This window comes from Paractinoplanes atraurantiacus, assembly GCF_900215205.1.
Lineage (GTDB): Bacteria > Actinomycetota > Actinomycetes > Mycobacteriales > Micromonosporaceae > Actinoplanes > Actinoplanes atraurantiacus.
The window spans coordinates 1-109,241 of the sequence record NZ_OBDY01000031.1 but is presented as its reverse complement, the minus strand read 5'-3'; the positions used below and the strand labels follow the sequence as shown (position 1 = coordinate 109,241).

116 protein-coding genes and 3 pseudogenes (1 of these 119 running past the window's edge) are annotated in these 109,241 nt (G+C 71.7%); 51 read left to right on the top strand and 68 right to left on the bottom strand.

The features are described from left to right. On the bottom strand, positions 1-205 hold the start of the coding sequence (locus CRP55_RS42840) for a CGNR zinc finger domain-containing protein (protein ID WP_097327754.1). It extends 329 nt beyond the left edge of the window; only the first 205 of its 534 coding nucleotides appear in the window; the start codon lies at positions 203-205; its stop codon lies off the left edge, out of view. Positions 206-258: 53 nt separating this feature from the next. Between CRP55_RS42840 and CRP55_RS42835 the strand changes: the two genes are divergently transcribed. Together CRP55_RS42835 and CRP55_RS42830 are read left to right on the top strand one after the other, a co-directional pair. Beyond that, positions 259-1,026 (top strand): sulfite exporter TauE/SafE family protein, encoded by a 768-nt coding sequence (locus tag CRP55_RS42835; RefSeq protein WP_097327753.1) that lies wholly within the window; start codon positions 259-261, stop codon positions 1,024-1,026. 41 nt (positions 1,027-1,067) lie between these two features. Then, complete coding sequence (locus CRP55_RS42830; protein WP_245923725.1) at positions 1,068-2,699, top strand: methyl-accepting chemotaxis protein; 1,632 nt, start codon at positions 1,068-1,070, stop codon at positions 2,697-2,699. On the opposite strand, the gene CRP55_RS42825 is transcribed toward CRP55_RS42830, so the two are convergent. After that, positions 2,682-3,869, bottom strand: a complete 1,188-nt coding sequence (locus tag CRP55_RS42825) for an RNA polymerase sigma factor (protein ID WP_097327751.1) — start codon at positions 3,867-3,869, stop codon at positions 2,682-2,684. The two genes, CRP55_RS42830 and CRP55_RS42825, sit on opposite strands and share 18 nt — an antisense overlap. Then, the gene (locus CRP55_RS42820) at positions 3,866-4,207 is read right to left on the bottom strand and encodes a YciI family protein (protein ID WP_097327783.1); all 342 of its coding nucleotides are present in this window, start codon (positions 4,205-4,207) and stop codon (positions 3,866-3,868) included. The genes CRP55_RS42825 and CRP55_RS42820 overlap by 4 nt, the downstream gene beginning before the upstream one ends. 59 nt (positions 4,208-4,266) lie before the next feature. Here CRP55_RS42820 and CRP55_RS42815 point away from each other — a divergent pair, with 59 nt between their 5' ends. Together CRP55_RS42815 and CRP55_RS42810 are read left to right on the top strand one after the other, a co-directional pair. Then, positions 4,267-4,692 (top strand): hypothetical protein, encoded by a 426-nt coding sequence (locus tag CRP55_RS42815; protein WP_097327750.1) that lies wholly within the window; start codon positions 4,267-4,269, stop codon positions 4,690-4,692. A 157-nt stretch (positions 4,693-4,849) separates the two neighbouring features. Next, positions 4,850-5,044 (top strand): hypothetical protein, encoded by a 195-nt coding sequence (locus CRP55_RS42810; RefSeq protein WP_097327749.1) that lies wholly within the window; start codon positions 4,850-4,852, stop codon positions 5,042-5,044. Here CRP55_RS42810 and rox read toward each other — a convergent pair. From rox to CRP55_RS42780, 6 genes and pseudogenes are all read right to left on the bottom strand, one after another. Continuing rightward, positions 5,041-6,462 (bottom strand): rifampin monooxygenase, encoded by a 1,422-nt coding sequence (gene rox, locus CRP55_RS42805; protein ID WP_097327748.1) that lies wholly within the window; start codon positions 6,460-6,462, stop codon positions 5,041-5,043. The two genes, CRP55_RS42810 and rox, sit on opposite strands and share 4 nt — an antisense overlap. A gap of 24 nt (positions 6,463-6,486) precedes the next feature. After that, positions 6,487-7,179 (bottom strand): hypothetical protein, encoded by a 693-nt coding sequence (locus CRP55_RS42800; RefSeq protein ID WP_097327747.1) that lies wholly within the window; start codon positions 7,177-7,179, stop codon positions 6,487-6,489. Beyond that, entirely contained in the window at positions 7,176-7,697 is a 522-nt protein-coding gene (locus CRP55_RS42795) for a SigE family RNA polymerase sigma factor (protein WP_097327746.1), read from the bottom strand. Before CRP55_RS42795 ends, CRP55_RS42800 begins: the two co-directional genes overlap by 4 nt. Before the next feature lie 67 nt (positions 7,698-7,764). Continuing rightward, the gene (locus tag CRP55_RS42790; RefSeq protein WP_097327745.1) at positions 7,765-8,139 is read right to left on the bottom strand and encodes a PH domain-containing protein; all 375 of its coding nucleotides are present in this window, start codon (positions 8,137-8,139) and stop codon (positions 7,765-7,767) included. Positions 8,140-8,287: 148 nt separating this feature from the next. Next, positions 8,288-8,722, bottom strand: a pseudogene (locus tag CRP55_RS42785) (transposase); the annotation flags it as partial. 96 nt (positions 8,723-8,818) lie between these two features. Then, positions 8,819-9,772: a helix-turn-helix transcriptional regulator gene (locus CRP55_RS42780; RefSeq protein WP_097327782.1), complete on the bottom strand. Its 954-nt coding sequence runs from the start codon at positions 9,770-9,772 to the stop codon at positions 8,819-8,821. A gap of 45 nt (positions 9,773-9,817) precedes the next feature. Here CRP55_RS42780 and CRP55_RS42775 point away from each other — a divergent pair, with 45 nt between their 5' ends. Both CRP55_RS42775 and CRP55_RS42770 read left to right on the top strand, forming a co-directional pair. Then, positions 9,818-10,480, top strand: coding sequence for an alpha/beta fold hydrolase (locus CRP55_RS42775; RefSeq protein ID WP_438865849.1), 663 nt, complete (start codon positions 9,818-9,820; stop codon positions 10,478-10,480). Positions 10,481-10,484: 4 nt separating this feature from the next. Next, positions 10,485-11,156 (top strand): HAD family hydrolase, encoded by a 672-nt coding sequence (locus tag CRP55_RS42770; RefSeq protein ID WP_097327743.1) that lies wholly within the window; start codon positions 10,485-10,487, stop codon positions 11,154-11,156. Here CRP55_RS42770 and CRP55_RS42765 read toward each other — a convergent pair. Both CRP55_RS42765 and CRP55_RS42760 read right to left on the bottom strand, forming a co-directional pair. Further along, the gene (locus CRP55_RS42765) at positions 11,107-11,412 is read right to left on the bottom strand and encodes a hypothetical protein (RefSeq protein WP_097327781.1); all 306 of its coding nucleotides are present in this window, start codon (positions 11,410-11,412) and stop codon (positions 11,107-11,109) included. The genes CRP55_RS42770 and CRP55_RS42765 overlap by 50 nt on opposite strands. An 18-nt stretch (positions 11,413-11,430) precedes the next feature. Beyond that, the gene (locus CRP55_RS42760) at positions 11,431-12,201 is read right to left on the bottom strand and encodes an alpha/beta fold hydrolase (RefSeq protein ID WP_245923724.1); all 771 of its coding nucleotides are present in this window, start codon (positions 12,199-12,201) and stop codon (positions 11,431-11,433) included. A gap of 24 nt (positions 12,202-12,225) precedes the next feature. Here CRP55_RS42760 and CRP55_RS42755 point away from each other — a divergent pair, with 24 nt between their 5' ends. The 3 genes from CRP55_RS42755 (at position 12,226) to CRP55_RS42745 (ending at position 13,774) form a co-directional block, all read left to right on the top strand. Continuing rightward, positions 12,226-12,588, top strand: a complete 363-nt coding sequence (locus CRP55_RS42755; RefSeq protein WP_097327741.1) for a hypothetical protein — start codon at positions 12,226-12,228, stop codon at positions 12,586-12,588. 114 nt (positions 12,589-12,702) lie between these two features. Beyond that, positions 12,703-12,927, top strand: a complete 225-nt coding sequence (locus tag CRP55_RS42750; RefSeq protein ID WP_097327740.1) for a hypothetical protein — start codon at positions 12,703-12,705, stop codon at positions 12,925-12,927. Continuing rightward, entirely contained in the window at positions 12,917-13,774 is an 858-nt protein-coding gene (locus tag CRP55_RS42745) for a sigma-70 family RNA polymerase sigma factor (RefSeq protein ID WP_097327739.1), read from the top strand. The genes CRP55_RS42750 and CRP55_RS42745 overlap by 11 nt, the downstream gene beginning before the upstream one ends. A 134-nt stretch (positions 13,775-13,908) precedes the next feature. On the opposite strand, the gene CRP55_RS42740 is transcribed toward CRP55_RS42745, so the two are convergent. From CRP55_RS42740 to CRP55_RS42730, 3 genes are read right to left on the bottom strand one after another with little or no spacing between them, the layout of a single operon-like run. Beyond that, positions 13,909-15,069: an alkaline phosphatase PhoX gene (locus CRP55_RS42740; RefSeq protein ID WP_097327738.1), complete on the bottom strand. Its 1,161-nt coding sequence runs from the start codon at positions 15,067-15,069 to the stop codon at positions 13,909-13,911. Positions 15,070-15,120: 51 nt separating this feature from the next. Next, positions 15,121-15,735 carry a TetR/AcrR family transcriptional regulator gene (locus CRP55_RS42735; protein WP_097327737.1) on the bottom strand — a complete coding sequence of 205 codons (615 nt, stop codon included), beginning with the start codon at positions 15,733-15,735 and terminating at the stop codon, positions 15,121-15,123. Then, positions 15,710-16,423 carry an alpha/beta hydrolase gene (locus tag CRP55_RS42730; RefSeq protein ID WP_179855587.1) on the bottom strand — a complete coding sequence of 238 codons (714 nt, stop codon included), beginning with the start codon at positions 16,421-16,423 and terminating at the stop codon, positions 15,710-15,712. The genes CRP55_RS42735 and CRP55_RS42730 overlap by 26 nt, the downstream gene beginning before the upstream one ends. A gap of 96 nt (positions 16,424-16,519) precedes the next feature. Here CRP55_RS42730 and CRP55_RS42725 point away from each other — a divergent pair, with 96 nt between their 5' ends. Both CRP55_RS42725 and CRP55_RS42720 read left to right on the top strand, forming a co-directional pair. Continuing rightward, a complete protein-coding gene (locus CRP55_RS42725; protein WP_097327735.1) occupies positions 16,520-17,428 on the top strand; it encodes a class I SAM-dependent methyltransferase in 909 nt (302 codons plus the stop codon). Between the two features lie 144 nt (positions 17,429-17,572). After that, positions 17,573-17,983, top strand: a complete 411-nt coding sequence (locus CRP55_RS42720; protein WP_097327734.1) for a hypothetical protein — start codon at positions 17,573-17,575, stop codon at positions 17,981-17,983. 74 nt (positions 17,984-18,057) lie between these two features. Here the strand turns inward: CRP55_RS42720 and CRP55_RS42715 are convergent, their stop codons facing one another. Then, entirely contained in the window at positions 18,058-18,783 is a 726-nt protein-coding gene (locus CRP55_RS42715; RefSeq protein ID WP_097327733.1) for a maleylpyruvate isomerase family mycothiol-dependent enzyme, read from the bottom strand. A 50-nt stretch (positions 18,784-18,833) separates the two neighbouring features. On the opposite strand from CRP55_RS42715, the gene CRP55_RS42710 reads away from it, so the two are divergent. Continuing rightward, positions 18,834-19,412, top strand: coding sequence for a nucleotidyltransferase family protein (locus CRP55_RS42710; protein ID WP_097327732.1), 579 nt, complete (start codon positions 18,834-18,836; stop codon positions 19,410-19,412). Here the strand turns inward: CRP55_RS42710 and CRP55_RS42705 are convergent. Then, positions 19,351-20,070, bottom strand: a complete 720-nt coding sequence (locus CRP55_RS42705) for an MIP/aquaporin family protein (protein WP_097327731.1) — start codon at positions 20,068-20,070, stop codon at positions 19,351-19,353. The genes CRP55_RS42710 and CRP55_RS42705 overlap by 62 nt on opposite strands. A 57-nt stretch (positions 20,071-20,127) precedes the next feature. Further along, positions 20,128-20,946, bottom strand: coding sequence for an alpha/beta fold hydrolase (locus CRP55_RS42700; protein WP_097327730.1), 819 nt, complete (start codon positions 20,944-20,946; stop codon positions 20,128-20,130). Positions 20,947-21,097: 151 nt separating this feature from the next. Between CRP55_RS42700 and CRP55_RS42695 the strand changes: the two genes are divergently transcribed. After that, positions 21,098-21,739, top strand: a complete 642-nt coding sequence (locus tag CRP55_RS42695; protein WP_097327729.1) for an alpha/beta fold hydrolase — start codon at positions 21,098-21,100, stop codon at positions 21,737-21,739. Here CRP55_RS42695 and CRP55_RS42690 read toward each other — a convergent pair. Next, the gene (locus CRP55_RS42690) at positions 21,712-23,979 is read right to left on the bottom strand and encodes a helix-turn-helix domain-containing protein (RefSeq protein WP_179855586.1); all 2,268 of its coding nucleotides are present in this window, start codon (positions 23,977-23,979) and stop codon (positions 21,712-21,714) included. The genes CRP55_RS42695 and CRP55_RS42690 overlap by 28 nt on opposite strands. A gap of 167 nt (positions 23,980-24,146) precedes the next feature. On the opposite strand from CRP55_RS42690, the gene CRP55_RS42685 reads away from it, so the two are divergent. Both CRP55_RS42685 and CRP55_RS42680 read left to right on the top strand, forming a co-directional pair. Then, a complete protein-coding gene (locus CRP55_RS42685; RefSeq protein ID WP_179855585.1) occupies positions 24,147-26,960 on the top strand; it encodes a helix-turn-helix transcriptional regulator in 2,814 nt (937 codons plus the stop codon). A gap of 3 nt (positions 26,961-26,963) precedes the next feature. Continuing rightward, positions 26,964-29,564, top strand: coding sequence for a helix-turn-helix transcriptional regulator (locus CRP55_RS42680; protein WP_097327726.1), 2,601 nt, complete (start codon positions 26,964-26,966; stop codon positions 29,562-29,564). On the opposite strand, the gene CRP55_RS42675 is transcribed toward CRP55_RS42680, so the two are convergent. Then, the gene (locus CRP55_RS42675; protein ID WP_245923729.1) at positions 29,521-30,261 is read right to left on the bottom strand and encodes a PrsW family intramembrane metalloprotease; all 741 of its coding nucleotides are present in this window, start codon (positions 30,259-30,261) and stop codon (positions 29,521-29,523) included. The two genes, CRP55_RS42680 and CRP55_RS42675, sit on opposite strands and share 44 nt — an antisense overlap. Before the next feature lie 288 nt (positions 30,262-30,549). On the opposite strand from CRP55_RS42675, the gene CRP55_RS42670 reads away from it, so the two are divergent. Beyond that, on the top strand, positions 30,550-31,749 hold the full coding sequence (locus CRP55_RS42670; RefSeq protein WP_179855584.1) for a PP2C family protein-serine/threonine phosphatase: 1,200 nt from the start codon (positions 30,550-30,552) through the stop codon (positions 31,747-31,749). On the opposite strand, the gene CRP55_RS42665 is transcribed toward CRP55_RS42670, so the two are convergent. Further along, positions 31,746-32,660 (bottom strand): alpha/beta hydrolase, encoded by a 915-nt coding sequence (locus CRP55_RS42665; RefSeq protein WP_218854931.1) that lies wholly within the window; start codon positions 32,658-32,660, stop codon positions 31,746-31,748. The genes CRP55_RS42670 and CRP55_RS42665 overlap by 4 nt on opposite strands. Positions 32,661-32,712: 52 nt before the next feature. On the opposite strand from CRP55_RS42665, the gene CRP55_RS42660 reads away from it, so the two are divergent. Further along, positions 32,713-33,315 (top strand): mechanosensitive ion channel family protein, encoded by a 603-nt coding sequence (locus CRP55_RS42660; protein WP_245923723.1) that lies wholly within the window; start codon positions 32,713-32,715, stop codon positions 33,313-33,315. Here the strand turns inward: CRP55_RS42660 and CRP55_RS42655 are convergent. Continuing rightward, positions 33,300-34,400 (bottom strand): phytanoyl-CoA dioxygenase family protein, encoded by a 1,101-nt coding sequence (locus tag CRP55_RS42655; RefSeq protein WP_097327724.1) that lies wholly within the window; start codon positions 34,398-34,400, stop codon positions 33,300-33,302. The two genes, CRP55_RS42660 and CRP55_RS42655, sit on opposite strands and share 16 nt — an antisense overlap. 72 nt (positions 34,401-34,472) lie before the next feature. On the opposite strand from CRP55_RS42655, the gene CRP55_RS42650 reads away from it, so the two are divergent. Beyond that, positions 34,473-35,492 carry a LacI family DNA-binding transcriptional regulator gene (locus CRP55_RS42650; protein WP_097327723.1) on the top strand — a complete coding sequence of 340 codons (1,020 nt, stop codon included), beginning with the start codon at positions 34,473-34,475 and terminating at the stop codon, positions 35,490-35,492. On the opposite strand, the gene CRP55_RS42645 is transcribed toward CRP55_RS42650, so the two are convergent. Further along, a complete protein-coding gene (locus tag CRP55_RS42645; protein WP_097327722.1) occupies positions 35,489-36,178 on the bottom strand; it encodes a TetR/AcrR family transcriptional regulator in 690 nt (229 codons plus the stop codon). The genes CRP55_RS42650 and CRP55_RS42645 overlap by 4 nt on opposite strands. Positions 36,179-36,243: 65 nt before the next feature. Between CRP55_RS42645 and CRP55_RS42640 the strand changes: the two genes are divergently transcribed. Then, the gene (locus CRP55_RS42640) at positions 36,244-37,578 is read left to right on the top strand and encodes an MDR family MFS transporter (RefSeq protein ID WP_097327721.1); all 1,335 of its coding nucleotides are present in this window, start codon (positions 36,244-36,246) and stop codon (positions 37,576-37,578) included. 138 nt (positions 37,579-37,716) lie between these two features. Then, entirely contained in the window at positions 37,717-38,022 is a 306-nt protein-coding gene (locus CRP55_RS42635) for a hypothetical protein (RefSeq protein ID WP_097327720.1), read from the top strand. On the opposite strand, the gene CRP55_RS56575 is transcribed toward CRP55_RS42635, so the two are convergent. The 4 genes from CRP55_RS56575 to CRP55_RS42620 form a co-directional block, all read right to left on the bottom strand. Beyond that, a complete protein-coding gene (locus CRP55_RS56575; protein ID WP_438865848.1) occupies positions 37,913-38,359 on the bottom strand; it encodes a DUF7878 domain-containing protein in 447 nt (148 codons plus the stop codon). The two genes, CRP55_RS42635 and CRP55_RS56575, sit on opposite strands and share 110 nt — an antisense overlap. Before the next feature lie 594 nt (positions 38,360-38,953). After that, positions 38,954-40,453 carry an MFS transporter gene (locus CRP55_RS42630; protein WP_097327719.1) on the bottom strand — a complete coding sequence of 500 codons (1,500 nt, stop codon included), beginning with the start codon at positions 40,451-40,453 and terminating at the stop codon, positions 38,954-38,956. Positions 40,454-41,320: 867 nt separating this feature from the next. Next, on the bottom strand, positions 41,321-42,427 hold the full coding sequence (locus tag CRP55_RS42625) for a lysylphosphatidylglycerol synthase transmembrane domain-containing protein (RefSeq protein ID WP_179855582.1): 1,107 nt from the start codon (positions 42,425-42,427) through the stop codon (positions 41,321-41,323). 323 nt (positions 42,428-42,750) lie between these two features. After that, positions 42,751-42,903, bottom strand: a complete 153-nt coding sequence (locus CRP55_RS42620; RefSeq protein ID WP_179855581.1) for a hypothetical protein — start codon at positions 42,901-42,903, stop codon at positions 42,751-42,753. 213 nt (positions 42,904-43,116) lie between these two features. Between CRP55_RS42620 and CRP55_RS42615 the strand changes: the two genes are divergently transcribed. Further along, complete coding sequence (locus CRP55_RS42615; RefSeq protein ID WP_245923722.1) at positions 43,117-43,713, top strand: TetR/AcrR family transcriptional regulator; 597 nt, start codon at positions 43,117-43,119, stop codon at positions 43,711-43,713. Here the strand turns inward: CRP55_RS42615 and CRP55_RS42610 are convergent. Both CRP55_RS42610 and CRP55_RS42605 read right to left on the bottom strand, forming a co-directional pair. After that, positions 43,680-44,879 carry an MFS transporter gene (locus CRP55_RS42610; protein ID WP_097327716.1) on the bottom strand — a complete coding sequence of 400 codons (1,200 nt, stop codon included), beginning with the start codon at positions 44,877-44,879 and terminating at the stop codon, positions 43,680-43,682. The genes CRP55_RS42615 and CRP55_RS42610 overlap by 34 nt on opposite strands. Next, positions 44,876-45,568, bottom strand: coding sequence for a FadR/GntR family transcriptional regulator (locus tag CRP55_RS42605; protein ID WP_097327715.1), 693 nt, complete (start codon positions 45,566-45,568; stop codon positions 44,876-44,878). The genes CRP55_RS42610 and CRP55_RS42605 overlap by 4 nt, the downstream gene beginning before the upstream one ends. Before the next feature lie 37 nt (positions 45,569-45,605). Here CRP55_RS42605 and CRP55_RS42600 point away from each other — a divergent pair, with 37 nt between their 5' ends. Further along, positions 45,606-46,352 (top strand): sulfite exporter TauE/SafE family protein, encoded by a 747-nt coding sequence (locus CRP55_RS42600; RefSeq protein WP_097327714.1) that lies wholly within the window; start codon positions 45,606-45,608, stop codon positions 46,350-46,352. 11 nt (positions 46,353-46,363) lie between these two features. Beyond that, the gene (locus tag CRP55_RS42595) at positions 46,364-47,155 is read left to right on the top strand and encodes a PHP domain-containing protein (RefSeq protein ID WP_097327713.1); all 792 of its coding nucleotides are present in this window, start codon (positions 46,364-46,366) and stop codon (positions 47,153-47,155) included. On the opposite strand, the gene CRP55_RS42590 is transcribed toward CRP55_RS42595, so the two are convergent. The 4 genes from CRP55_RS42590 to CRP55_RS42575 are packed head-to-tail and all read right to left on the bottom strand — an operon-like array spanning position 47,156 to position 50,398. After that, complete coding sequence (locus CRP55_RS42590; RefSeq protein ID WP_097327712.1) at positions 47,156-48,085, bottom strand: ABC transporter substrate-binding protein; 930 nt, start codon at positions 48,083-48,085, stop codon at positions 47,156-47,158. Between the two features lie 11 nt (positions 48,086-48,096). Continuing rightward, positions 48,097-48,756 carry an ABC transporter permease gene (locus CRP55_RS42585; RefSeq protein WP_097327777.1) on the bottom strand — a complete coding sequence of 220 codons (660 nt, stop codon included), beginning with the start codon at positions 48,754-48,756 and terminating at the stop codon, positions 48,097-48,099. Next, the gene (locus CRP55_RS42580; protein ID WP_097327711.1) at positions 48,753-49,388 is read right to left on the bottom strand and encodes an ABC transporter permease; all 636 of its coding nucleotides are present in this window, start codon (positions 49,386-49,388) and stop codon (positions 48,753-48,755) included. Before CRP55_RS42580 ends, CRP55_RS42585 begins: the two co-directional genes overlap by 4 nt. Further along, positions 49,385-50,398 (bottom strand): ABC transporter ATP-binding protein, encoded by a 1,014-nt coding sequence (locus CRP55_RS42575; protein ID WP_097327710.1) that lies wholly within the window; start codon positions 50,396-50,398, stop codon positions 49,385-49,387. The genes CRP55_RS42580 and CRP55_RS42575 overlap by 4 nt, the downstream gene beginning before the upstream one ends. Before the next feature lie 116 nt (positions 50,399-50,514). On the opposite strand from CRP55_RS42575, the gene CRP55_RS42570 reads away from it, so the two are divergent. Beyond that, positions 50,515-51,948: an aromatic amino acid lyase gene (locus tag CRP55_RS42570; protein WP_097327709.1), complete on the top strand. Its 1,434-nt coding sequence runs from the start codon at positions 50,515-50,517 to the stop codon at positions 51,946-51,948. Here the strand turns inward: CRP55_RS42570 and CRP55_RS42565 are convergent. Then, on the bottom strand, positions 51,921-52,439 hold the full coding sequence (locus CRP55_RS42565) for a cysteine dioxygenase (protein ID WP_097327708.1): 519 nt from the start codon (positions 52,437-52,439) through the stop codon (positions 51,921-51,923). The genes CRP55_RS42570 and CRP55_RS42565 overlap by 28 nt on opposite strands. Then, on the bottom strand, positions 52,436-53,323 hold the full coding sequence (locus CRP55_RS42560; protein WP_097327707.1) for an amidohydrolase family protein: 888 nt from the start codon (positions 53,321-53,323) through the stop codon (positions 52,436-52,438). Before CRP55_RS42560 ends, CRP55_RS42565 begins: the two co-directional genes overlap by 4 nt. A 117-nt stretch (positions 53,324-53,440) precedes the next feature. On the opposite strand from CRP55_RS42560, the gene CRP55_RS42555 reads away from it, so the two are divergent. Beyond that, positions 53,441-54,433, top strand: coding sequence for a LacI family DNA-binding transcriptional regulator (locus tag CRP55_RS42555; protein WP_097327706.1), 993 nt, complete (start codon positions 53,441-53,443; stop codon positions 54,431-54,433). Here CRP55_RS42555 and CRP55_RS42550 read toward each other — a convergent pair. Continuing rightward, complete coding sequence (locus CRP55_RS42550; RefSeq protein ID WP_097327705.1) at positions 54,351-55,784, bottom strand: aromatic amino acid lyase; 1,434 nt, start codon at positions 55,782-55,784, stop codon at positions 54,351-54,353. The two genes, CRP55_RS42555 and CRP55_RS42550, sit on opposite strands and share 83 nt — an antisense overlap. Then, positions 55,781-56,785 (bottom strand): ornithine cyclodeaminase family protein, encoded by a 1,005-nt coding sequence (locus CRP55_RS42545; protein ID WP_097327704.1) that lies wholly within the window; start codon positions 56,783-56,785, stop codon positions 55,781-55,783. Before CRP55_RS42545 ends, CRP55_RS42550 begins: the two co-directional genes overlap by 4 nt. A gap of 57 nt (positions 56,786-56,842) precedes the next feature. Here CRP55_RS42545 and CRP55_RS42540 point away from each other — a divergent pair, with 57 nt between their 5' ends. Further along, positions 56,843-57,664, top strand: coding sequence for a MurR/RpiR family transcriptional regulator (locus tag CRP55_RS42540; protein ID WP_097327703.1), 822 nt, complete (start codon positions 56,843-56,845; stop codon positions 57,662-57,664). Here CRP55_RS42540 and CRP55_RS42535 read toward each other — a convergent pair whose 3' ends face one another. Next, the gene (locus CRP55_RS42535) at positions 57,665-57,883 is read right to left on the bottom strand and encodes a hypothetical protein (protein WP_179855580.1); all 219 of its coding nucleotides are present in this window, start codon (positions 57,881-57,883) and stop codon (positions 57,665-57,667) included. Positions 57,884-57,995: 112 nt separating this feature from the next. Between CRP55_RS42535 and CRP55_RS42530 the strand changes: the two genes are divergently transcribed. Then, on the top strand, positions 57,996-58,802 hold the full coding sequence (locus tag CRP55_RS42530; protein WP_179855579.1) for a ketopantoate reductase family protein: 807 nt from the start codon (positions 57,996-57,998) through the stop codon (positions 58,800-58,802). Here the strand turns inward: CRP55_RS42530 and CRP55_RS42525 are convergent. After that, complete coding sequence (locus CRP55_RS42525; RefSeq protein WP_097327700.1) at positions 58,789-59,463, bottom strand: winged helix-turn-helix transcriptional regulator; 675 nt, start codon at positions 59,461-59,463, stop codon at positions 58,789-58,791. The genes CRP55_RS42530 and CRP55_RS42525 overlap by 14 nt on opposite strands. 53 nt (positions 59,464-59,516) lie before the next feature. Between CRP55_RS42525 and CRP55_RS42520 the strand changes: the two genes are divergently transcribed. After that, positions 59,517-60,164 (top strand): maleylpyruvate isomerase family mycothiol-dependent enzyme, encoded by a 648-nt coding sequence (locus CRP55_RS42520; RefSeq protein ID WP_097327699.1) that lies wholly within the window; start codon positions 59,517-59,519, stop codon positions 60,162-60,164. On the opposite strand, the gene CRP55_RS42515 is transcribed toward CRP55_RS42520, so the two are convergent. Both CRP55_RS42515 and CRP55_RS42510 read right to left on the bottom strand, forming a co-directional pair. Then, entirely contained in the window at positions 60,151-61,431 is a 1,281-nt protein-coding gene (locus tag CRP55_RS42515) for a glucose/sorbosone family PQQ-dependent dehydrogenase (RefSeq protein WP_097327698.1), read from the bottom strand. The two genes, CRP55_RS42520 and CRP55_RS42515, sit on opposite strands and share 14 nt — an antisense overlap. A 56-nt stretch (positions 61,432-61,487) precedes the next feature. Continuing rightward, positions 61,488-62,465 (bottom strand): aldo/keto reductase, encoded by a 978-nt coding sequence (locus tag CRP55_RS42510; protein ID WP_097327697.1) that lies wholly within the window; start codon positions 62,463-62,465, stop codon positions 61,488-61,490. A 103-nt stretch (positions 62,466-62,568) separates the two neighbouring features. Here CRP55_RS42510 and CRP55_RS42505 point away from each other — a divergent pair, with 103 nt between their 5' ends. Further along, the gene (locus tag CRP55_RS42505) at positions 62,569-63,402 is read left to right on the top strand and encodes a helix-turn-helix transcriptional regulator (protein WP_097327696.1); all 834 of its coding nucleotides are present in this window, start codon (positions 62,569-62,571) and stop codon (positions 63,400-63,402) included. Here the strand turns inward: CRP55_RS42505 and CRP55_RS42500 are convergent. Then, the gene (locus CRP55_RS42500; protein ID WP_097327695.1) at positions 63,399-63,836 is read right to left on the bottom strand and encodes a MarR family winged helix-turn-helix transcriptional regulator; all 438 of its coding nucleotides are present in this window, start codon (positions 63,834-63,836) and stop codon (positions 63,399-63,401) included. The two genes, CRP55_RS42505 and CRP55_RS42500, sit on opposite strands and share 4 nt — an antisense overlap. Before the next feature lie 66 nt (positions 63,837-63,902). Here CRP55_RS42500 and CRP55_RS42495 point away from each other — a divergent pair, with 66 nt between their 5' ends. Genes CRP55_RS42495 through CRP55_RS42485 form a run of 3 tightly spaced genes read left to right on the top strand, consistent with a single transcriptional unit; the run spans position 63,903 to position 66,005 of the window. Beyond that, on the top strand, positions 63,903-64,259 hold the full coding sequence (locus tag CRP55_RS42495) for a VOC family protein (RefSeq protein ID WP_097327694.1): 357 nt from the start codon (positions 63,903-63,905) through the stop codon (positions 64,257-64,259). Between the two features lies 1 nt (position 64,260). Next, entirely contained in the window at positions 64,261-65,094 is an 834-nt protein-coding gene (locus CRP55_RS42490; RefSeq protein ID WP_097327693.1) for a DNA-3-methyladenine glycosylase family protein, read from the top strand. After that, entirely contained in the window at positions 65,091-66,005 is a 915-nt protein-coding gene (locus CRP55_RS42485; protein WP_097327692.1) for an aminoglycoside phosphotransferase/kinase family protein, read from the top strand. Before CRP55_RS42490 ends, CRP55_RS42485 begins: the two co-directional genes overlap by 4 nt. A gap of 3 nt (positions 66,006-66,008) precedes the next feature. Here CRP55_RS42485 and CRP55_RS42480 read toward each other — a convergent pair whose 3' ends face one another. Continuing rightward, positions 66,009-66,338, bottom strand: a complete 330-nt coding sequence (locus CRP55_RS42480) for a hypothetical protein (RefSeq protein ID WP_097327691.1) — start codon at positions 66,336-66,338, stop codon at positions 66,009-66,011. A gap of 75 nt (positions 66,339-66,413) precedes the next feature. Further along, positions 66,414-66,554 (bottom strand): annotated as a pseudogene (locus tag CRP55_RS53630) (cyclic-phosphate processing receiver domain-containing protein); the annotation flags it as partial. A gap of 44 nt (positions 66,555-66,598) precedes the next feature. Between CRP55_RS53630 and CRP55_RS42475 the strand changes: the two are divergent. Beyond that, positions 66,599-67,276, top strand: coding sequence for an HAD family hydrolase (locus CRP55_RS42475; protein WP_097327690.1), 678 nt, complete (start codon positions 66,599-66,601; stop codon positions 67,274-67,276). On the opposite strand, the gene CRP55_RS42470 is transcribed toward CRP55_RS42475, so the two are convergent. Continuing rightward, complete coding sequence (locus CRP55_RS42470) at positions 67,273-68,127, bottom strand: alpha/beta fold hydrolase (RefSeq protein ID WP_097327689.1); 855 nt, start codon at positions 68,125-68,127, stop codon at positions 67,273-67,275. The genes CRP55_RS42475 and CRP55_RS42470 overlap by 4 nt on opposite strands. Before the next feature lie 23 nt (positions 68,128-68,150). Between CRP55_RS42470 and CRP55_RS42465 the strand changes: the two genes are divergently transcribed. Both CRP55_RS42465 and CRP55_RS42460 read left to right on the top strand, forming a co-directional pair. Continuing rightward, the gene (locus CRP55_RS42465; protein ID WP_143235320.1) at positions 68,151-68,369 is read left to right on the top strand and encodes a hypothetical protein; all 219 of its coding nucleotides are present in this window, start codon (positions 68,151-68,153) and stop codon (positions 68,367-68,369) included. Between the two features lie 4 nt (positions 68,370-68,373). Further along, a complete protein-coding gene (locus CRP55_RS42460; protein WP_097327687.1) occupies positions 68,374-69,237 on the top strand; it encodes an NADP-dependent oxidoreductase in 864 nt (287 codons plus the stop codon). Here the strand turns inward: CRP55_RS42460 and CRP55_RS42455 are convergent. From CRP55_RS42455 to CRP55_RS42435, 5 genes are read right to left on the bottom strand one after another with little or no spacing between them, the layout of a single operon-like run. Then, positions 69,232-69,981 (bottom strand): SDR family NAD(P)-dependent oxidoreductase, encoded by a 750-nt coding sequence (locus tag CRP55_RS42455; RefSeq protein ID WP_097327686.1) that lies wholly within the window; start codon positions 69,979-69,981, stop codon positions 69,232-69,234. The two genes, CRP55_RS42460 and CRP55_RS42455, sit on opposite strands and share 6 nt — an antisense overlap. 12 nt (positions 69,982-69,993) lie before the next feature. After that, positions 69,994-70,992, bottom strand: a complete 999-nt coding sequence (locus CRP55_RS42450; protein ID WP_097327685.1) for a zinc-dependent alcohol dehydrogenase — start codon at positions 70,990-70,992, stop codon at positions 69,994-69,996. Further along, positions 70,992-71,843 (bottom strand): fumarylacetoacetate hydrolase family protein, encoded by an 852-nt coding sequence (locus CRP55_RS42445; RefSeq protein ID WP_438865850.1) that lies wholly within the window; start codon positions 71,841-71,843, stop codon positions 70,992-70,994. Before CRP55_RS42445 ends, CRP55_RS42450 begins: the two co-directional genes overlap by 1 nt. A 19-nt stretch (positions 71,844-71,862) precedes the next feature. Further along, positions 71,863-72,687 (bottom strand): SMP-30/gluconolactonase/LRE family protein, encoded by an 825-nt coding sequence (locus CRP55_RS42440; protein ID WP_097327683.1) that lies wholly within the window; start codon positions 72,685-72,687, stop codon positions 71,863-71,865. After that, on the bottom strand, positions 72,684-73,448 hold the full coding sequence (locus tag CRP55_RS42435; RefSeq protein WP_097327682.1) for an IclR family transcriptional regulator: 765 nt from the start codon (positions 73,446-73,448) through the stop codon (positions 72,684-72,686). The genes CRP55_RS42440 and CRP55_RS42435 overlap by 4 nt, the downstream gene beginning before the upstream one ends. 78 nt (positions 73,449-73,526) lie before the next feature. On the opposite strand from CRP55_RS42435, the gene CRP55_RS42430 reads away from it, so the two are divergent. Further along, the gene (locus tag CRP55_RS42430) at positions 73,527-75,233 is read left to right on the top strand and encodes an IlvD/Edd family dehydratase (RefSeq protein ID WP_097327681.1); all 1,707 of its coding nucleotides are present in this window, start codon (positions 73,527-73,529) and stop codon (positions 75,231-75,233) included. After that, positions 75,220-75,909: an SDR family NAD(P)-dependent oxidoreductase gene (locus CRP55_RS42425; RefSeq protein WP_281260852.1), complete on the top strand. Its 690-nt coding sequence runs from the start codon at positions 75,220-75,222 to the stop codon at positions 75,907-75,909. The genes CRP55_RS42430 and CRP55_RS42425 overlap by 14 nt, the downstream gene beginning before the upstream one ends. Here CRP55_RS42425 and CRP55_RS42420 read toward each other — a convergent pair. Further along, the gene (locus tag CRP55_RS42420) at positions 75,903-76,571 is read right to left on the bottom strand and encodes a TetR/AcrR family transcriptional regulator (RefSeq protein WP_097327679.1); all 669 of its coding nucleotides are present in this window, start codon (positions 76,569-76,571) and stop codon (positions 75,903-75,905) included. The genes CRP55_RS42425 and CRP55_RS42420 overlap by 7 nt on opposite strands. A gap of 72 nt (positions 76,572-76,643) precedes the next feature. Between CRP55_RS42420 and CRP55_RS42415 the strand changes: the two genes are divergently transcribed. Further along, positions 76,644-77,765, top strand: a complete 1,122-nt coding sequence (locus tag CRP55_RS42415; protein ID WP_097327678.1) for an FAD-dependent oxidoreductase — start codon at positions 76,644-76,646, stop codon at positions 77,763-77,765. Positions 77,766-77,808: 43 nt separating this feature from the next. Continuing rightward, positions 77,809-79,290, top strand: a complete 1,482-nt coding sequence (locus CRP55_RS52510; protein WP_179855578.1) for a tetratricopeptide repeat protein — start codon at positions 77,809-77,811, stop codon at positions 79,288-79,290. On the opposite strand, the gene CRP55_RS42405 is transcribed toward CRP55_RS52510, so the two are convergent. Then, positions 79,274-79,594 (bottom strand): ArsR/SmtB family transcription factor, encoded by a 321-nt coding sequence (locus tag CRP55_RS42405; protein WP_097327677.1) that lies wholly within the window; start codon positions 79,592-79,594, stop codon positions 79,274-79,276. The genes CRP55_RS52510 and CRP55_RS42405 overlap by 17 nt on opposite strands. Positions 79,595-79,755: 161 nt before the next feature. On the opposite strand from CRP55_RS42405, the gene CRP55_RS42400 reads away from it, so the two are divergent. Continuing rightward, positions 79,756-80,127 (top strand): hypothetical protein, encoded by a 372-nt coding sequence (locus tag CRP55_RS42400; RefSeq protein WP_097327676.1) that lies wholly within the window; start codon positions 79,756-79,758, stop codon positions 80,125-80,127. Positions 80,128-80,131: 4 nt separating this feature from the next. On the opposite strand, the gene CRP55_RS42395 is transcribed toward CRP55_RS42400, so the two are convergent. The 3 genes from CRP55_RS42395 to CRP55_RS42385 all read right to left on the bottom strand — a co-directional run bounded on the left by CRP55_RS42395 (position 80,132) and on the right by CRP55_RS42385 (position 82,980). After that, positions 80,132-80,785: a biliverdin-producing heme oxygenase gene (locus CRP55_RS42395; RefSeq protein ID WP_097327675.1), complete on the bottom strand. Its 654-nt coding sequence runs from the start codon at positions 80,783-80,785 to the stop codon at positions 80,132-80,134. Next, positions 80,782-81,762 (bottom strand): WxL protein peptidoglycan domain-containing protein, encoded by a 981-nt coding sequence (locus tag CRP55_RS42390; protein WP_097327674.1) that lies wholly within the window; start codon positions 81,760-81,762, stop codon positions 80,782-80,784. Before CRP55_RS42390 ends, CRP55_RS42395 begins: the two co-directional genes overlap by 4 nt. A 78-nt stretch (positions 81,763-81,840) precedes the next feature. Then, positions 81,841-82,980, bottom strand: a complete 1,140-nt coding sequence (locus CRP55_RS42385) for an HtaA domain-containing protein (RefSeq protein WP_097327673.1) — start codon at positions 82,978-82,980, stop codon at positions 81,841-81,843. Positions 82,981-83,086: 106 nt separating this feature from the next. On the opposite strand from CRP55_RS42385, the gene CRP55_RS42380 reads away from it, so the two are divergent. The 5 genes from CRP55_RS42380 (at position 83,087) to CRP55_RS42365 (ending at position 87,990) form a co-directional block, all read left to right on the top strand. After that, positions 83,087-83,935 carry a hypothetical protein gene (locus tag CRP55_RS42380; protein ID WP_097327672.1) on the top strand — a complete coding sequence of 283 codons (849 nt, stop codon included), beginning with the start codon at positions 83,087-83,089 and terminating at the stop codon, positions 83,933-83,935. Further along, the gene (locus CRP55_RS42375) at positions 83,932-84,951 is read left to right on the top strand and encodes a heme/hemin ABC transporter substrate-binding protein (RefSeq protein ID WP_245923721.1); all 1,020 of its coding nucleotides are present in this window, start codon (positions 83,932-83,934) and stop codon (positions 84,949-84,951) included. Before CRP55_RS42380 ends, CRP55_RS42375 begins: the two co-directional genes overlap by 4 nt. Beyond that, positions 84,942-86,090 carry a FecCD family ABC transporter permease gene (locus CRP55_RS54145; RefSeq protein WP_218854920.1) on the top strand — a complete coding sequence of 383 codons (1,149 nt, stop codon included), beginning with the start codon at positions 84,942-84,944 and terminating at the stop codon, positions 86,088-86,090. Before CRP55_RS42375 ends, CRP55_RS54145 begins: the two co-directional genes overlap by 10 nt. Then, on the top strand, positions 86,087-86,845 hold the full coding sequence (locus CRP55_RS54140) for a heme ABC transporter ATP-binding protein (protein ID WP_218854909.1): 759 nt from the start codon (positions 86,087-86,089) through the stop codon (positions 86,843-86,845). Before CRP55_RS54145 ends, CRP55_RS54140 begins: the two co-directional genes overlap by 4 nt. Positions 86,846-86,946: 101 nt before the next feature. Next, positions 86,947-87,990 (top strand): NAD-dependent epimerase/dehydratase family protein, encoded by a 1,044-nt coding sequence (locus CRP55_RS42365; RefSeq protein ID WP_143235316.1) that lies wholly within the window; start codon positions 86,947-86,949, stop codon positions 87,988-87,990. A gap of 435 nt (positions 87,991-88,425) precedes the next feature. Here the strand turns inward: CRP55_RS42365 and CRP55_RS42360 are convergent, their stop codons facing one another. The 4 genes from CRP55_RS42360 to CRP55_RS42345 are packed head-to-tail and all read right to left on the bottom strand — an operon-like array spanning position 88,426 to position 92,018. Continuing rightward, positions 88,426-89,628: a glycosyltransferase 87 family protein gene (locus CRP55_RS42360; protein ID WP_097327670.1), complete on the bottom strand. Its 1,203-nt coding sequence runs from the start codon at positions 89,626-89,628 to the stop codon at positions 88,426-88,428. A gap of 22 nt (positions 89,629-89,650) precedes the next feature. Continuing rightward, on the bottom strand, positions 89,651-90,187 hold the full coding sequence (locus CRP55_RS42355; protein ID WP_097327669.1) for a GtrA family protein: 537 nt from the start codon (positions 90,185-90,187) through the stop codon (positions 89,651-89,653). A 32-nt stretch (positions 90,188-90,219) separates the two neighbouring features. Further along, positions 90,220-91,053 carry an ABC transporter permease gene (locus tag CRP55_RS42350; RefSeq protein ID WP_097327668.1) on the bottom strand — a complete coding sequence of 278 codons (834 nt, stop codon included), beginning with the start codon at positions 91,051-91,053 and terminating at the stop codon, positions 90,220-90,222. Beyond that, on the bottom strand, positions 91,050-92,018 hold the full coding sequence (locus CRP55_RS42345) for an ATP-binding cassette domain-containing protein (protein ID WP_097327667.1): 969 nt from the start codon (positions 92,016-92,018) through the stop codon (positions 91,050-91,052). The genes CRP55_RS42350 and CRP55_RS42345 overlap by 4 nt, the downstream gene beginning before the upstream one ends. A gap of 84 nt (positions 92,019-92,102) precedes the next feature. Between CRP55_RS42345 and CRP55_RS42340 the strand changes: the two genes are divergently transcribed. Then, positions 92,103-92,318, top strand: coding sequence for a hypothetical protein (locus CRP55_RS42340; RefSeq protein ID WP_097327666.1), 216 nt, complete (start codon positions 92,103-92,105; stop codon positions 92,316-92,318). On the opposite strand, the gene CRP55_RS42335 is transcribed toward CRP55_RS42340, so the two are convergent. After that, a complete protein-coding gene (locus CRP55_RS42335) occupies positions 92,302-93,129 on the bottom strand; it encodes a universal stress protein (protein ID WP_097327665.1) in 828 nt (275 codons plus the stop codon). The genes CRP55_RS42340 and CRP55_RS42335 overlap by 17 nt on opposite strands. Positions 93,130-93,177: 48 nt before the next feature. Between CRP55_RS42335 and CRP55_RS42330 the strand changes: the two genes are divergently transcribed. Then, positions 93,178-93,528 (top strand): DUF1304 domain-containing protein, encoded by a 351-nt coding sequence (locus tag CRP55_RS42330; RefSeq protein WP_097327664.1) that lies wholly within the window; start codon positions 93,178-93,180, stop codon positions 93,526-93,528. Between the two features lie 3 nt (positions 93,529-93,531). Here CRP55_RS42330 and CRP55_RS42325 read toward each other — a convergent pair whose 3' ends face one another. Both CRP55_RS42325 and CRP55_RS42320 read right to left on the bottom strand, forming a co-directional pair. After that, entirely contained in the window at positions 93,532-93,741 is a 210-nt protein-coding gene (locus CRP55_RS42325; RefSeq protein ID WP_097327663.1) for a dodecin, read from the bottom strand. 5 nt (positions 93,742-93,746) lie between these two features. Further along, entirely contained in the window at positions 93,747-96,278 is a 2,532-nt protein-coding gene (locus tag CRP55_RS42320) for an alpha/beta hydrolase (protein ID WP_097327662.1), read from the bottom strand. A 65-nt stretch (positions 96,279-96,343) separates the two neighbouring features. Between CRP55_RS42320 and CRP55_RS42315 the strand changes: the two genes are divergently transcribed. Further along, the gene (locus tag CRP55_RS42315; protein ID WP_097327661.1) at positions 96,344-98,557 is read left to right on the top strand and encodes a molybdopterin oxidoreductase family protein; all 2,214 of its coding nucleotides are present in this window, start codon (positions 96,344-96,346) and stop codon (positions 98,555-98,557) included. Here CRP55_RS42315 and CRP55_RS42310 read toward each other — a convergent pair. Genes CRP55_RS42310 through CRP55_RS42300 form a run of 3 tightly spaced genes read right to left on the bottom strand, consistent with a single transcriptional unit; the run spans position 98,514 to position 101,570 of the window. Beyond that, positions 98,514-99,791 carry a hemolysin family protein gene (locus CRP55_RS42310; RefSeq protein ID WP_097327660.1) on the bottom strand — a complete coding sequence of 426 codons (1,278 nt, stop codon included), beginning with the start codon at positions 99,789-99,791 and terminating at the stop codon, positions 98,514-98,516. The two genes, CRP55_RS42315 and CRP55_RS42310, sit on opposite strands and share 44 nt — an antisense overlap. 10 nt (positions 99,792-99,801) lie before the next feature. Continuing rightward, entirely contained in the window at positions 99,802-100,719 is a 918-nt protein-coding gene (locus CRP55_RS42305) for a cation diffusion facilitator family transporter (protein ID WP_097327659.1), read from the bottom strand. 5 nt (positions 100,720-100,724) lie between these two features. After that, positions 100,725-101,570 (bottom strand): ion transporter, encoded by an 846-nt coding sequence (locus tag CRP55_RS42300; protein ID WP_097327658.1) that lies wholly within the window; start codon positions 101,568-101,570, stop codon positions 100,725-100,727. Positions 101,571-101,635: 65 nt separating this feature from the next. On the opposite strand from CRP55_RS42300, the pseudogene CRP55_RS56395 reads away from it, so the two are divergent. Continuing rightward, positions 101,636-101,767 (top strand): annotated as a pseudogene (locus tag CRP55_RS56395) (DUF6196 family protein); the annotation flags it as partial. Here CRP55_RS56395 and CRP55_RS42295 read toward each other — a convergent pair. The 4 genes from CRP55_RS42295 to CRP55_RS55295 form a co-directional block, all read right to left on the bottom strand. Next, on the bottom strand, positions 101,709-102,956 hold the full coding sequence (locus CRP55_RS42295) for a hypothetical protein (RefSeq protein WP_097327657.1): 1,248 nt from the start codon (positions 102,954-102,956) through the stop codon (positions 101,709-101,711). The pseudogene CRP55_RS56395 and the gene CRP55_RS42295 sit on opposite strands and share 59 nt — an antisense overlap. Before the next feature lie 62 nt (positions 102,957-103,018). Continuing rightward, positions 103,019-104,140 carry a hypothetical protein gene (locus tag CRP55_RS42290; RefSeq protein ID WP_097327656.1) on the bottom strand — a complete coding sequence of 374 codons (1,122 nt, stop codon included), beginning with the start codon at positions 104,138-104,140 and terminating at the stop codon, positions 103,019-103,021. Beyond that, positions 104,130-104,393 carry a sigma-70 family RNA polymerase sigma factor gene (locus CRP55_RS55300; protein WP_245923720.1) on the bottom strand — a complete coding sequence of 88 codons (264 nt, stop codon included), beginning with the start codon at positions 104,391-104,393 and terminating at the stop codon, positions 104,130-104,132. Before CRP55_RS55300 ends, CRP55_RS42290 begins: the two co-directional genes overlap by 11 nt. After that, positions 104,383-104,658 (bottom strand): sigma factor, encoded by a 276-nt coding sequence (locus CRP55_RS55295; protein WP_245923719.1) that lies wholly within the window; start codon positions 104,656-104,658, stop codon positions 104,383-104,385. The genes CRP55_RS55300 and CRP55_RS55295 overlap by 11 nt, the downstream gene beginning before the upstream one ends. An 86-nt stretch (positions 104,659-104,744) precedes the next feature. Between CRP55_RS55295 and CRP55_RS42280 the strand changes: the two genes are divergently transcribed. Further along, on the top strand, positions 104,745-105,818 hold the full coding sequence (locus CRP55_RS42280; RefSeq protein ID WP_097327655.1) for an esterase-like activity of phytase family protein: 1,074 nt from the start codon (positions 104,745-104,747) through the stop codon (positions 105,816-105,818). 3 nt (positions 105,819-105,821) lie between these two features. Beyond that, complete coding sequence (locus tag CRP55_RS42275) at positions 105,822-108,698, top strand: NACHT domain-containing protein (protein WP_097327654.1); 2,877 nt, start codon at positions 105,822-105,824, stop codon at positions 108,696-108,698. The last annotated feature ends 543 nt before the right edge of the window (positions 108,699-109,241 follow it).

The following is a 109,241-nucleotide window of genomic DNA, read 5'->3' as shown; positions in this document are numbered from 1 at the left end:
CGCCCGCAGAAGGCGCGTCGACAACCGCCAGCCAATCGTCCAGATAGGCGGATATAGCAGATAAATCAGACGCAGTGGCGGGCCGCTCGATGGCTACCTCGGCGGAAACGCAACGCGCGGCGAGCGCCGAGGCAGATGAGGGCGGGTCGGCGACCAGCGAAAGTGCGAGCCGCACCGCATCCTCGCCGTAAGGGTTGAGGTGCATAAGCCCATTACAGCATCATGACCTTCGCCCGGCAACGAACCGAAGGGAAGCCGATGGATTGGCAGTCAGTGCTCCTGCTGCTCGCGGTGGCCGCGGCCGCCGGATGGGTGGACGCCGTGGTCGGCGGCGGTGGGCTGATCCTCGTGCCGGCCCTGCTGCTGGGCCTGCCCGGCCTGCCGCCGGTGACCGCGCTCGGCACCAACAAGGTGGCCAGCATCTGCGGGACCACGACGGCGGCGATCACGTACGCGCGCCGCACGAAGATCGACTGGCGGGTGGCCGGGCCGGCCGCCGGCTCGGCCGTGGTCTTCGCCGGGCTGGGCGCCGTCACCGCGAGCAGCATCCCGGTCGACTGGTTCCGGCCGGCCATCATGGTGCTGTTGCTGGGCGTGCTGGCCTTCGTCGTGCTCAAACCGTCGTTCGGGGTCACCGTCAAGGCGGCCGACCCCACCGCGCGCCGCCGGGCTGTCGCCGTGGTCGTGGCCGGGGTGGCGATCGCGTTCTACGACGGGGTGTTCGGGCCGGGCACCGGCACGTTCCTGATCATTACGTTCACCGCCCTGCTCGGGCTCGACTTCGTGAGCAGCTCGGCCACCGCGAAGATCCTGAACGCGGGCACGAACCTCGGCGCGCTGGTGGTCTTCGCGGCCGGCGGCCATGTGCTGTGGTGGCTGGGGCTGTCGATGGCCGTGTGCAACATCGTCGGCGCGCGTTTCGGGGCGCGGACCGCCTTGAAGCGCGGTGCGGGCTTCGTGCGGATGGCCCTGGTGGTCGTTGTCGTCGGTATGGTGATACGTCTGGCTGTTCAGTATTTCGGATGAATTCTGCCTTTTGTCGAGTCCGATTCGCGATAGTGGGCAGAGTGAGCCTCCTGACCACGAACGAGCACGCCCCGGCCACGCGCAAGGGCTTCTCCTTCTCCGACCTCGGCGTCAGCGCGAAGGTGCTGATCGCGGTCGGTGTCGCCGCCCTGGTCGCCCTGGTCGTGGGCATCCTCGGCATCGTCGCGCTGAGCCAGGTCAACGACAAGGCCCAGCTGATCTCCAAGAGCAACATCGCCAGCATCAAGGCGGTGGGCCAGATCAGGGCCGCCATCAGCGCCACCCGCATCGACCTGTCGATGCAAGCTCTCTCCGTGACCGCTGCCACGACGCAGCAGTACACCGAGAGCTTCACGAAGGATCTCGAAGCCTTCAAGACCGCGATGGCCGCGTACCGCAACAGCATGCCGGCCGCCGATCCGGCGATAATCGACGAGCTCCAGTCGAACTGGGACGACTACGTCGACGTCGCGCAGAACAAGATGCTGCCGGCCGGCGACCGCAACGCGCTCGCCGAGTGGGCCAAGATCAGGGATGCCGAGGCCATCCCGATCATTGAGAAGGTCACCGCCAACACCACAGCGATGGACAAGGCGGAGACCGCCGACGCGACGAAGAACTCGGACGCCGCCAACACGGCCTACACGAGCAGCCGGACCTTCTCCCTCCTCACCCTCGTCGTCGGCCTCGCCGTCGCGCTGTTCATCGGCGCCTGGGTGGCGCGCAAGATCGTACAGTCGCTGGGGAAGGTGACAGTCGTCTGCGACGGCCTGGCCGACGGCGACCTCACCCGCACCACCGGCCTCGTCAGCCGCGACGAACCGGGCCGGATGGGCCGTTCGCTGGACGCCGCGATGGCCCGGCTGCGGACCACGGTGACCACCATCGAGAGCTCGGCCGCCTCCCTGGCCGGGGCCTCCGAGCGGCTGACCGGCACGTCGCAGAGCATCGCCTCGACGGCCGAGGAGACCTCGGCCCAGGCGCAGGCCGTGTCGGCCGCGGCCGAGCAGGTGTCGCGCAGCGTCGACACGGTGTCGGCCGGCAGCGAGGAGATGGGCGCGTCGATCCGGGAGATCTCGCAGAACGCGGCCGAGGCGGCCCGGGTCGCGGCCGAGGCGGTCAGCGTCACGGCCACCACGTCGGCCACCATGAACAAACTGGGTGACTCCTCGGCCGAGATCGGCAACGTCATCAAGACGATCACCTCGATCGCCGAGCAGACCAATCTGCTGGCGCTGAACGCCACCATCGAGGCCGCCCGGGCCGGTGACGCCGGCAAGGGCTTCGCGGTGGTCGCCTCCGAGGTCAAGGATCTCGCTCAGGAGACCGCGCGGGCCACCGAGGACATCTCGCGCCGGGTCGAGGCGATCCAGGCCGACACCAGCGGCGCGGTGGCCGCGATCGAGGAGATCTCGATCGTCATCGAGCGGATCAGCGAGTTCCAGACCACCATCGCGTCGGCGGTGGAGGAGCAGACCGCCACCACGGCCGAGATGAACCGCAGCGTCGCCGAGGCCGCGGGCGGCACCGGGGAGATCGCCGAGAACATCACCGGCGTCGCCGAGGCGGCCCGGCTGACCAGCCAGAGCGTCACCGAGACGCAGGAGGCCACGGCCGAGCTGGCCCGCATGTCGTCCGAGCTGCGCAGCGTGGTCTCAGCGTTCCGCGTCTGACCTCCGCCGCAAAAACCGCCTTTCACTCGCGTTCGCGGTGAGTTCCGCTGATTGGGTGTACGCCTGGGCCGCCTCCCGGCGACGGCCGCATCGGCCGAGCAGCTCGCCCCTGACGGCGTACCAGATGTGGTGTCCCTCCAAGCCTTTCAGACCCTCCACAATGGCCAGCGCCTCGTGCGGACCGTGCACCTCGGCGACCGCGACGGCCCGATGCAGCGCGACGACCGGGCCGGGGTCGAAGAGCGCCAGATGGTCGTAGAGCGCGAGGATCTGCGGCCAGTCGGTCTCGGCCGCGCTCCCGGCGTCCGCGTGCACCGCGTTGATCGCCGCCTGCAGCTGGTACGGGCCCGCGCGGTCGAGGCGCAGGCAGGCGCGCAGCAGTTCCCGCCCCTCGTCCAGCAGCCGCCGGTTCCAGCGGCTCCGGTCCTGGTCACCCAGGCGGATCAGGTCACCGTCGTCGGTGGTACGGGCGGGCCGGCGCGCCTCGACGAGCAGCATCAGGGCGAGCAGGCCCCGCACTTCGGGCTCGTCCGGCATGAGGCTCATCAGCACCCGGGTCAGCCGGATCGCCTCCGCGGTGAGGTCGTCGCGCGTGAGGTCGTCGCCGGTCCCGGCCGCGTACCCCTCATTGAAGATCAGATAGAGGACCGCCAGGACCGCGCCGAGCCGCCCCGGCAGTTCCTCGTCGCGCGGCACCCGATAGGGGATGCGGGCGTCGCGGATCTTGCCTTTGGCCCGGGACAGCCGCTGCGCCATCGTCGCCTCGGGCACCAGGAAGGCCCGGGCGATCTCGTTGGTGGTCAGCCCGCCGAGCAGCCGCAGGGTGAGCGCGACCCGGGACGCCGGTGCCAGCGCCGGATGGCAGCACGTGAAGATCAGCCGAATCAGATCGTCGCGTCGGTACGGTTCCTGGTCGCGCACGGCCTCCGCCTCCAAATCGGCCCGCCGGGCCTCGCGGCGCAGGCGGTCGATCGCCCGGTTGCGGGCCGTCGTGATGATCCAGCCGGCCGGCGCCGGCGGCACCCCGGTCTCGGGCCAGCGGCGCACGGCCACGGCGAACGCCTCCTGCACCGCCTCCTCGGCGACGTCGAGGTCGCCGAAGTGGCGGGTCAGGACGGCGACCGCCCGGCCGAACTCGGCCCGGAAGACCCGCTCGATCTCGTCGGTCATGCGACGGGGCGCACCTCGATGGCCAGCGGCGCCACGACCTTGGCCATGCGGCCGCCCCAGCCGAGCGCCTCGTCCAGGTCGGCCGCCTCGATGACGGTGAAGCCGCCGAGGTGCTCCTTGCCCTCGGTGAACGGCCCGTCGGTCAGCAGCGTCTCGCCGTCGCGGTCGCGGACCACTGTGGCCGACGACGGCGGGTGCAGCCCGACCGCGAAAACCCAGGCCCCGGCCGCGCGGAGGTCCTCGTTCAGCTTCTCCAGCTCGGCCATGATCGGGCCCAGCACCTCGGGCGGCGGCGGGTCGCCGTCGGGCTGGTAGACGCTCATCAGATACTGCGCCATCATTCCTCCTCGTTCTCGCTTCTCACTGCCTACACGAACGGAAAGGACGCGTTCTCGACATGTACGCGTTGTACGCCTGGGGCAACTTCATCAACGAGGCCGAGCTGGACCGTTTGCCCGCCTGGATCGATCCCGCCGTGCTGAGCGGCGAGCGGGCCGTGGTCGACGACAATCTGACCATCGCGGACGAGGGGCCGTTGCTGGTCGACGGGGCCGGAACCCTCTTCGAGGTCGACGGGGAGCTGGTCGAGGGACGTGCCCTGGCCGGTCGTGACCTGAGCGGCAGCCGATGGCGTGTCGCGCGCATCCGGGTGGCCACCGACGGTACCCGCGAGGACGCCCTGCGGATCACGGACGAGATCGAGGAGGTGGGCGACATCGACGTCGACACGGAGCCGGAGAACGACCCGCTGCTGGCCGGGCAGGCCGTCACCGTCTGGGCGGACGAGCACGGCCAGTGGGATCTGGCGCTGGTCAAGCTCTGAAAAACCGGTGGAATCGACCGGCGGCGCGCTGTTAGTGTCGCCGGGCACCTATCGGGAAAGGACAGTCCGTTGTACCGCATCAGCTGAGCTTTCACGCTTCTCGTCGTCCCGCGCTCCTTCGGCGTGCGCGGATCACCTCAGCAGATCGGTGCAATCCATGATCTTCCATCAGCTAGGGGACCTTCGCCTTCCGGCCCCGTACGACGTCCGGCCGTCGGCTCTCTTCCGGCAGCAGTCCGCCGAGCGGTCCCGATGGACCCGGCGACGCCGGCCGCTGACCCTGCCGCCGTGGAAGTTGGCGCAGGTCCGGCTCGACGCGCGACGGCTCACCCGCCGGGAGCGGCGAGCCTAGGGACCGAACCAGCGGGACAGCTGAGCGTCCAGGTCCCGCTGGTCGGCGCCGGCCCAGGCGACATGACCGTCGGGGCGCAGCAGGACGGCCGGGTGATCGACCTCGTCGCTGACATCGGCGACGTGGTCGACCCGGTCGGACCAGCCCCCGGCCGACAGGCCGCCGGTCTGGTCGAGCAGGAGGCCGCGGCCCGCGTGCTGAAGCTCGAAAAGGCGGCCGCTGTGCTTCAGGCGTACATCCCGCAATCGTCTCCCCACCAGATCAGGCCCGTCACCGAAGTCGTAGCGGACGCCGATCGCGGTGATCTTCGAGATCAGCCGCCGGTTCACCTCGTCGATGTCCATGAGATCGGACAACAGCCGGCGTACGGACTGCGGGCCCGGCCCGGCCGACATCAGCTCCATCTGGGCCCGGGTGTTGTCGAGCACGTCGACGGCGACCGGATGACGTTCCGACTCGTACGAGTCGAGCAGCTCCTGCGGCGCCCACCCGGCCACCGCGGCGGCCAGCTTCCAGCCCAGGTTGAAGGCGTCCTGAAGCCCGAGGTTGAGCCCCTGCCCGCCGGTCGGCGGATGAATGTGCGCGGCGTCCCCGGCCAGGAAGACCCGCCCGGCGCGGTAACGCTCGGCCAGCCGCGTCGCGTCACCGAACCGGGACAGCCAGCGCGGCGAGTGCACACCGAAGTCGGTGCCGGCGAAAGCCCGCAGCTGCTGCCGGAAGTCGTCGAGGGTGGGCGCGACGGCCCGATCCTCGGCCACACCGTCGGCCGGAACGACGACCCGGTAGGTCCCGTCACCGGCCGGCCCGAGCCCGAACCGCAGCTGCGTCTTGCGGACCTCGGCGACCACGGCCGCGATCTGATCGGCCGGCGCCGACGCCTCCATCTGCCCGAGCAGCGTCTCGTGCCGCGACGGCTCACCCGGAAAGCCGATCCCGAGCAGCTTGCGAACCGTGCTGCGGCCACCGTCGCATCCGGCCAGGAACTGCCCCTGCACCCGCGAGCCGTCGGCCAGCTCGGCCGTGACCCCGTAGTCGTCCTGGCTCAGCCCGGTCACCTCGGCCCCGCGCCGGATCTCGGCCCCGGCCCCGGCCGCGTGCTCGGCGAGAAGCCGCTCGACCACGGTCTGCGGAATGCCGAGAACATACGAATGAGCGGTGTCCAGCCCGTCGGGCCACTTCGTGCCGAGCCCCGCGAAGAACCCGCCGAGCCGGAACTGCTTGCCCCGCTGAAGAAAACGCTCGAGCAACCCGCGCTGATCCATGATCTCGATGCTGCGCACGTGAAGCCCCAGAGCCCGCACGTTCGGGGTCGGGGCGGGCTCCCGATCGAGCACGACCACCCCCACGCCGTGCAGCCGCAACTCACCGGCCAGCATCAGCCCCGTAGGCCCGGCCCCGACAACGATCACCTCGGTCACGAGAACCTCCCCGCTCCACCGTAGTCAGCCGCCGGCGGTGAGATCGGTCAAGGTGGCCGGGGGCTTGCCCTGGGTGAAGTCGAACCAGAAGATCGTCGCCCTCTCCGATTCGTCGAAGGCGCTCCAGGACGCCCGCTTCGCCTCCACGGTCTTGCCGGTGGTGGCGTCACGGGCGGTGATCCGGGCGGCGTCGCCCACGTAGTAGCCGAAGGTCGGCGTGGTGCGGCCCTCGACCAGGCGGCCGGCCTGAACCGCGTGGAAGCCGGGAGCCAGCCGGCCGGCACCCGGGTCGCTGCTCACGATCACCCGGTCGAAGTCGTCGATGGTGCCGGTCCGAGTGCGCCCCAGAACCAGGGTGAGCGTCGCGTCCAGATCGTTCGGGTCGACCGTCTCGGCGTAGATGATCCATCGCCGGCCCTCGGCCTGCCGGCCGGTCTCGACGATCGTGCCGACCACGCCGGGCGCCGCGGAGACACCGGCCGACGGGGCCGATACGCCGGACCCGGGCATCGGCCCGACCGGGCCACGGAGGCCGGCCAGTTGGCTGCCGCCGATCAGCAGGGCCGCCACGGTCAGCGCGGACGCACCGCCGACGGCGAGCCGGCGGCGACGGCGCATGCGGCCCCCGGCGGACATCACCTGCTGAAGGTCCAAGGGGGCGGGCTGGAAGTCGGGTGGTGAATGCATGGCGTCCTTCAGATCTTCCAGCTGCGTCACAGTCCGGCACCTGCTTCCGTCTCGGTTCGTAGCGGTGGCACGAGGCCGGCCGTGATGCGCAGCTTCGCCAAGGCGCGCGAGTTGAGGGCCTTCACCGTGCCCGCGGGCAGGCCCAGCTCGCGGGCCACCTCGGCCTCACTGGCGTCGAAGAAGTGCCGCAGCACGATCACCGCCCGTTCCCGCGGTGACAATGCCTGCAGGACACCGATCAGCCAGCGCCGCTTCGACACGACGTCGGCCACGTCCTGCGGAGCCTGCTGCTCCGGCATGGTCTCGGTCGCGTACTCCCGCATCGGGCGGCGCCACTGGTCGGTGACCAGGTTGGCGAGCACCGTGCGGGCGTACGCGTAGGGATCCTTGCGGCTGATCCGCCCCCAGGCGGCGTACACCCGGACCAGCGTGGCCTGAGCCGCCTCCTCGGCCTGGTGCTGGTCGCCGGTGAGCAGGTAGGCCGCCCGTTGCAGCCGCGAGGAACTCGCCTGGGCGAACGCGATGAACTCGTCGTCACCGCGTGCCATCTGAGGCCTCTCGTCGTTTCATGAGCACCAAGACGAGCGAAGGTCACGTTCGGTTGCACGGATCCGATCAGAGAACGTACGAGGCGATCATCTGGCCGAGCTGGCGGATGTCGGCGTTGGCCTTGAACTCGAGGCGGACCTTGCCCAGGCCGCTGAACCACAGGTCGAGCTCGGCGTCCCGGTCGAAGTTACCGGCGGTCTCGATGGAGAAGGCCTGGATCTTGTTGTACGGCAGCGAGGTGTAATCGACCTTCTTGCCGGTCATGCCTTGAACGTTGGCCGCGATCAAGCGCTTGTTGGTGAACGTCACGAAGTCGCGCGTGGTCCGGAACGCGGCGACCAGATGCTCACCAGGGATGAGCAACGGCGCGACCTGCGGGTGGACCGTGGCGGGGTCGCAGGGGTTGAGCTTGAACACGGAAGGGCTGGAGAAGTCGATCACCGCTTCACGGTAACGCCCGCGTGCTTCGGACCTGAGCGGCGACCGCTGGGCGCCCGACTGGACTGGCGCCAGGTTCGGCCTCTTAGACGATCAAGGCCACCGGGTACCAGCGTCTGTCACCGTCAGGCTCGAGGGTGGCAAAGCCCTATTAGTGTCGTGAGTCGTTGATGCGGGTGCAGTAGCGCTTGATGGATTCGAGGATCTGGTCGGCGGTTTTTGTCCAGACGTAGGGTCGGGGGTCGTCGTTCCAGGTCTGGATCCAGGTCCGGATGTCTTTGTTGAGGTCGCGGACGTTGCGGTGGGTGCCGCGTTGCAGTTTCTTGGTGGTCGGTTCACCGAACCAGCGCTCGACGAGGTTGAGCCAGGAACTGCTGGTCGCGGTGTTGTGCAGGACGAAGCGTGGGTGCGCGGCCAGCCAGCGTTTGATGGCCGGGGTTTTGTGGGTTGAGGCGTTGTCCAGCACCACGTGGACGTCGAGGTCGGCCGGGACTTCACGGTCGAGGGTCACCAGGAACTTCTTGAACTCGATCGCCCGGTGCCGGGCATGCAACGAGCCGATGACCTTGCCGGTGGCCAGATCGAGAGTTCTCGCTCGTCGTCAGTGAGCACGATCGGCACCGCAGTCGGGCTAGGCATGCCACCCACGTACCCACTGCCGACGATTCAACGACTCAGGACACTAGCGCAGGGCGGCTGTGAAGCGGGCGGCCACGGCGGCTACCGCGGCTCTCAGCTCGGGGCCGCCCTCGACGGTGAAGTCGATGGGGACCGCGGCCAGCCACTCCTGGGCGTACATCTCGGTGTTCGTCGTCGTGCCGTTGAGGATGCAGCGGTCGCCGTCCGGTTCCAGGCGGCCCATGGGTGGGCGGATCCACGGGGCCACCTTTTCCAGCGGGGCGTGGAAGACCACCCGGGTCGTGTATTTCCAGCCGGCGCCCAGGTTCTGCTCCAGCGAGGCGACCGGGTCGAGGTCGCCGGGTGGGGTGAACGTGTGCGGGAGGCGTTCGACGGCGCGGATGCGGTCGATGCGGTACGTGCGGATGGCGTCCGCCCGGTGGGAGTGGCACAGCAGGTACCAGCGCCCGAAGCGGACGACCACCGCCCACGGGTCGACCTCGGCGTCCCACGCGTCGCCGCGTTCGGAGCGGTAGGTGACCAGCACCCGGTGGCGGTCGGCGGAGGCCGCCACCAGCGCGCTCGTGGTGGCCGGGTCGGGGCGGGCCGCGTGCCGGTCGGGGGCGGCCGACGCGTACGCCCGCAAGGCCGCCGCCTGGCGGCCGATGCTGTCGGGCAGGGCGCGGATGACCTTGCTGAGGGCGGCGCCGACCAGGTCGTCGGCGTCGATGGCGGCCGGGTGGCCGTCGAGGACGGCCATGACCAGGCCGAGCGCCTGATCCTCGGTGAAGACGACCGGGGGCAGCCGGGTGCCGCGGCCCAGGCGATATCCGCCGTACGGGCCGCGGGCGGACTGGACCGGGATGCCGGCCTCGCGCAGGATGCCGACGTAGCGCCGGGCCGCCCGCTCGGTGACGCCGAGATGGGCCGCGAGCTGCTCGGCCGTGGTGCCGGGGCGTGCCTGCAGCAGCTCCAGGGTGCGCAGGGCCCGCGCGGTGGGGCTCGATCCGTCCGGCACATCGAGCACGCTACCGGAAGCCGATCGTCCGGAATAGGCCGTAGGTTGCGGGCCATGACAATCGTTCTCCTGGGTGGCCTGTGGCTGGACGGTTCGGCGTGGCGCGAGGTCGTGCCCGAGTTCGAGCGGCGGGGGCGCGCCTCTGTCCCCGTACCACCAAAGGGCCTGACTTTGACCGATCAGATCGACGCCGTGCTCGCGGCCGTGGACGCGGCGCCCGGCAAAGCGGTCGTCGTGGGTCACTCCGCGGCGTGCACGCTCGCCTGGATCGCGGCCGACCGACGGCCGGAAAAGGTCGCCAAGGTGGCCCTGATCGGCGGCTTCCCGACCGAGGACGGGAAGCCGTATGCGGACTTCTTCGAGGTCAAGGACGGCGTGATGCCGTTCCCGGGATGGGAGCCCTTCGAGGGGCCCGACGCCCAGGACCTCGACGATCGCGCCCGCAAGGACTTCGAAGCGGCGGCGGTCGCGGTCCCGGAAGGAGTAGCCCGGGGCACCGTACGGCTGACCGACGAGCGCCGCTTCGACGTGCCGGTCGTGCTCGTCTGCCCGGAGTTCAGCCCCGCGCAGGCCCGCGAGTGGGTCGAGGCCGGCGACGTGCCCGAGCTGGCCCGGGTGAAACACCTCGACTATGTCGACATCGACTCGGGGCACTGGCCGATGTTCACCCGGCCGCGCGAGCTGGCGGAGATCCTCACGGCACTATGAGGCGGTGACGATCGACGCGCTCATCTTCGACTTCGACGGCCTGCTGATGGACACCGAGACGACCCTGCTGGAGAGCTGGCGTCACGAGTGGCGCCAGCACGGGCTCGAACTCACCGAACAGGGGTTCTTCGCCGACCACGGCGGCGACGTCAACGAACAGAGGTACGCGGCGCTGGCGGCGGCCGTCGGAGCCGGATACGACCGCGCGGCCAGTCATGCCCGCCGCACCGCGTACCGCCTCACCCTGAATCAGAAGCTCGAGCCGGCGCCGGGCATCCGGCAATGGTTCGCGGAGGCCGCCGAGCTCGGGTTGCGGCTGGCGGTGGCCAGCAGCTCGCACGAGAACCACGTGCGCGGCCTGCTGGAACGGGCCGGGCTGGCCGCCGACATCGACGTGCTGGCCTGCGGCAACGAGGTCGCGGCCCACAAGCCGGATCCGGCGGTCTACCTGCTGGCTCTCGCCCGGCTGGGCACTGAGCGGGCGGTCGCCTTCGAGGACACCCCGCACGGCGTCGCGGCCGCGCAGGCGGCAGGCCTGCCCTGCGTCGCGATCCCGAACCCGTACGTGCCCCGGTCCCGCTTCCCGGCGGCGGACCTGATCCTGCCGAGCGCGGCGGCGGCCCGCCTCAGCGAGGTGCTTTCCGGTCTGCCAGGACGTACGACGCCGCGGCCGTGACCGCCGAGACGGCCAGCACCGAAGGCCACGCCCCGATCCGCTTGGCCAGCGGATGCGACAGCCCGAACGCCCCCACATAGGTGGCGGCCAGCCCCGCCGTCACGGCCGGGCTGGTGCGGCGCACCCACTCCCGCCCGGCCAGCACACCACCGGCGGCCAGAACGGCGCCGCCGAGCGGACGGACACCGGTGCTGCGGGCGATCTGCCACCCGCCGATCAGGGAGGCCGCGGTGACCGCGGCGGTGGGGACGCGCATGATCCGACCGTACACGCGTCAGCTGAGCCACTCGTAGATCTCGGAGTAGGTGCCGGGCCCCGGCAGATGCCCCCCGGTGTAGACGTGCCCCTGCGCGCCCGGCACGGTGGTGAGCATCCACTCGGCGTTCTCCGGCGGCACGACCTGATCGTCGGTCCCCCGCCACACACCGACCGGCACGGCGATCCGCGCCGCGTCGAACCCCCACGGCCGCGCGAAGGCGAGACTGTCGTCCACCCACCCGTCCATGCTGTCGACGAAGGTGGCCCGGATCCGCGCCATGGCCGCCGGATCGTCACGCGCCGGCGTTCCCGGCTCCCACGGCATCTCGGGCCCGCCCGCCTCGATCTGCCCCAGGATGTGCGCCGCACTCTCGGCCTGCCGCTCCCGCAGCTCCGACTCGCCGGTGGACGACTCGCGCGGTTTGATGCCGGACAGCACCGCGCAGCGCGTCACCCTCTCCCCCAGCAACGCGGCGGTGGCCAGCGCATGCGGCCCACCGCCGGAGCCACCAAAGACGGCAAACCTTTCCCAGTCGTACGCGTCGGCGAGCGCCCGAACATCCGCCGCCGCATCGGCCACGGTCCGCCCCGGCTGCCGCGTGGACCCGCCGTACCCCGGCCGGTCATAGACGAGAAAGCAAAGCTTGCTCCGCTCCATGCCCGCGGCCAGGCTGGGCCGCTTCCACCGGCTGCTGGGCGACCCGTTGTGAAAGACGGTGGGCAGGCCGTCCTCCGGCCCGTAAAAGCAATACCGTAGGACACGTCCGTCCGGGAGCGTCAGCTTCATGCCGACCATCCAACCAGGAGCCCCATGAGACCAGGCGAAGTGTGGCGCTCAACCCTGGACCCGGCGTGGCCGGTGGTCCTGCTCGCCGACGACCTGACCGCCATCCAGGTCGTAGCCCCCGCGACCGAGGCCCAGAAGCGCGGCTACACCCTGCTGTCCCCAGCGGAGGCGGAACACAGTCACCCCACCGGCTTGGCCGGCATCGAGGTCCCGCTCGGCCTCTCCCCGGCCGGGGTGATCAGAGTGGCGCTCCCCCACCCGAACCACATCTTCTGCACGTGGCAGGTCACGTTGACCCCGGATTCCTTGACCGAGTATGTCTGCATCCTCCCACCGGAAACGTTCAGCCAGGTCAAGCTAGCCCTGCGCCTATCCGGCACCACCTGACACGGACGGGTGAGGTGCGAAGAAAGTCGGTTCCGATGTGTAACTCGACAGGCTGCTGATGACCTAAGGAGGTACGAGCCGCGCCGAGCGGATCACGACCACCTGGAGTTCCTCATGATCGATCCGCTGATCGCGCTGGCGGCGCCCGTCGTCTACAGCGTATGGCGCCTGGCCGCCGCCCACGCCGAAGCGACCGTGCTGCGCGCCCGCGCCGAGGTCGTCCGTGCCGGAGCGGGCCTGCCGCCGGGCACCGAGATCTCCGGTAACGGCAAGGACGACGCGCGCTGGCGGATCAGCATCCCGGCCGGCGACCTGCCCGGCACCGGCGATGACCGCTGAGGCTCTGTCGCTGGGTGCGCCGGCCGAGACCGGCGACCTGGCGGCATTCTGGTCGGACTACGCTCCGGCGCTGCGCCGGCGTACCCACTACCTGCTCACCCGCTTCGCGATTCCGGCCTGCCGTCTCGACCCGGACGACATTCTGCAAAGCGTCTACGAGCAGCTCCTCGTCAACTGGGGCGAGATCCGTCAGCCGCGCGCCTACGCGAGGTCCCGGGCCGAGGTCGCCGTCCTCGAGGCCTTACGCGCCGAACAACGCCTCGGCCCGTCCCTCGACAGCCTGCTCAGTCAAGGCATCGAGATGCGCGACCGTGCGCTCGGCGCGGACGAATCCCTGATCATGGCCGAGGAGGAGGCCCGGGTCACCGCCATGCTCGCGCCGGCCATGGACGAGCTGAGCCCTCAGCAGCGCCGCGCGGTGGAACTCTGCGACGAACAGGGACGCACCCGCGTCGAGGCCGCCTCGGAGATGGGCATCAGACCGGGCACGGTGAGCCTTCACCACGCGCGGGCCATGACCAAGCTCCGCGCGGCGATGCTCGGCCCGGCCCTGGCCGTCCTCATCGTCGGCGGCACGGTCGGCGCCGTGATCGCGCTGATCGGCGCCCGTCTCCAGGACTACGTCGTGGTGGGCCTGTTCACCGCCGCCGCCTTCGCCCCCAAGGCGCTCGCCCGGCTGCACGGCCGGCGAAACCGCCGTCCGAGCAGGGCGGTGGTGAGCGCGCGGTCCCACCAGCGCCGCGAAAACCGCCCGACCAGTGCCCTGCTCAACGCCGTCGACCTGCACGTCATGGTCTTCCTGCTCGCGCTGTCGGCCCTCAAGCTCCTGACGTCCTGCCTGATGTGAGCGGCAGCGTTTCAAACGGAGGACCTCGGCATCGGCGCCATGGTCACGCCTGTTCCCGCCGCTCCTGTGCGAGGAGGCGCCGCGCTCGTGTTGTGGCGGCTCGGCGAGCGCGGCGCCCCCGCGGCGCAGGTCGGTCAGCGGCGGAACGGGCCCGTGACGCAGTAGGTGATGCCGCCCGACGATGAGCCTGTGGTGCCTCTCTGGGAGGAGAAGTAGAGGCGGTCGCCGGCCGGGGTGAAGGCCGGGCCGGTGATCTCGGAGCTGCTCTGGCCCGTGATGCGCAGGAACGGGGAGATCTTGTCGTCGGGGGTGATCAGGCAGATCTCCATGTTGCCGCCGTCCTCGGCGATGTACAGGTCGCCGTAGGAAGAGCCCGTCACGTTGTCGACTCCGGACAGTGGGGCCGTGCCGGGGCTGACCAGGTTGTCGTCGTAGGCCAGCTCGTACGTGCCGGCCGCCAGGTTCACCTGCCAGACCCGGTTGTCGCCCTTCGTGGTGAACCAGACCGTGTTGTCGGCGTAGTGGCAGCCTTCGCCGCCGTTGAAGGTCTTGGCGCCGGAGACCTGCGAGCGGGTCACCGTCGGCGAGCCGTCCGGGTCGGGGACGTTCGCCCACGTGAAGGTGCCGGACGTGCCCGAGCCGGCCACGAAGACCTGCAGGACGCCGGCGGACAGGTCGCCCCAGACGGTGGGCACGAAGCGGTAGAACTTGCCGTCCGGCTCGTCCTCGGTCAAATACACGACCTTGCGTACGGGATCGGCCGCGGCCGCCTCGTGCTTGAAGCGGCCCATCGCCGGGCGGACAACGGCACTGCCACCCAGGGGGTACGTCTCGTAGACGCGCCCGAGCGAGACTTCCTCACACGACAGCCACGTGTTCCAGGGTGTCTTGCCCCCGGCGCAGTTCTGATTCGTACCACCAAGAATCCTGGAAGCCCCTGTGACGACACCGCTCGAGTTGAAGACGATGCGGGAGGCGCCGCCGCCCGCCGACGAGGAGACCTCGGAGTTGGAGACGTAGATCCAGCCGCTGCCGTTGGGGATGACCGCGCCGCCGTCGGGTGCGTCGTGCCAGACGTACGACGTGCCCGGCACCGCCTGCCGTGACCGGGCCACGACCGCGCTGGTGAAGCCGGCCGGAAGTTGAATGCCGCGGGCGTCCGCGGCCTGAAGCGGGCCGTACGGCCCGGTGGCGTTCTGTGCCGGTGCGCCGTACGCCGCCGACCACGCCGTGAAGGGCAGCGCCACCGCGCCCGCACCGACCACCGTCGCACGCAACATCGTTCGTCGATCCATGGCCACATTCAGCCGGACGCGCCTGACGGAGAACCAAGAAAGAGATGAACTTCAATTGGACGTACGGCGGAAAGCCCCGTACCACCAAATCCTTGCCAGCTCCCGCGCGAACGCGCCGTCGCCCGAGCCGTCGTCGACCTCGATGTGGCGGGCGATGGCCTGTGCGCCGCCCCAGACGATGACCCGGCTCGCCGCCGCCGCGTCCACATCGGAGCTGGTCAGCCCGGCCGCCTGCTGATCGAGCAGCGCTTGCAGCACCACCTCGTCGAAGCCCTCCAGGTCGGCCGTGTAGAAGCCGCGCACGGTCGCGTCGTAGACGGCGACCTCGCGCAGCGCCGCGAGCACCGGCGCTTTCGACCGGTGCAGCGCGATCACGTCGGTGAAGAACCTCGCGTACCCGTCCGCGCTCTCGGGGCGCCAGTTCTGCGCCAGGTCGAGCGACCTCCGCCGTACGTCATCGGTCAATCGCAGCACCAGATCGGTCTTGTCCTTGAAATGCGCATAGAAGGTGGCCCGCGAGACTCCGGCCTCGGTGAGGACGCGCTGCACCGGAAGCTCGGTGAAGCGCTCGCCGCGCCCGAGCAGGCGCTCGGTCGCGGCGAGGATGCGGGCCTCGGTGTCGCTCGGACCGGCGGGCGGCTTAGCGCGGCGCGTGGTCGAGGCCATCGATCTCGGCGAGAAGGTCGGCGAACTCGGCCGGATGCGACCAGAAAGGCGCGTGGTTGCCGGGCACCCGGTAGGTCCGGTCGGCCCGCTTGGCCAGCCGCTCGGCGACGGTGCCGGTCAGCGAGATGTCGTCGTCCGGGATGACGTAGCTGTTGGGGACCTCGCGCCAGCCGGCCCGGGTGACCGTCTCGAAGTCACCGCGCACACTCTGCGGCACGAGGCGCGCGATCGCCGCGGCCGTCGCCGGGTTGCCCGGGTCGCCGTCGTAGAAGGCGAGCGGCAGGTTCAGGTCGGGGTTGGCCGCCGGCCGCAGCCCTTCCAGCGACTCCGGGCGCGGCACACCGTGGGTGCCGAACATGCTTTCCCCCACTTCCAGCATGTACGCCGCCACGAAGACGACATGCACAACGTTCGAGTCACCCGCGACCGCCTCGGTGACCGGCACTCCCGCGTACGAATGTGCCACCACGATAACCGGCCCGTCGATCGTGGCGAGGGCCTCCCGGACGACACGCGCGTCGTCGTACATCCCCGGGTACGGCTCGCCGCCATCCGGGTCGGTCACCGCGCTCGGCAGCGTGACGGTCCGGCTGAGGATGCCTCGCTTGCCGAGCTCGGCCCGGAGCGGCTCCCACACCCATTCGCCGTGGTGGCCACCGTGCACGAGAAGAAAAGTCGAATTGCTCATGCGCCGACCATACGTCGTGTCCATACACGGTGTTCAGTGTTGATCCTCACCAATAATCGAATGAACTTCGGCGCGCGCTGTCGCTACGTTGCCGGGGTGATCTATCAGCATCCGCTCGCCTACACCCTCGGCCTGGAGGGCGCCGCGCTGCTGCGCGCCTTCGCCGGCGACTACGACCGCGACTTTGCTGAGGCCCGCATCCGGGAGATCCGGCGCCTACTGGACGATCCCGCGCTGAACGAGGAAGGGGTCACCGCGGAGCGGGTCGACACCATCAGTGGCTATCAGGTCTGGTCCGCCACCTACGACCAGCCGGGCAACGGCCTGTTCGCCATCGAGGAGCCCATCGTCCACGACATCCTCGGCTCCGTGCCGCCCGGCGTGGCCCTGGACGCGGCCTGCGGCACCGGCCGCTACACCGGATATCTGGCCGCTCAGGGCCACCAGGTCATCGGCGTCGACAGCTCCCCGGACATGCTGGCCCGAGCCCGCGATCGCGTCCCCGCCGCCGACCTGAGGCAGGGCGACCTGCACGACCTGCCGGTTCCCGACGGCCACGTCGACATCGTCGTGTGCGCGCTGGCCCTGACCCATCTGACCGACCTGACCCCACCGATCACCGAGTTCGCCCGGGTCCTGCGCCCCGGCGGCCATCTGGTCATCACCGACGTCCACCACGAACTGGTCGCCCTGGGCTCGGTGCCCCGCATCCGTTCCACCGACGGCGATCCCGGCCTGCTGCCGGCGTACCGCCATCGCCCGAGCGACTACCTGCGCGCCGCCCTGCCCCTGGGCCTTCAGGTCCAGCGGTGCGAGGAGCCTCGCATGACCGGCGACGCCAACCGCGACATGCCCGAGAAGATCACGACCGGCCCATGGGACCTCTGGCCGTGGTCCTTGCAGGACATCGTCCCGGCCGCCACCGGGGCCGCCTGGAACGGCACCCCCAGCCAGATCATCTGGCACTTCCGAAAGCCGGCACCGCTCCACGCGACGCAGTGGTGAACACCGGAAAGATCGCGCGGCAAATCCTGATAAAGGATAGACAGGCATGATCGACAGCGATTAGCGTGTGCCGATCTCAGCCGGCCCGCCGTGGCCCGGCGGGGAGTCTTTCCTTCCTTTTTGCGCGACACGAGGGGATTCACCATGCGCAGAAACGTTCGCCGCCTGCTTTCCGGGCTGGCCGCCACCGCGACCGCCGTCGGGCTGGCCACCACTTTGGGTGCGACACCGGCCCTGGCTCAGTCGGACGGCAGTGCCTACACCAAAGCCTGGATCTCCAAGGGATATGTGGCCCACGCGGGATACGTGTACTTCACTGCCCTGGGCGAGAAGTTCACCCTGTTCGACAGCGACGCGGACGGCGCCGGCGTCTCGGTTCAGTACTACGTCAACGGCGCCTACAGGGAAGAGCTGTACCTGGGCTCCGGCAACGGCACGGACAAGACTTTCGACCGCTCGTTCGCCGAGGGCGCCGCGATCCGCTTCCGGGTCTGCCTCATCGACAACGACGTGATCCAGGAGACGACCTGCGCCTGGGGCAGCGGCGTCGCCTGATCGCTCCACCCACGTGGCCGCCTTCCAGCAAGGAGGGCGGCCACCGCTCCCCGACTTCCTCGACCGGGTGCCGGCTAAGCGGACGGGTCCCAGGCGATCAGCTGGTCGAAGATGGTGCTGTCGCCGTTGAGTTTGGCGGTGGTTACCGGGAGGCGGCCGTAGAGGATCAGTTCCAGGTCGCTGGCCGCGGCGGTGGCGGTGGCGGAGGCTGAGGCGGGGCCCGAGGCGGGCAGGCGTTCGGCTCGGGCCCCGTCGGTGGACAGGTGCAGGCGCCAGCCCGGGCCCTCCGTGGTCTGGTAGTCGACCGTGGCCGGGGTGTGCGGCCACGGGCTTGTGGTGGCGCAGCAGGTGAGCAGGAAGTCCTCGATGCCGTCGAGGGCCACGGCCGTGGGCAGGGGCTGCGGGGCGCCGATGGTGAGCTGGGCGTCGTACGTGTGGACCGCGATCTCCTGGACCTGGTGGCGGGCCGCGGCGCCGGCCGTCAGCGGGGACTGGGAATCCTCCCACCAGCCCCAGCAGCCGCGGTCGGGGCCGGCCTCCCTTAGCGCCTCGAGCAGCTGCTGGGTCGCCTCGGTGAGGTCGGCCGGCTCCGACGGCTGGGGTGGGGGCGCGTCGGCCGGGCCGGCGGCGATGATCGACGCCCATTTGCGGCGGCCGTTCGCCAGGTGGGTCACCAGGTCGGCCAAGGTCCAGCCGGGGCAGGTCGGCACCGGGGCGTCGAGGGTGGGTGCCGCGGCGACGGCCGTGCGGAACGCGGTCGCGCGCTCGTCGATCAGGCGCAGAAGATCAGGGAAGTCCACGAGGGGTGTCTACCATCAGGGCCGGGCGGCGGGGAAGCGAATATAGGTGCATGTACGGACGTCTCCCGCTGCACGAGCAGCTCGCCGCTCTCCGAACCGTGCTCTCCCGCAACGAGGTGCTCCTGGGGGTGCTCGAGGAGGCCGCGAAGGTGAACCCGCCGAACTGGTATGTGACGGCGGGCTGTCTGTTCCAGACGGTGTGGAACGTCGTCACCGACCGGCCGCCGGCCGAGGGCATCAAGGACTACGACGTCTTCTACTTCGACGACAGTGATCTGTCCTACGAGGCGGAGGACCGGGTCATCAAGGCGTTCGACAATGATCAAGTCGAGGTGCGCAACGAAGCCCGGGTTCATCTTTGGTACGAGGAGAAGTTCGGGGTGCCGTGCCCGCCGTACGAGTCGTGCGAGGCCGCCATCGACTCGTTCGCGGCCACGACGTGTTGTCTCGGGGTGCGGCTGGAGCCGGACGGGCAGTGGCGCGTCTACGCGCCGCACGGGCTTTCCGACGTGTTCGGTCTCGTCGTGCGGCCCAATCCCGTCCTGGCCCCGCGCCACGTGTACGAGGCTAAGACCGAGCGGTGGCGTCGGCAGTGGCCAGGATTGGTGGTGCTTGAGTGGCCGGCATGAGCGACCACAGCAGAGCTCCGGCGATGCCGCCGAGCAGCGGGCCGATGAGGTACGCCCACCAGTCGGTCAGTTGGCCGGCGATGAGCATCGGGCCGAGGGCGCGGGCCGGGTTGACGCCGGCGCCGGTGATCGGGCCGCTGATCAGGATGGCCACGCCCAGGGCGGTGCCGATGGCCAGGGCGGCGCCCACCCGGGGAATCGTGCGGTCGGTGGCCACGGCGACGATCACCAGGACCAGGATGAAGGTCACGAGCGCCTCGACGAGCAGGACGCGCGGACCGCTCACCCCCGTTGCCGGAGCGGTCGCGCCCAGGGCGCCGTTGGTGCGTGAGCCTTCGACGCCCCATGCCGCCAGCGCGGCCAGGACGGCGCCGGCGAACTGGGCCGCCACGTAGAGCGGCACGTGCCGCCATGGGAAGCGGCCGGTGACCGCGAGCGCGACCGTGACCGCCGGGTTGAAGTGGGCGCCGCTGACCGGGCCGAAGGCGGCCACGCCGATCAGCAGGGCCGCCGTGCCCGCGAACGGGACGACGGGGAACGGCAGGAGGATCGCCGTGGTGATGATGCCGAGCACGAGGATGAACGTGCCGGCGAGCTCGGCCACCGCGGAATGGAGAAGGGCCGCGCCGATGCGGTGCCCGTGGAGACCGGTAGCCAATGCAGACCTCCGAGGAAGGGAAGCGCCGGCGGCCGGGACGGCCGCCGGCGTGACGGCTCAGCTCTGCCAGAACTCCAGCAGGTCCTTGTCGAGCTCCTGCTGGTACGCGCCGGCGATGCCGTGCGGGGCGCCCGGGTAGACCTTCAGGGTGCCGTTCTTGACCAGCTTGATGGTCTTCTCGGCGGCGGCCGCGATCGGCACGATCTGGTCGTCGCCGCCGTGGGCGATGAAGATCGGGACGTCGAGGGCCTTGAGGTCCTCGGTGAAGTCGGTCTCCGAGAAGGCCTTGATGCAGTCGTACGCGCCCTTGAGGCTCATCTGCATGCCGAGGCGCCAGAACTGGTCGCGCTGGCCCTGCGAGATGCCGGATCCCTTGTTGATGCCGAAGAACGCCTCGGACAGGTCCTTGAAGAACTGTGAGCGGTCGGCCAGCACATTGGCGCGCAGACCGTCGAACACCTCGATCGGGGTGCCCTCGGGGTTGGTCTCCGACTTCACCATGACGGGCGGCACCGCACCGGCCGTGGCGATCTTCGCCACCCGGCCCGCGCCGTGCTGGGCGGCGAAGCGCACGACCTCGCCACCGCCGGTGGAGTGGCCGACCAGGATGATGTCCTTGAGGTTGAGCGCGTCGACCAGCTCGGCCAGGTCGGCCGCGTAGGTGTCCATGTCGTTGCCGAGCCAGCTCTGTGAGGAGCGGCCGTGCCCGCGGCGGTCGTGGGCGATGGCCCGGAACCCGTTGTCGGCGGCGAGCCTCAGCTCGACGTCCCAGGCGTCCGAGTTGAGCGGCCAGCCGTGGCTGAAGATGATCGGCTGTCCGGTACCCCAGTCCTTGTAGAAGATCTCGGTACCGTCGGTCGTGGTGATGTATGGCATGCAGCAGAGACTTCTGCGCGATGGCCCCTGCTGCATCGGTCAATTGACTGCCTGTGCGTGCACAGCCGTCGTCCGACCGATGACGGGCGACTAGATCAATCTTCGTGCAAACTTCCTGGCGTGGCGGCGATCGAGGCCGTCAAATTGACCGGTGCCGTATGTGCGGAACCGCCTCTACTACAGCGACGAGGGCTCGGGGAGCCCGGTCGTGCTGGTGGGTGCGGGCTGGGAGGAACAGGCGCGGGCGCTGCGCGCCGCGGGTCACCGGGTCATCGGCTTCGACCGCCGGTCCGGGCTTTCTTCGCCGTACGGCGTCGAGGTGCTCGCCGAGGATCTGGACGCGCTGCTGGAGCAGCTCGACCTGACCGGGTGCGTGCTGGCCGGCTCGTCGGCCGGCGCCGGGGATGTGGTGCGCTATCTCGAGAAACACGGTTCCGGGCGGGTACGCAAGGTGGTACTGGCCGCCGGGGTCACCCCGTTTTTGATGCGCACGGACGGCAACCCGGACGGCGTCGACGAGGCCGACCTGGCCGGCATCGAGGGCCGGGCCGAGCACGGCTTCGGTGACGCCGGGCGGGTGGACTTCCGCGCCGGCCTGATCCGGCTCGACGTGCCGGTGCTGCTGCTGCACGGCGACGAGGACGCGCTGCTGCCGATCGACGCGACCGCGCACCGGCTGCCCGACCTGGTGGCCGACCTGCGCTACGAGGTGATCCCGGGCGGCCCGCACGATCTGGGGCGGGCCGAGCCGGATCTGGTCAACCGTTACATGCTGGAGTTCTGCGCGTCGTAGGCGGCGAGGATCGACTCGACCTCGGTCAGGCGGTCGCGCAGCGCGCCGGGACGGGGCTCGGTGTTGCCGTTGCGTTCGAGCAGAACCCGTACGGCCGCAAGCTCTTCCCGGGCCTGGTCCATCCGGCCGAGCCGGGCGAAGACCAGGGCGCGCTGCGACCGCGCGGTCATCAGCCGCTCCAGCGAGTGCTCGAGGCGCTCGGCTGCGGCGACCGACTCGTCGACGCGGCGCAGCGCCTGCGGCCACCGCTCGGCCGCGATCTCGATGTTGGCCAGGAACGAGCGGGACACCGTCTCGATGAACAGCGCGATGTGGGCCGGCGGCGCGGTCGCCGGGTCGGTGACCGCCTCGATCACCTGCTCGTAGAGCGGGATCGCCTCGTCGGCCGGCCCGCGGCCCTGCACGGCCAGCGCGCACAGGGTGAGGCCGTTGGGCAGGCCCTCGCGGTCGTTCACCGCCCGGAACCCGGCGACCGCCTCCCGGGCGTGCGTGAGGACGTCGTCCCAGCGCCGGAGTCGGCTCAGCGCCCAGCCGATGTAGTAGTGGGCCCACGCGATCTGCTTCCGGTCGCCGGAACGGGTCGCGTGGTCGAGGGCTTCACGGGCGCGTTCCAGGGCGATCTCCGGCTGGCCCAGGCAGACGATGTGCACCCAGGCCAGATAGCCGAGGTGGATCGCGGTGAGCCGGTCGTCGCCGAGCTTGCGGGCGGCGCCGGCGGACAGACTGAAGACGTCGAGCCAGTGCGGCCAGTTGGCCCAGCCGTCGGAGAACCAGTGCAGCGAGTCGGCCACCTCGACGACGCGCTGGTCCTGTCCGGCCGCGGCCGCCGACTGCAGGGCGGGAAGCCAGTTCTCGGCCTCACGGCGCAGCCAGTCGCCGGCCTCGGCCCCGGTGGTGAACGGGCAGCCGGCCGGGGCGACCTGTCCGGGCTCGAAGAACAGCCCGGCCCGCATGGCCGTGTCGAGCAGCCAGTCGTCGCGGCGGCGCACGGCGGCGGCCCGGTCGGCGGCGCCCTCCTCACGTTCGAGCTCGCCCTGGGCGTACAACCGCAAGAGGTCGTGGAACTCGAGGCGGCCGTCGGGCCGCTGCTGGAGCAGGCTCAGCTCGATCAGCTCGTCGAGCGCGTCCTCGGTCACCGCGATCGGCTCCTGCGCCAGCACGCTCGCCAGCTCGACACCGGCCGACGGGCCCGGCACCAGTGCGAGCCGGCGGAAAAGGCGGCGGGCCACACCCGAGAGCTGCTGGTACGACAGGTTGAACGCGGCCTTGACCTGAAGGTCGCCCGCGGCGAGGGCGTCGAGGCGGCGCTCCTGCGCGGCCAGGCGGGCGATCAGGTCGCCCGGTGTCCAGCCGGGGCGGCTGAGCAGCCGGTTGCCGGCGATGCGCAGCGCCAGCGGCACCCGGACGCAGAGCTCGGCGATGCGCCGCAGGCTGTCGCGGGAGGCCTGCGGGTCGTCGAGGATGGCGCCGAGCAGGGCCACGGCGTCGGTCTCGCTGAGCGCGTCGAGCCGCAGGCGGCGTACGCCCTCGAGCCCGCTCAGGGCCCGGCGGCTGGTGACCAGGACCACCGCCGGGCCGTGCGGCGGCAGGACCGGGCGCACCTGGGCCTCACCGATGGCGTTGTCGAGCACGACGACCAGGCGCCGGTCGCGGCTCAGCGTCTGCCACAGCGCGGCCGCCTCGTCCAGGTCGCGGGGCACGGCGTGCTGCTCGGGGCTGAGCGCGCGGATCAGCTTGCCGAGCACGGCGGCCGGGGTGAGCGGCTTGTCGTCGAGGCCGCGCAGGTCGACGAACAGGTGCTGCTCGGCCGGCCAGGCCTGGGCCGCCTGCACGGCCAGCGAGGTCTTGCCGACGCCGGGCGGGCCGCTGACGACCACGACCGGCGCCGGTGCGGCCGCGCTCGACCCGGCCGTCCACCGGGCGATGCGGGCCAGCTCGGCCTCACGGCCGGTGAAGTCGCTGACCCGCCGGGGCAGCGGCAGCCCGGCGACCGGGGCCGGGCTGACCCGGCCGGCGCGGGCCGCGGCGAGCAGCCGGTCGCGTTCCTCCCGGCCGAGCCGCAGGCCGTCGGCGATCGCCTCGATCGTGCGCGTCCGCGGGCTGCGGCTGACGCCGCGCTCCATGTCGCTGATCCCCCGGTCGCTGACGCCGGAGGCGTCGGCGAGCTGTTCGAGAGTGAGGTCGGCGGCGAGCCGTAACCGGCGCAGCAGTGCGCCGAACGGGACGTCGTCGTCCGTCATCTTGTGCATCCCCCCAGGTCATATCCGGGTCACAGCCTTGCACGCAGGTCGTTCTTCGTCCTTTCTTCGTGGTGCACGGCTCACTTCCGATGATCGAATATGGTGCCGGCGGAGCCCGCCCGGCTGGTTTTCGTACTGATTTCTGGCGATCAAGGGGGATGCGAGCAGTGAGCTCGACGACGTTGTACGGGCGTGCCCGGGAACGGGCCGACCTCACCGCCTTCGTCGAGTCGGCCGCGACCCGGCCGATGTCCATGGTGCTGCTCGGCGAGGCCGGCATCGGCAAGACCGCGCTGCTGCGCGCGGCGGCCGGTATCGCCCGCGAGCGCGGCTTCCGGGTCCTGCCGCTCGACCGCGGCCTGCTGCGCGAGCTGGCCACGCCCCGGCTCGACCCGGCCCTCCGGTCGTGGGCGCGCGGCGAGCCCACCGACGAGGCCGCCCTGCTCACGGCGATCCTGACCGGGCTCGACCGGCTGACCGAGAACGCGCCGGCCCTGCTGATCCTCGACCGCGCGGACCGGGCCGAACAGGCCCTGCTGCGGCTGCTCACCCTGGTCACCCGGCACGCCTGCACCGAGCGGGCGGCGCTGCTGCTGGCCGCCCGCGGATCGGAGCCGCCGGCCGGGCTGGGCGCCGAGATCCCCCGCTTCCGGGTGGGGCCGCTGACCGACCGGGCCGCGGCCCGGCTGCTGAACACCCGGCCCGAGAGGGCGGCCGGTATGCCGCGCCGGCTGGTCCTGCGCCGGGCCGGCGGCAACCCGCTCGCGCTGACCAGCGACGTGCCGCCGCGCGAGTTCCAGGAGAAGCTGGCCGGCCTGCCCGCCACCACGCTGCGGCTGCTGCGGTTCGCGGCGCTGGCCGACGAGGCCGAGCCGATCAGCTCGGTCAACCGGGCCGCGGGCGGCGACGACGGGCTGCGCGACTGGGAGCCGGCCGAACAGGCGGGCCTGGTCACGCTGACCGGCGGGCGGGTCCGCTTCGAGCATCCGCTGATCCGGGTGGCGGCGGCGACCGGGCCGGCCCGGGCCGCGCACGGCTCCCTGGCCGGGCACACCGACGAACCGTATGCCCGGGCGCTGCACGCGGCGCTGGCCTCCGGGGAGACCGACGAGGTGGTGGCGGCGGCGCTGGAGGAGAGCGCGGCCGCGGTGGGCCGGCGGGCCGACTTCCTGGCCGAGGGGCGGGCGCTGCGGATGGCGGCCGAGCACAGCCCGCGGCCGGCCGACGCGGCCCGGCGGCTGGCCAAGGCGGCGGTCGCGGCATATAGGGCCGGGGAGCCGGCGTACGCGATCGAGCTGCACCGCCGGGTGGTCGCGCTGACCGACGACCCGGACGTGCTGGGTGTGGCCTGCGTCGGGGCCGGGCTGGCGCTGGTGCACCAGGCGCGCTTCGCCGAGGCGTACGAGACCGCTCGCGGCGCGGTGGAGGGCCGGCCGGCCGACGGGCAGGTGGCCATGAGCAACGTGGCCGTCGCGGCCAACGCCGCGGTGCTGTCGGGCGACGCCGAACACCGCGCGGGGCTGCCGGCCCTGCTGGATCTCGTCGTGGACGGCACCGGGGGCGTGCTCGGCGAGGCCATCATGCCCGGCGCGGCGAACCCGGCCACCCGGGCCTCGGTGCTGGCGGTAGCGGATTCGGCGGGCGGCCGCGGCGAATCGAGCGGGCACGGCGGGCCGGGCGAGCCGGCGGGCGGGCCGGGCGAGCTGTCAGGCGGGCCGGGCGAGCTGGCAGGCGGGCCGGGCGAGCTGGCAGGCGGGCCGGGTGGGCTGGCAGGCGGGCCGGGCGAGCCGGCGGGTGGGCCGGGCGAGCTGGCGGGTGGGCCGGGCGAGCTGGGCCGGGTGGGACGATCGGGTGGGCTGGCCGTCGGGGCTGAGCCGCTCAACGGGCTGGCGGAGATCGCTCGGCTGCTCGCGACCAGCACGGTCGCCTGGCTCACGGACGACTCCGTGCGGGCGGCGGCCGAGCTGTCGGCGCTGTGGCAGGCGCAGAAGGCGTACGGGGCGCCGGGCGCGCTGGCCGGGCGGATCCCGATGATGATCCTCGCCATGATCGACTGTGGGCGGTGGCAGGACGCCGACGAGGCGATCGAGGAGTCGGCGACGCTGGCCGAGGTGGGCAACCTGACGTTGCTGCTGCGCTCGCTGCCCGGCCTGCGCGGCATCCTGGCCGCCGTGCGCCAGGACGGTGGCACGCCACCGGCGCTGCCGGCCCGCCCGGCCGGCGACCCGTTCAGCGAGAGCCTGCGCCGGCGGGCCGCGGGCCTGGCCGCGCTGTCGGCCGGGGACTACGACGCCGCGTACACCCAATTCCGTTCGATGTTCGACGCGGCCGGCGAGCCGGTGCACTTCCTGCTCGGGCCGCGCTCCCTGCCGCAGCTGGCCGTCGCCGCCGGTGGTTCGAGCCGCCGCGCGCGGGCCAAGGCACAGGCCCGGCAGATCTTCAACGGCTGCCGTGCCCGGGCCGGCGCGTCGCCCTCGCCGCGGATGGCCATGTTGCTCGCGCACGCAGCCGCCCTGCTCGACGACACCGAGGGCGCCGAGGAGCAGTTCCGGGCCGCGCTGGCCGACCCCGACCGGGCGCTGCACTGGCCCCTGGAGCGGGCCGAGGCACAGGTCAACTTCGGCATCTGGCTGCGGCGGCAGCGCCGGGTGCCGGAGGCGCGGCCGCATCTGCTGGCCGCGCTCGACACGTTCACCCGGCTCGGCGCGCGGGCCCACGCCGAGCAGGCCCGCAAATATCTGCCCGGCAACGCCGACGCCGACCGCAGCGGCACCGCCGACGCGTTCGCCGCGCTGACCGCGCAGAAGCAGATGATCGCCCGGCTGGCCGCCGACGGCATGACCAACCGCGAGATCGCCCAGCGGCTGGTGCTGTCGCCGCGCACGGTCGGCTCGCACCTCTACGACATCTATCCGCAGCTCGGCGTCGGCAACCGGCACCAGCTGCGCGAGCTGCTGGGCAGCACGAGCACGGAGGGCTGAACGATGCCGGACACCACCCTCATCGACCCCGGCGCCGGGCTGATCGGCCGCGACCGCGAGCTGGCCCGGGTGGCCGGCTGCCTCGGGCCGGGGCAGCACGCGCTGCTGTTCACCGGCGGCCGCGGCATCGGCAAGTCGCGGATGCTGGCCGCGGCGGCCCAGCTCGCCCGCGACGGCGGCCGGCACCGGGTGGTCACCGTCGACGTGCCGCCGGGGCCGCCGATGGGGGCGCCGGCGCTGGTCCGGCGGCTGCTGATCGCCCTGCGTCACGACGTCCCGGGCCCGGTCGATCTCGGGGCGGGCTCGTCGGCGCTGTGCCGGGTGCTCAAGCGCATCGGCTCGCCGCTGCTGGTGACCGTCGACGACGTGCACCGGGTCACCCCGGAGGCGGCCGAGGTGCTGGCCGAGATGGCCGGCACGGTGCCGGCGCTGCTGCTGGCCGGCGTGGCCGACCGGATCCCCGGTGTGCTGCGCGGGCTGCCGGCGGCCGAGCTGCGGCCGCTGGGCCGCGAGGACGCCGCGCGCCTGCTGGAGGCGCAGCCGGACCCGCCGGCCGGCCGCCGCCGGGCCGTGGTGCTGCACCGGGCGGCCGGCAACCCGGCGGCGGTGCTCGAGCTCGGTGCGGGCGGCCGGCTGCGGTCGGCGTTCGCGGCCGACATCGCCGCGCTGCCCGAGCCGTCGCGCCGCCTGCTGCTGCACCTGGCCGCGGCCGGGCCACCGACGGGCCGGGCCGGGATCACCCGCGCGGCCGGGCTGCGCGACGAGCAGTGGTGGGCTCACGCCGAGCGGGCCGGGCTGGTCGTGGCCGGCGGTGACACTGTGGACTTCGCGCACCCGCTCGCGGCCGACGCCGCGTACGAGGGCGTCCCCGCCTATCAGCGGCGGCAGGCGCACCGGAACCTGGCCTGGACGCTGCCGGCCGGCTCCGAGCTGCGGGCGCTGCACCTGGCCGAGGTGGCCGGCGGGCCGGACGAGCGGATCGCGGCCGGGCTGGAGGCGGCGGCCGGCGCCTTCCGCGAGCGCGAGAACCTGTTCGAGGCGGCCAAGGCGATGGAGCAGGCGGCCGAGCGGTCGCCGGAGCCGGCCGCGGCGGCGCGGCGCTACGCGCTGGCCGCCATGGACGCCCGCAATCTCGGCGAGACGGAGTGGCCGGGTGAGCTGTACACGACCGTGCGGCGGCTCACCACCGACCCGGAGCTGATCATCATGGCCGGGCACGCGGCGGCGACCGCGCTGACCCGGGCCGGGCGCCAGCACGAGGCGTACGCCATGGTCTGCGCGGCCCACCGGGCCGGTGTGCCGTCCGATCCGCGGATCGCGGCCGCCCTGGCCGGGCTGGCCTCGGTCATCGCGTCGACCTCGGGCGACGAGGAGCACCGGCGCGGGCTGCCCGGGCTGCTGGCCGCGGCCGGGCCGGGGGCCGACGAGGCCACCGCGACCTTCGTCCGGCTGGTCATCGACCCGTCCGCGCACCCGGGGCGGGAGCTGTGCGAGGCCACCGAGATCCCGCCACCGGGCGCCCCGCTGAGCGCCGCCGAGCGCCATCGGCTCAACGTCATCGGCACGATGGCCGGATATGAGGACCGCTCGGCGCTGGCCGCCGGCCTGCTGCGGGCGACCATGGCCGGCGAGCACAACCCGCGGGCGTCGGTCTCCGGCGTGGAGATGATCCCGCATCTGGTCAGCGCCCTGATCGACACCGGCGAGTGGGAGGACGCGCGGCGCTGCTGCGAGCTGGTCGGCCCGGGCGGGCTGCCGGTCTTCGCGGCCCAGATGGACGCCCTGCGGGCCCAGCTGCTGGCGCTGCGCGGCGAGGCCGGGCCGGCCCAGCAGCTCGTCCGCGAGGCGGTCGCCCGCGTCGACATCCAGCAGCATCGGTCGGTGCACGTGCGGGTGCTGCGCGCGGCCGGGCTGGCCGCCACGATCGACGGGGACTACGAGAGCGCGTACCGCTATCTGCGGACGATGTTCGACCGCGACGGCCGCCCCCGGCACCGGCTGCTGGCCGGCCGGCACGTGGCCGAGCTGGCCGCGGCGGCGGTCCGCAGCGGGCACCGGGACGACGTCCGGGTGGTGGTCGACCACGTGCGCGAGGGCGCGGGCGAGGACCCCAGCGCCCGGATGCGGCTGCTGCTGCACCTGGCCGACGCGCTGCTGAGCGACGGCGAGCGGGCCGAGCACCACTTCCGGCTGGCCACCGTCGACCCGGCCGGGCACCAGTGGCCGTACGAACGGGCCCTGGCCCGCTTGCACTACGGCGAATGGCTGCGCCGGGCCCGCCGTCCCCGCGACGCGCGGGCCGTGCTGGCCGCGGCCGAGCAGGCGTTCACCTCGCTCGGCGCGGCCCACGCGGCCGGGCTGGCCGCCCGCGAGCTGCGGGCCAGCGGGCAGCACGACGGGCAGGCCGGCAGCGCCCGGCTGGCCGTGCTCACCCCGCAGGAGCGGCAGGTGGCCGAGCTGGCCGCGCGCGGGCTGCGCAACCGGGAGATCGCCGAGCAGCTGTTCATCTCGGTCCGCACGGTCGGCGCTCACCTGCACAGCGTCTATCCGAAGCTGGGCGTCAGCGGGCGTCACCAACTGCGTGACGCGTTCCGGCCGGAATGAACGCGCCCGCGGCCGGGTGGAAGGCCCGGTAGTGGCGCAGCATCAGGGTCAGCCAGCCCAGGCTGAGCACGCCCAGCACCAGGTAGGCCCAGGTGCTGCCGAAGGTGTCCCAGGCGGTGTGCAGGGCGACCGCGCCCACGAAGGTGGCGGCGAACTGCAGCAGGTGGCGCACGCTGGGCGAGCTCAGCATCATCCACAGCGCGCCGCAGGTCAGGCCGGTCCACGCGGTGTGCCCGGCGGGTGAGGTCAGGCCGCGGATGAACAAGGTCTCCTCGACCGCGCCGACGTTGCCGTTCGACTGCAGGAGCGCCGTGAAGGCGTACCCCATAGTCTCCAGAGCGGCGAAGCCCATGCCACTGGCGATGCCGATGACCAGGCCGTCCGAGGGCAGCCGGCGGGTGTGCCGGACCAGCACCGTCACCAGCACCACGACCGGCACGATCAGCTTGGCCGACTCCTCGACGACGGCCACCACGACCATCGGCAGTGTGCCCAGGTCGCGCAGCGCGTCGTACTCGAGCGTGCCCGCCACGACGACACCGATGACGCCGCCGAAGAAGGCCGTGACCAGCAACACAGTGGTCGGCACCTCCCAGCGCCCGGTCCGTGCCTGCGCGAACGTCAGGAACGCCGCCGGCACCACGCTCGCGCCGAGCAGGATCAGCGCCGGCACCAGGTTGGGGTTCTGCGTGTGCACCAACGTGCGCAGGACCAGGAAATACAGGCCCAGCCCGACGACGAGAACAGCCAGCCAGGATCAGCGGCGGGACCGCTCACCCATAGACACCTCCGGTAGTCCGGCGCTCATCGTCGGCCGCGATCACCGCGCCCGGCATCGGTCATTCGACTCATCGCGTACGGGACCCGACGGCACTCCGCAGACGGGACAGTCATTTGGCGGATGCCCTGGGAGCGCGTCCACGTCACTCTCTTATTCATCCTCGTGACCAGCTGTCGTGAGGGTTCTTCTCCGGGGGGAGTTGCCATGACTGAGAACATTCTGGCCGTAGCGCCACCGATGGCGCAGGACGACGCGGCGCTTCGGCGCAGCCGGCTGCTGCTGCACGCCAGCGAGTCGCTGTCGGTCACCGCCACCACGGGCGACGTCCTGCTGATCGTGCCCGAGCTGCTGAAGGCGGCGCTGGGCGCCGCCCACGCCGAGGTCGTGCTGCCCGGCGACCCCCGGCGCGGGGCCGTTTCCGAGCGGCTGACCACGACGGCGATGCGGGACCGCCGCGCGCGGTACTACGAGAGCAGCATGGACGTGACGCTGGAGCACCCCACGCTGGCCGAGGAGCTCGAACGCGACGGGTGGCAGGCGGCGGTCTGCGCGCCGCTGCCGGACGCGCTGGGCGCGCTGCTGCTGGCCTGGGACGAACCGCAGACCTTCTACGTGGCCGACCGGGCGATGATCGCCACCCTGGCCCTCTACGTCGCGCAGGCCCTGGAACGGGCGACGCGGCACGACTCGCGCACCGCCATCACCGACACGCTCCAGCGGGCCATCGAGTCGCGGCTGCCGCACGTCGACGACTTCGAGCTGGCCGCCTACTACCGGGCGGCCGACACGCACCGCAAGGTCGGCGGCGACTGGTACGACGTCATTCCGGGCCCGAACGGCCGGCTGGCGATGGTCATCGGCGACGTGGTCGGTCACGACACGGCGGCCACGGCCCGGATGGGCGAGCTGCGCAACATGCTGCGGGCCTACCTGGTCGACCGGCGCGAGCCCCCGTCGGCGCTGCTGCGCCGGCTGGACGCGGCCAACTTCGCCCTCGGCGAGCCGGCCATGGCGACCGCGGTGGTGGCGTTCCTCGACCGCGCGCCCGGCGGCGGCTTCCGGCTGCGCTGGTCGAACGCAGGCCACCCGCCGCCGGTGCTGATCTGCCCGAACGGCGACGTGCGCCCGCTGACCGGCAACGACCTGCTGCTCGGCGCGCGGCGGGGCTCGCCCCGGCACACCTACACGGCGACGCTGGAGCGCGGCTCGATCGTGCTGCTGCACACCGACGGGCTCATCGAGAGCCGGGAACGCAACATCGACGAGGGATTCCAGCGGCTCTACGGCAAGCTGCGCATCCGCAACGCGGGAGCGCCGCGCGACCTGCTGGCCCGCGTGGCCAAGGAGATGACCACCGACCGCGCCGACGACGTGGCCATGCTGGCGGTCCGCATCCCGCGCTAACGGTCGCGCAGGAAAGCCGCGCCCCGCTCGATCGCGGCCCGCGTCGCCGGCCTGTCCCGCAACGGGGTCAGCGACGCGAAATCGTGCACCGTGCCCAGGACCCGCACCGAGGAGGCGTCCACTCCCGCGTCGCGCAGCCGCGCGGCGTACGCCTCGCCCTCGTCGCGCACCGGGTCCGCCTCGGCGCAGACGACCAGAGCCGGCGGCAGCCCCGCGAGGTCTTCCACCGAGGCCAGCGCGGGCGACAGGGTCGGCTCGGCCCGGTACGCCGGGTCGTCGCAGTACTGCTCCCAGTACCACCGCACGGCCTCGTGCGTGAGCAGGTAGCCGGAGCCGAACTCGCGGTGCGACGGCTGATCGCAGGCGATGTCGAGGATCGGGTAGAACAGCAGCTGCGCGCCGATCCGGGGGCCACCGCGGCGCTTCGCCATCAGCGTGAGCGCGGCCGCCATCGTCGCGCCGGCGCAGTCACCGGCCACGGCCAGGGCGCCGCCCGTCGTCTCGGCCACCCACACCAGCAGCGCGTAGATCTCCTCCACGGCGACCGGATAGCGGGCCTCGGGAGTGCGCGTGTACTCGGGCACGACGAAAGCCTTGCCGCTGAGCCGGGTGAGGTCGCTGATCAGCGACCAGTGCGTCCGCGCGTCGCCCAGCATCCACTTGCCGCCGTGCGCGTAGACGACGGTCCCGGTGAACTCGGTGTCGCGCGGCCGGAAGACCCAGAAGCCGACGAGCCCGGACGGCCCGACCGGCGCCACCTGGAACTCGGCCGACACCGCAGGGTCGGGCCGCGGCGGGCCCTGCGACTCCAGCAGCGCCTGACGGCCGTCCTGCGGGCCGATCTGGTGCAGGAACGGCGGACCGGCCGACGCCTCCACGAGGCGCCGCACCACCGGGTCGAGAACCGTCACGTAGGCATCATCACACTCGACCGGGCGACCATGACGGATAGGGTCACCAAGAGTGATCAACTTGTTGAGGCCGGAGCTGCTGCGACCGGACTTCTGCCGCACCGTCGTGTTCGGCCTCGTGGCACTGGCCGCGCTCGTCACCGGCTCCCAGTTCGGCGCCGCGACGGCCCGGGACAGGCTCATCACGTACGGCTGCGCCCTGCTCGCCGGGGTTTTCGGGGTGACCGCGACCCGCACCGCCGCGCGTGAGGTGCACCGGGTGGCGGCCGGCCGGGCCGGTGAGGCGGCGGCCACGCCGTTGCGGGTGATGATCGAGCTCACCGGTTACCTGCTGGTCGTGGTGTCGGTCTGCGACCTGCTCGACGTGGGACTTCAGCGGCTGCTGGTGGCCGGTTCGGTCACCGGCATCATCCTGGGCCTGGCCGCGCAGCCGGTGCTGGGCAACCTGTTCGCCGGGCTGGTCATCCTGTTCGCCCGGCCGTACGTGCCGGGCACCCGCGTGCGGATCGAGTCAGGGGCGCTCAACGGCCCGCACGTGGGCACGATCGTCTCGGCCGGCCTGCTCTACACGGTGCTGCAGACCGAACAGGGGCCGTTGAACATCCCGAACTCGGCGCTGATGGCGTCGGCCGTCGGGCCTTACGACGCGGCCTGACGCCTGGTGACCGCCCGCGCGAACCGGTCTTCGGGCCAGTCCTCCGCCAGGGCCTGGAGCACAAGCTCGGCCTGGGTCTGGGGAGCGAGGCCGCCGACGGGCTGGTCGCGGTCGAGATCGGTGGGGAACGCATAACCCTCGGCCGAGGCGGCCACGACGTTGCGAGGGTCTTTCAGCGTACGCAGCGTGGGGTACAGCGCGAGGCACATGGCCACCCGGTCGACGGCCTCCATGGCGCGGCCGAAGGCGGACGACACCTGCAGAAGGTTCGCCATCCGGCGTACCTCCGAACTGTGGTTGGTCCCGGCCCCGTGGAAGAGGGCGGGATTGAAGAAGGCGGCATCGCCTTTGGCCAGCGGCAGTTGCACGTAGTTGGCGTCGAAGTAGTCGGTGAACTCGGGCTGATGGAAGGCGAGATAGCCGGCCGGGTACTTCTGTGAATGCGGCAGGTAGAGGGTCGGGCCGGTCTCCACCGGCATGTCGACGTGGGCGACGGCGCCCTGAAGGGTCAGCACCGGCGAGAGCAGGTGGGCGTGGAGCGGGAAACGCGCGGCCTGCTCCCGCGACATGAAGCCGAGGTGGTAGTCGCGGTGGGCGACCTGGGCCCGGCCGCCCGGGTTCACGACGTTGACCTGTGAGGTCAGCTGATAGGCGGGGCCGAGCCAGGCCTCGCAGACCAGAGCCAGCAGGTCGTTGTCGTAGTAGGCGGCGAACGCGCCGGGATCACGGACCGCGAACTTGTCCAGCGCACCCCACACCCGGTCGTTCTCCCCCGGTTTCGCGAAGTGGTCGCCGCCCTTCAGGCCGGCCGCCTTCTGCTCCTCGATGATCGCGGCGAAGACGGCGGTGGCCCGGTCGACGACCTCGGGGGCGAAGGCGTTCTTCAGGACGACGATGCCGGGGCCCTCCCTCAGCGCCTTGATCAACTCGTCTTTCGCGGCCTGGCGGTCCTGCGCGAGCAGCTTCGGTCCGTAGACGAGGATGTTGCGCTCGACGGCGTCGGCGAGCGGGTAGTCGGCGGGATAGGTGGTCTGCTCGACGACGGCCCGGAAGTCCTCCAGGCTGACGTCCGTCCATGTAGTCATGACCTGACGCTAGGTGCAATCGCTGCTCGCGCGGGGTTGTGAACACCTCAAAAGGACCTCAGGCTGGACGGCATGCGGTACCGGATCCGGGAGATCGCGGCGCAGGCCGGGCTGAGCGCGGCCACCGTCGACCGGGTGCTGCACGAGCGCGGCGGGGTCCGCGAGAGCACCGTCCTCGAGGTGCGCCGGGCCATCGACGACCTGGACCGGCAGCGCTCGCAACTCGCGGTCGGCGGCCGCACGTTCCTGATCGACCTGGTGGTGCAGGCGCCGCCGCGCTTCTCGGCCGCGGTGCGCGCGGCGCTGGAGGCGGCGCTGCCCGACCTGCGCCCGGCCGTCGTGCGGGCCCGCTTCCACCTGCTGACCAGTCCGGCCGTTCCGGAGTTGCTCCGGGTGCTCGCCGATCTGCGCGGCTCGCACGGGGTCATCCTGAAGGCGCCGAACGTGCCCGGCGTGGTGGCCGCGGTCAACCGCCTCGACCGGCAGGGCGTTCCGGTGGTAACCCTGGTCACCGACCTGCCCGGCAGCCGCCGCGTCGCGTACGTCGGCGTCGACAACCGGGCGGCCGGAGCGACCGCGGCCTACCTCATCGCGCAATGGCTGGGTTCCGCGCCGGGCGAGGTGCTGGTGGTGCGCGGCCACGGCTCCTACCGCGGCGAGGACGAACGTGACGCCGGCTTCCGGGCCGAGCTGCGCTGCCACGACCGGCGCGCGGTCGAGGTGGTCGACGAGGAGGATCGCCCGTCGGCCGTCCACGCGGCGACAAGGGCGGCGCTGGCCGCGCATCCGGGACTGGTCGCGGTCTATTCGATGTACGCCGGCGCGGGGGGCACAACCGCGGTCGTCAACGCGTTCCGCGACGAGCGGCGGTCGTACCAGGCCTTCATCGCCCACGACCTGGACGCCGACAACACGCCACTGCTGCGCCAGCGCCGCATCTCAGCCGTCCTGCACCACGACCTGCGGCAGGACTTGCGCGCCGCGTGCCGGGCCGTCCTGCGGGCCCGCAAGGAACTGCCGGGCACACCGTGGACGACCCCGTCGGCCACGCAGGTCATCACCCCGCACAACGCGCCCCCGGTCGAGTTCTAAAGGCCCTCGCTGCGCTCGAACCCGTCCAGCAGCCAGTCGAGGCCCTCGTCGAAGCCGCCGTCGCCGGGCAGCAGCGCCGGACGGCCGGCCACGGCCAGGTGGGGCAGGTCGCCGCCGGCGGTCAGCTCGGCCAGGTAGGCGTCGGTCGAGGCCCGCCACTCCTGCTCACTGAGCTGGTCGCGCCGCCGCGCGGCCCGCTCCTGCCCGGCACGGGTCACGTAGCCCCAGAGGTACGTGTCGACCGCCCGCAGCAGCCGGGTCGCGCGCTCCGGCGACAGGCCGAGCCCGGCGATCGCCTCGAACGACTGCTCGGCGTGGCGGGCCGCGTTCGGCCCGATCGGCGCCCGCGCGCCGAACACGCCCATCACCCACTGATGGCGGCGGCCGACCTCGATCTGCCGGTGGAGCACGCCTTTCAGGGCGGCTCGCCAGTCCCCCGCGGGCATGTCCGCCACCAGCATCTCGCCCAGCACGTGGTCGACCATCAGATCGATCAGGTCGTCCTTGCGGCCGAAGAACGAGTAGAGGCTCATCGGCCGCGCCGACAGCTCGGCCGCCAGCCGTCGCACGGAGACCGCGTCGAGCCCTTCCGCGTCGGCGAGCTCGACCGCCCGGGTCACGACGGTCTCGAGGGTGAGCCGCTCCGGCTTGGCGGCGGCGGTCCGGGTCCAGATCGGTCCTGTCACGAGCCCATCGTACAGTGTACGGTCGGCGATACAGTGTATCGGTTTTCAAAATCGGGGAGGCATGGATGCCACGAGGTCTACTGGCACTGATCGGCGCGACATTGCTCGGCGTGTTCCTGGTCCAGATGGACTCGACGATGGTCAACATCGCACTGGAGAGCCTCGGGCACGACCTGCACGCCGGCCTCGGCACCATCCAGTGGGTCGGCACGGTCTACCTGCTGGCCCTGGCCGCGATGATTCCCGTGGCCGGCTGGGCCGTCGACCGTCTCGGCGACCGGGCCTCCTGGCTGACCGCCCTGGCCTTGTTCACCGCCGGCTCACTGCTGTGCGGCCTGGCCTGGTCGGCGCCGGCCCTGATCGCCGCCCGCGGGGTCCAGGGCATCGGCGGCGGCCTGCTCCTGCCGCTGTTCCAGACGATCGTCACCCGCCGCGCCGGCGGCCGCCAGCTCGGCCAGGTGATGGCGCTGATCGGCGTCCCCCTGCTGCTCGGCCCGGTGGTCGGGCCCGTCCTCGGCGGCCTCCTGGTCGACGGCCCCGGCTGGCGCTGGATCTTCCTGGTCAACCTGCCGATCTGCGCCGCGGCCGCCTGGGCCGCCGTCCGGGTCATGCCGGCCGGAGTCACCCAGCCGGCCCGGCTCGACCTGGTGGGGCTGCTGCTGCTCTCCCCGGCCCTGGTCACGATCGTGTGGGGTCTGTCGTCGAGGTCGGCGCCGCTCGCGCTGGCCGGGCTGGTGCTGCTGGCGGCGTTCGTCGCGCACGCGCTCCGCACGCCGGCGCCCGCGGTCGACCTGCGCCTGTTCCGCGGCCGCGACTTCACCGCGGCGACGATCCTGATGTTCCTGGCGATGGTCGCGCTGCTCGGCACGATCCTGCTGATTCCGCTCTACTACCAGCAGGTCCACGGCCTCACCCCGCTGGAGGCAGGGCTGCTTCTGGCCCCCAACGGCGCCGGCTCGGCTTTGTCGCTGCGTTACGCGGGTCGTTTCATCGACCGTTTCGGCGTACGCCCGGTGGCCCTCACCGGCGCAGCGCTGCTGCTGGCCGTGGCGCTCGCCTTCACCCGGCTGACCGCCACCACCAGCCCGTGGGTGCTGGCGGCCCTGGTCGCAGCCGGCGGCCTGGGCTTCGGCGCCGTGCTGGTGCCGGCCCAGTCGGCCATCTTCAGCAACCTGCCCCGCCCGTCGGTCCCCCACGCCACCACCGCCGTGCGGGTCTTCCAGCAGATAGGCGCCTCGTTCGGCGTGGCCCTCCTGGCCACGTCCCTGCAGCGCGCCGCGCTGACGCGCCCGTTGAGCGCCGCCTTCGCCCACACCTTCTGGTGGACGGCGGCCGCGTCAGCCCTGGCCCTCGTCCCGGCCCTGATGTTCCGCCGCCGTCGCGACCGGGTGCCCGCATAGTGCCGCCACCGAGCGTCCCACGACCTCGACGCCGCACACGCATCGGTACCATCGGCAAGCCGTTGCCGTACTCCCTGGTCAAGGCGAGGCTCAGTGGAACTAAGCGAGTTGTGCTTTCATCTGCGAAACCGGCGCCGGATGTATGTCGGCGACGACCGGTTCCTGACCACTGTCGCCTTCTTGGAGGGCTACAACTCCGCGCTCGACGCAAGGCCGTTGCAGGGCTTTCAGGAGTACACGGCAATACGCCTCACGGGCCGGCGTACGAGCTTGCACTGGCCGGCGGTCGTAGCCTTCACGGTCTTTCCGACGGCGCGGGAGGCGGGATTCGATATCAACAGCATGCCGCCGGACGCTCAGCTGGACGCGATACGTCTGCTCCTCGACTTGCTCGATGACTATCGCACAAGCGCCGAGCCGGCAGATCGACCACCGGCGGGCTGAAGGCCCGCCCGCGACTCATCTCCCCGCACCGACACGATACGAGCTTCGGCTCGAAGACAGAGCTCACCGTCCAGCCGTCGCTCCTCCGCATGATCGAGACGGCGCCTACCGCGTCGAAGGAAAGCGAGTGCGGGAGGAAGTCGCTGCCGCCGCCCAACTCGATCCACTCAACGAGCTCGCGGGCCAACTCGAGAACCGGAAAGAGTCGCTCCGCGTAGACCACCCGTCCGGCCACGGCGACCTCGAGGTCGGCCTCGACATTCACCAGGAGTCGGCCGGCGTGTGAAAGCGAAGGTCCCGCGTCGTGAGACCTGTGTAACTCATTCTCACGAGGCATGGTGCGCTTTTGGCCACTGTGGACAACGTCATGGGATCCTTTGCGCGCGCTCTCGCAGAGCTGGTTGGCCTCGGGTTCGGCTCAGGGATGGAACGAGCGCCCGCTATCTGATCAGGGGTGCTTCGGCGGCGAGGGTGCCGGATTCTCCGGGGTGCCCTGCTCAGTGGATGACGGGGCCGGCACCGCGGAGTACGGGCCGGGCGGGTAGTGCTCCGCAGGCCGGAAGGGGCCCGGATAGGGACCGCGCGGCGGAAACGGGCCGAGCCGTGGCGTTCTCCGGCGCCTCCATCGGAGTCGGTTCCTCCGGCGGAGCCGCACCGAGTTCGTCCCGTCCGCCTGGAGCGGGGCGGCGGACCCACGGATCCGGTGCCGGCGGAGCAGGGCAGCGATCACGAGCGCGACGATCAGGACCAGGCCGCCCCACAATACGAACACGTCCGGGGCCACGCCGCCTCCTGGATGGATCTTGTAGTGGGCGGCGAGACTCTACCTTGATCGGGCGCTCCCATCGAGCCTTTTCAGTCTTTTTGCCGGGCGCCCGGCAACGAACCGGCCGCGGTGAGAGGAGTCGCCGCGGCCGGTTTCGGGATGGCGTCAGGAGCGGCGGTGGGTCAGGTGGAGCTCCTCGGGCTCCGGCGGAAGGTCCTCGACGCCCGTTTCGACGGCCTCCTCGTGGCGGCGGTGCGCGGACGGGAGGGCCAGGGCGGCCACCACCGCCAGGACCGCCACGCCGGCGCAGACGGCGAAGCCCATGGTGAAAGCATTGTCGGTGGGCAGGCCCTGCGGAGTCGCGTGGGACGAGATCACGGCGGCCACCACCGCTGTTCCGATGCTGCTACCGACCGTACGGGCAATCGTGTTGACGCTTGTTGCTTCTCCCGTCTGCGCGGCCGGGACGCTTTCGATGATGGCGTTCGACATGGCCGAGAAAGCCAGGCCGATGCCGGCGCCGGTCAGTACGCCGGACGCCAGCACCTGCCAGATCTGACCGTGCGCGAAAGCGGGCAGGGCGAAGGCGGCCACCACCGAGACGGCGCCGAGGAACATCGGCAGCTTCGGGCCGAACTTGCGGTTGAGCAGGCCGGCCAGCGGGCCGAAGAAGACCATCATGACGACGGTCGGCAGCAGGAACAGACCCGACTGCGAGACCGACTTGCCGAAGCCGTAGCCGGTGGCGTCGGGAAGCTGCAGCAGCGTCGGCACCAGCAGGAACGTGCCGAACATGGCGAAACCGAGAATCAGCGCGACCAGGTCGGTCGCCCAGACGCCGCGCAGCCGCATCAGGCGCATGTCGACCAGCGGCTCCTTGACCCGTAGCTCGACCAGCACGAAACCGACCAGTGTGACGACGCCGAGGATCAGCAGGCCGACGGTCTTGCCCGCGCCCCAACCCCACGACTGACCCTTGCTGATCGCCAGCAGCAGCGACACCAGCGACACGGACAGGATCAAAGAGCCGAGAACATCCAATTTCCCGGGCGTACGGACCGGGGACTCCTTCATCCCGAAGATGGCACCGAGAAGGGCGATGACCACAAGGACGAGCGGCAGCCAGAACAGCCAGTGCCAGGAGAGATGCTCGACGATCGGGCCGGCGCCGACGATGCCGACACCCGCGCCGACACCGAAGATGGCCGAGAGCAGGCCGACAATGACGCTGACCTTCTCGCGCGGAAGCTCGTCGCGCACGATGCCGATGGAGAGCGGCAGGATCGCGCCGGCCGCACCCTGAAGCGCGCGGGCCACGATGAGCACGCCCAGGTTGGGGGCGAGCGCGGCCAGCAGCGTGCCCGCGGCCAGGGCGGCGAGGACGCCGATCAGGACTTTGCGCTTGCCCGCCATGTCACCGAGGCGGCCGAGAACGGGCGTGAGCACGGAGGCGGAGAGCAGGTAGGCGGTGATGACCCAGCTGACGTCACTGGTGTCGGCGCCGAGGTCACGGCCGATGGTGGACAGCGCGGGCGCCACGAGCGACTGAAGGACCGCGAAGGCGAGACCTCCCAGCGACAGGTAGAGCACGAGCAGATTGCCGGCGCGGCGTTCGCCCGCCGGCCCGGGCGCCGCCGGCAGCGACTCGTCGATGGTTTGCGTCATGGGAACCCCGAACCAGAGATGTAAACGATTGCTGACTTATTATCGCCCCGACCCAGGGTAAGTCAACAATTGCTTACGTCACACTGCGCAGTGTCCAGACGCGCACACTTTCCGGCGCGACCGGGCGCGGCGCAGCGAGCCCCGCAGGGCGAAGCGGCGGCGCGAGGGCGGCGCGGCGAGGCGGGCGCGCGGCGAGGGCGGGCGCGCGGCGCGGGCGGGCGCGCGGCGCGGGCGGGCGGCGCGGGCGGGCGCGCGGCGCGGGCGGGCGCGCGGCGCGGGCGGGCGGCGCGGGCGGGCGCGCGGCGCGGGCGTGGGGGCACGGCGCGGGCGTGGGGGCACGGCGCGGGCGTGGAGCGGCGCGGGCGGGCGGGCGGCACGGGTGCGCGGGCGCGCGCGGGCGCGGCACGGGTGCGCGGGCGGGCGCGCGCGGGCGCGGCACGGGTGCGCGGCGCGAGGGCGGCGCGAGGGCGGCGCGGGCGTGGAGCGGCGCGGGCGGGCGGGCGGCGCGGGCGGGCGCGCGCGGGCGCGGCACGGGTGCGCGGCGCGCGGGCGGCGCGGGTAGCACGGACGCGAGGGCGGCGCGTTCGCGAGGGCGGCGCGGCGCGGCGGGCGCGTGGCCGGCGGGCGCGTGGTGCGGGCGGCGCAGCGGGCGCGGGGCGCGGCGCGGCGGGCACGAGGGGCGACGCGGCGCGGCAGGCGCGAGGCGCGGCGCAGCGCGGCGGGCGCGAGGGGCGGCGCGGCGGGTGCGGGTTGACCTGGGCGCTGGACAGAGGTGCGGTGTTTGACGGGCCTACCGCTGGTGCCGTCGGGGGCGTCGGCCTTAGCGCCATGAGGGCTTCTGCCCTTGATAGGAGGTGACAGCGGCAGTTAGGCACGCGACGGTGACGGCTGGGAGCGGCTCAACCTGAAGTAGGTTGCCAAGCCGATCGGGAGCATCAGCCAGAACGAGATGATGCGGTAGCCGAGGACTACGGCGGCGGCTGGGGCCTCTGGGGCGCCGGCGGCCAGGAAGCCGGTCAGTAGGCTGGCTTCGATGAGTCCGATGCCGCCCGGGGTGATCGGGATCTGGCGGACGATCTGCACCGCCAAGTAGACCGAAGTGAGCTGCAGCGGGCTCAGCGGGAAGCCGCACGCCTGGGCGACGGCGATGAGGCAGGCGAGGTCGAGCGCCCAGTTCAAGGTGGCGTAGCCAAGGGCAACGAGCCAATGCCGCGGGTGTACGGTCTTCGCCTCGCCGACCATCCGGCGCGATTGCGTGACCGCGCGTCCGAGCCAATGCTGGGCGAGAGCGGCGAGGTTCCGCCGGCCGGCCGTGAACCCACGCCACTCCCCCACGACCGGAACCCGCGAGGTGGCCGAACCGACGACCCGGCCCGGCGAAGCAGACGAGCCCGCAACCGAAGTGGACGAGGCCGCTGGAGCTGGAGCGGACGAGCCAATGGCCCGGATCGGCGAGCCGGCTGGGGCAGCTGGGGAACGGGAAGGCCGGAAGGCGGCGGGGAGCGGGAGGGAGCGGCGGACGCGTGTGAAGACGGCGGCCCCCGCGGCGAGGGCGATGAAGGCCGCGGTCAGTTCGGCGGCGCGGATGGGGGCCAGGTGTGTGGTTGCCGTGGCTGCGTAGAGGGTGGCCAAGCCGAGCATGGAGGCGGTGGCGGAGAGGACTACGGCGGTGGTCGCTGTGGCGGCCGGGGCGCCCCGGCGGCGGAACTGCTGTAGGGCGAAAGCGGCGGACATGGCCGAGCCGGCGGGTAGGACCGAGCCCATGGCGGTGCGGCTGAAGGTGATGGCCAGGGCGTCCGGCACCGTGAGGTGGGTGCTCAGGGCGGAGAGCAGAGTGCGCTGCTGCAGGGCGAAGCCGGCTTGGGAGAAGAGTTGAGCGGCTACGGCGATGGCCAGCCAGCGTGGATCGGCTCGGGTGAGCGCGGATGCCACCGAGGACGGCTCGGGCACTCGGCCGCGCAGGGCGATGACCACGGCGGCCGCGGCGGCGGTCCACAGCAGGATTCGCAGCGCGGGGCGCCAACTCCGCCTCGACCGCGGCGGGGGTGGCTCTGCGGGCCGGTTGACGGTGGGGCGGAACGCGGCGGGCGCGAAGAGAAGGGCGGCCGGCGCGAAAGGAAAGACGACGGGGGCGAGACGCAGGGCGGCGGGAGCGAGGCGGCGGGCAGCCGGGCGAAGGGGACGGAGCGAGAAGCGGCGCGAGCGGAGGGAGAAGCGGCGGGGAGGGCGCGCGCAGGCTCGGGGGCTCGGGCGGCTACGCCGCCGGCGAGGTGGGCCGGGCCGGCGGGCGCGCAGCATCACCGGGACCGTGCCGTCAAGGAAGTGGGGCGGGCCGAGCGGGTCGAGCGGGTGGCTCTCCGGGCGCGCAGGTAGTGGGTGGTGGCGGCGGCCACGGCTATGGAGGCGGCCAGGGCGGCCGTGGTGGCGTACAGGAAAGAGAAGGGTGGCACGGCTAGGTCCGTGTCGGCGGAGGGGAGGTTGGCCCACTCCTCGAATACGCGAGCCATGGCGGCCCTCCGGGGTGCGAAAACAGTAGTAAACGTGCGCTGACTTGTAACCTAGACCCCCCGGAGCGTGACTAGACAGCGGTTTGAGCTGTGGATCACATGCTCCAGGTTAGTCAATGAGCGTTTACACTGCCGTAACGAGCGAAAGGCGGGGTCGTGGCGGCAGAGCGGGAAAGGCGGCGCGACGCGGGACGGACCCGGCAGCAACTGCTCGAAGTCGCTCGATGCCGGTTCGCGCGGCAGGGGTACGCCACCACGACGGTTCGGGACATCGCGGAGGACGCGGGCGTCAACGTGGCGCTGATCAGCCGGTACTTCACGTCCAAGGAGGGGCTGTTCAAGGCCTGCCTCGACACGGCCTTCGCGGAGATTCGGCGCGATGCCGAGCAGACCACGCCCAACGACGTCGCGGCGGTTCTGGCCCGGCGGATCGCGGGGGCCGAGGACTCGCCGCGGCGGATGGAAGGGCTTCTCCTGCTGCTGCGTACGTCCGGTGACGAGCGGATCGACGAGATGCGGCGCGGCGTGCTGCGGGCGGTCAGTGAGCGGCTGGCCCAGGTGACCGGCGATCCGGAGGCGGTGCTGCGGGCCGAGGTGGTGCTGGCGGCGACGCTGGGCATCGCCATGATGCGCTCGTCGCTGCAGGTGCAGCCGCTGGCCACCGCCACCGAGCAGGAGCTGCTCGCTCCCCTGACCGATCTGGTGGAGGGCCTGATGGGTCAGCCGATGACGCGGCGGCGGCCGGCCAGGTAGCCGAAGAGGATGAGCAGGGCCTGGATGGCCAGGACGACGATGAGGGTGGGTGTCCAGGAACCGGTGGCGTCGTGCAGGGCGCCGGCCGCGATCGGGCCGGCCGCGGCGACCAGGTAGCCGACGGACTGGGCCATGCCGGACAGGGCGGCCGCCTGCGAGTGGTGGCTGGTGCGCAGGCCGATGAAGGACAGCGCCAGCACGATGCTCGAACCGCCGGCCACGCCGGCCACGCAGTCCCAGATCACCGCGGACGACGGGGCGACCAGGTGGCCACCGGCCGCGATGGCGAACAGCACGGGGGCGACGACCGCGGGCAGGCGCTGGTCACGCAGGCGCGGGATGACCGCCGAGGCGGCCAGGCTGCCGGCGATGGCGCACCCGTTGAGCAGGAACTGGTGGACGCCGGCGGCGGTCGCGCTGATGCCGGCCGAGGTCTCGATCGAGGGCAGCCACGTGATCAGGACGAAGTAGACGACCGACTGCACCGCCATGAACGCCGTCACCTGCCAGCCCAGCGCCGACCGCCACGGGCTGCGGTGCACGGGTGCGTGGTGGGTGACTGACGACGGTACGACCGTGTGGCGGCGCAGCTGCGGGGCCAGCGCGCCCAGGCCGATCAGGGCCAGGCCGGCCCACATGCCCATCGGCAGGCGCCAGCCGGCGGCGGTCAGCGCCGCGACAGGCACGGCGGCGCCGGCCGCGATCGCGCCGAACACCGACTGCACCGCGGAGTAGGCGCCGGTGACCTGCCCGATGCGCTGCGGGAAGTCGCGCTTGACCAGGGCCGGCAGCACCACGTTGAGGACCGCGACGGCCACGCCGAGCAGGCCGGTGCCGATCCAGAGCAGCGGCATCGCCGGCAGCGACCGGACGACCAGGCCCACCGCGAGCACGGCCAGCCCGGCGCCCAGCGCTCGTTCCAGGCCGATCCGCCGGGCCAGCGCCGGTGCGAACGGCGACACCACACCCCAGGCGATCAGCGGCAGGCTGACCAGCACCGACGCCGTCAGCGAGGAGAAGCCGAGGTCAACTTCGAGGTCTTCGAGTACGGGCCCTACGGTCGTGATGCCGGCCCGCAGATTCGCCGCCACCAGGAGCAGGCCGGTCAGCACCAGGGCCGGGCTCAGCGCCCGGGTGATCGGGCGCGGACGTTCGATGGTGGTCACCGATCGAGTCCGGCCTGTTCGTGTGACAGCCGGACCATGCGCTCCGCCGCCGCGGCCGCCGCGGCCGGGTCGCGGGCGATGACGGCCTCGACGATCGCGGTGTGCTCGTCGTCGATCGGGCGGATGACGGGACGGGCCGCGGCGAAGTCGACCTCGGGCGAGTTGAGGTGCAGCAGGCTCTGCTCGTTGCCGCCGCTCCCCCGGTACAGCTCGGCCAGCAGCGCGTTGCCCGACGCTTCGAGGAGCTGCTGGTGGAAGGCGAAGTCGGCCGCCGCGTACGACGGACCGTCCGTCGCCGCTTCGCGGGCCGCCAGCGCCGCGGTCAGCTGCTCGATCTGCTCCGGGGTGGCCCGGGTGGCGGCCAGTCGGGCGCCCTCGCGTTCCAGCAGCATCCGCACCTCGGCCACGTCCGTCGCCCGGTCGCGCGGGATGCGCCGGGCCAGGGCGGGCGCCAGGTCGCTGGTGGCGATCACGAAGGTGCCGTAGCCGGCGCGCGCGCCGAGGATGCCCGCGTGCACGAGCGAGCGCAGCCCCTCGCGCACGCTGTTGCGGCTGACGCCCAGCTCGCGGGTCAGCTCGACTTCGGTCGGCAGCAGCGAACCGACCGGGAACTCGCCGTCGGCGATGCGGCGGCGCAGCTGGTCGGCGACCTGCTGCGCGAGGGGGACGTTGCGGGTGAGCTGCGGCATGATCCGACCCTAACCGCTTGAGCCATTTGTTGGACAAATGGGTGACGCGGGTAACCAGGTGGGCGTGATCGCCCTCATCGCTGTCCTGGTCGGCATCTCGATCGGCGCCGTCGGCGTGGGCGGCGTCGCGCTGCCGCCCGCGCTGACCTGGTTCGCCCGCCTCGACCCGCACACCGCGGCCGGCACCAGCACCTTCAGCTTCCTGCTGACCGGGCTGGCCGGAACCCTCGCCTACGCCCGGCACAAGGCCGTCCCGTGGCGGATGGCCGGCCTGCTCACGTGCGGCGTGGCACCGGCCGCGGCGCTCGGCTCGCTGGTCAACGGCATGCTGCCCGACCCGGTCGTGATGATCCCCCTCGGCGTCTTCGCGACCGCGGCTGGTCTCTACCACCTGCTGCTTCGCCGCCGGACAACCGCGGGAACCGGCGAAATGGGCGCGACGACAACGATCGCGGTCGGCGTCCTGGTCGGGTTCTGCTCGGCGCTGACCGGTACCGGCGGGCCGGTCTTCCTGATCCCGGTGCTGCTCGCCCTGCGCGTCCCGGCGGTGACCGCCGTCGCGGCCGGACAGGTGATCCAGCTTCCGCTCGTCGGGTTCGCGACGGCCGCGTACGCCTATCAAGGTCTTGTCGTTTACGGCAAGGGAACGCTGATCGGTGTGATCGCCGCTGCAGGTGTCGTCCTCGGCGCGCGGCTGGCCCTGCGCCTGCGGCAAGATCAGCTCCAGCGCATCACGTCCGCGGCGTTGATCACCCTCGGGGTGGTCGTGCTAGCAGCCGTCTGAAAGGGCCCGTCATGACCCTGGAACTTCCCGCCGACAACCACGTGCACAGCGAATGGTCCTGGGACGCGGGCCGCCGCGGCGCCGACATGGCCGCCACCTGCGCGCGGGCCGTCGAGATCGGCCTGCCCGCGCTCGCCTTCACCGAGCATCTCGACTTCACCGCCTGGGTCGGCTTCACCGCCCCGCCCCTGGACGTGGACGGCTATCTGGACGCGGTCGACCGCTGCCGGCACCGCTTCCCGAGCCTGCGGATCCTGACCGGCCTGGAGCTGGGCGAGCCGCACTGGCACACCGAGGCCGTCACCAAGCTGCTGGCCGGCGGCGACTTCGAGCGGGTCGTGGGCTCGCTGCACACGGTTCCGGTGGCCGGCGGCCTGGCCGAGGTCGGCCCGGCCTTCGCCGAGCGGCCCGCCGCCGACGTCGTCCGCGACTACCTGCTGGAGATCCCGAACCTGGTCGCCGGCTCGGACGCCTTCGAGGTCCTGACCCACATCGACTACACCGCGCGGAAGTGGCCGATCGCCGCGGGCCCGTTCGACCCGTACGCCTTCGAAGAGGAATTCCGTCTTGCCCTGCGCGCGCTGGCGGGCAGCGGCCGCGCCCTGGAGATCAACACGACGGTGCCGCTGAGCCCGGTCATCCTGGGCTGGTGGCGCGACGAGGGCGGCACGGCCGTCACCTTCGGCAGCGACGCCCACAACCCCGACGAGCTCGCTCGCGGCTTCGCCGGGGCGGTCGCGATGGCCGAGGCCCACGGTTTCACACCGGGACCCCGGCCGTACGACTGGTGGTCGCGCTCCTGATCAGAGGCCGTTGTCGCTGATGAAGGCCTTGGCCACGGTGGCCGTGTCCTGCTTGTCGACCTGCACCTTGGCCAGGTACTGGGTCAGGTTTTCCGTGGTGAGCTTGGCCGAGACCGCGTTGAGGGCGCCCGACACGGTCGGGTTGTTGGCCTCGGTGCGGATCAGCGGAATGATGTTCTCGGCCAGGTAGAGGTTGCGCGGGTCCTCGAGCACGACCAGCTTCTTGGTGGCGATGGCCGAGTCGGTGGAGAAGATGTTGGCCACGTCGATCTTGCCGTCGAGCAGCGCGTTCAGGGTGAGCGGGCCGCCCGCGTCGAGGGGCTGGAACTTCTTGAACTTGACGCCGTACAGCTCCTCGAGGCCCTTGAGGCCCTGGTAGCGCTCCTGCCACTCGGGGCCGGCGCCGATCGTGAGCTGCCCGGCGACCGGCTTGAGGTCGTCGATCGTCTTGAGGTTGTGCTTGGTGGCCGTCTCCTGGGTGACGGTCAGGGTGTCCTTGTCCTCGGCGGCCGACTGTTCCAGCACCTCGGTGCCGGCCGGGAGGACCTTTTTCAGCTCGGCCAGCACGTCGTCCGGCTTGGACACGCCCTGCGGGGCGCCGCCGGTGTGCAGCGCCGAGAGCAGCGCGCCGTTGTACTCGGGCAGCAGGTCGATCGAGCCGTCCTGCAGCGCCTTCAGGTAGAGCTCGCGGGCGCCGATGTTGAACTGCCGCTTGACCTGCACGCCCTTGGCCTCGAGGGCCTGCGAGTAGATCTCGGCGAGCAGCTCGCTCTCGGCGAAGTTGGCCGAGCCGACCGTGACGGCCGACGCGCCGGCCGAGGAGTTGCCGGAGTCGGACGACAGCGGGTCCTCGTCGGCGCCACAGGCGGTGAGGGAGAGTGCCAGCGAGAAGGCGGCGGCCAGGGCGCCGACCGTACGTATACGGAACATCACAATCTCCTTCAGAAGCGCCCGGAGACACCGGGCGACACGACCCAGCGCTGCACGAGCGCCAGGAAAAGGTCGAGCACGACCGCCAGCACCGCGACGACGATGGCGCCGGCCAGCACACGGGAGTAGTCGTTGACGGCGAGGCCGTCGATCAGGAGGCGGCCGAGGCCGCCGAGGCCGACCGCGGCGGCGACCGTCGCGGTGGCCACCACCTGGAGGGCGGCGCTGCGGAAGCCGCCCATCATCACGGGCAGCGCCATCGGCAGCTCGACGCGGGTGAGCACCTGCCAGGGGCGCATGCCCATGCCTTTGGCGGCGTCGACCACGCGCCGGTCGAGGGTGCGCATGCCCGCGTACGCCGACGTGAGGATGGGCGGGATGACGAGCACGGTCAGGGCGATGAGCACGGGCAGCAGGCCGAGGCCGAGCAGCGTGACCATCAGCATGAGCAGGCCGAGGGTGGGCAGGGAGCGCCCGGCGTTGCCGGCGTTGATGGCGATGAACGAACCCTTGCCGGTGTGCCCGATGTAGAGGCCGATGGGCAGGGCGATGACCGTGCCGATGAGCAGGGCCAGGAAGACGTACCAGAGGTGGGAGAGCAACAACTGCGGGAAGCCGCCGGCGGCGCTGGGATCCCAGTTGGCCGGGTCGAAGAGGTACGAGAGGTTCATGCGCGGGCCCACGGGGTGACGGCGCGCTGGATCAGCACGATGATGAGGTCGGCCACCGCGGCCAGCAGCACCGACAGGACGATGCCGACGATGATCGGCTCGAGGTAGAAGAGCTGGAAGCCGCGGGTGAACAGCTGGCCGAGGCCGCCGATGCCGATCAGGGCGCCGACGCTGACCAGGCTGATGTTGGCCACTGTGGCCACCCGCAGGCCGGCCAGGATGACCGGCAGCGCGACCGGGAGCTCGACGTCGATCAGCCGGCGGGTGCGGCGGTAGCCCATCGCGGTCGCGGCCTCGTTGACCAGCTTGTCGACCGAGCGCAGGCCGTCGGCGACCGTGCGGGCCAGCAGGGCCACGGTGTAGATGGTCAGCGCCACGATGATGTTGAGCGGCGACAGGATCTTGGTGCCGAGCACGACCGGCAGGAAGACGAACAGCGCCAGCGACGGGATCGAGTAGAGCACGCCGCAGACGTTGACCAGCGGGTGGTAGAGCCACGGGAAGCGCACGCCGAGGTAGCCGACGGGCAGCGCGATGACGAAGCCGAGCAGCACCGGCACCAGCGCCAGGTAGAGGTGCTGCCGCAGCGCGGCCAGCACCGTGTCCGAGTTGTTCTGCAGGTACTGGATCACGAGGCGCGCCGCTCCATCAGGTAGTCGACGAGGTCGTGATGCCGGACGATGCCGTCGCACACGCCGTTGTCGTCGACTCGGACCGCGATGCCGACCGGTGAGCTGATCGCCAGATCGGTGACGATCCGCAGGGAGTCGGCCTTGGTGAAGGTTCCGGCGATCGCGCGGTCGCCGGAGGCGGTGCGCCACGCGATCGGGCGGCCGCCTTCCAAGATCAGATCGGCCGACGAGGCCGGGGGGACCACTGGCACGTCGGCCGCGGAATCGAAGGAGAGGCTCCGCAGGCCCCGGTCGCGCCCGACGAACGACGCCACGAACTCGTCGGCCGGGGCGTCGAGGAGCTCCTGCGGTGTGCCGAACTGAGCGAGGACCCCGCCCTGGCGCAGGATGGCGACGTAGTCACCGAGCTTGATGGCCTCGTCGATGTCGTGGGTGACCATCGCGATGGTCTTGCCCAGGTCTTGCTGCAGGCGCAGGAACTCGGTGTGCAGCTGAGCCCGGACGACCGGGTCGACCGCGCTGAACGGCTCGTCCATCAGCATCACCGGCGGGTCGGCGGCCAGCGCCCGGGCCACACCCACGCGCTGCTGCTGCCCGCCGGAGAGCTGCGCCGGGTAGCGCTTGGCGAACTCGGTGGGCAGGCCGACGCGCTCGAGCAGCTCCAGCGACGCCGTGCGCGCCTCGCGCCGGGTCTTGCCCAGCAGCATGGGCACGGTGGCCACGTTGTCGAGCACCGTGCGATGCGGGAACAGGCCCGCGTGCTGGATGACGTACCCGATGCCGCGGCGCAGCAGGGCCTCGTCCTGACCCGACACGTCCTGGCCGTCGATCAGCACGCGGCCCGAGGTCGGCTCGACCATTCGGTTGATCATGCGGAGCGAGGTGGTCTTGCCGCAGCCGGACGGACCGACCAGAACCGTCATCTTTCCGGTCGGCAACTCCATCGAGAGGTGGTCGACCGCGGTACCGCCGCCGGGGTAGATCTTGACGACGTCCTCGAAAGTGATCATGGTTCTCCTGGGCGGTCGTCTGAATGGCGCTATTCATACTTGCGGTGTAGTGAATAGGCTGTCAACGGAAGGCCGGAGCCCGTTACGGTCCGGAAACCTTCAAGCTGGAGATCACTATGGGGGTGTCGCTCGACGGCCGCACCTTGACGCTCGAGGGTCTGGTCGCCATCGCCTCCGGCACGGCCGGCGTCACGGTCGACGAGGCGGCACTGCGCCTGATCGACGAGCGTCACTCGCTGCTGCAACTCGCCCGCGAGCACGGCGCGGTCTACGGCGCCAACACGGGCGTCGGCGCCAACCGTCACGAGCGCACGTCCGAGGGTCACGGCCTGCGGCTGCTGCGCAGCCATTGCGCGGCGGTCGGCCCGGAGGTCGACGACGTCACGGCCCGGGCGACCATGGCCGTACGGCTCAATCAGATCCTGGCCGGCGGCAGCGGCATCTCCCGGAGCGTGGCCGAGTCGCTGGCCGCCGCGCTGAGCGCCGGCGCCGTGCCCGCCCTGCACTCGTGGGGCGCGATCGGCACCGGCGACCTGGCCTCGCTGGCCGAGCTCGCGCTGACGCTGGCCGGCGAGCGCCCGTGGCGTTCGGGCAGCGCGCCGGCCACGCTGATCAACGCCACCGACGCCCTGCCGATGATCAGCTCGAGCGCGCTGACCGTGGCCACGGCGGCGCTGGCGCTGAGCCGCGTCGCACACCTCCTGGACGCGTCCATAGTGGTCGCCGCGTTGTCCTTCCTGGCGCTGCGCGGCAACCCGGAGGCCTTCCACCCGGCCGTGCACACGGCTCGCGCCCACCCCGGTCAGCTCGAGGTCGCGGCGACCATGGGCCGCCTGGTGGCCGGGGCCGGCGAGCCCGCGCGCATCCAGGACCCGTTCGGGCTGCGGGTCCTCCCCCAGGTCACCGCGCCGGCCGCGCACGCCGTGCGGCAGCTGCGCTACGTGCTGACCGAGGAGATCAACGCGGCCGTGGAGAACCCGCTGGTCACCGCGGACGCCGTGCTGCACCACGGCCAGTTCCACACGGCGACGGTCGCGACCAGCCTCGACACCCTGCGCGGTTCGTTCCTGCCGGTGCTGGCCCTCTCGTCGGCCCGGCTCGGCCTGCTGATGCGGCCCGACATGACCGGGCTGCGGGCGTTCTTGGCCGACGGCCCGGCCGGCAGCTCCGGCCTGATGATCAGCGAGTACGTGGTGCAGGACGTGCTGACCGAGATCCGCGTCGGCATGCAGCCGATCTCGGCCGGCACGCTGACCATCTCGCTCGGCCTGGAGGAGCACGCCAGCTTCGCCACCCAGGGCGCGCGGGCGCTGCGGGCGATGGCCGACCTGGCGCCGACGCTGCTGGCGGCCGAGCTGGTGGCCGCGGTCCGGGCGCTGCGGATGGCGCCCGGCCGGTTGCCCGAGGGGCCGGCTCAGGACGCGTACGACATGGTCTCGAAGGTCTTGGACCCCGAAGCCGGCGACCGGCCGATCGGCATCGATCTGACCGCCGCGGCCGAGGTGTTGCCGCGGCTGGCGAGCTACAGCGGGCGCAGCTCGTCGGCGTAGCTGACGGCCTTGCGGCGCATGACGCCGCTCTCGCTGATCGAGTATTGCCCCATGCGCCAGAGCGGCGGCGAGTACGCGTGGATCGACACCGACCCGTCGACGGCGCCGGACATGCGGTGGATGTGGTCGGGCCCGAAGGCGAAGGCCCGCCCCGCACCGACGACGCGGTTCACCGGCTCGCCGCCCATCCGCGGGTTGGCCTCGTTGACCGCGCCCCGGGTGACGGCGACCGCGCCCGAGGAGATGTCGTGGTCGTGCCAGCCGGTGTCGTCCTCGGTGTTCCAGCAGAGCACCCACACGTCGATGTCGCTGTCGCGGTAGAGCGAGGCGTAGTGCCGCTGGCCGGTGTCGTGCCGCACGAGCGGCTCCCACAACTCCGTCCTGGTGGCCAGCTCGCTGACCCACGACTGCAGCTCCTTGGGGCTGAGCACCCGGCCGGGCAGATCGGGCAGGCGCGCCGGATCGGTGACCGCGACGGTGTCGGTCGTCATCTCGGTTCTCCTGTCAGCAGATGACGGGGGTTGGCGGTGAACAGCGCGTGGCGGAACGCCTCGCCCAGGCCGGGGTCGACCGGTTCCGCGTACGGGCGGTCGGAGCCGTGCACGAGCGGGTCGACGCCGACGACGCGGGTGAGGGCGTCGATCGCGCGGGTGCCGTACGAGCTGGTCTCGTAATAGACGTACGGGTCGAGCGGGCCCAGCGCGCCGCCGCGGGCGGCCAGGCGCTCGTGGTGCAGCGGGGCGAGCCCGGCCAGGGCGACGAAGGCGATCCGCAGCCGCGGGTGCTGTTTGCGGCCGGCGACGTGCCAGGCGAGCCAGGCGCTGTGCATCTGGGCCACGTACGGGACCATGGCCGGCCACCACGACGGCGCTCCCGGGTCGCAGGCGGGGGCCGGGCCGGGGTGGACCAGCACCGGCTTGTTCGCCCGCTCGGCCTCCTGGAGCAGCGGGCCGATCCGCTCGATGGCGGCCGGGTCGCCCAGGGCGGTCGCGGGCAGCTGAACGCCGACGACGCGGTCCTCTGTGAGGATCTTGGCAAGGGTCGAGGGGTCGGGCGCGGCGACGTTGGCGGCGGCCCAGATGCGGAACGGGTCGGGCAGCGCCAGGCCGCTCTCGTGCCAGACATCGAGCAGTTCCGGCGATTCCAGATATTCCATACCTAGCGGAGAGGAGATGGAGAGGATCACCGTCTCCTTACCCACAGCGATCTCCACGGCGCGGCGTTTCTCCACGTCATGGGCGTGCGGGTCGACCTCGTACGGCGCCTCGCCGGGCAGATACAAGGTCCATTCGCGCAGGTAGGGATAGTCTTCACGGCGCCGGAGAGCCTCCACCAGGCGCGCCGGCCAGAGGTGCTGATGGCAGTCGATCAGCATGGCCGGGTCTCACTTTCCGTGCGAGGGAAGCGCTTCACAAGTACTCAAAAGTGAAGCGCTTCCCCACCGTACCCGCAACGTGATCCCACCCTACGGAACGGGTGTTACCCTCAGTCGATGTCACGGCAGCAACCGCGACGGACCCTCCAGGATCTGGCGACCGCCGCCGGGCTGTCCCTGGCCGCCACGTCGTACGCACTGCGCGGCGTGCGCGGCTCCCCCGACACCATCCGCCGGGTGCGCGAGCTCGCCGACGAGCTCGGCTACACCGTCGACCCGATCGCCCGGGCGCTGGCCAGCGGGCGTACGGGATCGATCGGGGTCTCCGGGTCCCTGCGCGACCTGTGGCAGCAGGATCTCTCGGTGCTGCTGACCCGGGCCCTGCGCAGCCGGGGCCGGTACGCGACGATCGCCGACGCCGACGCCGACCCCTCGCAGGAGCGGCTGATCGTCGAGCAGTTCGCCGCCCAGCGGGTCGACGGCGCCATCGTCTCCCCGGTCGACCCCTCGGCGTCGTACTGGCGGCTGCTCGCCCCGGAGGTCGCGGTCGTCTCGCTCGGCGACGCCCTGACCGAACGGCCGGGCTCGGGCTGCGTGCTCTTCGACAACGAGTACGGGGTGACGGCCGCGCTGCGCCACCTCCAGGAGCTCGGTCACCGGCGCGTCGGCATGCTCGCGCCGTCGCTGCCGTCCACGCCGGGCCGTCCGTCCGAGGTGCTGGCGCCGCGCATCGCGGCCTCGATCGGGCTGGAGCTGAGCATCGTCTCGGCGCCGGCCGCGACCACCGAGGCTGTCACGGTCGTGTCGGCGCTGCTGGCCGACCGGGGGCGGCCGACCGCGCTGTTCTGCCTGAGCGACTCACTGGCCTTCGCCGCCTATCACGCGGCGCGGGCGACCGGGCTGCGCGTGCCGTCCGACGTCTCCGTCATCGGCTACGACGACCATCAACTGGCCGCGCTGGTCAGTCCCGGGCTGACCACGATGGCGTGGGACGAGGACGCCATCGTGGAGTCGGCCGTGGGCCAGCTCATCGACCGGTCGGCGGCGCCGTCGCCGTTCCGCCCGTCGCTGGTCGAGCGGGGATCGACCAGCCGTCCGCCAGCCGGGTGACGTAGCGGTCGATCTCCGGCCCGTAGGGCCGGTCATGGGTGCCGCCCGGCCCGCCCGGGTCGCTCGGCCCGCCCGGCGCCGTCGGCTCACCCGCCTCGTCGCGCGGGAGGCGCAGGCGGCGGCCCTGCTCGACCGCCAGGATCTCGCAGGCGAGGACGTCGCGCAGGCCGGCCACGACCTCCGTGAAGCACTCGTACGCCTCGAAGCCGAAGCTCTGCACGTCCTCCTGGCCGGTCGACGTCTCCATCGGGCCGATCAGCGCCGGCAGCGCGAACCTCCGCAGCCGGTGCGCGCTGCCGACCGCCCGCTTGTGCACCGAGACCATGCCGGCGTGCCGTCCGGGCGCGTCCGAGAGCTGCCGGGGCAGGCCGGTCACCTGCGGGTCGAGCAGCCGGTGGAGGCGAGCCGCGCCGACCTCGGCCAGGTGCACGAGAGCAGCCGTCAGGGCACTCAGCGCGGCGGTCAGGTCGGTTCCCGCAAAACCGGCCGTGCCGACGAAACGGCCGTCCAGGTGGGCCGGGGAGTCGGTGACGGCGGTCAGGGCACGGTCGACGGCGGCGTCGACCGCTGCGGCGGCCCGCAGGGTGACGGCGAGGGCGGGCGCGGTGACGCGGAAGGACACCGGGGCCTGGAGCGCCCGGGCGGGTGCGTCGCCGCGCCGATCGGACAGCGCGGCCAGGATCGCGGTGAGCTCGGCGTCGCCGCGGGCGGTGGCCGGGTGCAGCGGGTCGCGGCTGGCCCCGATCAGGGCCATCTCGTCGCCGGCGACGGCCACGACCTGCGCGACGAGGGTCCGGGCCGCCGCCGCCGCGAGCACGGACAGGCCGGTCAGGCCGGGCACGCCCTCAAGAAACGCGACGCCCTCCTTGGGGCCGAACGAATAGCCGCCGTCGAGGACGGCCAGGCCGAGGTGGGCGAGCGGGATGATCTCGCCGGCGGCACCGCCGCGCAGCGGGATCCGCGGCTCGGCGCCGGCTTCGAGCATGGCGGCCAGGTGGGTGCAGAGTTGGGGCGAGACTCCGGCCGCGGGGTCCAGGAGATTCCTCAGGCGTACGGCGATGAGCGCTCGCGCCTCCACGGGGCGCAGCCACGGCGCGGAGCCGGCCGCGCGGCCCGCCATCAAGGTGTTCTGATGCTGCTTCTGGGCCTCGGCGTCGAGGCGTACCCCCGAAAGCGCACCCATCCCGGTGTTGACGCCGTAGACCGGTTCGTCGCCGTCGAGGTCGTTCAGCGTCGCCGCGCGGGAGGCTTCCAGGTCTTTCAGGAGGTCGGCGGACAGCTCGGGGAACGCTCCCCCGGCGATGTCGGCGACGGCGGCGCGATCCAGGTCGGCCGGTCGGGTGATCCTCATCGGTATCGCAGCATCGTGCCGGCGCCGGCGGCCTCGGCGCGGGTCAGGATCAGATGGGCGAGGGCGACGTCGAGAATCGACAGGCCTCGGTGCCACAACAGGATCCGCTCCTCGGGCGACTCGCGGCCCGGCTTCCGGCCGCTGACGATCTCGCCGAGCTGGGCGTAGAGGCTCTCCTCGCTCAGGCGGCCGGTGTCGACGTGCGCGCGCAGCGCACCGAAGCGGCCCGACTGCGACTCGCGCCAGTCGTCGACCACCACCTTGTCCATGACGTCGAGCAGATCGAGTTCAACGGCGCTGACGGTGCCGTACGGCACCACGAAGGCCCCGGGTCTGACCAGAGCCGTGCGCAGGAGCGGCCGGGGCTCGGTCAGGCGTGACGCCTCGACCAGGATGTCGGCGCCGTCGAACACCTCGTCGGCGGTCTCGACGACGCGGACCGGGGTGTCGGTGGCCTCACGCAGGCGCGCGCCGAAGGCTTCGCGCGACTCGGCCCGGCGGCTGGTCACCCGGATCTCGTCGAGGTCGAACAGCCGGTCCAGCAATGTGATGTTGGCGAAGGCGGTGCCGCGGGCGCCGACGTGGCCGAGCACGCGCGAGTCGGGGCGGGCCAGATATCTGGCGCCGACGGCGGTCATGGCGCCGGTGCGCATCTCGGTGATCCAGGTGGCATCCATGATGGACAGGGGTACGCCGGTGTACGGGTCGAGCAGCGTCACCATGGCCAGCTCGCTGGGCAGGCCGCGCTCGTAGTTGGGCACGAAGTCGCCGACCACCTTGACGCCGGCCACGCCGTTTTGTCCGAGCGTCGAGACATGCCCGCGCAGGATGTTGAAGTGGCCGACGCCGCCGTTGTCCGGCACGAGGTGCATGCGGGGCTCGAAGACGGTCTCGCCCCGGCCGTGCGCGGCGACGACCGATTCGACGGCGGCGATCGCGTCGTCCGGGCCGACGCCGAGCTCCTCGATGTCCGGGCCGGAGAGGAACCGCAGATGAATCATCGAATGCACCCTTGTCCGATCGTGTTTTAGGCTATTCAGGGTAGATCGGGGGCGGGCATGGACATCGGACAGGCTGAGGATTGGCTGCTCGACCTCGCCCGGCGGCATCGGCTCTCGCCCTCGCAGCGGCAGATCGTGCAGCGCATGCTGGGCATGTTCCCGGACGTGGCGTTCCTGTCGACCATCGAGATCTCCAAGCGCGCCGGTGTGAGCCAGCCGACCGTGACCCGCTTGGCGACCGCTCTCGGCTTCGCCGGCTACCCGGATTTCCGGGCCGCCCTGCGCGAGGCCGTGCTGCCCTCTTCCGCTCCCGCCGCTCGCGTGCCCTCGCCCCGGCACAGCGCGATCGATCAGGAGACGGCGAATGTCGCCGGGCTGGCGCGGGCCGCGCGCTGGATGCCCGCGGCCGTCGAAGCCTTGGCGGCGACCGCTCCCCTGGGCGTGGTCGGGCTGCGCGCCTCGGCCGCCCTCGCCGACTATTTCGGATATTTCGCCCGACGAGCGCTTCCGGCGGTCAAGGTGTGCACGGACGCGGGCAGTGCCGACGACTTCGTGCTGCAACTACGGCAGGAGGGCGCTTCGGCCGCGCTGTTCTTCGCGATGCCCCGCTACCCGGCCGGAACGGTCTCGGCGATACGGCTCGCGCGCGGGCTCGGGCTGACCACCGTGGTGATCGCCGACACGGCGCTGGCGCCCTTCGCCGGCGACGCCGACGTGCTGCTGGTGGCGCCGGTCGGCACCGGCCTGGTCTTCGACTCGCACGCGGCGGTCGTGGTGCTGGCGATCAGCCTGCTCGACGCGATCGCCGCCACCGACCCGGGAAGAACCCAGGAGCGCCTCGAGGCTCACGAGGCGCTCGTGGACCGTTGGGTCTACTAGTTACTGGCCCGACGCGGACAGGATCTCCCGCGCTTCGGCCTCATCTCCGGGGGCGACGTACACATGCACGCCGTTGAGCTGTAACTGCGGTTCCTGCTGGCCCGCGTCGTCCGCGGACACGCCCACCTTGAGCCCGTAGCTGCGCAGCAGACCCGCGATGATCTCCGCCTCCGACCGGCTGGTGACCACCGCGACCGACACCACATCCTCGCTAATCATGGGTCCAAGTGTGGCGTACGTTGCACTTGCCGGCGGAAGCAAGATGTCCATCTCCGCGCTCGTGCGCCTTTTCACTGCTCACGGCCGGTTTCCGCGTGGCATCGTTCGACCGGTGAAAGTTGCGATCATCGGCGGCGGCGCCATCGGCACCGTCTTCGCGGCCGTGCTGCACGGGGCCGGCCACGACGTAGTCCTCTGTGCCCGGCGCTCGCCCGCCGGCGGCCCGAGAGTCGACCCGCTCGGCCCGGTCCGCCTGCCCGTGCTGACGGACCCGGCCGAGGCGAGGCCGGCCGACTGGGTGATGGTCGCCACCAAGGCGTACGACGTGCCCGGCGCCGCCGGCTGGCTCGGCGCCCTGGTCGGCCCGCACACCCGGGTCGCGGTGCTGCGGAACGGCATCGACCACGCCGCCCGGCTACGCCCGTGGCTGCCGTCCGGCACGCGGGTCGTGCCGGCGCTCATCCACCTGGCCGTCCAGACCCTGTCGCCCGGCCACGTCGACTGGTCCTTCGGCGACACGGTGCGGGTTCCCGCCGACGCCACCGATTTCGCCGCCCTGTTCGCGGGCACGCCGCTGCGGATCGTCCCGAGCGCCGACTTCGAGCAGGCCGCCTGGCGCAAGCTCCTGCTCAACCTGATGGTCCCGTCCGACCCTGTCATCCGCGCCCTGGCCCCGGCCCTGCTGGCCGAGGCCGTGACGACCGCCCGCGCCGCCGGCATCCCGTTGCCCGACGAGGCGATCACCGAGACCATCGCGTACGCCGACGGCGCCTCCACGCACCACGGCCGCCCCACCGAACACGAGCTGATCGTCGGCGCCGTGGTCCGCACCGCCGCCCAGCACGGCGTGGACGTCCCCGCCGCCCGTACCGTCCTGGCCCTGATGCGGGGCATGAACTCCCCGCTCAGCCTGCGCTGAGCCGGGTCGCGCCGAGCAGTGCGCGGACCGCCGCGGCGTCGCCGCTCACCGCGACCGCGGGCTGATCCTCGATCCGGCCGTCACCGATGATCAGCGCCTTCCACGCGGAGGTGGTCGTCTCGACCCGGGCGTCGGCGTCGCCCGGATCCGGCGCCCGGACGACGCCGGTGCCGTCCGGGCCCACGGTCGCGAGGTACTCCACCGGATCGCTGCCCGGAGCGCGGGAGTCGGTCAGCCGCAACGCGACCCGCCGGGACGCGCCGGCGACCGGCCGCGCGTGTGCCCGCATCGCGAGGACCAGCGTGTCCGGGCTCATGTCGGCCTCCAGCGGCAGGCGCGGCGATCGCACCGCCCACCGGGACAGGGCCGCGTTGACGTCCTCGAGCTCGCGCCCCCAGTCGGTGAGGTCGTAGACGGCGGCGTTCGCCGGGCGGGGCAGGGCGCGCCGCACGACGATGCCCGACTCCTCCAGGTCCTGCAACCGGCGCGAGAGGGCGCTCGGGCCGACGCCGGGAATGTCGCGCTGCAGGTCGGCGAAGCGCTTCGGTCCCAGAACGAGCTCGCGCACGACGATGAGGGCCCACCGCTCACCGATCAGGTCGAGGGCGTGCGCCGAGGCACAGCCGTCGTTGTACGAGCCGTAGGTCCGTCGCGTCGCCATCGGCCCAGCTTAACTACTTGCACCGTAGTGAACACTACTGTTTTAGTAGCACGATGAACGAGACCCGCGCCTCCGTTTGGACCACCGTTCATCGCGAGCGCGCGGCGCTCGCCCGCGACCTCGGCACGCTGACGCCCGGCCAGTGGGCCGCCCCCACTGCCTGCGCCGGCTGGGACGTGCACGATGTCGTGGCCCACCTGGTCGACAGCGCCCGGACGACCAGGATGAGCTTCGTCCGGGACATGATCGCGGCCCGTTTCGACTTCGACCGCCAGAACGCCCGCGGCGTCGCCCGCGAACGGCGGGCCGGCCCCCGGCAGACCCTGGCCGCGCTCCGGTCGGTGGTGGAGGCCACCAGCACACCGCCGGCCGCGATCGCCACCCGTCTGGTCGAGGCCTTCGTCCACGGCGAGGACATCCGGCGGGCCACCGGGCTGACCGGCGACTACCCGGCCGGCCCGGTCGGGCAAGCGCTGGAATACCAGCTGCGCACGACCGTCGCCATGGGCGGCGGCAAGCAGCGCGCCACCGGGCTGCGGCTCGTCGCCACCGACGCGCCCGTCGACGCCGGCTCCGGGCCGGAGGTGCGCGGCAGCGCCCTGGCCCTGTTGCTCGCGGTCTCCGGCCGGCCCCTGCGGCCGGGCGAGCTGACCGGCCCGGGCGCCCACGACCTCGAGGGACGCCGGGTCAGCCCGCGGTGAACTCGAGAATCGCCCCCGGATCGGCCAGCCGGCTGGTCGGCTTGCCGGCGAGGTCGTTGGTGGACCCGGCGGCATCGGTCGCCACGAAGAACGTCCGGCCGTCCTCGCCGACGGCCACGTCGCGGTAGCGATTGACCGTGCGCCACAGGGTTTCCGTCTTCCCGTAGCGGTCCACCCGGTAGACCGCGCCGTTCTTCAGCGACGGAATGAGCACCGACCCCTCCCAGCCCTCGATGGCCGCCGAGTTGTCCACCTCGGCGCTGGACGGGGCGATCGTCGGCCAGCACAGGTGGCCGCACTCCCCCTCGAACTCGTGGTCGTCCGGCACGGTGAAGAAGGTCCGCAACGGCGGCACGAAGTTCAGGTCGGTGAACGACGACTCCTTCTGCCGCGGCACGGACGGCGGGATCCGGTAGTCGCTGAAGGCGAGGCGGCGGCAGTCCGGGGCGGCCGACCAGTTCGCATAGACGTACGCCTTGTCGTCGCGATAGCCGGCGACGCGCGGCCATCCGTAGTTGCCGCCGGGCCGGATCAGGTTCAGCTCGTCGTCGGTCTTCGGCCCCTGCTCGGTCGAGTAGAGCCGGCCGGCCGCGTCGAACGCGATGCCCTGGGCGTTGCGATGTCCGTACGAGTACACGTGACTGCGTACACCCGCAAGAAAGGGGTTGTCGGCCGGAACCGAGCCGTCGGTGTTCAAGCGCAGAATCTTGCCCTGATAACGCGTGAAGTCGCTGCCCGAGACCGGCAGATCCTGGGCGAGGTTGGCGTCGCAGGCACGCTCGAACTGGTTCGCGCCGCCGTCACCGACCGTCAGATAGAGCTTGCCGTCCGGCCCGAGCACGAGCCGCCCCGACACGTGGTCGATGGTCGCGGGCAGCCCGACGATCACGTCCCGGGGCTCGCCCATCGTCCCGGCGGCGGCGTCGTAGGTGTAGCGGGACACGTTCAGCGGCCCGTTCGTATAGGCGACATAGACGTACGGAAGGTCGAGCGCCATCCCGAGCAGTCCGTCCTGCGTGCCCGCGGCCCGGCTCGGCACCGTCCCGACCACCGTCCGCGCCCCGCTGCGGGGGTCGATCCGGGTGACCCGCCCCGCCGTCCGCTCGGTCACCCAGAGGTAGCCGTCGGGTCCTCTGAGGACCTCCCACGGATTGTCGAGGCCGTCGGCCACGACCCGCGTGCTGAACGGCGGCTCGGGAAGCGCCGCCGGCACCAGCCCCAGCACCAGTCCGAGCACGGCCCCGAACACTTGCACGAACCTCGTCATGCCCCGTTTGTCGCACACCACCGACCATGCCGCGGCGATTTACCCGTTACAGCCCTCTAATTGCCGACGCCGAGAGCGGCCATGAAGGCGGCTGGGTAGCGGTCGCCGCGGGCTGAGCCCTTCGGGACGGCCTTCTCGATGACGGCGAGCTCGTCGGTGGTCAGGCTGAGGTCCAGGGCGGGCAGCGCCTCGGCCAGCCGGGGCCGGGTGCGGGCGCCGACCAGCGGGACGATGTCCGGGCCCTGCGCGGACACCCACGCGATGGCCAGCTGGGCGACCGTGCAGCCCCTCGCCTCGGCGATCCGGCGCAGCTGCTCGACCAGCGTCAGGTTGTGCTCGACGTTGCCCGGCGCGAAGCGTGGGCCACGCACCCCTTTCCCGGCGCTCCAATGACCGGAGATCAAACCACGGCCGAGGACGCCGTACGCGGTCAGGCCGATCCCGAGCTCGCGCAGCGTGGGCAGGATTTCGGGCTCGACCGCCCGGGACAGCAGCGAGTATTCGATCTGCAGGTCGGCGATCGGGTGCACCGCGTGGGCCCGCCTGATGGTTTCCGGGCCGACTTCGGAAAGGCCGATGTGGCGTACGTATCCGGCCTCCACCATCTCCTTGACGGCGCCGACGGTCTCCTCGATGGGGACGGCCGGGTCGAGCCGGGCCGGGCGGTAGATGTCGATGTGGTCGACACCCAGGCGGGTCAGCGAGTAGGCGAGGAAGTTCTTCACCGCCTCGGGGCGGCCGTCCTGCGGGCCGGCTATCGGGCCCGGCCCGCGCATCTGCCCGAACTTCACGCTCAGCACGTAGCTGTCCCGGTCGCGGCCGCGCAGCGCCTCGTTGAGCAGCAGCTCGTTGTGGCCCATGCCATAGAAGTCGCCGGTGTCGATGAGCGTCACCCCGGCGTCCAGGGCCGCGTGCACGGTCGCGATGCTTTCGCCGCGGTCGGCTTCGCCGTACGGGCCGCCCGACATTCCCATCGCGCCCAGGCCCATCGCCGACACCACGGGGCCCGTGCGCCCCAATCGCTGATTTCTCATGGCTTGAGCTTGGGCGCTCGTCACGGCGTACGAAATCGGAGTCTTCATCATGGGAGAGCCGCTCCCTGGATGCGCGCCGCTCCGGCGCGGGAGCATGAAGGGCATGGAGCGTGAGCAACTGGCCGACTTCCTGCGCCGCCGCCGCGAGGCGATCCGGCCGGCCGAGGTCGGCATCGGCGACGGGCCGCGGCGCCGCACGGCCGGGCTGCGGCGCGAAGAGGTGGCCATGCTCGCCGGCATGTCCGTCGACTACGTCGTGCGCCTCGAGCAGGGCCGCAGCAGTCAGCCGTCGGCCCAGCTGCTGACCGCGCTGGCCCGGGCCCTGCGGCTCTCCGACGACGAGCGGGCCCACCTGTTCCATCTGGCCGGGCATCAGCCGCCGCCGGCCGACGGCGTGGCCCGGCTGGCCCGGTCGGGCCTGCTGCGCATGCTCGACCTGCTCGGCGACAACCCGGCCATGGTGCTGTCCGACCTGGGCGAGGTGCTCGCGCAGAACCGGATGAGCCGGCTCATGGCCGGCGATCTGACCCGGTTCACCGGCGACGACCGCTACATGATCTACCGCTGGTTCACCGATCCCGCCTCCCGCGGCGTCCGCCCGGAGGCCGAGGCCGCCCACCACTCCCGCCAGCTCGTCGCCGACCTGCGCGCGGTGGCCGGCCGCCGCGCGGGTGACCCGGTCGTCGAGCGCCTGGTGGCTCGGCTGGAGGCGGACAGCGACGAGTTCCGCGCCCTGTGGTCCGAGCACGAGGTGGCGGTCCGCCGGATGGACCGCAAGACGCTGACCCACCCGAGGGTCGGCGACCTGGTGATGGACTGCGAAACCCTGGTCACCCCCGACCTGGGCCAGGAACTGCTGGTCCTGACCCCGGCCGACACCGAGACCCGCGAGCGCCTCGCCCTGCTGGCCGTTCTGGGTGTCGAGGAGTTCGCCTAATAGTTCAGCGCCTCCGCGCACGCGGCGAGATCGGCCACGAACCGGCCGACCTCCTCGCGGTCGAAAGCCGCGGTCATCCGGCGCTCGACGGCGGCGACGATGGCGCTGGCCTCGGTCAGGATCTCCCGGCCGGCGTCGGTCAGCTGCGTCGGCAACGCCCGTCCTTGAGGCGCTGTGGCGGCCCGCTCCAGCAGGCCCCGTTCCTCGAGGCCGAGCAGAAGCGCGTGCATCGACTGCCGGGTGACGAAGACCGCGCGGGCCAGCTCGGCCGCCGACAGTCCCGGCCGCTGACCCAGCACTTCCAGGCACGAATACTGCGACACCGTGAGCGCCAGCGGGCGCAGCGCCGCCTCCATGGCGACCCGCAGCGCCATCGCGGCCTGCTTCAGCGCGTAGCCCACGGACCGGTCGAGATCACCCACGCCTTGCGTCATGTCAGTATCCTGACATACGCTGGACATGTCAGTTGCCTGACATAGCCGTACGAGAGGATCTCTCCCATGCCGGTCACCGGACCCGACTTCATCTCCCTGCAGGTGCGCGACCTCGACACCGCCGCCTCCTTCTACGAAACCCGGCTCGGCCTGCGCCGCGCCGCCGGCCCGCCCCACGCGGTCGTCTTCGACACCAGCCCCGTCCCGTTCGCCCTGCGCACCCCGCTCCCCGGCACCGACCTCAGCCGGCCCGGCAGCGGCGTCGCCCTGTGGCTGCTCGCCGACGACGCCCAGTCCCTGCACGACGACCTCGCCGCGGCCGGCGTCCCCATCGTCAGCGACCCCGTCGACGGCCCGTTCGGGCGCACGTTCACCTTCCGCGACCCCGACGGCTACGCCATCACCATCCACGACAAGGCCTGACATGGCGCGGCTCACCTCCGTACACAATGTGCAGGGCCCTTGGTCCTTGGCCGTTTGCCGCGCCTTCTGGGAAGGTTTCGGCCCGGCCGCCCTGCGCGACCAGCCCTCATCGGCCGCCGAACTGCGGACCGTGTTCCGCGCCGAGCACGACTGGACCGTCGCCACCGCCACCGTCCGGCAGGACGGCCCGTCCGCCCACATCACCGTCGAAGGCCCCGGCGACCTGGACGCCGCCACCGCCCAGGTCGTGCGCTTCCTGTCCCTCGACATCGACGCCCGCGGCTGGCCGTCCGTCGGCGACCGCGACCCCGTCATGGCCGAGGCGCAGAAAGCCATGCCCGGCCTTCGGCCGTGCGGCTTCCTTTCCCCCTACGAGGCCGCGGCGTGGGCGGTTCTGACCCAGCGCGTACGCCGAACGCAGGCGGCCCAGCAACGCGCGGCGCTCCTGCGCAACGGCGCCTTCCCCGCGCCACAGGAACTCCGGGCCCTCGACCTCGACCTGTTCGGCCGCAAGACCGAATATCTGCACGCGGTGGCCGAGGCCGCCCTGGACGGCCGCCTCGACGGCAGCCACCTGCGGGCGCTGGACGCGCCGTCGGCCGTCGCCGCCGTCCGCGAGATCACCGGCCTGGGCCCGTTCGGCGCCGAACTGGTCGTCCTGCGCGGCGCCAACCACCCCGACGCCGTCCCCCACCACGAGCCCCGCTTCCAGGCCGAGCTCACCAGGCACTACGGCTCCACCGCAACACGGGACCAGGTGTCGGAGGCGTGGCGCCCCTACCGCACGTGGGCGGCCTTCCACCTCCGGGCCCAGGCCGGAATGCCGGCCCGGTGAGCGAGCTGCCGGACTGGCTGCCCGCCTGGTGTCTCGGCCGGCTGGGCGGCGAACCCGCCGAGGTGCTGTTCAGCTCGCACCAGGTCTCGATGGTGTTCGGCCTGCGATTGGCCGGCGGCCGGGAGGTGGTGGTCAAGGCGCGCGCCGGCGTCAGCCGGGCCGCGTCGTGCGTCGCGGCGCAGACCTGGATGGCCGAACGCGGCTTTCCCTGTGCCCGGCCGCTCACGCCGGTGGACGAGGTCGGTGAGCTGGCCGTGCACGCCGAGGAGTACCGGCCCGGCGGCGAGGTGCGGCACGGCCATTCGGCCGGCACGGCCCGGCGCTGCGCGGAGGTGTTCGCCCGGCTGACGGCCGAGCTGGCCGGCGTGAACGTCGCGCCGCCGCTGCCGAACCCGCCCTGGGTCCGCTGGGACCACGCCGATCCGGGCCCCTGGCCGGCGATGGACTTCCTCGACAGCCGGGACCAGAGCGCGGTGCCCGGGCACATCGTCGAGACAGCGGAGCGGGCCCGTGAACGGCTGTTGGCCGGCGGCTTGCCGTGCGTGCTCGGCCACGCCGACTTCGAGGCGCAGAACCTGCGATGGCAGGGCCGGCAGATGTGGGCGGTGCACGACTGGGACAGCCTGGCCTGGCAGCCGGAGGCGGCGCTGGCCGGTGCGGCGAGCGGGGCGTTCGCCAGTGCCGGGCCGCCCACGCTGGCACCGGTCGAGGCGTCCGAGGCGTTCCTGGCGGCCTATCAAGGCGAACGAGGCCGCTCGTTCACAGCAGAGGAGTCGGAGATCGCCTGGGCGGCCGGCCTGTGGATGGCCGCGTACAACGCCCGGGAGATGGCCCTGTGCGGCGGCAGCCCGGCGGGCGCCGAAGCCGTGCTGGCCCAGGCCGCCGAACGCCTCCGCCGGGCCGGCGCATGAACCTCAGTCCTCGACGCCGTACACCTCGAACGTGTAGATGCCCGGCGCGGCCTTCTCGAGCTCGGCAGTGACGCGGTCACCCTCGGCGGTCCAGAGGCCGTCCTGGTCCCGCTGAATCGGCTCGGGCATCTGGCCGTAGACATAGCCCGAGTAGAGCAGGACGCCCAGCGAGTCGCCGTACAGCCGCGGACGCGCCGGCTCACCGTTCTCATCCTTGAGCCCCAGCCGAGCGGTCGCCTCCCTCACCAGATCCACGATGCGCTGCCGCTCCTCATCGTGCACGTCGGCGCCGTCGCGGCGGGAGACGAAAATCGCTGGGCCGAACGCGGACACGGGCGCTCCTTCAGTAAATGACATGCGGTCTCTGCGCTCCCGCAGCGTGCCGAAGCTTGATCACGCCGGATGGGTGGCGGAGTGAATGTAGACGGCGCCGATGTCGAGGGGCTCACCGTCGAACGCCGCGCGTTCCAGCAACTCGAAGACCGGCCAGATGGTGTCGTCGCCGCCCAGATCGTGGTCCAGCCACAGCTCGGCGACCCGACGGCCGCGCAAGCTCTCCTGCCGGGTTGAGGTGACACCGTAAGGTCCTTTGCATGCTCCCGGAACCGATCAGCGGCGTCATCTTCGACTTTCACGGCACTCTGGTCGACGGGGGTGACTCCGAACGGTGGATCGCCGACGCTCTGCGCCGTCTGGCCGACAGCGGGAGCACCGAACCGGTGCCGAATGCCGGCCAGATCGAAGCCCTTCGCGGGCATCTCGACGAGATCTGGCACCACGCCCACACGTTCGACCCGGGCAGCGAGCGCGACCTCAGCCCGGCGCTTCACCGGGAGGTGTTCGGCCGGGCGGTCGCCATGTGCCCCGGTGCCGGGCCCGAGCTGACCGCCGCACTGTACGAGGTGATGCCGGATCAGTGGGCCGTCTTCGACGACACGGCCCCGGTTCTGCGGGAGCTCAAGGCACGCGGCGTCCGGACCGTGGTGGTGTCCAACATCGCCGTGGACGTCCGCCCGTGCCTGAAGCGGGCCGGCGTCGGCGATCTGCTCGACGGTTTCGTGTTGTCCTTCGAGGTGGGTCTGGTCAAGCCCGACCCGGCCATCTACGCCCGCGCGCTCGACGTGCTCGGGGTTCCCGGCCACCAGGCGCTGATGGTGGGCGACAGCCCCCGCGACGACGTCGGCGGCGTACCCCTGCGGATCCGGACGTTGATTCTGCCGAAGACCGAGGGACCGGTGCACGGTCTGGGCACTGTCCTGCGGATGGTCTAGAGGGCGGCGAAGATCTCGTCCCAGCGGTCGTAGCTCGCCGTTCCGTGGCCGGCGCCGGGGAAGGTTGTCAGTGTGGCCTCGGGGAGGCGATCGGCGAGCCAGCGGCCGTGTGACGGCGGAACCAGACGGTCGGCCGAGCCGTAGAAGAGGTGGACCGGGACGGTCACCGCGGTCACGTCGATGTCCCACACGCCGCCCCAGCTCACGTTGTCGCGGGCGTAGCCGTCCAGCGAGGGCAGGCCCGCGCGCATGTCGGCCGCCCACAGGCGGCGTTTGGGGGCGTCGAGCCACTTCAGGTCGTCGGACGGCGCGCCGTCGAGGTAGGCGTCGACCAGGGCCTCGTCGTCCACAATGGCCAGGATGTCGCCGTTCTCGGAGGCCAAGCCTCGCCGGAAGCCGGCCAGGGCGGCCGCGGTGTCGCCGGCGTCGGCCTGGGCGAGCAGGTCGCGCTCCTCGTCGCCGGGATCGACCGGGTTGATCAGGCGCCAGGGGCCGATGCCGGCGACCACGGCCACCGCGGTGACCCGGCCGGGTGCGGCCAGTGCGGTGGCCAGGGCGTACGGGCCGCCGCCGGACACGCCCACGGTCGCGAACCGGTCGAGGCCCAGGGCGTCGGCCACGGCGATCGCGTCGCGGCCGACCGAGGCCAGGCCGGGCGGGCTGTCGTCGGCGCCGGCGTATCCGGGACGGTCGAAGGACACGAGCCGGACGCCGTGCCGGACGGCGGCCGCGTCGACCAGGCCGGCCGCGAGCCTGGTGGACGGCGTTCCGTGGTGGAAGAGGACGGGCCGGCCGGCGGGGTCGCCGCCGTCGCGGATGGTGGTGCGGCGGCCGTCCGGGAAAACCATCATGCCGAGAGCGTAGATTGTTGCCTATGTCTCGAGACTTTGTGGTGGTGCTGCGGGGCTACAACCGGGCCGAGGTCGATCAGGTCGTCGCGCTCGCCGAGGAGGCGCTCGCCTCCGGCAACTCGGTGTCGCAGGCGGCGGCGCGGACGGCGATCAGCGAGGCCGGCTTCTCGGTGGCGCTGCGGGGCTACGACCGGGGCGAGGTCGACCAGGAGCTGGCGCGGCTGCTCGAGAAGCTCGGGTGACGTCATGCGTGCCGTGGAGGTCACCGCGCTCGGCGGGCCCGAGGTTCTGAGACTGGTCGAACGGCCCGATCCGGTGCCGGGTGAGGGGCAGGTTCTCGTACGGGTCCTCGCCGCCACCGTCAACCCGGCCGACGTCGCCGCCCGCATCGGGCAGATTCCGGGTGGGCCGGTGCCGCCGCCGTTCCGGATCGGCTGGGACATCGCCGGCGAGGTGGTGACCGGCGACGGCGACCTGCCGGCCGGCATCCGGGTCGCCGGGATGATCCCGTGGCATCTGACCCGGGGCGAGACGGGCGGCTATGCGGAACTGGTCGCCGTGGACGCCGATGCGGTGGTGCCGCTGCCCGACGGGCTCGACCCGGTCGTGGCGGCCACGGTGCCGCTGAACGGGCTGACCGCGCACCGGGCGCTCGACGTCATGGAGCTGACCGGGCCGACCACGATCCTGGTGACCGGCGCCAGCGGCGGCGTCGGTGGCTTCGCGGCGCAGCTGGCGCTGAAGCGGGGCCACATGGTGCTCGCGTGCGCCACCGACGGCGACGAGGAGTGGGTGCGCGGGCTCGGCGTGCACAGCGTGATCCCGCGCGGGGCCGAGCTCGACCGGCCGGTGCCGGCCGTGGTCGACGCGGTTCCGCTGGGCGGCATCAAGGGCGACGTGGTGGTGGCGACCCGCCCGATCCCGGACGACGGCCACACCCTCGTCCTCGTGGAACCCGACCGGGACGCCCTGCGTGACCTGATCGCGGCCGTGGCCGACGGCACGCTCAAGACCCGGGTGGCCGAGACCTTCCCCCTGGAGGCGGCGGCCGAGGCACACCGCCGCCTCGAAAGTGGCGGGGTCAGGGGAAAGCTGGTGCTGACCCTATGACCGAGGCCGGAGCCTGAGGCCCTGCATGCCGCCGTCGACAGCCAGCGCCACGCCGGTGGTCGCCGACGCCAGCGGGCTTGCCAGATAGGCGATCGCGGCCGCGACCTCGCCGACCGACACCAGGCGGCCGCTCGGCTGCCGGGCTTCCAGCGCCGCGCGCTCGGCCGACGGGTCGTCCGCCTTCTCCAGCAGGCGCCCGATCCACGGCGTGTCAGCGGTTCCCGGGTTCACGCAGTTGACCCGGATGCCCTCGGGCAGGTGGTCGGCGGCCATGGCCAGGGTCAGCGACTGCACCGCGCCCTTGGTCGCCGAGTAGAGGGCGCGCTGCGGCAGCCCGGCGGTGGCGGCGATCGAGCACACGTTGACGATCGCGCCGTTCTCGGAGCGCCTCAGGAACGGCAGGGCGGCTCTTGTCGTACGAACCATGCCCTGCACATTCACGTCGAAGACGCGCCTCCACTCCGCGTCGTCGTTGTCCTCGACCGTGCCCTGCGCGCCGATGCCGGCGTTGTTGACGACGATGTCGATCCCGCCGAGCTCGGCCGCCGCCTGCTCCACGGCCGCGCGGACCGAGGCGTCGTCGGTGACGTCGGCCTTCAGGCCCAGCAGGGGCTTGTCGACCGACGGGTTCAGGTCGAGGCAGGCCACCCGCGCGCCCCGGTCGGCCAGCAGCAGCGCGGTGGCCAGGCCGATGCCGGACGCGCCGCCGGTGACGATGGCGGTCAGGCCTTCGAATTCAGACATGCCAGGGGCCTCTCACAGTCGCGGATCCACAAGAACCTTCGGCCCGCCGTCGTAGCGGCGGCCTTCGAACACTTCGACGATCTCCTCGAGGCCCACCGTGGCCGCGACCAGCGGCCGCGGGTCGACGGCCCCCGAGGCGTACGCCTCAATCGCTCCCTCGAGCCCCGCCGACGCGCCCAGAATGCCCACCGCGGTGACGTCCTTGAGCACCAGCGCGCGGGTGTCGATCGTGCTCGGGGTGGACGACAATCCGATGTAGACGATGCGGCGGCCCGGCTCGACCAGTTCCAGGGCAAGGGAAGGCGATGTCGTCGCGTTGGTCGCGTCGATGACACCGTCCCACGGCACGTCCGGGAGCGCCTCCCGCGTCCAGACATCCTCGAAGCCCAACTCGCGTGCCTTCGCAAGACCCGCGGGCAGACCCATCAGGTGGACGGAGACACCCCGGGCCCGGGCGAACAACGCGGCCAGCAACCCGATCGTCCCGGTGCCCAGCACCAGCAACCGGTCCCCGGCCGAGACGTCGGCGGCCAGCACGCTGCGCAGCGCGTTGCCGCCCGGCTCGACCATCGCGCCCGCCTCGGCGCCGACCGAGGACGGCAGCGCGTGCAGGAACCGGGCCGGATAGGCCAGTTGCTGAGCGAGGGCGCCCGGCAGGCCGCGGATTCCCAGCTCCCGCAACGATTCGCAGACCCAGTGCCGCCCGCGCCGGCAGCGCCGGCACTGCCCGCAGCCGATCATCGTGTCGCCGGTGACCCGCTTGCCCAGCCACGAGCGGTCGACGCCGTCGCCGAGCGCGGTGACCACGCCGCACCACTCGTGGCCGGGGCGGATCGGATAGGAGGACTCGCCCGTCTCCAGATAGCTCATGGCCCCGGTGAACAGCTCGACGTCGGTGCCGCAGACGCCGACCCGGTCGACGTCGATGACCACCTGGCCGGGCCCGGCCACCGGCGGCGGCACCTCCTCGACCGTGGCCTTGCCGGGGCCGGTGAAGACGAGCGCTCGCATCAGCGGGGGCCGACCACGTTCTGCCGGGCGGTGCCGAGGCGGGCGATGCCGAGCTCCATCACGTCGCCGGGCTTGAGGTAGACCGGCGGCTTCAGGCCGAGGCCGACGCCGGGCGGGGTGCCGGTGTTGATGAGGTCGCCCGGCTCCAGCACCAGGAACTGCGACAGGTAGTGCACGATGAAGTACGGGTCGAAGATCATCGTCTTGGTGTTGCCGGTCTGCCGGCGGACGCCGCTGACGTCCAGGAACATGTCGAGATCCCGTACGTCCGGAATCTCGTCGGTCGTCGCCAGCCACGGCCCGGCCGGGTTGAAGGTCTCGGCCGACTTGCCCTTCGACCACTGGCCGCCGCGCTCCTGCTGGAACTCGCGCTCCGACACGTCGTTGACGAGCACGTAGCCGGCGATGGCGTCGCGGGCCTGCTCGACCGAGTCCAGATAGGACGTGCGGGAGCCGATGACGATGCCGAGCTCGACCTCCCAGTCCGTCTTGACGGAGTTGCGCGGGATGCGGACGTCGTCGTTCGGCCCGATCAGCGTGTTGGGCGACTTGGTGAACAGGATCGGCTCGCTCGGCACGGCGGCGCCGGTCTCGGCCGCGTGGTCGCTGTAGTTCAGGCCGATGCAGAGGATCTGGTGCGGCCGGGCGATCGGCGCGCCGATCCGGACGTCACCGAAGGGCAGCACGTCACCCGTCGCGACCCGCTCGGCGACCGGCTCGGCCAGGCGCGCGAGACCGCCCGTACCGAAGAAACGCTCGTCGAAGTCGGCGGTCAGGTCGGACACGTCGACGTAGTGACCCTCGTCGACGCGAACGACCGGCTTCTCGGCGCCGGGGGCGCCGATACGCATGAGCAACACGTGTTTCTCCCTAGTGGTGCCAGTACGGCGTGTGCAGGCCGGCTGCGCCGACCCGCGCGGTGAACAGCGGGCCGTCGGCGGCCGTGATGACGAGAACGTCGAGATCGGGCCCGGCGAAGGCGGCGCTGGTCGTCTTCGGCGCGGCGACGGTGACGGTGGCGAGGAGCTCGCCGCGGGGTGTGAAGCAGCGGACCTCGCCCCGCTCGTGGACGGCGATCCACAGGTTGCCGTCGCTGTCGACGCAGAGCCCGTCGGGCAGCCCGTCGGTGACCCGGAACAGCTCGTGGCGGGCCCCGCCCGGATAGTCGCGCTCGTAGACGACGCCGGGGATCGAGTCGATGCTGTAGAGGCGGTCGCCGGCCGGGCTCCAGGCGAGCCCGTTCGACAAAGTGAGGTCGTCGTCGAGCACGGTGATGCCGGCGCCGTCCCAGCGCAGCAGCTGTTCCTGCTCCTGGCGGCCGTCCAGCGCCATGCTGCCGACCACGAAGCGGCCCTGCGGGTCGACCGCGCCGTCGTTGAGGCGGCTGCCCTCGCCGTCGACCAGGCGGGTCAGGCGCTCGCGGCTGCCGTCCGGGCGTACCCAGGTCAGATGGTGCCTCTCGGCGACGAGAAGGTCACCGTCGCGGGCCACGGCGACCGCGCACGCCAGGTCGTTGAACTCCCAGGTCTCGGTGACGCGGACGGCGCCGGTGCGGCGGTCGAGCTTGCCCGCGCAGACCAGGCCGGCCTCGATGTCGACCCAGAGAAGCCGGTTTCGGTCACGGTCCCAGAGGGGTCCCTCTCCCAGGGTGTACGTCTGTGAGCACGCCACCTGGGCCTCGAAGCGGGCGCTCATGCTGGATCCTCCACGATCGCTCGAATGACCGGCACGTCCTCGATGAGCCGTTCCAGCGGCGTCCGGTAGGCCAGCGCGCTCACGCTGACCGCCCCGCTCGGCGCCGACGGCGAGTTCAGGAACACCGGCACCGCCAGGCAGTTCACGCCCGCCTCGTTCTCCTGGTTGTCGACGCCGAAGCCGCGCTCCCGGGTGCGCACCAACTCCTCGTACAGCTGCGGAGCCGAACCGATCGACGTCGGCGTCGGGGTGGTCAGCGGAATGTCGCCGATCCAGTCCCGGACGGCCTGCTCACTGCGGAGAATGCCGGAGAGCAGGAGTTTGCCGACCGCGGTGGTGTGCGCCGGGTTGCGCCCGCCGACGACCGACGAGAGGCGGACCGCGCCGGTGGGCGGGTCGAGTTTCGAGCGGTAGACGACCCAGCGGCCGTCGAGGGTCGCGTAGTGGGCGGTCTCGCCGTAGCGCTCGCTGAGCGCCTGGAGCACGGGCACGACGCGGACGTGGTCGGGCCGGGCCTCGTGGTGGGCGAAGGCGAGCCGCAGGAACTCGTCGCCGAGCACATAACGACCGTGGCCGTCCTGGGCGGCGAAGCCGGCCCGGCGCAGGGAGGCGAGAGCGCGATGCACGGTGGGCTTGGGGCTGGCCATGGCGCGGGCCATCTCGTCGAGGCCGACGCCGTCGGCGTGCCGGGCGAGCTCGGCCAGGACGGCCAGCACGCGGTCGGCGCCGACCAGCCGTGCCTCGTCCTGCGTCTCGGTCATGTTCCGAATATTAGACCGATGTTCCGTCATCGTGAAAGAGGGCTTCTGCATCGGCGCCGAGAGGGTTAGAGTCCGGCCATGCGGAGCGCTGAGTGGTACGGCGGTAACGATCGCAACAGCTACATCCACCGGGCCTGGATGCGCCGAGGGCTGCCGGCGGACGCCTTCGACGGCCGGCCGCACATCGCGATCGCCAACACCGCCTCGGATCTGACACCGTGCAACGCCCACCTCAACGAGGTGGCCGAGTCCGTGAAGAGCGGCATCTATCAGGCCGGCGGCATCGCGCTGAACCTGCCGGTGGTGTCGCTCGGCGAGACGCAGGTGCGGCCCACGGCGATGCTGTGGCGCAACATGGCGGCGATGGCCATCGAGGAGATGCTGCGGGCCAACCCGATCGACGGGGTCGTGCTGCTCGGCGGCTGCGACAAGACGATTCCGTCGCTGCTGATGGCGGCGTCGTCGGTCGACCTGCCGGCCGTTGTCGTGCCGGGCGGGCCGATGCTGACCGGCACCTTCCGGGGCGTGCCGCTGGGGTGCGGCACCGACGTGTGGAAACTGTCGGAGGAAGTGCGGGCGGGGACGCTGAGCGCGGCCGAGTTCACCCGGTCCGAGTCGTCGATGATCCGCAGCCGGGGGCACTGCAACACCATGGGCACGGCGTCGACGATGGGGCTGCTGGCTGAGGTGCTCGGCATGACGCTGCCGGGCATCGCGGGCACGCCGGCGCCGGACAGCCGCCTGCTGGAGATGTCGCACGAGACCGGCGTGCTGATCGTGGAGATGGTGCAGAAGGAGAGGCGGCCGTCGACCGTTCTCTCCCGGGGGTCCTTTCTCAACGCGATCGTGGCGTTGGCGGCGCTCGGCGGGTCGACCAACGCGGTCGTGCATCTGCTGGCCATCGCCGGGCGGCTCGGCATCGAGCTGACGCAGGACGATTTCGACACGGTCGGATCGGAGGTGCCGCTGCTGGTCGATCTGCTGCCGGCCGGGCGGTTCCTGATGGACGACTTCTATCGCGCCGGTGGCCTGCACGCGGTGCTCACCGAGATTCGCGACCTGCTCGACCCCGCGGCGCTGACGGTGACCGGGCGCCCGCTGGCGGAATATCTGGACAGCGCTCTGGTGTACGACCGTGAGGTGATCCGGGCCCGGACCTCGCCGCTGCAGGAGGCCGCGGGCATCGCGGTGCTCTACGGAAACCTGGCCCCGGACGGCGCGGTCATCAAACCGGCCGCGGCCTCGCCGGAACTGCTCCAGCACCGGGGACCGGCGGTCGTCTTCGACTCGGTGGAAGACCTGCACGCCCGCCTGGACGACCCCGGCCTCGAGGTGACCGCCGATTCCGTACTCGTGCTGCGAGGTTGCGGTCCCAAGGGCTATCCGGGCATGCCGGAGGTGGCCAACATGCCGTTGCCGCAGAAGCTGCTCGAGCTCGGGGTGCGCGACATGGTGCGGATCTGCGACGGGCGGATGAGCGGGACGGCATACGGGACGGTGGTGCTGCACGTCGCCCCGGAGGCGGCGGCCGGTGGGCCGCTGTCGCTCGTACGGACCGGGGACGTCATCGTGCTCGACGTGCCGGCCCGGCAGTTGTATGTCGACATCCCGGACGCCGAACTGCTGGCGCGCGCCCCTTCCGCGGCCACCGTCGAGGCTTTCGCCGCCCCTCGCCGCGGATGGGAGAAGTTGTACGTGGACACGGTCGGGCAGGCCAATACCGGGGCCGACCTGGACTTCCTTCTCGGGTCCAGCGGCGATCGGGTCTCACGTGAGTCGCACTGAGCGACGTACCGCTGTCATCACCGGCGGTATGAGCGGTCTCGGCGCGGCCGCCGCCACCCGATTGGCCGCCGACGGCATCGACGTCATCACATGGGATCTTGCTCCGGGCGCGTCGTTCACCGTCGACGTCACCGACGCTTCCGCCGTGAGCGCCGCCGCCACCCAGGTTGGACAAATCGACATTTTGGTGAACTCGGCCGGAATCGTCGGGCCGAATGGGCCGCTGTGGGAGATTCCGCTGGACGGCTTCAGCCGCACCTTCGAGGTGAACGTGATGGGCACGTTCAACACCTGTCAGGCCTTCGTGCCCGGCATGATCGAACGTGGGTGGGGCCGGATCGTCAACCTCGCCAGCATCGCCGGCAAGGACGGCAACCCGTACATGTCGCCCTACTCGGCCTCCAAGGCGGCCGTGATCGCCCTGACCAAGTCGCTGGGCAAGGAGCTCGCCACCACCGGCGTGCTGGCCAACGCGATCGCACCGGCCGTCATCGAGACCCCGATGAACGCCGCCACCTCGCCCGAGGCCCTGGCCCACATCACCAGCCTCATCCCGATGAAACGCACCGGCCAGGCGTCCGAGGTGGCCGAGCTGATCGCCTGGCTCGCCTCGGACCGGGTCTCGTTCTCGACCGGCGCCGTCTACGACATCAGCGGCGGCCGCGCCACCTACTGACCGCGCGCGGCGGCGATGCCGGCCAGGATGAGGTCGATGCCGGCCAGGAACTGGTCGCGGTCGTCGTGGGCCGGCAGTTGGCCGGCGACGGACCGGATGAACGGGAACTCGGCCGCGTCCAGACCCGCCCACTCCGAGGCGATCGCGCCGAGGAACTCGGGCCGGTTCGTGCCCGGCGCCACCGCGCGGGCCAGCGCGGCGTTCTGCCCGGCCACGCCCAGGATGTAGTTGAGCAGCGCCGACGCCCAGGTGAACTGGTCGGCCGCGGGCACGCCGAGCGCCTGGATCTGCCGCCCGAGGCGCTCGAAGATGCGCAGCATGACCGGCTGGACCGGCACGCGGGACAGCTGGGTGCCCGCCCACGGGTGCTCGTCGATCGCGTCGAAGACCCCCCGGGCCAGCGCCCGGATCGCCTCCTCGGGCGCGTGCTCGGCCACCTCGGCCGCGATCGCGCCGGCCAGCACCTGCGCGGTGGCCGCGGAGAGCAGCTCGTCCTTGTTCGCCACGTGCCAGTAGATGGCGCCGGCCCCGGTCCGCAGCCGCGCGGCGAGCGCCCGGAAGGTCAGCCCGCCCTCGCCGGCCTCGTCGAGCATCTCGATCGCCGTGCCGACGATGCGCTCGGCCGAGAGCGCGTCGTCTGTGTTTCGCGTCCTAGTCGCCACTTCCCCATCTTGACATGCCCGGAACGCCGTTCCAAGCTAGTTTGGAACAACGTTCCAGAGAGGGAATCCATCATGATCACGATCATCGGGGCCGGCCTCGGCGGCCTCACGCTCGCCCGCGTCCTGCACGTCAACGGCATCGCCGCCACCGTCTACGAGGCCGACGAGTCCGCCGCCGCCCGCACGCAGGGCGGCCAGCTCGACATCCACGAGCACAACGGCCAACAGGCATTGAAAGACGCTTGCCTGTACGACCAGTTCCGCGCCCTCGTCCACAGCGGCGCCGAGGCCACGCGCGTCCTCGCCCACGACGGCACGGTCCTGCTCGACCAGCCCGACGACGGCACCGGCCACCGCCCCGAGATCCTCCGCGGCGACCTGCGGCGCCTGCTGCTCGACTCCCTGCCCGAGGGCACCGTGCGGTGGGGCCACAAGGTCACCGGCGTCCGCGCGCTCGGCGACGGCCGCCACGAGGTCACGTTCGCCGGCGGCTCCACCGTCACGGCCGAGGTGCTGGTCGGCGCGGACGGTGCCTGGTCCCGCGTACGCCCGCTGCTCTCCGAGGCCAAGCCCGCGTACTACGGCACCTCGTTCGTCGAGACCTACCTGTACGACGCCGACGAGCGCCACCCGGCCGCCGCGAAGGCGGTCGGCGAGGGCGCGTTGCTGGCTCCCGAGCCCGGCCGCGGCATCCAGGCCCACCGTGAGGCGAACGGCGTGCTGCACACGTACGTCTCGCTGGCCCGCCCCCAGGAGTGGTTCGCCGCGATCGACTTCACCGACGCCGCCGCGGCCACCGCCCGCGTGGCCGCCGAGTTCGCCGGCTGGGCGCCGGAGCTCACCGCCCTGATCACCGACGGCGAGACCCCGCCGGTGCTGCGCCCGATCTTCGCCCTGCCCATCGGCCACCGTTGGCCCCGGACTCCCGGCGTGACCCTGCTGGGCGACGCCGCCCACCTGTCCCCGCCCAACGGCGAAGGAGCCAACCTGGCCATGTACGACGGCGCCGAGCTGGCCAAGGCGATCGCCGCCCACCCGGACGACATCGAGGCCGCCTTGACCGAGTACGAGAGCGCCCTGTTCCCCCGCTCCGAGGCCGAGGCCGTCGAGGCGGCCCGCGACTTCGAACTGGTCACCGGCGCCAACACCCCCGGAAGCCTCGTCACCCTGTTCACCGCGCCGCAGCCGTCCTGACCCCGGGGTGGCGCCGGACGCCATCGACGGGCAGCATGGCGTGGTGTTCGAGATCAACGCGCTCCCCCAGGCACGGAAGAAGGCTCAGGATCTGGCCGGGGCGGGAGACCCCGAGGGTGCGCGCGAGCTGCTCGAACGGGCAGTGGAGAGCAACCGCGCGGCCCTGGCCGAGGGCGACCCGGAGCTGCTGGCGGCGATGCGCGACCTGGCCACGCTGCGCTCACAGGCCGGCGACCCGATGTCCGCCCGCCGCCTCCTGGAGGAGGCCCGCGCCGCGGCCCATCGGCTGGCCCCGTCCGATCCCCTCGCCGTCATGCTGGCGTACGACCTGGGCACCGTGGCCGAGGAGCTCGGCAACCGCCACGTGGCCCGAACCAGCTTCGCCGAGGTGACCGCCAACGGCCCAGCGGCCCTCGGCCAGGACCACTGGGTGGTCGAGCACGCCCGCGCCTACCTGGCCGCCGGCACCGAGACGGCAGGCGCGGCCAACGAGGGCGCGCCACCGCTGATCACCATTCCGGACGCACCGCCGGCTACATCCCCGATCCCGGCGCCACCGCAGAAGCCGATCCCACCGCTGCCCGAATCGAACACGCCAGTGCCCACGCCCGCCCCACCGCTCTCCGCGTCCGGCGCGCCCCTTCCGCCCTCGAACACGCCGTTCCCCGCGTCGGGCGCGCCGCTTCCGCCCTCGAACACGGCACTTCCCGGGCCGGCCGCGCCGCTTCCGCCCTCCAAGGCGCCGCTTCTCACCTCTGGCACACCGATCAGCTCGGCCGTCGTGCCAGGGACCTCGAGCCGGAAATCCTGGATCATCGCGGCGGCGGGGATCCTGGTCGGCTCGGTGATCGCGGCGACGGCCGTTCTCGCGCGGCCCGGAGAGCCCGCGGAGCCCGCTGCGGCTCCCGCCGCCTCGGAGGCAGCGGCGCAGGTCCAGACCCCGACGCAGGCGCCGCCGGCCGCCGTGCCGCCGGCCGCGCCCTCGGCCCGGCCGGCAACGCCCTCGACGGCCGCGGCCAGGACCGGGACAACGGCGGCAACCGCTGCGCCGTCGGCCGATCGGCCGCAGACGAGCGCGCCGGTCGCGACACCGCCGGCGAAGCCCGTAGCCCCGATCCCGGCTGCCAAGACGACCACCCGCATCGTGGCACCGGCCGGTGGGAGCAAAGTGCCGTACCCGTTCGACGCGCGCTTCACCGTCTCCGCCGCTGATGTCAAGGCGACCGGCACTGTCGTTGCTGTGCTCGTCTGTGTGAACGGGCGCTGCTATCTCGACGGGAAGGTGGACATCGTCGAGGGAGTCGCCGCCCCGTACACCATCTATCTGGGGTCCACCAAGCCCGAAGGCACCGGCGTCACCTGGAGTCTGCGGCTCGACCGGCTGACCAGCGCGACCTACAACGCGCTGCTCGCCGAGCGGGAAGCGCGCTGGGCCGACGGCTCCTGGGGTGACAAGGGCACCACCATGAGCCGGCTCAACCCCACGCCGGTCAGTGCCGTCTCGGTGATCAAGACAGGAGCTTGAGCAGCTCGTCCCGGTCGGTCAGCACCTCGCGCAGGATGCGCCGCCCCGCGGCCAGCAGGTCGGCCACGGCGGTGGTGCTCAAGGCGTACATCACCAGGCCTTTGTCCCGGAAGGAGACCACCACGCCGGCCCGCCGGAGGACCGCCAGCTGCTGCGACAGGCCGGAGGCCTCGATGTCGATCTCGGTCAGCAGATGGCGCACGGGGCGCGGGCCGTCCTGCAGGAGCTCGAGGACGCGGATGCGGACCGGATGACCGAGGACCCGGAACATCTCCGCCTTCGCCTGATACAGCGGCACCGACACGCGCACTCCATAAAGACCCGAATTGCAAACAACTGCAACTTCTCCGGCGTACGGAATGAGCTTCGCCTCACAGCGCGGAGCGGACCGGACAGCGAGTGCGACGACGTATCGAAAAAGTCGGACACCATCGGGTCAGGCGACGACACTGTGGAGGGTCGGACATGGCGGAGATGGACGTGGCGCTCAAGGACGCGCTGCAGGTCGGCGGGGCGATCGGAGCGGCCGTCGTCGATCACGGCAGCGGTATGGCGCTCGGCACGGCGGGCGGCACCAACGAGCTCGACGTGTCGGTGGCGGCCGCGGTCAACACCGAGGTCCTCCGGGCCAAGCTGCGCACGATGGACATGCTCGGCATCCAGGAGGGTATCGAGGACATCCTGGTCACGTTGGACACGCAATATCACCTGATGCGGCCGGTGACCGGGCGCAACGGGCAGGGCCTGTTCATCTATCTGGTGCTGCGGCGGGACAACGCCAACCTGGCGATGGCCCGCCACAAGCTCCGGATCATCGAGCAGACGCTCGAGGTGTAGGCGGTCAGGCGGCCGGGACGACATCCTCCGGGTATGCGGTGCCGAGCTCGGAGAAGACGGCCGCGTTGAGGCGGAACGCCAGCTGGGCCTCGTCGATCGTGGTGGCGGCCTCCTCGTCGGAGAAGGGCAGCGCGTCGAGCCGCGCCCGGTACGCGATCTTGTACGTGCGGGCGTCCTCGATGCCGTCGAACGAGTAGAACCGCGTGCCGGCGCGGCCCAGCGCGTAGGTCTGGGCCACGGACTTGCCGACGAGCCGGCCGCCGCTCAGATCGCCCAGGTAGCGCACGTAGTGGTGGGCGATGAAATGCGGTGCGCTGTCGTGCGCGAACGACCGTAAACGCTCGACGTAGTGCACGGTTGCTTCGGTCGGCACGATCTCGGTCTCCCAGCCCGGGCCGTACAGGTGGGCCAGGTCGGCTTCGAGCGTCTTCACCCGGAACAGCGCCGGATCGGCGAACGCGCGACCGTGCTCGTTCGCGCACATGGCGACAGCGGCCGCTTCGAGCTCGCGGTAGATGTGGAGGTACTGCGCGGTGAGGGCGGCGAAACCCTCGCGGGGCACCGAACCGGCCATCAGGCGCGAGATGAAGCTGCGGTTCTCGGCCTCACGGTGCTCGACCATGGTGGCGCGGCGAAGACGGGCGGCGAAATCGCTCATGGGGTCACGTCCTTGGCGAGTGGGGTGGGCTTGCGGCGACGGCGGGCGAACCGGAAAGCGACGTAGAGCAGGGCGGCACCGATGACGGCGATCAGTGCCCACGGCCACGCCCACACGTTGGTGGCGCGGGCGACCGCCGGGAGCTTCTCGGCGAAATACACCGGCTGGACGTCGACATTGGCCGCCAGGCGCACGGTCGGCTGGACGCCGGTGATCTTCTCGGTGATGGTGATGGAGCCGCCGGGCAGCAGCTCCGGGATGTCCATGGCGCCGGTCTGGGCGAGCTTCCAGCCGAACGGGCCGGTCACCTTGACCGAGCCGGTGCCGCTCAGCCGCAGGTTCCCGGCGTTGCGCACGAGATAGCGCACGGTCATCGAGCCGCCGTCGGCCGGGTTGGCCGACTGGTGGTACTCCATGCGGACGTTGTCGATGGTCAGCCGCGGCGCGACCGCACCGGCCACGGTCAGGTAGACGCGGGCGGCGACGCGCTGGTCGACCAGCACCTTCTGGCCGTTGGCGCCGATCGTCTCCTGGGCGATGGAGGTGACCACCCCGCCGGCGTGGTCGCCGGGGGTCGCGTTGGCCGGCACGGTGACCGAGAACGGCACGTCGAGCCGGGTGTTGGCGGGAACGGTGTACCTGGTCGCGGCCAGGCCGATCCACGAGCCGACGTCGGTGGGCTTCCGCGCCGCGGCGAGCAGCGCGAACGAGCCGTCCTCGGTCGTGTACGCGTCCGTTCCGTACACCTTGAAGGTCAAGGGTTTGGTCGTCAGGTTGGTGATGCCGACGTAGTCGGTGAGCCGCTCGCCGGGTGTGGCCCGCCGGGTGATGTAGTCGCGGCCGTCCGGGCCCTTCGCGGTGGAGGGCTGCACGGACCAGCGCACGCCCTCTTCCTTCTGGATGACGGGCGCCGCCTGCGCGGGCGCCGGGACCAGCAGTAACAGAAGAACCGCGGCCAGCGCGCCTCGGACGATCATGTTGCTCCTTACGATGTACCAAGCCGGCCGGGGATAATTTCGGTATCCCCGGCCGGTCTCAGGTCCCGCCTCGGCAGATCAGGCGAGCGTCAGGGTGAGCACGGCGCTGTACTCACCGGCCGCGCTGGACTCGGGCACGCCGAGCTCGAGCGCCGCGCCGCAGGTGGAGCTGCCGAGGCTGCTCCCCGTCGCGGCCTTGCAGAGGGTGTGGCTGGTGCCCAGGCCGGAGCCGGGGGCAGCCGGGCTGCCCGGGGTGACCGCGTTCCGCACGCCCGCGGCAGCCTTCAGGCTGCTGCTCGCAACCGCCGCGGTCGGCGTCCAACCGAGATTGTTCGCCGGGATGGCGCCGCCGGCGGCCGACGTGAAGTCGGTGACCTGGCCGACCAGGTCCCAGCCGGCGTTGGTGCCGCGCAGGTCGCTGACCGTGACCGCGTTCAGGTTTCCGGTCGCGGACTGGCCCGGCGTCGCCGCCGAGAGGGCCACCTGCGCGCCGGAGGAGGTCAGCGTCAACGCGCCTCCGGTGACCGCCGCCTTGATCGTCTGCGACGCCGAGTTGCCGCCCTGACCGGGGTCGGTCGGGCCGGTGGGGTCCGTCGGGTCGGTCGCCGAGGCGGAGGCCGACGCCGTGACCGGGTCGAGCGCCGTGCCGGCGGTGTAGAAGCCGGCGAAGGCGCTGGCGCCCGCGGCGGTCAGGGTGGCGCCCAGGTTCGAGAACTTGACGGCACCGCCCTCGACCGACGGGGCCGTGGTCACCAGGGTGGCCACCTCGGCCTGCACCAGGTGCTGGTCCGTGGTGCCGTTGTTGGCCTCGAGGTCCACATCGGCCTTCAGCGAGCCGGTGCCGTCGCCGTCCACCACGACGGTGGGGTTGGAGACGGTGATCTCGAAGAGGTGGGCCGGGTAGGAGAAGACGAGGGTGCCGCCGTACTTCACCTCGGCCGTGCCGGCGGCGGCGTCGTACGTGCCGCTCTTGGCCGCGAAGGCGAACGTCCCGTCGGCGTTGCGGACGGCGCCGTTGCTGACCGCGATCGGCGGGTTGCCGTTGCCGGTGGAGACGTACGCGCGGAACGACGCCTTGAAGCCCCAGTCGAGAGTGCCACCGCCGACGCTGACCGGAGCGGCCAGGGCGGGAGCGGTGGCGGTCAGCGCGGCGGCGGCGCCGACGGTGATCGCACCGACCCAGAGCGCGACCCGCTTCGGGCCGTGGGTTGTGCCCATGAGAGTTCCTTCCATGGTTGGTTGCGCCCGCAGCAGCGAGCTTGGTTAGGGTAGCCTCACCTAAACTCATGATCAAAAGCAAGATCAAATTTCGCTGGGAGGCACAGTGCGCATCGGCCGCGCAGCGGTGACGGTCACTGCTTCGGTCCTGCTCGCCACCCTCGGCGTCGGCGCACCCGCGCAGGCCGCGAAGCATCTTTCGGTCTCCAAGACCAAAGGCCTGAAGCGCGCCGGCGAGACCGTGACGGTCTCGGGCCGTGGCTACGACGTGACCAAGGGCATATACGTGGCGTTCTGTGTGGACAACGGGGCGGGCGCGGTGCCCTCGCCGTGCGGTGGGGGCGCGGACATGTCCGGCTCCTCCGGCTCGTCCGCCTGGATCTCCTCCAACCCACCGTCGTACGGCGAAGGCCTGGCCAAGCCGTACGGCAAGGGCGGCTCGTTCACGGTGAGCATCAACGTCAGCCAGATGATCGGCGACGTCGACTGCACGGTGAAGACGTGCGCGATAGTCACCCGCAACGACCACACCCGGACAAGCGACAGATCTCAGGATGTACGCATCCCCGTGCGCTTCGCGGCACCACCGGTGGCCAACGCACCCGCGGCAACCAGGGCCGCCCCCGCGCAAACGGCAGCGCCCGCGGCCGTTCCAACCGCCGCGGCGACCGCCGGCGGCAGCAAGAAGACCCCGGCCGGGCCACCCAGCGTTCAGCTCGCGACCGCGGCCCCGCCCGCCGCCACGACGGCCGTCGCCGTGGACACAGTGGACTCGATCGCGCTCAACCGCACGAGCTCGGCCACCCCGCTCGGTCATTGGTGGGCCATCGGCGGGGCGTTCATCGCCGGCATGCTCGGCGCTGCCGTAATAGGCCGGCTCCGTCGCCGGCGTCCCCTCGCCGCGGCCGGCGGCACCCCCGTCGGCGCGGCCGGCGGCGTCAAGGAGGAACTGTGAACCGCCGTACCACCGCCGCTGTTGCTCTGGCGGCTTTCCTGCTCACCGGTTGCACCTCGGTGAGCGAGGTCGGCGCCGAGCCGGCCGCCGCCTCGAACGGCTGCGGCATCGCGACCGCCAAGCTGGCCGGCGAGGACGTCACCCCGCTCGACCCCAAGCCCGTACCCCAATTGCCCGTGACCGTCGCGTCGGCCGACGGCCGGAAAGTCACCGTGAAGAGCGCCGACCGCATCCTCGCGGTCAACCTCTACGGTTCGCTCGGCGAGCTCGTCTTCAGCCTGGGCCTCGGCTCCCATGTGGTCGGCCGCGACACCTCGACCACGTTCCCCGCCGCCGCGAAGCTCCCCCTGGTCACCCCGCAGGGCCACGACCTGTCGGCCGAGGCCGTCCTCAAGCTCGACCCGACCGTGATCCTCGCCGACGACAGCATCGGCCCGGCGACCGCGCTCGAGCAGATCCGCAAGGCCGGCATCCCCGTCGTCATGATCGACGACCAGCAGTCCATGGCCGGCGTCCCGAAGCACATCCGCGCCGTCGCCGCCGCCCTGGGCGTGCCCGAGGCCGGCGAGCGCCTCGTCACGCGCGTCCAGTCCGAGATCGACGCCGCCAAGAAGACAGCGCCCACGACAGGCAAGAAGCTGAAGATCGCTTTCCTGTACGTCCGGGGCACCGCCGGCGTCTTCCTGATCGGCGGCAAGGACGCCGGCTCCGACGCCATGATCGAGGCGATCGGCGCCGAGGACGCGGGCTCCGCCGCCGGCTTGACGAAGTTCCGCCCCTTGACGAGCGAGGGCCTGATCAACGCCGCCCCCGACGTCATCCTGGTCATGACCGAGGGCCTCAACTCCGTGAACGGCGTCGAGGGCCTCCTCAAGCTCCCCGGCGTCGCGCAGACCCCGGCCGGCATCAACCGCCGCATCGTCGACATGGACGACGGCGTCCTGCTGAACTTCGGCGGCCGCACCGGCAAGGCCGTGGAGGCTTTGGCAAAGGCGGTCTACGGCCCATGCAGCTGACCACACCGCCCGCCTCTGAATCGCCGTCGCCCGCCTCCGAAACGCCGTCGTCCGTGCCGCCGAAATCGGCATGGGCGCCGCGTCTCCGGGTTCCCGCCCACCTTCGCGGGCCGGCCCGCATCGGCCTGATCGGCGGCCTCGCCGTCGCCCTGATCGCGGTCTGCCTCCTGGCCGCCGGCCGTGGTCAGGTGCCCATCTCCCCCGCCGAAGTGGCCGGCTCCCTGCTGCACCGCCTCGGCGTCGACCTCGGCCCGATGCCGTCCGCGGTGCAGGGCGAGAACGCCCTCTGGCTCGTCCGGTTCCCCCGCGTCACCCTCGCCGTGATCGTCGGCGCTTCCTTGGGCACGGCCGGCGCGCTCATGCAGGGCGTCTTCGGCAACCCCCTCGCCGAGCCCGGCGTCATCGGCGTCTCCTCGGGCGCCGCGGTCGGCGCCGCCGCCGCCATCGTCAGCGGCGTCACCGTCTTCGGCATCTGGACCACCGCGGCCGCCGCTTTCCTGGGCGGAATCCTGACGACCTTCATGGTGTACGCGATGAGCCGCGCCAACGGCCGCACCGAGGTCGTGACCCTGGTCCTGACGGGCGTGGCCGTCAACGCCACCGCCGGCGCCCTGCTCGGCCTGCTGATGTTCCTGACCGACGACGACGGCGTCCGGGCCATCGCCTTCTGGCAGTTGGGCAGCCTGGCCCAGGCCACCTGGGGCGCCGTCTCGGTCGCCGCACCCTGCGCCCTCGTCGGCCTGGCCGTGGCCGCCGTGATCGCCCGCCGCCTCGACCTGCTGGCCCTGGGCGAGGCCCCCGCCCGCCACCTGGGCGTGGACACCGAACGCCTGCGCCTGATCGCCATCACCGCCACGGCCCTGCTGACCGCCTCGGCCGTGGCCTTCACCGGCATCATCAGCTTCGTGGGCCTGGTCGTTCCCCACCTGATCCGCATGGTCGCCGGCCCCGGCCATCGAGTCCTGATGCCGGCGAGCGCCCTGGGCGGCGCGGTGGTCGTGGTCCTGGGCGACCTGATAGCCCGCACCGCCATCGACTACCAGGAGCTCCCGCTGGGCGTCCTGACCGCCGTGGTGGGCGGCCCCGCCTTCTTCTGGCTGCTGCGCCGGACCCGGGCCAAGTCCGGAGGCTGGGGATGAAGGCGACCGGCATCGAGGTCACCCTGGGTGGCCGCAAGGTCGTCGACGGCGTCGACCTGCACGCGGATCCCGGTGAGGTGGTGGCCCTGGTCGGCCCGAACGGCGCCGGCAAATCCACACTGCTGGCCGCCCTCTCGGGTGATCTGCCCACCGGGGGCCGCATCGAGATCGGCGGGCGCGACCTGCGTTCGTACAAACGAATCGATCTGGCCCGTCAGCGCGCCGTGCTCCCGCAGAAGTCAGCGCTGTCCTTCCCCTTCACCGTCGGCGAGGTGATCCGGATGGGCCGCGCCCCGTGGGCCGGCCGCCCCGAGGCGGCGGAGGACGACGAGGCCGTCACCGAAGCCATGCTGCGCACCGAGGTCACCGCCTTCGCCACCCGCCCTTTCCAGGCCTTGTCCGGCGGCGAACAGGCGCGGGTCGCCCTGGCCCGCGTCCTGGCCCAGCGCACCCCGGTGCTCCTGCTGGACGAGCCCACCGCCGCCCTGGACCTGCGCCATCAGGAGCTGGTCCTGCAGGTGGCCCGGGAACGTTCCCGAGCCGGCGCCTCGGTGATCGTGGTCCTGCACGACCTGGGCCTGGCCGCCGCCTACGCCGACCGCGTCTACGTCCTGGCCGCCGGCCGGGTGAGGGCGCAGGGCCCACCCGCCCACATCTTCACCGAAGATCTCCTGACCGACGTCTACCACCACGAAGTGGAGGTCCTCCCCCATCCCCGAACCGGCACTCCCTTGGTGATCCCCCGCCGGCGCTGACCTCCCGGCCTCCCGGCCTCGATGATCCGCCGAGGCGGCGGGTCACTCGATGTAGGGTCTCGCCGGGTTGGAGAAGGCAGCGCCGGATTCGGGGGCTCGTTGTGCGGTCGGCTTTGGTTGTCGGGGGAACGGGATTGATCGGGCGCGCGGTGGCGCGCCGCCTGGTGTCGGCCGGGTGGCGGGTCACCGTCACGGGCCGGGATCCCGGGCACATGCCCGCGGATCTGGAGGTGGCCGGGGTGCAGTTCCGGGCGGTCGACCGCGACGACGCCGTGGGGCTGGCTTCGGCGGTCGGGGGTGGGTTCGACTTTCTTCTCGACTGCGTGTGCTTCACGGGTGCCCAGGCCCGCGTGCTGCTTCCGCTGCTCGGCGACGTCGGCTCGGCCGCGATGATCTCCAGCAAGGCGGTCTACGTCGACGCCGACGGCAACCACGTCAACTCGGCTTCGCCTCCCCGCTTCGACGGCCCGGTGACCGAGCGGCAGCCCACCATGAAGCCGGGCGACATGCCCTACAACTCGGCGGAGGGCTACGGCGCCAACAAGGTCGCCGCCGAGCACGCCCTCCTCGACAGCGGCCGGCCGGTGACGGTGCTGCGCCCGTCGAAGGTGCACGGCGAAGGCGCCACCCCGCCCCGCGAGTGGTATTTCGTGAAGCGCGCCGTCGACCGCCGCCCAGCGATCCTGCTGGCCGGCCACGGCCGCGGCGCCGACCACCCGTCCGCGGCGGTCAACATCGCCGCCTTGGCCGAAACCGTGGCGGAGAACCCCGGACGCCGCATCCTCAACGCCGCCGACCCCGACGCCCCCGACGGTTTAACGATCTCCCGCACGATCGCCGCCCTGACCGGCCATCACTGGCGCGAGGTCCTCCTGGACGACAGCGCCCCCACGCAGCTGGGACGCCATCCCTGGCACAGCCTCCCGCCGATCACATTGGACACCAGAGCCGCCGAGGCCCTGGGTTACCGCCCCGTCGGCACCTACGCCGCGACGGTCACTCACGCGGTGACGCCACTCCTCGACCAGGCGGCCCACCACCCCGCATGGACTCCACCGGGCGTGGACCCCGATCTGACCGCGACCTGGTTCGACTACGAGTCCGAGGACGCCTGGCTCCGCACCAGCGACCACCTGCCGACCTGACCGAACCGACACCGGCATCGGGCTCGCCGGTCGGCGACATCCTTCGGACGAACCCGCAGCCTGTCTGATCCAGCCCGACATCGTCGCCGCACGCATGGGCGTCGCCGTCCTGGTGCCGCCGGAGGGCGGATGGGGGAAGACGGCCACGGCGATGGCGAGTCCGCTGGATGACTGCACGGACAAGTGGGTCTGCGAGTGGAGGCGGCGTTCTGGGACGGCTCCGGGCACGGCCGGCGAACACCATCATCGATCTGGGGGCGCACCACCATCCGGATTTCGTCTGGGTGGGGAGCGAAGCATCCGGTCCGGTATGCCACGACCGGCTCAGCTCCGAGGTCAACAGCCAGACTCGCGGGGCGAAGACGACGTTCTCCAGCGGGAGGGCTGGTGGCGGCCCCTGGGCAGCAGGCACCTAGGTGCCTGGATCGCTGCTTGTCATGTCATGAGGGGCTGTGCGGGTTCGCTGGCGGGACTCGGGCCTGCGCGTCTGGTGATCGGGCCGGCCTGACGGCTGAGCAGGACGACGGCCCAGAGGCAGAGGGCGAGCGCGGCGAGCAGATAGGCGTTGCCCAGGATGTGCTCGATCGGGCCCCAGCCGTACTCGCGGCGCTGACCCCACGGCGACCACACGAACATGCGGGACGCGAACACCGCGGTCCACAGGGCGGCCGCCCACCGGCTGTAGGCCCAGAGCGCCAGCCCGATGGGCACCGCCCACACCCAGTGGTGGGACCAGGAGACCGGCGAGGCGAGCAGCATGGCCAGCGCTCCGAAGCCGGTTCCGAGCACCCGGTCGCCGCGGCGCCACCACACGGCGGCGAGGGCCACGACGGCCAGGGCGAGCGGCCCGGCGACCGCGAGCCACAGCAGGTTCGGCGGCACCCCGTCGAGCAGCCGGGTGAGCGCGCCGAACACCGACTGGTTGTGGGCCAGTTCCGGTGGCCCGACCCGGCCCGCCTTGAACAGGCCCTCGGTCCAATACGTCGTGGCCGGGCCGGGGGCGACCGCGAAGCCGATGGCGACGGTGGCGGCGAAGGCCAGGAGCGCCCGGCCCGCCGTCGACCGGCGGCCGACCATTATCAGCAGCACGACGAACACCAGCGGGGTCAGTTTCACACCGGCGGCGATGCCCACGAGCAGGCCGGACCAGCGCCGTTCCGGGTGTACCAGGTCGATCAGCACCGCCAGCATCAGCAGCAGGTTGATCTGGCCGAAGGTCAGGTTCTGCCACACCGGTTCCAGCGCGAACGCGCCACCGGCCAGCAGTGCGGCCAGCCATCCCGGAACGGGGCGGCGCAGGGCGCGGCCCACCACCAGGATGGCCCCGGCCAGCGCGCCCACCGACGCCGCGGTCCACAACGCCGTGACGAGCCACCCGGGCAGGAATCCCAGCGGAATCATCGCCGCCGCCGCGAACGGCGGATAGGTGAAGCGCAGGTTGGTTGCCGGGTCCCGCGACCCGTACAGAGGCAGGCCGTCGAACGCCAGCCGGCCGCCGTACTGGTATACCGAGAGGTCGACGAACCCTCCGTGCAGGTGCAGCCTGGCAGGCACGTGCGCCCAGGCCACTGCGCCGGCCAGGACGGCGGCAGCGATCACCAAGGCCAGGACGGGGCCGAGAGCGCGTGATCGATTCATGGCCGGAGGCGAACGCGACCGCTCAGCGGCGGGCGCGCTTGACCGGCTTGTGCTTCGTGATGGGGCTTCGGGGGCCCCGGGCGGAACGCCGGGAGGCGGGCCGGGGCCGGGCCTCCGGGTGGGGGAAGACGAACTTCTTGAAGGCCCACAAGCGGAAGACCATGGCGAGCAGGGTGCCGAGGATGATGCCGCTGACGAAGTCGGCTATCTCCTGGGCGGGGCGGCTCACCTCGGGGACGCGCAGGAGCAGGACGTAGCGGGACACCCAGAGCGGGATCAGCGTGAGCACGATGCCGACGGCGCTGACGGCGAAGAACAGGGCGGCCTCGTGGCGCTGTTCGCGGCCGCCCCGGGTCCGGAAGGACCATTCGCGGTTCAGCACGTACGACAGGATCGTGCTGAGCACGGTGGCTATGGCCAGGGCCGTGACCGGCTTCTCGTGCAGCACGGTCAGCTTCAGGGCGTAGTTGATGAACGTCGTCGCCAGGAAGCAGACGCCGCCGACCATGAGGAACTTGGCCGCTTCGTGGTGCTTGCGCCACAACCGGGTGAGCAACATTCCAGGGATCTTAGGCCAAACGCACAAACCACCTACTTCCGGTTGTAGAGGCGCATGGTCACGGCGCCGAAGACGATGACCAGGACGGCGCTGGCCAGCAGGGTCCACATGATCTCGGGCATGTCGGGGTCGCCGGCCATGATCGAGCGGATGGCCGAGACCAGGTGGGTGATGGGGTTGACCTTGACGAAGGCCTGGAGCCAGCCGGGCATGGTCGACGGCTCGACGAAGACGTTGCTGAGGAAGGTCAGCGGGAACAGGACCAGCATGCTGACGCCCATCACCGATTTCTCGGAGCGCAGCAGCAGGCCGAACATGGTCCAGATCCAGGAGAAGGCGAACGAGAAGACCACCAGCAGGGCGATGCCGCCGATCACGCCCATCACGCCGCCGTCGGGGCGGAAGCCGAGGATCAGGCCGACCACCATGATCGTGGTGGCGGCCAGGATGTAGCGCAGGACGTCGCCGAAGATCATGCCGACCAGGGCGGCCGGGCGCCACACCGGCAGGGTGCGGAAGCGGTCGAAGACGCCCTTCTCGATGTCGGTGTTGAGGCCGACGCCGGTGTACATCGTGATCATGACGACGCTGGTGACCATGATGCCGGGCAGGAAGAACTGCAGGTATTCGCTGGTGGAGCCGGCCAGCGCGCCGCCGAACAGGTACGTGAACATCAGCGTCATGATGATCGGGAACGCGGTGACGTCGAAGAGCTGCTCGGGGACGTGCTTGATCTTCAGGACGGCCCGCCAGCCGAAGGTCAGCGACGCCGCCAGGGCGCCGGGCCGCGACGGCGCGGCGTTGCGGGACAGCACAGCGCTGAAGGTGTCGGTGGAGGGTGTGTAGGTGGACGACGTGGTGGTCATGCCGACACCGCCTGAGTGGTAGAGGAGGTCAGGGCCAGGAAGACCTCGTCGAGGCTGGGCTGGCCGAGGGAGAAGTCGTCCACAACGATGCCGGCGTCGGCCAGGCGGGCCAGCGCTCGTGACGCCTGCGCGGCCGCACCCTGGGAAGAGCCGTCGGCGCGGGCGGTCAAAGCCACGGGATCGGCCTCGAGCTGCACGGCCGTGCCCAGCTCCTCGGCCAGGACCCGCTCGGCCGCCGGCCGCTGGGCGGCGTCGCGCAGTCGCACGTGGACCGTGCCGGCGCCGATGGACGACTTGAGCTCGCCGGGCGTGCCCTCGGCGATCACCCGGCCGTGGTCGATCACCGCGATGCGCCCGGCCAGCTGGTCCGCCTCGTCGAGATATTGCGTGGTCAGCAGCACCGTCGTGCCGTTGGCGACCACGATGCGGATGATGTCCCACACCTGGTTGCGGCTGCGCGGGTCGAGCCCGGTCGTCGGCTCGTCGAGGAACAGCAGGTCGGGCGTGTTGAGGATGCTGGCCGCGATGTCGATGCGCCGGCGCATGCCGCCCGAGTATTTCTTGACCTGGCGGTCGGCCGCCTCGGTCAGCCCGAACGCCGCGAGCAGCTGCGCCGACCGGTCGCGGGCGGCGCGCTTGCCGTGCCCGAGCAGGCGGCCCAGCAGGACGAGGTTTTCGGTGCCGGTGAGGTCTTCGTCGACCGACGCGTACTGCCCGGTGAGGCTGACCCGGCTGCGGACCGCGTCGGCTTCGCGGACCACGTCGTGGCCGAACACGCGGGCGGTGCCGCCGTCGGGACGCAGGAGCGTCGCCAACATCCGTACCACCGTGGTCTTGCCTGCTCCGTTCGGCCCGAGGAGGCCGTAGACCGTGCCCGCGGGCACGGTCAGGTCGACGCCGTCGACCGCGCGGTTGTCGCCGAAGGTCTTCACCAGACCCGTGGTTTCGATCGCCGGTGGGTTCATGCCCGCCATGCTGCCTCAGGGGTGTGACATTTTTCTCTCTCGGAGGCGTACGGTGACTCCAAGGAGTGGCCCTGGAGAGTGGCAATGGAGCTGCGAACCCGCCTGCTGATTCTGCGATGCGACTACCTGCTGCGCCGCGCGAACCGCCAGCGCCGCCGGCGGCTGGCCGCCGAGCTCGCCATGTACAGCAACCATGACGAGCTGAACGACCTGCACGCGCTGCTGGACACCTATCCCGACGGGCAGACCCACGAGATCCGGCAGATCCTCTACGAACAGGCGGTCAGGCGCGCGCGATGAGCACCGGGCATTCCGCCCGTTGCAGCAGCCGGGTGCCGACCGGCCCGAGCAGCGCGCCCTGCTGGCGTGCACCGGCCACCACCAGCTGAGCCTGGCGGCACTGTTGCAGCAGCACCTTGTCGGGCTTGCCGCCGATCACCTCGCGGGTGGCCCGCACCTGCGGATACTTCTCGCGCCAGGGGTCGAGCTGAAGGTCGATCTCGGTGCCGAGCGCTTCCTCGGCGGTCGACGAGCCGCCGTCGCGCACGGTCACCGCGATGAGCGGCGCCCCGCGCATGGCCGCCTCCTCGAAGGCCCGCCCGATGATCGTGGAGGCGTCGGGGTCGTCGTTGACGCCGACCACGATCGGGCCGTCCGCCGGGACCTCGCCGCCGCGCACCACGACCACGCAGCACTGGGCCTGGGTGGCGACCTGGCTGCAGACCGATCCGTGTGCCTGCCCGAAGAAGCTGCGCCCGCCGTGGCTGCCGAGCACCACCAGGGCCGCCTCCTCGGCCGCGTGGACCAGCACCGGCACCGCGTAGCCGGGCAGCGCGACGCCCCGCACCGAGACTCCCGGGGCGACGGCCCGGGCCTGCTGCACCGCTGTCTGCACTGTCGACGTGTCGGCGTCGGCGTCGGCCTGCCGGGCGTCCAGAGCGAAGGACTCTCGACGGTGCCGGGCGATCAGCACCCGCAGCTCCGCTTGGCGCATCCGGGCCTCCTCGGCGGCCCACCGCACCGCCGCCGCGGAACCCGCGGATCCGTCGACCCCGACCACTACTCTCGTTTTGATCATGGCGTTCGCCTCCTCCTTCAAGGAGAAACCCATCGGAGGGGGTTATCAAGACGCTGTTCAGGTGGCGATAGCCTGGCGCCCATGATCATCGTTGCGAACGTCCTGGTCGCGCTCGTCGCGCTGATCCACCTCTACATCCTGGTGCTGGAGATGTTCCTCTGGACGACCCCGCGCGGGCGCAAGGCGTTCGGCACCACGGCCGAGTTCGCCGAGCAGACCAGGACCCTCGGCGCCAACCAGGGTCTCTACAACGGCTTCCTGGCGGCCGGCCTCATCTGGGGCCTGATCGACGGCGCCGACGCCATCAAAATCTTCTTCCTGGCCTGCGTGGCCGTCGCGGGCGTGTTCGGCGCGGCCACGGCCAGCCGGCGGATCATCTACGTGCAGACGCTTCCCGCCGTGCTGGCCATGGCCGCGGTTCTCATCGCGTAAGAATCAGTCCTCGACCCGGAAGCCGATCTTCAACCGAACCTGATAGTGCGCGACCTCCCCGTCGACCACCTGACCGCGGATTTCCTGCGTCTCGAACCATTCGATGTTGCGGACGGTCCGGTTCGCCTTGGAGATCGCCGTGCGGATCGCGTCGTCGACGCTGGTCGGGCTGCTGCCCACTACCTCGCTGAGCCGGTACACATGATTGGTCATGCGCCTCAGCTTCCGCTCACCGTTCCGGTCAGCACAAGGTCGGGCGTCACGTGCAGCTCGACCGATTCATCGGGCTCGGCCAGCGTGTCGGTGATGGTCGGAACGACGAGCGAGCCCGTCTGGGAGCCCGGCTCGAAGACGGCCCACGGCAGCGCCTCGGTCGAGGAGAGCGGCCGCGACGGTTCCGGCTCCTCCCAGGCCACGTCGCGGAACCACGTCGGATCGACGTCGGTGCTGGAAAGCTCGGGACCGTTCGGCGGTTCCGGCGCCGCGCCCACGTAATAGGCCGACTCGACCGGCGCCGACAGTTTCAGCTCCCAGCTCAGGGTCTCCCCCTCGGCCTTGCGCACCGATGTGACGGCCGCGCTGACGGTCGGTTCCGGATCGTCGTTCTCGACCGTGATCCCGCCGATGTAGTCGCGGATCTGGAAGCCCCGCTCGGCTTTCGCGAACAGATATTCGCCCTCCCCTTCGCCGTACATCTCGTCGCCCTCGACCCGGAACGGCACGGTCAGCGAACGGTCTACGGTGACCAGCCACGTCTTCGTCACCTCGTAGGTGAACGCGTCGACCAGGAAGAACCGCACCTGGCCCTTTCCACGCCCGGCCACCGTCACCGGCACCTGATAGGTCTTCACTCCCGAGTCGCCTTCGGCGACGGTCAGATTTCCGATGTCCAGTTGCGGCAGGTTCGGGGTTCCGGTGGGCGGGGTCCCTTTGCCGTACGCCCACGCGTCGAGCACGAAAGCGGGCCCGGATCCGGAGAATTCGAGCGCCTTGACGGTCAGGCGCGGAATCGGCAGCCGAACCTCCTGACCCCAGTACGAGGTCGTCAGTTCGGTGCCGGGCAGACCATTCAGCCGTACGTCTCCGAGCGCCACCCGGCGACCGTCGGCCGCGATCGCGGTGACCCCGAACGTCGTGTTGCTGGTGTTCGGCGGGACGATGACCCGCAGCGCCAGCGTGCCGCTGTCCACCCGCACCGGCCGGGGCAGCAGGGCACGTTGTTTGGCTCCGGACAGCGACACCGCGTACCGGCCCGGCTCGGGCACGATCGGCCCGAAGGTCGTGAAGTGCCCGATCCGCGAGTCGATGTCCTCCGGGTCGAGGCACGAGCGCGCCGCCACATTCGTGACCTGCTCACAGATCCGCACGCCCTTGACCGCGGGACCGGGAATCAGCACCGGGCTGCGGTTGCCGCCCAGCGCGTGGCTGAGCACGCGAGCCGGATCGGCCGACGGCGCCCGCACCCCGCTGCCGTCGAGCAGCGGCAGCACCCGGTCGTCGTCCTGCACGAACAGCCGCGCCGCGGCCGCGATGTAGGTCGCTCCCGCCTTCTGCTGCTGCGCCGGCGTCAACCGCGTGGGCGTGCCCGGCGAGCAGACCGGATCGGTGGCGTCCCCGCTGTAGAAGTCGTCCCACGCGGGCGCCGCCGCCTGTCCCGGCGTCCATTCCGTGTTGAAGAAGTTGTGGTTGGCCCCGATGAAGTAGAGGGCGCTGTGCAGCGCTTTCCCGCGGCTCACGCCACGGGTCTCGTCGACGTACATCTGCCCTTGCAGGTCGAAGACGTCGCCGTCGCAGCCGGGCAGAATGGTCGCCGACGGCACGTCCGGCACCGGGTTGTGCCCGAACAGCGTCGGCCCGATCAGCAGCAGCCCGCGAATGGTCCACCGCTTGTCGGCGGCCATCGCGGCCCGGCTCACGCCTTCACCGCCGCGCGAGTGCCCGACGAGATAGACCTTCGACAGATCCACCCGGTGGTCCTTGGCGAGCAGCGCGAGATGGTGGCGCACCAGTTCGGCCCGGGCCTGCGCGCCGCCGTCCTCGCTCGCCCAGTCCTGCCCGTTGATGCCGTTGGCCGAGATCGACACGGTCATGTAGCCCTGCGAGGCGAGCAGTTCCTGCGCCTGGAGATAGCCGCGGTAGCTGGGAATCGGCAGCGTCCCTTCGGGGCACGGCCATTCTTGCGGAACCTCCTCGCTGTCGCCCTGATAGCAGACCGAGTGCCGGCCGTGCAGGAACAGCGCGAGGGGCCGTTTGCCGGTCGCGTTGACCGGCGCCACGACGACGGCCTTCGTCTCGACCGGCTCGGGGTATTCCAGCTTCACCGGCGCCAGGTCGTATTCCGAGGTGACCGTCCGATAGGGCCCGGGAACGCCGGGGTCCACGCTGCCCGGAGGCCGCAGGGCGGGTGCGGGGGCCGCCGGGGCCGCCTTCGCCGCACGCGCGGGTGAGCGGTCCAGGCGTTTTCCGCCCGCCCGGACGGAGAGGTCGTCGAGGGGGCCGGACGTGGAGAGCGAGAAGGTCCGCCCGTCCGGGTGCGGTTTCGCCTTTCCGAGCAGCCGGTTTCCCGACCAGAACTCGACCGCCGCGTCGCCCATCGGCACCCGCTTCTCGGCGGTGAACACCAGCTTTCCGTCCACCACGGACCAGCCACCGCCCGGGTCCGGGGCGGTCGGTGGCGCGGCGACCGCGCTCCCGGCCATGCCTACGACAAGTGTCACGGCGACCGCCGCCGCCGTCAGTAGTCTTCGCATGCAAGCGTGTCTATCTCACAGCCGCAACCAGCTCGAAGATCGTCGAATCATGGCACCATGACACGATGGCTGAGGCGACGACGCGTACGGCATATCGAACCTGTCCGCTCTGTGAGGCCGCCTGCGGCCTGGAGCTCACCATCGCGGCCGACCGGGTGGTGGCGGCCCGCGGCGACCGCGACCACGTCTTCAGTCACGGCTTCGTCTGTCCCAAGGGCGCGACGTTCGGCCAGCTCACCGACGATCCCGATCGGCTGCGCCGCCCGCTGGTGCGCCGCGACGGCCGGCACGTCGAGGTGAGCTGGGAGGAGGCGTTCGCCGAAATCAAAAACGGTCTCGGACCGATTCTTCAGGCGTACGGACGAGACGCCGTCGCTCTTTATCTCGGCAACCCGAACGTGCACACCATGGCCGGCGGCCTCTACGTGACCCCGCTGGTCAAGGCTCTGGGCAGCAAGAACACGTTCTCGGCGAGCACGGTCGACCAGATGCCCAAGCACGTCTCGTGCGGCTATCTCTACGGCAACCCGCTGGCCATCCCGGTGCCCGACATCGACCGCACCGATCTGCTGCTCATCCTGGGCGCCAACCCGTGGGAGTCCAACGGCAGCCTGGCCACGGCGGCCGACTTCCCGGGCCGGCTGCGGGCGATCCAGCAGCGCGGCGGCCGCTTCATCGTGGTCGATCCGCGGCGCACCCGCACGGCCGAGCACGCCGACGAGCATCTGTTCATCCGGCCCGGCACCGACGCGTTCCTGCTCTTCGGCATCGTGCACACCCTGTTCGCCGAGGAGCTCACCGACGTGGGTCCCCACATCTCCGGCGTCGAGGGTGTACGGGTTCTCGCGGGCGACTTCCCGCCCGAGGTGGCCGCCGCGGCGTGCGGCGTGCCGGCCGAGCGGATCGTCGCGCTGGCCCGCGAGCTGGCGGCCGCGCCGAGCGCGGCCGTCTACGGGCGGATCGGCACGTGCACGGTCGAGTTCGGCACCCTGACCAGCTGGCTCATCGACGTGGTCAACGTGCTCACCGGCAACCTCGACAAGCCCGGCGGCGTGATGTTCCCGCTGGCCGCGCACACCCGCAAGCAGAGCCGGCCCGGCGGCAAGGGCTTCCGGGTCGGGCGCTGGCACAGCCGGGTGCGGGGGCTGCCCGAGGTCAAGGGCGAGCTGCCGGTGTCGGTGCTGGCCGACGAGATCGAGACGCCGGGCGACGGTCAGGTCCGCGGGTTCGTCACGGTCGCCGGCAACCCGGTGCTGTCCACACCGAACAGTGGGCGGCTCGACCGGGCGCTGTCCGGGCTCGACTTCATGGTCAGCGTCGATCCGTACCTGAACGAGACGACCCGGCACGCCGACGTGATCCTGCCGCCGACCGACCCGGCCCGCAAGGGCCATTACGACTTCTCGTTCCTGGCCCTGGCCGTGCGCAACTTCGCCGCGTACTCACCGGCCGTGCTGCCGGCCGACGAGGGCAGCCTGGACGAGTGCGACATCCTGGCCCGGCTCACGGCGATCATCGCGGGCCGCGACGTCGAGGCGCCGGTCGTGCACGAGCAGATGTTGACCGCGCTGCTGGAGAAGGCGGCCGGTCCGCTCGGGCGGGACGCGGCCGAGCTGCGGGCCGAGGTCACCGGTGATCATCCGGCCGAGCGCCTGCTCGACGTGGCGGTGCGGACCGGTGCTTATGGCGACCTGTTCGGCGTACAACCAAAGGGGTTGACCCTGAAAAAGCTCCTCGACAGCCCGCACGGTGTCGATCTCGGACCGTTGGAGCCGCGCATCCCGGAGGTGTTGCGGACGGCGAGCGGGACGGTCGAGCTGTGCCCGGCCCCGCTCGTGGCCGAGACCGCGCGGCTCAAGGAGGCGCTGGGCCGGCGGCGCGACGATCTCGTGCTGATCGGGCGGCGGCATCTGCGGTCGAACAACAGCTGGATGCACAACGTGCCGGCGCTGGTGAAAGGCCGCGACCGGTGCACGTTGCAGGTCAACCCGGTCGACGCCCAGCGGCTGGAGGTCAAGGACGGCGACGAGGCTCAGGTGACCTCGCGCGCCGGCCTGCTGCACGCGACCGTCGAGGTCACCGACCGGGTCATGCCCGGCGTGGTGAGCCTGCCGCACGGCTGGGGCCACGGCGTGCCCGGCACCCGCATGCGGGTCGCGGCCGGCCATCCGGGCGTCAACTCCAACCTGCTCACCGACGAGCTGACGATCGATCCGCTGTCGGGCAACAGCGTGCTCAACGGGATTCCGGTACGGGTTTCCGCCAGCGGATCTCGGTGATGGCCCGGCCCGCGACCCGGGTGACCTCGGCCGTGGCGCCGTCGATGGTCACGGTCTCGCCGGGCGCGGTCGGGATGTGCCCGAGCTTGGAGAGCACCAGCCCGGCCACGGTGGTGTAGTCGGCGTCCTCGAGGCGCTCGATGTCGATGCCGACGTCGGGCAGGTCGTGGATCGGGAAGGTGCCCGGCATGATCAGCGCGCCGTCGGCCTCGCGCACGACCGACTGCACGTCGCGGTCGGTCTCGTCGTAGATCTCGCCCACGACCTCCTCGACCAGGTCCTCCATCGTGACGATCCCGTCGATGGCGCCGCGCTCGTCGACGACCAGGGCCAGCTGCTGGCGCTGGCCGCGCAGCTGCATCATCGCGTCGGAGACCTTGAGGCTCTCGGGCAGGAAGAGCGCGTCGAACATGTGGTCCTGCACGGGCCCCCGGGCGTCGATCAGGTCGCGCAGGTGGGTCACGCCGAGCACGTCGTCCAGGCCCATCGGCCCGGTCACCGGCGCCCGGGAGTGCCCGCCGGCCACGAGCCGGGCCAGGGCCTCGTGGGCGGGCAGGTCGGCCGGGATCACCAGCACGTCGCGGCGCGGGACAAGGATCTCGCGCAGCACCCGGTCGGCGATCTCGAAGGCCCCGCTGATGATGGTCCGCTGCTCCGGGGTGAACTCCTGCTGCTGGGTCACGAGATCGCGGATCTCCTCGGTGCTGACCTCTTCGCGGGTCGCGTTCGGGTCGACGCCGGTCAGGCGGACCAGAAGGTCGGTCGACTTGCCGAGAAGCCAGTTGACCGGCCGCGCCAGCGTCGAGAGGAAGTCCAGCGGGCGGGCCACCATCAGCGCCCAGCCCTCGGCCCGCTGCATGGCGATCCGCTTCGGCGCCAGCTCGCCGACGACCAGGGTGAAGAAGGTCAGCACGATGGTGACCAGCACGATCGACACCGGCTCGGCCGCACTGCCCAGGAAGCTCAGCGGCCCGGTCAGCGGCTTGGCCAGCGACACCGCGGCCGACGCCGAGGCCAGGAAGCCGGCCAGGGTGATGCCGATCTGGATGGTGGCCAGGAACCGGTTGGGGTCACGCGCCAGCTTCGCCAGCGTCGCCCCGGTGCGCGACTTGCGCTCCAGGCGCTGCAACTGGCTGTCCCGCAGCGAGATCAGCGCCATCTCGCTGCCGGAGAACGCGGCGTTGAGCAGCACCAGGAACACGACCAGGACGATCTGCCATCCGTAGCTGCCCACGGCACACTCCCTAGGACGCCGGCCGGTAGATGTCCGGCTCCAGATAGATCACTTTCGCCGAGGGTACGGCAGCACGGACCCGAGCCTCGGCGTCGTCGATGGTGGCGGCGATGTCGCGGCCCTCGTCCTCCGCCCCGACGCCGATCTTGGCAGCGAGCAGCAGCTCGTCCGGGCCGAGATGCATGGTGCGCAGGTGGATCACCTGATCCACGCCGGGCGCGTCGAGCAGCGCCCGCTCGATCGCGGCGATCTGCTCGGGCACGGCCGACTCGCCGATGATCAGGCTCTTGGTCTCGGTGGCCAGCAGCACGGCCACGGTCACCAGCAACAGGCCGATGCACAGGGTGGCGATGCCGTCGAAGACGCCGTTGCCGGTGGCCACGCTCAGCCCGACGCCGAGCAGGGCGAACAGCAGGCCGATCAGGGCGCCGCTGTCCTCGAGCAGGATCACCGGCAGCTCGGGGTTGCGGGTGCGCCGGATGAAGGCCAGCCAGTCGCGCTTGCCGCGGGTCCGGTTGGCCTCGCCGACCGCGGTGCGCAGGGCGTAGCCCTCGAGCGCGGCCGCGATCACGAGGACGACCACGGCGACGATCGGCGACTCCAGCGGATGCGGGTCCCTGATCTTGTGATAGCCCTCGTAGACGGCGTAGAGCCCGCCCAGGCTGAACAGGATGATCGCCACCAGGAAGGCGTAGACGTACCGTTCCCGCGCGTACCCGAACGGGTGCAGCGCCGAGGCGGGCCGCTTGGCCCGGCGCCCGCCGATCAGCAGCAGCACCTGGTTGGCCGAGTCGGCCACCGAGTGCACGCCCTCGGCCAGCATCGAGGCCGACCCGGTGATCGCCGCCGCCACGAACTTGGACACGCCGATCAGCAGGTTCGCGCCCAGCGCGGTGATCACAGCCCGGGTGCTGCCCTCGGTCGCCATGATCGTCAGTCTTTCAGGAGTTCCCTCTCCATGGTTCGCGGACCCGGCAGGCTCTCCTGCTTCCCTGTCTGCGGCAGGCGCCGCTCCAGCTCGTCGATCAGCTGATGCAGGCGGGCCAGTTGCTCGTGCAGCGGCGGCTCGGACGCCTTGGCGCCCCGGGTCTCGTCGTGGGCTTCCTGCAGCGCGGTCAGCACCACGCCGACGAGCAGATTCGTGAGGAGATAACAGGCGGCGACCATGTACGACACGTAATAGAGCACCGCCCACTCGGTCACCTCACGCCCGGCCTGCAACGTGTCGGTGATGCCGTCCAGCGACAACAGGAGGAACAGTGTGAGCATGGCCTGCCCGACGGTGCCGTACCGCTCGGGGTAGGCCTCGCCGAACATCATCCAGCCCAGGATCGCGTACCCGTACAGCAGAAGAACGGTGACGAGCAGGAAGCTGCCGAGCCCGGGCAGACTGCGCCGGATCCCGATCAGGATGATGCGCAGGCTGGGGAAGAACCGGAACGTGCGCACGATCCGCGCCAGCCGCAACAGCCTCAGCAGTGTCACGTTCTCCCGCACGCCCGGCAGCAGCGGCGCGGCCACGATGACGAGATCGAACAGGTTCCACCGGTCCCGGAAGAATGCCGAACCGGAGGCCCCGAACCGCACGAGCAACTCGACAACGAAGTACGCGACACAGGCGTACTCGATCGCATGCAGCACCGGCCCGGCCGCCGCGACCACCGGATCGTACGTCTCGAGACCCAGCGTGATGGCATTGATCACGATGGCCGCGAAGCCGGCAAGATTGAACCAGGACGCCGCCACCAGACGGCTACAGAAGAGGGCGGTGCGCGTCATCGCCGGAAAGCGTATGACATCCCCGACGCCAGGGCACGAACCGGGCATCCCGTTCCGCCACACACCTCAAACGCCGGCTCGGCACAGGCGTGTTCGTCGTGTGCGGCAGCAACCGCGCGCGAGGCGGATCGCGGCAGGTCAACTCCCAGCGTTCGACGGTTGCTGATCGGCAGCGGGCGGATCGATGCCGAGCATGAGGGCGATACGCGCATCATAGGCGCGCCATTGATCGGCGATGCCGAGGCGCTCGATGGTGAGCTCCCGAAGGATAGCCAGCTGCTCGTTCGCCAGCACAGACTGGTAAACCTGCGTATTACTGGCGGCGATTTCGAGAATCCGCTCCACATCCGCAGCCGAAAGAATCTCCGCGATGGCGTTTATCCAACGAAGGACGCCGCCGGCGAAGATATACGTCGCGTGGACCTCGAGCAACTCCTCCAACTTGGGAAGCAAGCGCGGCTCCGGTCGATAAAGTTCCACTACGCGCCGCTTCTTTCCCACCTCGGTCACAACGTCGAAAAGACGCTCTATCAGCATGCCGTCGATGGGAGCGGCCGGTAATGGACCGAAGAGTTCGTAAGTATCCAGAAGCTCGGTGACCTCCACTTCGCGCATCAGCTGCTCGATGCGATTACGCGTGCCCAACCGCAGCGCATCCCACGTGAAGGGCAGATAACACAGCCCCGTGACAAGCCGCATCAATCCTGCATCGTCCAGATTGTCCTGCCGATCATTGAGGAGCTGGCGGGCAGCCTGTTCGAGCTCAGCCCGGGCAAGGCTGAACATCGCCATCGCGGTGCGGGCGCACCGCCAGCGGATCGTAGGGCTGACGTCGGCGGCCAGCGTCGCCTTGCAGACAGCCTTCATCAGGTTTGACCGCAGCGTCGCGGAGCCCCGGTCCAGATAGCTGTCTTTGAGATACTCCGCCAGCTTGCTGTCGGACCGGGGGAACGACGGCTGACTGATCTCTCGGATGAATCTCTCGATAGCCTTGCGTCCCGCCACAGGGCCATGCGCGAGAAGCCCGTCCACTGCTGCGGCGAGATGGGCGCGCACCAACTCCGGTCCGGGGTTGAACAACTCGTCGTCGCCACCGACATACGCTGGATGGGCGCACAGGTTTCGATCGGCCTTCAGTCTGCTCAGCTCGTCGTATTCGCGATTTCCCAGGAAATGCAGTTGATCGCGAGCCGTATCCAACAGCCCATTCTCGAATCGCTGCAGCGCAACCTTGTCGGAACTGGCGATTGCGGTTTCCAGCTCTTTCGCGCTCGCCGCCGCCGCGGGCTCGCCCTGCTCCGCAAGCAGGCGAATCTTGTCGATAAGGTCCGACGTCACCGCTATCCAGATCGCGAGGATGGCCGATCGGAAAGCGCCGGCACCCATGCCTGTTGCGACGCCTCATCTTACGGGACATCAACAACCGTGAATCACCGGATCTCGGTCTATCAACACCGCCAGATGAGAGGTCGGGTGACTGTCTCGCTGGGCTGCTCGCCCGCTATGACGGTGCCGTCGGCGCTGATGGCGGTGGCCACGTCGTAGTCGCGGTCGGCGCTCAAGTGGGGCAGGCGGCGGGTCGAGAGAGTGGCTTCGCGATACGGCGGGTTGAGTTCCGTCTTCGTCGTGACGCCCGCGACGACGCCTGTGCTGGTGATGCCGGCGGCGGCCATGCCGGGCACCGGCTGGGCCGGCTTGCCGTCCATCTGCCAGCGGACGGTGGGGCCGGCCGCGTTCGGGCCCATGCGCGGGGAGGCGATGACCCCCTCGCGGGTGGACGGGCCGGAAGTACCGACGATCCAGTCACCACTGATCGCGGTCGCGCTGCCCTCGCCCGTGCTGGGCAGCGGGCCGCCCTCGACCGTGGACTTCCAGACGTACGGCTTGCCGGCCGCGTGGCCGACGATCAGCTCCTCGTCGCCGATGCCGAGCGCGCCCGACTCCCCCGGCGCGTTCAGCAGGTGCACCTTCAGCGGGTCGGCCGCGGGCCAGAACGCCGCCCGCCCGGCCACCACGCCGACGATGTCGCCTCGCGTGTTGATCGCGTTGGCCGTGGCGTCGCTGCCGGCCGGGACAGGCAGGATGCGGAGCGTCCCGTTCGTCCACGCCCACGCGACCTGGCGCTCGCCGCGGGTGACGCCGCCGACCACCGTCCCGCCGGCGTTGACCCCGAGCGGGGTCGGCCCGAAGCCTGTGACGCCCAGGTCCTTCACCTGACCGTCCGTCCACAGCAGCGCCCGCCCCTGCCCTCCGGTCTCCTCCGAGGCCGGCACCGCCCCGGTGATGAAGCGGCCCGCAGGGTCGATGGCGGTCGTCGTCACCTGCTTCTCTCCCGCCGGCATCGCGAGCGCCGCCACCTGGCAGTCGTTCGCCGCCGGAGTGATCGACTTCTGGTCGGGCGGCCGGTTCACCGCGGCCACCACTCCCGCGACGGCCAGCACGCTGAACGCCGCCGCCCCGGCCCTTCTCATCGCGACCCGGCGACGGCCGGTGGCGACGGCCCGGTCGATGCTCACGTCGAGCGGCGGCACGTCCAGGTCGCGCAGCGCCGCCAGGCGGTCAGTTCCCATGCTTCCTCCACTGTGCGGCGGCCACCGGCTCCTCGAGCAGGTGGCGCATCTTGGCCAATCCCTTGGCGCTCTGGCTCTTGACCGTGCCGTCGCTGATGTCGAGCATCTCGGCCACCTCGCCGACCGGCAGGTCGTAGACGAAGCGCAGCACCAGCACCGCCCGCTGCCTCGGCGGCAGCTTCTTCAGCGCCGCCACCAGCGCCGGCCGGTCCTGGTTCTCGTGCACCGGCCTCTCCGGCACCTCACCCGCCATTCGAGACCTCACGGGATAGCCGGATGCGTGCACATGGGTTCCGCTGCTCGATCAGGAACTGCCGCAACAGCATCTTGCGGACGTACGCGTCCAGGTGCTCCACCGTGCGTATCCGATGCCACCGGGTGTAGAGCTTGACCAGCGTGTTCTGCACCAGGTCGGAGGCACGGTGAGCGTCCCCGCACAGCGTGTACGCGAGGCGCTGCAACCGGGGCACCCCGGCCCTCGCGTATTCGACGTACTCGCGCTCCGCGTCCGCGCGCATCGATGTTCCCCCTTCGTCACCCTCTCAATGCGCGCCGCCGCCGCAAAGGTTGCCCGGCGTTCACATCGCGGTCCTAGAAAGGATCGATGATTCGACGTCTGTCCATCATCGTCGCCGCCGCCGCGGCCGCCGGTGTGCTTGCCGCTTCGCCCGCCTTCGCCCATCCCGCGGCCGGCGTGCCGTCCCTGTCGCTGGTGGACTCGGCCGTGTTCGCGCCCGGCCAGCCGTTCGGCGGCATTTCCGGCATCGACTACGACCCGCGCACCGGCCGCTACGTGGCGATCAGCGACGACCGGTCGTCCATCGCACCGGCCCGCTATTACACCCTGCGGCTGCCGGTCTCGCGGAAGGGCCTGGGCACGCCGGTGGTCACGGGCGTGACGACGCTGCGCGACACGAACGGTCAGCCGTTCGCCAACGGCACGGTCGACCCCGAGGCCGTACGGGAACTGCCCGGCACCGATCGTCTCGCGTGGACCAGCGAGGGCGCCGCCTCGACCGGCATCCCCCCGTTCGTGCGGGAGACGTCACACGACGGCGCTTTCCGCCGCGAGTACCGTCTGCCGGCCGCTTATCTTCCGAGTGCGACTTCAGGCGTACGCAATAACCTCGCTCTTGAGTCTTTGACCGTCTCCGCCGATGGCCGTTCGCTGATCACGGCGACCGAGAACGCGCTCGTGCAGGACGGCCCGGCCGCCACGCTGACCAACGGCAGCAAGTCGCGGGTGCTCGTGCTCGACCGGCGGTCGGGCCGGGCGCGGGCCGAGTACGTCTATCCGGTCAGCCCGATCGCGCACGCGGCGACCGACCCCGCGAACCCGTACCAGGATCGCGGCCTGACCGACCTGCTGGCCATCAACCAGACGGATTTCCTGGCCGTCGAGCGCAGCTATGCGGGCGGCGTCGGCTTCACCATCCAGATCTTCTGGACTTCGACGCGCGGCGCCACCAACGCTGCCGGCCGTACGGCCTTGACCGGCACCGAGAAGGCGATGAGCAAGAAGCTCCTCTTCGAGTTCCCCGCCGCCGACAACGTGGAGGGCCTGACCTGGGGTCCGCGCCTGGCCGACGGCAGCCGCTCGATCGTCGCCGTCACCGACGACAACTTCGGCACGGCCGGTACCCAGTTCCACCTGCTGCGCTACGGCTCGCGCCGGTAGCGGATGACTGACGCGTTCTTCGTCGCGCTGCTGGGCGTCGCCGGCCAGCTCGTGCAGGGGCTCACCACCGAGCTCGTGCTCGAGATGCGGCGGCGCCGGTTGCCGGCCGCCCAGCTCGGTTCCCGCGAGCTCGACCGGGCCGTCGACACCACCCGCCGCCGCCTGGCCGACCTGCGGGCCCTTTCGCCCGACGAGTGGCAGGCCGCCACCGACGCCGCCGCGGCCGCGCTGGCCGGCGCCGGCGTCACCCTCGACCTGGTCTTCGAGCTCGACCTCGACCCGTCACGCCTGGCCAAGGCGGTCGAGTCCCGCGGCACGGCGGTGGCGCAACGGGCCGGGCTGTCAGCGGCCGGCGAGACCGTCTACCGCCGCGTCATCGGGGTGACCTGCGACCACGTCGTGACCGCGCTGCAGGCGCAGCCGGGCTTCGAACGGCTGCTCCAGCTCCGTACGTACCGCGAGATCCGCAAGCCCTCCGGCCTCCCCGACCCGGACTCCGTCTTCACCGCCCGGTATGTGGAGGTCGTCACCAAGCGGCTCGGGCAGTTCGAGCTGTTCGGCGTCACCCGCGGCCGGCGTCCCCGGCGGCACGCCTTCGACAAGTACGTGTCGCTGGCCGTGGCCCGCGGCGCCCCGGACGACGACGAGGAGGGTCTGACCGGGGTCGGCATCGACGTCGCCAACGCCCTCGCCGACCATCCCCGCGCCGTGATCCGCGGCGGCGCCGGGGCCGGCAAGACCACCCTGCTGCAGTGGATCGCCGCCGCCCAGACCGGCCTGGTGCCGTTCTTCGTGCCGCTGCGCCAGTTCGCACACGACGGCGCCGGCTTTCCCTCGCCGGAGCAGCTGCCCGGCATCATCGCGGGAACGATCCTCGGCGAGATGCCGGCCGGGTGGGCCAGCCGCCGCCTGGCCGCGGGCGGGGCCACCCTGCTGATCGACGGCGTGGACGAGCTGCCGCCGGAGAAACGCGAGGCCGTCCGCGACTGGGTGGCTTCGCTGGCCGAGGTCTACCCCGGCGCGCGTTACGTGGTGACCAGCCGCCCGCCCGCGATCGAGGAGGAGTGGCTGGACTTCGTGCCGTTCGACCTGCTGTCGCTCAGCGCCCAGGGCATCCAGGACTTCCTGTCGCGCTGGCACGAGGCCGCCCAGGAGGAGTACGGCGACGAGCCCGGCATGCACGAGTGGCTGGCCACCTGCCGCCGCGAGCTGGGCGAGCTGATCGCGACCCGGCCCGAGCTGCGCCGGCTGGCCGCCAACCCGCTGCTGGCCGGCCTGATCTGCGCGCTCTACCAGGACCGGCACATGCACATGCCGCGCGACCGCAAGAGCCTCTACGACGCCGCCCTGGAGCTTCTGCTGCTGCGCTGGGACGAGCGGCGCGGCGTGCGCCTCGACCAGGCGCCCGCGCTGAGCATGGAGGAGCAGGTCGTCATCCTGCAGCGCCTGGCGTATTCGCTGGTCAAGAACCAGGACATCCTGCTCCCCCGCGACCAGGCCGTGCACCGCATCCGGCACGCGATGCGCGGCATCCGGCCCGAGCACGCCGAGCCCGAAGCCGTCCTGCAGCGCACGCTCGAACGCACCGGCCTGCTCCGCGAGGTGTACGACGGCCAGATCCAGTTCGTGCACCGCACCTTCCGCGACTACCTGGCGGCGAAGGAGGTCGTCGACGCCGGCGACCTGGGCCTGCTGATCGAGAACGCCCACCTGGACCCGTGGCACGACGTGGTCATCATGGCCGTGGCCCACGCCCGCCCGATCGAACGCGAACGCCTCCTGGGCGACCTGCTCGCCGGCAACGCCGCCGCCCGGGAACGCCCCGCCGTCCACGACCGCCTGCGCCTGCTGGCCGCGGCCTGCCTGGCCCAGGCCGACGTCACCGAGAGCGACGAGATCCGCGATCAGGTCCACCGGGCCGCGCAGCGCCTCATCCCGCCCGCAAGCCTCGACGACGCCGAACTGCTGGCCCGCGCCGGCCCGTTCGTCCTGGAGCTGCTGCCGGGCCCGGAGGGCTTGAACGACGAGCAGGCCGCCGGCGTGGTCCGCACCGCCGCCATGATCGGCGGCGAGGCCGCCCGGGACACCATCGCCCGTTTCACCGCGATCGACCAGGCCCTGGTCATCGACGAGCTGCTCCGCGCCTGGCGCGTCTCGGACGACCCCGAGCGCTACGCCACCGAGGTCCTGGCCGACGTCGACTTCGGCGACCGCCGCCTGGACATCCAGCGCTGGTCCCGCGTCCAGTATCTGCGCCACCTGCGCCGCCTGACCACGGTCTCGTGCCGCGGCGACCTGACCCCACTGGACCCGTTGGCCGCCATCCCCAACCTGCGCCGCCTGGAGCTCTTGCAGAACACGGTCCTGCGCAACCTGACCCCACTGACCACAGCCCGCGAGCTGCGCGTCCTGCACCTGGCCAGCTGCCCCATGCTGCGCGACCTGTCCCCGCTGCGCCACACCCGCCTGACCGAGCTGCGCCTCTACCTGATGAACGCCTCCCTGCCCACCTTGACCGGCGCCCCCATCACCCGCCTGGTGATCCGCGACCGCACCCTCACCGCCGGCTTGCACGACCTCCCGGACACGCTGCCGCTGACCGAGCTGGTCCTGGAGAACCGGCCACCCGACCGCAACTTGCAGGGCATAGAGCGCTTCACCGGGCTACGCCACGTCGAGTTCATCGGCACCCCTTCTCGGCTCGAGCTGGAGTCGTTGGCCGCCCTCCCCCATTTGACCACCCTGACCGTCCACGCCCCCGACTCCATAGACGCCTTGGTGGAGCTCCCAGCCTTAACCCATTTGACCCTCCATGCCGTACGCGATGACGTGCGCACCAAAGCCCACTCCCTGACCCACCCCGTCATAGACCTCCACTGACCCCCTTCCTTCCTCGCGCCCACCCCGTCTGCGTCACGGCGGGCCGCCCTCCCTCCCTCCCTCCCTCCCTCGCGCCGAGCCCGCCTCCTGCTGCCTAACCGACCTCGCACCCAGCCGTACCGTCCGCATCTCGCCCCACGCTCTTTCCCGCCCGCCCCGCCCTTCGCGCCCGGCCCTACCCGTCGCGCCCGGCCATCTCCCTCCCCCGTTACCTTTTGATCGTCCCCAGCCGGGGGCTGCTCGGTCGCTCGGTCCGGTATGGCTTACCGCCCCTGTCGAACCAATGATCCGGGGGGTGTTGTCGCCGGGCCGGGTGGCGTCGGCGAGACCGCTGATAGGGACCCGGCCACCTTCGGGTAGGTCTCTCCGTAACGTGGCTGCCGGCAGTCCGACGCCTGATCAGCGGCCGAGCCCATGATGGACATCGTGGGAGATGAAGACGTGAGCGACGAGTACGGCGTATTCCTGGGCCTGGACGTCGGCAAGAGCGACCATCACGCGGTCGCGCTGGACCCGGCCGGCAAACGGCTGCACGACGCGGCG

Coding starts and splice junctions, on each gene's coding strand:
- CRP55_RS42835 (WP_097327753.1), top strand. CDS start 259: ATGGATTGGCAGTCAGTGCTCCTGCTGCTCGCGGTGGCCGCGGCCGCC.
- CRP55_RS42825 (WP_097327751.1), bottom strand. CDS start 3,869: ATGACCGACGAGATCGAGCGGGTCTTCCGGGCCGAGTTCGGCCGGGCG.
- CRP55_RS42820 (WP_097327783.1), bottom strand. CDS start 4,207: ATGGCGCAGTATCTGATGAGCGTCTACCAGCCCGACGGCGACCCGCCG.
- CRP55_RS42815 (WP_097327750.1), top strand. CDS start 4,267: ATGTACGCGTTGTACGCCTGGGGCAACTTCATCAACGAGGCCGAGCTG.
- CRP55_RS42810 (WP_097327749.1), top strand. CDS start 4,850: ATGATCTTCCATCAGCTAGGGGACCTTCGCCTTCCGGCCCCGTACGAC.
- CRP55_RS42795 (WP_097327746.1), bottom strand. CDS start 7,697: ATGGCACGCGGTGACGACGAGTTCATCGCGTTCGCCCAGGCGAGTTCC.
- CRP55_RS42765 (WP_097327781.1), bottom strand. CDS start 11,412: ATGCGCGTCCCCACCGCCGCGGTCACCGCGGCCTCCCTGATCGGCGGG.
- CRP55_RS42760 (WP_245923724.1), bottom strand. CDS start 12,201: ATGAAGCTGACGCTCCCGGACGGACGTGTCCTACGGTATTGCTTTTAC.
- CRP55_RS42755 (WP_097327741.1), top strand. CDS start 12,226: ATGAGACCAGGCGAAGTGTGGCGCTCAACCCTGGACCCGGCGTGGCCG.
- CRP55_RS42750 (WP_097327740.1), top strand. CDS start 12,703: ATGATCGATCCGCTGATCGCGCTGGCGGCGCCCGTCGTCTACAGCGTA.
- CRP55_RS42745 (WP_097327739.1), top strand. CDS start 12,917: ATGACCGCTGAGGCTCTGTCGCTGGGTGCGCCGGCCGAGACCGGCGAC.
- CRP55_RS42740 (WP_097327738.1), bottom strand. CDS start 15,069: ATGGATCGACGAACGATGTTGCGTGCGACGGTGGTCGGTGCGGGCGCG.
- CRP55_RS42735 (WP_097327737.1), bottom strand. CDS start 15,735: ATGGCCTCGACCACGCGCCGCGCTAAGCCGCCCGCCGGTCCGAGCGAC.
- CRP55_RS42730 (WP_179855587.1), bottom strand. CDS start 16,423: ATGAGCAATTCGACTTTTCTTCTCGTGCACGGTGGCCACCACGGCGAA.
- CRP55_RS42720 (WP_097327734.1), top strand. CDS start 17,573: ATGCGCAGAAACGTTCGCCGCCTGCTTTCCGGGCTGGCCGCCACCGCG.
- CRP55_RS42710 (WP_097327732.1), top strand. CDS start 18,834: ATGTACGGACGTCTCCCGCTGCACGAGCAGCTCGCCGCTCTCCGAACC.
- CRP55_RS42700 (WP_097327730.1), bottom strand. CDS start 20,946: ATGCCATACATCACCACGACCGACGGTACCGAGATCTTCTACAAGGAC.
- CRP55_RS42690 (WP_179855586.1), bottom strand. CDS start 23,979: ATGACGGACGACGACGTCCCGTTCGGCGCACTGCTGCGCCGGTTACGG.
- CRP55_RS42680 (WP_097327726.1), top strand. CDS start 26,964: ATGCCGGACACCACCCTCATCGACCCCGGCGCCGGGCTGATCGGCCGC.
- CRP55_RS42670 (WP_179855584.1), top strand. CDS start 30,550: ATGACTGAGAACATTCTGGCCGTAGCGCCACCGATGGCGCAGGACGAC.
- CRP55_RS42655 (WP_097327724.1), bottom strand. CDS start 34,400: ATGACTACATGGACGGACGTCAGCCTGGAGGACTTCCGGGCCGTCGTC.
- CRP55_RS42650 (WP_097327723.1), top strand. CDS start 34,473: ATGCGGTACCGGATCCGGGAGATCGCGGCGCAGGCCGGGCTGAGCGCG.
- CRP55_RS42640 (WP_097327721.1), top strand. CDS start 36,244: ATGCCACGAGGTCTACTGGCACTGATCGGCGCGACATTGCTCGGCGTG.
- CRP55_RS42635 (WP_097327720.1), top strand. CDS start 37,717: ATGTATGTCGGCGACGACCGGTTCCTGACCACTGTCGCCTTCTTGGAG.
- CRP55_RS56575 (WP_438865848.1), bottom strand. CDS start 38,359: ATGCCTCGTGAGAATGAGTTACACAGGTCTCACGACGCGGGACCTTCG.
- CRP55_RS42630 (WP_097327719.1), bottom strand. CDS start 40,453: ATGACGCAAACCATCGACGAGTCGCTGCCGGCGGCGCCCGGGCCGGCG.
- CRP55_RS42605 (WP_097327715.1), bottom strand. CDS start 45,568: ATGCCGCAGCTCACCCGCAACGTCCCCCTCGCGCAGCAGGTCGCCGAC.
- CRP55_RS42600 (WP_097327714.1), top strand. CDS start 45,606: ATGGGTGACGCGGGTAACCAGGTGGGCGTGATCGCCCTCATCGCTGTC.
- CRP55_RS42595 (WP_097327713.1), top strand. CDS start 46,364: ATGACCCTGGAACTTCCCGCCGACAACCACGTGCACAGCGAATGGTCC.
- CRP55_RS42590 (WP_097327712.1), bottom strand. CDS start 48,085: ATGTTCCGTATACGTACGGTCGGCGCCCTGGCCGCCGCCTTCTCGCTG.
- CRP55_RS42585 (WP_097327777.1), bottom strand. CDS start 48,756: ATGAACCTCTCGTACCTCTTCGACCCGGCCAACTGGGATCCCAGCGCC.
- CRP55_RS42575 (WP_097327710.1), bottom strand. CDS start 50,398: ATGATCACTTTCGAGGACGTCGTCAAGATCTACCCCGGCGGCGGTACC.
- CRP55_RS42570 (WP_097327709.1), top strand. CDS start 50,515: ATGGGGGTGTCGCTCGACGGCCGCACCTTGACGCTCGAGGGTCTGGTC.
- CRP55_RS42565 (WP_097327708.1), bottom strand. CDS start 52,439: ATGACGACCGACACCGTCGCGGTCACCGATCCGGCGCGCCTGCCCGAT.
- CRP55_RS42560 (WP_097327707.1), bottom strand. CDS start 53,323: ATGCTGATCGACTGCCATCAGCACCTCTGGCCGGCGCGCCTGGTGGAG.
- CRP55_RS42555 (WP_097327706.1), top strand. CDS start 53,441: ATGTCACGGCAGCAACCGCGACGGACCCTCCAGGATCTGGCGACCGCC.
- CRP55_RS42550 (WP_097327705.1), bottom strand. CDS start 55,784: ATGAGGATCACCCGACCGGCCGACCTGGATCGCGCCGCCGTCGCCGAC.
- CRP55_RS42545 (WP_097327704.1), bottom strand. CDS start 56,785: ATGATTCATCTGCGGTTCCTCTCCGGCCCGGACATCGAGGAGCTCGGC.
- CRP55_RS42540 (WP_097327703.1), top strand. CDS start 56,843: ATGGACATCGGACAGGCTGAGGATTGGCTGCTCGACCTCGCCCGGCGG.
- CRP55_RS42535 (WP_179855580.1), bottom strand. CDS start 57,883: ATGATTAGCGAGGATGTGGTGTCGGTCGCGGTGGTCACCAGCCGGTCG.
- CRP55_RS42525 (WP_097327700.1), bottom strand. CDS start 59,463: ATGGCGACGCGACGGACCTACGGCTCGTACAACGACGGCTGTGCCTCG.
- CRP55_RS42520 (WP_097327699.1), top strand. CDS start 59,517: ATGAACGAGACCCGCGCCTCCGTTTGGACCACCGTTCATCGCGAGCGC.
- CRP55_RS42515 (WP_097327698.1), bottom strand. CDS start 61,431: ATGACGAGGTTCGTGCAAGTGTTCGGGGCCGTGCTCGGACTGGTGCTG.
- CRP55_RS42510 (WP_097327697.1), bottom strand. CDS start 62,465: ATGAGAAATCAGCGATTGGGGCGCACGGGCCCCGTGGTGTCGGCGATG.
- CRP55_RS42505 (WP_097327696.1), top strand. CDS start 62,569: ATGGAGCGTGAGCAACTGGCCGACTTCCTGCGCCGCCGCCGCGAGGCG.
- CRP55_RS42500 (WP_097327695.1), bottom strand. CDS start 63,836: ATGACGCAAGGCGTGGGTGATCTCGACCGGTCCGTGGGCTACGCGCTG.
- CRP55_RS42495 (WP_097327694.1), top strand. CDS start 63,903: ATGCCGGTCACCGGACCCGACTTCATCTCCCTGCAGGTGCGCGACCTC.
- CRP55_RS42490 (WP_097327693.1), top strand. CDS start 64,261: ATGGCGCGGCTCACCTCCGTACACAATGTGCAGGGCCCTTGGTCCTTG.
- CRP55_RS42475 (WP_097327690.1), top strand. CDS start 66,599: ATGCTCCCGGAACCGATCAGCGGCGTCATCTTCGACTTTCACGGCACT.
- CRP55_RS42470 (WP_097327689.1), bottom strand. CDS start 68,127: ATGATGGTTTTCCCGGACGGCCGCCGCACCACCATCCGCGACGGCGGC.
- CRP55_RS42465 (WP_143235320.1), top strand. CDS start 68,151: ATGTCTCGAGACTTTGTGGTGGTGCTGCGGGGCTACAACCGGGCCGAG.
- CRP55_RS42460 (WP_097327687.1), top strand. CDS start 68,374: ATGCGTGCCGTGGAGGTCACCGCGCTCGGCGGGCCCGAGGTTCTGAGA.
- CRP55_RS42455 (WP_097327686.1), bottom strand. CDS start 69,981: ATGTCTGAATTCGAAGGCCTGACCGCCATCGTCACCGGCGGCGCGTCC.
- CRP55_RS42450 (WP_097327685.1), bottom strand. CDS start 70,992: ATGCGAGCGCTCGTCTTCACCGGCCCCGGCAAGGCCACGGTCGAGGAG.
- CRP55_RS42445 (WP_438865850.1), bottom strand. CDS start 71,843: ATGCGTATCGGCGCCCCCGGCGCCGAGAAGCCGGTCGTTCGCGTCGAC.
- CRP55_RS42440 (WP_097327683.1), bottom strand. CDS start 72,687: ATGAGCGCCCGCTTCGAGGCCCAGGTGGCGTGCTCACAGACGTACACC.
- CRP55_RS42435 (WP_097327682.1), bottom strand. CDS start 73,448: ATGACCGAGACGCAGGACGAGGCACGGCTGGTCGGCGCCGACCGCGTG.
- CRP55_RS42430 (WP_097327681.1), top strand. CDS start 73,527: ATGCGGAGCGCTGAGTGGTACGGCGGTAACGATCGCAACAGCTACATC.
- CRP55_RS42415 (WP_097327678.1), top strand. CDS start 76,644: ATGATCACGATCATCGGGGCCGGCCTCGGCGGCCTCACGCTCGCCCGC.
- CRP55_RS42400 (WP_097327676.1), top strand. CDS start 79,756: ATGGCGGAGATGGACGTGGCGCTCAAGGACGCGCTGCAGGTCGGCGGG.
- CRP55_RS42395 (WP_097327675.1), bottom strand. CDS start 80,785: ATGAGCGATTTCGCCGCCCGTCTTCGCCGCGCCACCATGGTCGAGCAC.
- CRP55_RS42390 (WP_097327674.1), bottom strand. CDS start 81,762: ATGATCGTCCGAGGCGCGCTGGCCGCGGTTCTTCTGTTACTGCTGGTC.
- CRP55_RS42385 (WP_097327673.1), bottom strand. CDS start 82,980: ATGGGCACAACCCACGGCCCGAAGCGGGTCGCGCTCTGGGTCGGTGCG.
- CRP55_RS54145 (WP_218854920.1), top strand. CDS start 84,942: ATGCAGCTGACCACACCGCCCGCCTCTGAATCGCCGTCGCCCGCCTCC.
- CRP55_RS54140 (WP_218854909.1), top strand. CDS start 86,087: ATGAAGGCGACCGGCATCGAGGTCACCCTGGGTGGCCGCAAGGTCGTC.
- CRP55_RS42360 (WP_097327670.1), bottom strand. CDS start 89,628: ATGAATCGATCACGCGCTCTCGGCCCCGTCCTGGCCTTGGTGATCGCT.
- CRP55_RS42355 (WP_097327669.1), bottom strand. CDS start 90,187: ATGTTGCTCACCCGGTTGTGGCGCAAGCACCACGAAGCGGCCAAGTTC.
- CRP55_RS42350 (WP_097327668.1), bottom strand. CDS start 91,053: ATGACCACCACGTCGTCCACCTACACACCCTCCACCGACACCTTCAGC.
- CRP55_RS42345 (WP_097327667.1), bottom strand. CDS start 92,018: ATGAACCCACCGGCGATCGAAACCACGGGTCTGGTGAAGACCTTCGGC.
- CRP55_RS42340 (WP_097327666.1), top strand. CDS start 92,103: ATGGAGCTGCGAACCCGCCTGCTGATTCTGCGATGCGACTACCTGCTG.
- CRP55_RS42335 (WP_097327665.1), bottom strand. CDS start 93,129: ATGGGTTTCTCCTTGAAGGAGGAGGCGAACGCCATGATCAAAACGAGA.
- CRP55_RS42330 (WP_097327664.1), top strand. CDS start 93,178: ATGATCATCGTTGCGAACGTCCTGGTCGCGCTCGTCGCGCTGATCCAC.
- CRP55_RS42325 (WP_097327663.1), bottom strand. CDS start 93,741: ATGACCAATCATGTGTACCGGCTCAGCGAGGTAGTGGGCAGCAGCCCG.
- CRP55_RS42320 (WP_097327662.1), bottom strand. CDS start 96,278: ATGCGAAGACTACTGACGGCGGCGGCGGTCGCCGTGACACTTGTCGTA.
- CRP55_RS42315 (WP_097327661.1), top strand. CDS start 96,344: ATGGCTGAGGCGACGACGCGTACGGCATATCGAACCTGTCCGCTCTGT.
- CRP55_RS42305 (WP_097327659.1), bottom strand. CDS start 100,719: ATGGCGACCGAGGGCAGCACCCGGGCTGTGATCACCGCGCTGGGCGCG.
- CRP55_RS42300 (WP_097327658.1), bottom strand. CDS start 101,570: ATGACGCGCACCGCCCTCTTCTGTAGCCGTCTGGTGGCGGCGTCCTGG.
- CRP55_RS42295 (WP_097327657.1), bottom strand. CDS start 102,956: ATGGGTGCCGGCGCTTTCCGATCGGCCATCCTCGCGATCTGGATAGCG.
- CRP55_RS42290 (WP_097327656.1), bottom strand. CDS start 104,140: ATGGGAACTGACCGCCTGGCGGCGCTGCGCGACCTGGACGTGCCGCCG.
- CRP55_RS55300 (WP_245923720.1), bottom strand. CDS start 104,393: ATGGCGGGTGAGGTGCCGGAGAGGCCGGTGCACGAGAACCAGGACCGG.
- CRP55_RS55295 (WP_245923719.1), bottom strand. CDS start 104,658: ATGCGCGCGGACGCGGAGCGCGAGTACGTCGAATACGCGAGGGCCGGG.
- CRP55_RS42280 (WP_097327655.1), top strand. CDS start 104,745: ATGATTCGACGTCTGTCCATCATCGTCGCCGCCGCCGCGGCCGCCGGT.
- CRP55_RS42275 (WP_097327654.1), top strand. CDS start 105,822: ATGACTGACGCGTTCTTCGTCGCGCTGCTGGGCGTCGCCGGCCAGCTC.